We start from the raw sequence: 113,420 nt of genomic DNA, 5'->3' as shown, positions 1-113,420 counted from the left end.
CCACGGTCGTTTCCTGACCTTGCGGGCGGATGTTCTGACCGGCCTTCATGAGCTGAGTGAACAGCACCCGCCCATCGGCCTGGAGCTCAGTGTTTTCCTGCATCTCGACACAGTCGGCACCCGCGGGTACCGACGCGCCGGTGAAGATTCGCGCACAGGTCCCAGGCTTTATCGGCTCCGGGGCTTGCCCGGCAAACACCTTCTGGCTGACCGGCATGGGTTCACCCGTCCAATCCGCCACATTCAGGGCGTAGCCATCCATGGCGCTGTTTGGCCAAGGTGGCAGATCCAGTGTGGAAACCAGATCTTCAGCCAGCACTCGCCCTTCGACCTGAGCCAGCGGCAAGTACTCGCGCTCGGCAATCGGCGATGCATCGGCCATTTCCAACAGACGCGCCAGGGCCGCTTCGACCGGCATCAAGCTGGCGGTTTTGCCCGGCTTACCCACGGGATTCACAAGGCGCCGCCTGTTTCAGATGGGTGACGAAGTTGCATGGGCGATGACGCGCGTCCAATTGCTCGCCGAGGATACCGTCCCAACCGGTGCGTACAGCGTTGGTCGAGCCTGGCAGGCAGCAAACCAGCGTGCCGTTGGCCAGACCGGCCAGTGCCCGCGACTGTACGGTCGAGGTGCCAATATCGGCCACGGAGATTTGCCGGAACAACTCGCCAAAGCCGTCTACCTGTTTATCGAGCAGGCACGCGACCGCTTCCGGTGTGCTGTCACGCCCGGTAAAACCGGTGCCGCCGGTGATCAGCACCACCTGCACGACATCATCGGCGATCCAGTTGGCGACTTGCGCGCGAATTTTATACAGGTCGTCTTTGAGCAAGACCCGCTCCGCCAAATTGTGGCCCGCCGCTGTCAAGCGGTCGACAAACACCTGGCCTGAGGTATCGGTTTCGAGGGTGCGGGTATCGCTGACCGTCAACACCGCTATATTAAGCGGCACGAAAGGTACATCAGCCTTGGCTTTCATAGGCTCATCCAGTTGTAGAAGAAACAGCCCGGTGTTATATCACAGCGCTCGATTTTTTCGCCTTCCCTGTGGAGAGCTGCCATGCCCCAGCCAACGCCATTGCCGCCCTGCTCGATTCTGCTTCTGGCAGGCGGACGCGGCCAACGCATGGGCGGCCAGGATAAAGGTCTGGTGCCGTGGCAGGGCGAACCGTTGATTGCGCATCAGCAACGCAAGGTCCGCACGCTGACTGACGATTTGATCATCTCGTGCAACCGCAATCGTCAGCGCTATGCGCCGTTTGCCGATCAACTGGTGGCTGATGACGAAGGAGACTTTCCGGGACCGCTGGCGGGGATTCTGGCAGGTCTGAAAGTCGCCCGTCATTCACACTTGCTGGTCCTGCCGTGCGATGTTCCGCTGATTGACGAAGCCCTGCTGCAACGTATGCGTGAGGCCGCCAGCGAGCAGCCTGAAAAACCTTTAATGTTGCGCGAGGGCGCGCATTGGCAACCGTTGCTCTGCGTGATTCCGGTCGGCCTTTTACCGGCATTCGAAGAGGCCTGGAAAAGCGGCGAACGTAGCCCCGGCCGGGTGATGCGCAACCTCGGCGCGAACGCCTTGCAATGCCCTGACAATGACCCGCGCCTTGCCAACCTCAACACCCCTGAACTGTTAAATGCGCACAACACTGTGTCAGACTGACAGCATTCAAGGAACTCTCACGCCTTGTGTACGTCTCAAGCTCAGTAACCAGAAGATTTCCCATTCGGAGACACACCCATGACTCAACGGACCCTCGCCACTTTCATGCTCGCACTGGGCCTGGCCACCCTCGCCGGTTGCTCCTCGCCTACAGTGATCACCTTGAATGACGGTCGCGAAATCCAGGCCGTCGACACCCCGAAATACGATGATGATTCGGGCTTCTACGAGTTCCAGCAGCTGGACGGCAAAGAAACTCGCATCAACAAGGATCAGGTACGCACCGTTAAAGAGCTGTAAGCTCAGCGGCACGCCGGATACAGAAAAGCCCGCAGATTTGCGGGCTTTTTCATGGGCGCTGAAAAGTACTTGCGCCGCTACCAGTGCAGGCTGATCTGGCTCCGGAACTCGCGCTGTTCACCGGTCACCGGATCGATAAAACGCAACCCCTGGGCGAGAAGCTTGAGTGGATTGGCGTAATCGTCCTCGACGTCTTTCAGTACATCCGGATAAAACGGATCGTTGCAGATGCTCGCCCCCAGCGCGGTCATGTGGACACGCAACTGGTGCTTCTTGCCGGTCACCGGGAACAGGCCATAACGCCAGAGATCGCCATTTTTTTCCCGCACCTCGACCGCCGTCTCGGTATTGCCGACACCCGGCCCCTCCTGCATGCGAAAGAACGGCTCGCCATCGACCAGACGACTCTTGTGCACCAGGGGAAAGCTCAGATCGGGCAACGCGGGGGCTATCGCCTCGTAATACTTGTCGATCTGCCGTGTCGGAAAAAGCGACTGATAGGCCGAGCGGGTTTGCGGATCGGCCGAAAAGATCACCAGCCCCGCCGTGTGCCGATCAATCCGGTGCAAGGGCACCAGATGCGGATTGTCCAGACGGCGGATCAAGCGACGCAGCAAGGTTTGCTCGACATACTCCCCCGCAGGCGTGACCGGCAGGAAATGCGGCTTGTCCGCGACCACCAGATGTTCATCGGCGTAGAGAATTGTCTCGACTACCGGAATCGGCTTCTCGTCCGGCACCTCACGAAAATAGTGAATACGCAGGCCTTCCTTGTAGGGCAGGTCCAGCGAGATCGGTTGCCCCTGACCATCAAGCACCCGCCCGCGGGCGATCCTGTCCAGCCATTGCTCACGGCCGATGGCGCTGAAATGCTCGCACAGGCAATCGAGTACGGTCAGCCATGACCCGGGAGGCAGGTAGAGCGTACTCGCCTGGTTTTGAGCAGCAGAAAAGGTAGTGGTGGGCATACGCAAATCGAATCCTCAAGACAGGTCGGCATTATCCCGCACTGCAGGATGCGAACCTAGCGCAGAATCCTCAGGCCGGAATCGTCTTGAGCGCTGCGGCCTCGGTGAATTCCTTGAGCCAGCGCAACACATCCACCGCCTCCCAGCGCCCCGGGTCATACAAGGCGTAGAGCAAGCCCTGATAGCCGACCACATCCAGTTGCTTGTGATAGCCGGCGCGCTGGAACAATGCCTCGATTTCGGCGAAACAGGTGTTGAAATGCAGCTTGTTGAACGGCGTCTTGCCTTCCGTGACCAGCCCGTCCAGGCGCAATTCGAGGACGGCCTCGCGCACCACGTCGACCGACATCCGGTTAACGCTGCTCTTCAACTGTTCGACATTGACCACGGTTCATCCCTCTGACTCGATTGCTGTATGGACATACAGTAACCGAATGAACCGGGAAGTGCCAAGGCATGGTTGTGCAGCAGCGACCAGCGGAGCGGCGCGAACAGCGGATCAGCGAAGAAAGGCCACGACCTGATCGGCACTGAACGGCCAGTCCAGCTCCGCCCCGGTATCAACACGGCGCAGCACAGGAATTCGCAGGCGATACGCTTCGTACCATGACTCGTCGTCGGAAATATCCACCAGTTCCACCAGCAGACCATGCTCGACAAAAGGCATCAGTTCAGCTTCAGCGACTTCGCATAGGTGACACCCCAGGGTGCCGAACAGCTGACATTCAGGAGGCATGCGTGCTCAACCACAAAATGAGTGCGCCTATTCTAGGCCCCCTTGAAAAAGCCGTCGACCCGTGACCGCTCAAAGGTCCGAGCGGGGCCTGGGTAAAACCCTGACGCACATCAGTGCGCCCAAATCACCAATCCGTCATCCTCCCGCTCTTTTTGCCTCTACGCTTGAGAGGCCAGAGCCTGACATCGGAGCGTCTCGTGTTTGCCAACCTGTTGATCATCCTCGCCTCGTCCCTCGTGGTGATTGCCCTGTTCCGTCGCCTGCGCCTGCCGCCGGTACTGGGTTACCTGTGCGTGGGACTGCTGGTCGGGCCGAGCGCATTCGACTGGGTCAATGAAAGTGAACACCTGCCCGACGTCGCCGAACTGGGCGTGGTGTTCCTGCTGTTTTCCCTGGGCCTCGAATTTTCGCTGTCGAAGATGATTGCGTTGCGTCAGGTGGTGTTCCGCCTCGGCAGCCAGCAGGTGCTGATCAGCACCGCCGTCCTCGGTCTGTTGCTGATGCTGCTGGGCATGCCAATGACGCCGGCGCTATTGCTCGGCGCGGGGCTTTCGCTGTCCTCCACCGCGATCGTCACCAAGGAACTGGGCAGCCTCGGCGAAGTGTTCAGTAGCCACGGCCAGAACGCGATTGGCGTTCTATTGTTCCAGGATGTTGTCGCAGTTTTACTGCTGACCCTGGTGCCCGTCTTCGCCGGCAGCAGCGAGCAGGCCTGGTACTGGGCATTGCCGCTGACCCTGGCAAAGACCGTGGTGCTGTTTGTCGGCCTGCTTCTGGCCAGTCGCTGGCTGCTGCCGCGTTTGTTCCATGAGGTAGCGGCCTCGCGTTCGGCGGAGTTGTTTGTCCTGCTGGCGCTGGTGATTGTGCTGCTCACCGCGTGGCTGACCCACTTGCTGGGTCTGTCGCCGGCGCTTGGCGCGTTTCTCGCCGGCATGCTGCTCGGTGAGAGTCACTATCGACACCAGATCGAAGCCGATATCCGGCCCTTTCGCGACATCCTGCTCGGGGTGTTTTTCGTCAGCATCGGCATGCTGATCGACCTGCAACTGTTTGCCAGTCACGGTCTGTTGATCGTCGGCCTCACCCTCGGCCTGATGCTGATCAAGGGCGTCGTGGTCGCGCTGCTGGTGAAATGGCGCGGCAGTGACAGTGAAACGGCGTGGCGCAGCGGTCTGGCGTTGGCCCAGGGCGGCGAGTTCTGTTTTGCCCTGATGGCGCAGATGCAGCAAAACCAGCTGATGCCTGCCGAGCTGGGCGTCCTGCTGCTGGCGGCAACATTCTGCTCGATGCTGCTCACGCCTGTTCTGCTGCGCGCGGCGCCACGCATCGCGGCAGCGCTGCACCGCAAGCCTAATCAGAAGGCTCAGATCGAACAGATCAGCGCGCTCAACGCCGACCTCGACAAGCACGTGGTGATATGCGGATACGGTCGCGTCGGCCAGTCGATCGGACGCTTCCTGCGCAACGCCAGCCAACCCTATATCGCGCTGGATAACGACCCTGTGCGTGTCCGGGAGGCCGCGTGCGCAGAAAGCGCCGTGCATTACGGCGACTCGTCGCGCGGTGACTTGTTGACCGCCGTTGGCCTGCTGCGCGCCAGGTTATTGGTGATTGCGGTGGATCAAAGTGACGTGGCCCTGGGCATTCTCAAGGAGGCGCGGCGACTTAACGCACACGTGCCGATTCTGGTTCGCACGCGCGACGACAGCCAATGGGCCGAACTGAAAGCGGCCGGCGCCAGCGAAGTGGTGCCGGAGCTGTTGGAATCGAGTCTGATGCTCGCCTCTCACGCGCTGATCATGCTCGGTCTGCCGGCGCATCAGGTGCAGGCGAAGGTCGATCAGGTGCGCGTCGACCGCTATCGCCTGCTGCACGGTTTTTATCCCGGTGCCGATGATGAAGAGCGTTAGTCCTGACTCACGGCGCCGATCTTGTGCAGCGACAGGTCGGCGCCGTAATACTCTTGTTCCTGAGTCAGGCGCAGCCCATGCAGCGCCTTGATCACGCCGTAAACCACGAAACCGCCGAGCAGCGCCACCGCAACGCCCAGTGCGGTGCCGAGCAACTGGCTGATCAGGCTGACGCCGCCCAGGCCACCCAGCGCGGTCTGGCCGAAAATACCGCAGGCAATGGCGCCCCACACACCGCACACGCCGTGCAGCGGCCACACCCCCAGCACGTCGTCGATACGCCATTTGACCTGCGCGGCGGTAAAGCACCAGACAAACAGCGCGCCCGCTGTCGCGCCGGTGACCAGCGCGCCGACCGGGTGCATCAGATCGGACCCTGCGCAAATCGCCACCAGTCCGGCCAATGGGCCGTTGTGCAAAAACCCCGGGTCATTGCGCCCGACGATCAAAGCCGCCACCGTGCCGCCGACCATTGCCATCAGCGAGTTGACCGCCACCAGGCCACTGACGCCCTGCAGCGTCTGTGCGCTCATCACGTTGAAGCCGAACCAGCCGACAATCAGGATCCACGAGCCCAGTGCCAGGAAAGGAATGCTCGAAGGTGCAAACGCAACCAGTCGTCCGTCGCGATAGCGGCCATTGCGCGGGCCAAGCAGCAGCACCGCGGCCAGCGCCAGCCAGCCGCCCATGGCATGCACCACCACCGAGCCTGCGAAGTCATGAAACGCTGCCCCGAACTGCACCGTCAGCCACGCTTGCACACCGTAGTTGCCGTTCCAGACGATGCCTTCGAAAAACGGGTAGATAAACGCAACGATCAATGCCGTGGCACACAGCTGTGGAACAAAGCGCGCGCGTTCGGCGATCCCACCGGAAATGATCGCCGGAATCGCTGCGGCAAAAGTCAGCAGAAAGAAAAATTTCACCAGCGGGTAACCATGATCGGCACTCAGCACAGCCGCCGGCTGCATGAACGTCACGCCGTAAGAGATCCAATAGCCTATAAAGAAATAGGCGAGCGTGGAGACGGCGAAATCGCTGAGAATTTTCGACAAGGCGTTGACCTGGTTCTTCTGCCGGACGGTGCCGACTTCCAGAAAGGCGAAACCGGCATGCATTGCCAGCACCATCACCGCACCGATCAGAATGAACAACGTATTGGAGCTGTGAACCAGCGTGTCCACAGCGCTTTGCAGAGTTTCCATAGGGAGGCAGACCTGAAGGCTAAAAAGGCACCAAAGCGGTTCGCTCGCCCATTTCATGCACCAAGTTGCGCCAAAGCAGTCACCACGATCAAGGATCGACGAACCGCTTTGGCGCACAAGATCGATGGGCTGACACGAACCGGGATCATTTGAGTTAAGGTTTTGCACCGGCACGCCCGGCAACAGCGCACGAATGCCAGGCGATGCACCAGCACACAGCAAAAGTTGTACCAGTCATTTGTACTGAACCTTCGCGCAAGGCTCATACTCGAACGCTTCAGACGCCACTTACGGAGATCCACCCATGGCCAGCATCAAGGCAAAGACTGCTCAAGAAATCCTCATGAACGACTTCCAGACCCTGGTCGCCGACACCGAACGGTTGCTCGAGCACACCGCCACCCTGGCCGGCGATCAGGCTGATGAGCTGCGTGGGCAGATCCACGAAAGCCTGCTGCGCGCCCGTGAAACCCTCAAGCTCACCGAGGATACCCTGCGCGAGCGCGGCCAGGCCGCCGTGACCGCCACCGAGGATTACGTCTCGGCCAACCCATGGCAGTCGGTCGGCATCGCTGCCGGCGTCGGCTTTCTGATTGGCCTGCTGGCCACGCGGCGCTGATCATGTCGATCGGTGAATCCGGCCCGACTGCGGGCACCGCCTCCTCCACGCGGCGCCTGGGCGCCGCTGTTCTGGGTCTGCTGCACAGTCATGTCGAATTGTTCGGCATCGAATTGCAGGAGCAGAAATCACGCACCGTCAGCCTGCTGCTGTTTGCCGGTCTGGCGCTGGTCTTCGCCCTGCTGCTGTTGGTGGGCCTGTCGACACTGGTGATGATCATCTTCTGGGATACATACCGCCTGGCGGCGATCATTGGCCTGTGTGTCTTCTATACGCTGGCTTCGATTTTCTGCGGATTGCGCCTCAAGGCGGCGATCTTCGATGAATCCTCGCCCTTCCACGGCACGCTCGAAGAGCTGGCCAACGACCGGGAGCGTCTGCTGCCATGAGCCTGCCTGAACTTCCGCACAACAGCTCGCGGCGAGAAATGCGCAAGGCGCTGATCCGCCTGCGCATGGAAATGCATCGCCAGGAAATTCGCCACGAAGCCGGGCAAGTGCTGCAGCCACTGCAACGTGTGCGCGGCATGACGCAAAACCTGCAGGATGGCTTCGGCATCAAACACGCGCCGTTATGGGGCGTGGCAGCCGTGACGCTACTGGGTTTTCTGACCGGCAAAGGCGCGAAAAGCGGCGGCACCGGCGGTCTGGGCCGGCTGGTTCGATTGGGCACCACGCTGGGTCCGCTGATCAAACTGGTCCTGCAAACCACGCGTAAACGCTGACGCGATACATCTGGCTACATTCTTGCACTATCGGCGGGATGAACCTCTTTAGCGGGAGGTTCAATCCCGTGCGCCTATCCGGTCGGCGGGTTCAATCAGAACAACAACGACTAAGGAGGCCCCGTGATCGACGGGCAACCGCTCGCCTGCTTTCAGCCTTTCATTGATACCGCCACCGGACGCATCGCAGGCGTCGAGGCATTGGGTCGCCTGCGTCAGGCCGACGGGCAACTGAATTCGGTCGGTCCGCTGTTCGCCGACCCGCGCGCGCCGGCCGTGGCTCTGCGCCGGCTCGACCGACAGATCCGCGACAACGCCTTGAGCCGCCTGCATGAGGCCCCCGCCGACTGGTTCCTCAGCCTGAACATGTCACCGCGCTGGATCAGTCGCCTGCGCCCGGATCAGGCGCTGCCCAGCCTCAAGCAACTGGCGCAACACGGTGTCGACCCGCAACGCATCGTGTTCGAAATTACCGAGCTGGGTGGCAACAGCCAACGCCTGGCCGACGTCGTGGGACGTTATCGAGAGGCTGGTGCGCGCATCGCCATTGACGATTTTGGCGCCGGCTATTCGCAGCTCGACCGTGTCCTGGCCCTGCAACCGGACATCCTCAAACTCGACATGCGCCTGTTCCAGGCCGCGGCACTTGGCGGGCCCAGCAGTGACGTGGTCAAGGCACTGGCGCAAATGGCCGAGAAAACCGGTTGCTGGATCATCGCCGAAGGCGTCGAGACCGAAGCCCAATTGAATTTCGCCCTCGAGTGCGGCTCACGTTACGTGCAGGGGTTTCTGTTCGCCCGCGCGCAGCAAGCGTTCTTCGCCACCGATGCCTTCGTGCAACACTTCGCCAGACTGCGACAACGCTACGTGCAACAAAAGCTGGCCGAACGCGGGCGCCTGATGCAAATGCGCCAGCAACTCGGCCAACTCATGAGCATTTTGCAGGCTTGGGCCGGGGCACACGCATCACTCAGTGCGTTACCGCAACTGGAAGCTTTTCCCTGGCTGCTGCGTTTTTATCAATGCGACCGCCACGGCACCCAACTGACGCCCAACCTCGAATGGCGCCACAACGGCTGGGTCGCCGACAACCGTTACCTGGGGCACAACTGGTCGTGGCGACCGTACTTCTATCAACTGCTCGCCGAAGGCTGGGAAGAGCGCCGCCTGACCCTGTCGACGACGTACCGCGACGCCACCAGCAATCAGTATTGCCTGACAGCCGGGCAGTTTTTCGATAACGGCGAACGGTTGCTGTTGATCGACATTGATGCCGCCGGACTGTAGTTGCGCTTGCAGGCGCCAGCGTGAACCGGGAAGCTAGGGGATCAGTCACCAGACGGAGAGAATCAGCCTTGGATTGGCCAACCCTGCTCAACCGCGAACGCCTCGGCAAGCCGCTGCACAGCCCGCAAGAACTCGGCCGCAGCCCTTTCCACAAAGACCATGACCGCATCATCTTTTCCGGTGCCTTCCGCCGCTTGGGCCGCAAGACCCAAGTGCACCCGGTGACGAGCAACGATCACATTCACACGCGTTTGACCCACTCGCTGGAAGTCAGCTGCGTAGGCCGCTCGCTGGGCATGCGCGTCGGCGAAACCTTGCGCAGCGCCCTGCCGCCATGGTGCGACCCGGCCGATCTGGGCATGGTGGTGCAGTCCGCCTGCCTGGCCCACGACATCGGCAATCCGCCGTTCGGTCATTCCGGGGAAGACGCGATTCGCCATTGGTTCCAGCAGGCAGCGGGACGCGGCTGGCTCGACGACATGAGCGAAGCCGAACGCAGCGATTTCCTCAATTTCGAAGGCAATGCCCAGGGTTTCCGTGTCCTGACGCAACTGGAATATCACCATTTCGACGGCGGCACCCGCCTGACCTACGCCACTCTGGGGACTTATCTGAAATACCCGTGGACGGCACGTCACGCTGACTCTCTGGGTTACAAAAAACACAAGTTCGGCTGCTACCAGAGCGAACTGCCCTTGCTCGAACAGATCGCCAGCAAACTTGGCCTGCCGCAACTGGAGGAACAGCGCTGGGCGCGGCATCCGCTGGTGTACCTGATGGAGGCCGCCGACGATATCTGTTATGCGCTGATCGACCTCGAGGACGGCCTGGAAATGGACTTGCTGGAGTATGCCGAAGTCGAGTCGCTGTTGCTCGGTCTGGTCGGCGACGATCTGCCGGAGACTTACCGCCAGCTCGGTCCGCAGGATTCGCGGCGGCGCAAACTGGCGATCCTGCGGGGCAAGGCCATCGAGCACTTGACCAACGCGGCGGCACGGGCGTTTGTCGAACAGCAAGAGGCGCTGCTTGCCGGCACCCTGGACGGCGATCTGGTGGAGCACATGCACGGCCCGGCGAAACGCTGCGTGCTGAATGCCAAGGACATCGCCCGCAAGAAAATCTTCCAGGACAAACGCAAGACACTGCATGAAATCGGTGCCTACACGACACTGGAAATCCTGCTCAACTCGTTCTGCGGCGCTGCGCTGGAGCAACACAACGGGCGCACGCCGTCATTCAAAAGCCGACGCATCCTCGATCTGCTGGGCAACAACGCTCCGCATCCACAGGGTTCGTTACACACTTCGTTTCTGCGCATGATCGATTTTATTGCCGGCATGACCGACAGCTACGCCAGCGACATGGCGCTGGAAATGACCGGGCGCTCCAGTCATTGAAACCGCGCCTTCAGCAGGCCGATTCGTCGGCCGGCTGAAGGCGTACGTCTGCACGAGACATAAACGCTTTTCAGACCTCAGTGACTGCCAGTGCAGTTCACGCTGAGAGGTCACTGAATAGAACCGGAACTCGCTATTGGGATAATAACTTTTAAACACCTGTATAAAGCCACTGACAATCAACACTTGCAAAATTAAAAAGGCCAACTATAAGCCCTTGCCAAGCCCGCACTTCCTTACGCTAATTTACATGTAGTCCCTTTCCTTATTGAATGTAGGATTTATCCGATAACGCACCCGAGACACTGTGAGTCCATGCGAGCGCTCATTCAACTGAGCTAAGGTGCGCGCTTTATTCGTGCTTGCATGGGATTTGATTATGAACTCCGTTTTTATCGTCGACGATCATCCGGTCATCCGTCTCGCCGTTCGAATGTTGCTGGAGCATGAAGGTTATAAGGTCGTTGGCGAAACCGACAACGGTGTCGATGCCATGCAAATGGTCCGCGAATGCATGCCTGATCTGGTCATTCTCGATGTCAGCATCCCCAAGCTGGACGGCCTGGAAGTGCTGGCCCGCTTCAACGCCATGGGCTCTGCGCTGAAGATCCTGATTCTGACGGCACAGTGTCCGACACTGTTCGGCATCCGCTGCATGCAGTCCGGGGCGTCGGGTTATGTCTGTAAACAGGAAGACTTGAGTGAATTGGTCAGCGCTATTAAAGCGGTACTTTCCGGTTATAACTATTTCCCGAGCCAGGCATTGAATCCGGTACGCAGTGATGACACCCGTTATGCCGAACTGGAACTTTTCAAGTCGGTAAATGACCGCGAACTGATGGTATTGCAATTATTCGCCCAAGGCCGAACCAACAAGGAAATAGCCAAAGGCATGTTTCTCAGTAATAAAACCGTCAGCACCTATAAAAAGCGCCTGATGCAAAAACTCAAAGCCAAATCCCTGGTAGAACTTATCGAGATGGCCAAACGAAACGCACTCGTGTGAGATCCCGCATGTTCAGCCGTTTGAAGGACTTCCTTATCGCGTTGTGTACAGGTTTGTGCCTGAATGCCGGCGTGTCCGCCACGCCCGCCGCTTCGCCGGACTACGCCTTGCTCAGCCGATCGGTAGTCGAGACGTTGCCCGTCACGTTCGAACAGTCCCAGCGGCACTGGCTGCAAGCGCGCGGCGAACTGATACTGGGCACCTCCGCGCCCGATTACCCGCCCTTTGACATGACCGCCAGCGGCAAGGATTACGAGGGGTTGACGGCCGACTACGCAGGGCTTGTCAGTCAGGCCACCGGACTGCCGGTGCGGGTCAAACGCTTCCCTTCCCGCGAGGCCGCGATTCGCGCGCTGCTCGATGGTCAGGTCGATCTGCTCGGCACCGCGAACGGCTACGAAGCGGGTAACGCCAATCTTGCGCTCTCGGTCCCCTATGCCATTGACCAACCCGTTCTCGTGACACGCGAAGACGAAACCCGCCCGCTCAGCGAAGGCCTGGCGGGGTTGCGCCTGAGCATGGTCTATCACTATCTGCCGCTGCCCGAAGTCAAGGCGCTGTACCCCAAAGCGCTCATTACCTGCTACCCCTCTTATCAGAATGCCCTTAATGCCGTGGCATTCGACCAGGCCGATGTCTTTCTCGGCGACACCCTGTCCACCCATTACATGATCAACAAGGGCTACCTCAACAACGTTCGCATGGCCAACTTCGGCAAGCAGGAGGCGCAGGGCTTCAGTTTTGCCGTGCGGCGCGACAACCCGCAGCTGTTGAGCATTATCGATACCGTACTCAACGCCGTGCCGAGCGCCGAACGCGACAACATTGCCAAACGCTGGAACGCCGGCAGTGACCTGCTGCTTACCGACAAGAAACTGCAGCTGACCCAACGCGAAGAACACTGGCTCAAGCAGCATCCGGTGGTCAGTGTGGTGGTGAACGAGGCATTCGCGCCGCTGACGTTCTTCGACAGCGATGGGAATTTTCGCGGCATCAGCGCCGACCTGCTCGAACTGATCCGGCTGCGCACCGGCCTGCGCTTCGACATCCGCCGCAGCCGTAACGACGCCGAAATGATCAAACAGATCGATAACCACCAAGTCGACCTGATTGCGGCGCTGCTGCCCACCCCCGAACGCGAGAAGACCCTCAACTTCAGCCGCCCGTATCTGGAAAACTCCTATGTTCTGTTGACCCGAAAGAGCGCCGACGGCCCGAGCAATCTGAATCAGCTCAAAGGCAGACAGGTGGCAATCGCCCAGGGCAATCCGATGGTCCAATACCTGCGCAGCGAGTACCCCGGCATTCGCCTGATCGAAACGCCCGATACGTTCAGCGCAGTCTCGTTACTGGCGGAAAATCATGTCGACGGCGCCGTGAGTTCACTGGTGATTGCCAACTACTTCATTTCTTCACGGATCTTCGACCGGGCGTTGCAGATCACCACCACCATCGGCACCGGTCAGGCAGCGTTTTCGCTGGTGACGGCACGGGACAGCACGGAGCTGGCGTCGATCATCAACAAGGCGCTGCTGAGCATTGCCCCGGAAGAGCTGGGGGTGATCAACGGGCGCTGGCGCGGCTATTCCACTGCCTCGCAGAACATCTGGCAAAACTACCAACGCCTCTTTTACCAAGTCATCGCCGCCGCGTGCCTGATACTGCTGCTGTTACTGGTGTGGAACGCTTATATGCGACATCAGATCAAACAGCGCCAGGCAGCCGAGCGCGCCCTCAACGACCAACTGGAATTCATGCGTTCTCTGCTCAACGGTACGCCGCATCCAATCTACGTACGTGATCGCGAAGGACTATTACAGAGCTGTAACGACAGCTACCTCGAAGCATTCAACGCCAGACGCGAAGACGTCATCGGCAAAACCGTCGTTCAGGGCAGCCTGAGCAACGCGTTCGAAGCCCAGGCCTTCCATGCCGATTATCAACGAGTTGTCACCGAGGGCACCCCGCTGCTGCTCGACCGCCCGCTGCATATCGGCAACCGGCGGCTGACGATCTATCACTGGATACTGCCCTACCGCGACTCCAGCGGCGAGGTCAAAGGCATTATCGGTGGCTGGATCGACATCAGCGAACGCCGCCAGCTGTGCGAGGACCTGCGCGCAGCCAAGGAGCAGGCCGATGAGGCCAATCGGGCGAAAAGCACATTCCTGGCAACCATGAGTCATGAAATCCGCACACCGATGAATGCCGTGATCGGCATGCTCGAACTGACGCTGCGGCGCATGGACCCACACCATCCGGATCGTGCCTCGATCGACACGGCCTATCAGTCGGCCAAGGATCTGCTGGGCTTGATCGGCGACATTCTCGACATTGCTCGCATCGAGTCCGGTCGCCTGAGCCTTTGCCCTGAATGGGTGAATCTGGGCGATACGGTGAAATCCGTTGCAAGAATCTTCGACGGGCTCGCCCGACAGAAAAATCTTGCCTTGCAAGTCGTCTTCAACCCGCCGGACGTTGCCGTGGATGTGCAGATTGACCCACTGCGCTTCAAGCAAGTGCTGTCCAATCTTGTCAGCAATGCCATCAAATTTACCGATCACGGACACATCAGGATCACCCTGGACCTGATGAGTTCGAACACCCCCGGCCGCGCCCTGATGCAACTTAGCGTCCAGGACAGCGGCATCGGCATCAGTGCCGAAGACCAGCAACGTTTGTTCGAGCCTTTCGCCCAGGCAGAAAACGGCAATCGTCAGGCCAAGAGCGGTGCCGGGCTGGGGCTGGTCATCAGTCGCAACCTCTGCGAAATGATGGGTGGACAGTTGCAACTGAGCAGCCAGCCCGGCATCGGCACGCAAGTCTGCGTGTCCCTGCCACTGGACACCGCGCCGGCGCAGATCATTGCACCCCGAACCGAGTCGGCGATCACGCCCGCGACGACGCCCCTGAACGTACTGGTGGTGGACGACCATCCGGCAAACCGCTTGTTGATGTGCCAGCAGCTGGAATTCCTCGGCCACCGTTTCAGCATTGCCGAAGACGGCTGCAGCGGCCTCGAACTGTGGAAAACCGGCCAGTTCGATCTGGTGATTGTCGACTGCAACATGCCTTTGATGAACGGCTACGAGCTGACCCGCGCAATTCGTCAACAAGAGCTGCAGACACGCAGTCCGCCCTGCACCGTGCTGGGTTTCACCGCGAACGCCCAACCCGAGGAAATACAACGCTGCAAGCAGGCCGGCATGAACGACTGCCTGTTCAAGCCACTGAGCCTGAGCCTGCTCAGCCAGTGGGTCGACGGCATTACGCCAACCGCACCGGCACCCGTATTCAGCCTGGAGAATCTGCGCATGCTCACCGGCGGCAATCCTGCGCAGACGCGACGAATGCTGGTGGAGTTGCTCAAAAGCAGTCGTCTCGACCGCGAAGAGCTGCTCGCACTGTCACCGCAGCATGATCGCGACGCGCTTGCCGTGGTCGCCCACAAGATCAAGGGGGCGGCGCGCATTGCCCAGGCCACACGCCTGATCGAATGTTGCGATGCGCTTGAACACGCCTGCATGCAAGGGTTGGCGACTGACGAGATCGCCCGTCAATGCGAGGCAAGCAATCAGGCGATGCTGCAGCTGGAACAGGCGCTGCGGGCGCAATTGGCGTTGTTTGACCAAAGCACAATGTGCCGGCCTTAACTATGCTTGAACGCTGAGCAGTGAGTTAAACGTCATGGAGTGCCTGAAATGCCCAGCCCACTGCGCCCGGAGCAACGCCGGTTACCGCTGCACGTGCACATCAGCGTCATGTTCACGTTTTTGCTGTTGCTGACGGGCGTGGTGCTGGGGCTGTTCAATTACCACCAGACCACGAAGATCATCCTGTCGAGCAGCGAAAAACTGTTCACCCGTATCGAGCAGGATGTACGCCTCGATCTACAGGCAACGTATCAACCGATACGCCACCTGTTGAGCCTGCTCGCCGAGAACCCGGCGACTCAGGCCGAGCGCCTCGACCAACGCCTGCCACTGCTCAGGCCGTTCAGCCAATCACTCACCGACAATCCGGATCTGGCCTCTTTGTATCTGGGTTATGCCAACGGCGACTTCTTCATGGTCCGCCCGCTGCGCAGCGCCGCCCTGAAATCCTTGCTCAAGGCCCCGGAAGCGGCGACTTACCAGGTCTGGAGCATCGAGCATGGCCCGCAGGGCGAAGTGCATTCGCAATCGTTGTTCTTCGATCAGGCGTTGACGCCGATCAGTCGCCGGGACAATCCGCAAGACCGCTACGACCCGCGCGAGCGAGCCTGGTTCACCGACGCCCGCCAGCAGACCGGGCAGATCACCACCGAGCCCTATGTGTTTTTCTCCACCCATACGGTGGGAACCACCCTGGGCCGGCGCAGCGGCGAAAACGCCGTCATCGGCGCCGACCTGACACTGGCCGCGCTGTCGGCAACGCTGGATAAACATCGCGTCACCCCATCGACCGAAGTCGCCTTGTTCGATGCCGACGGCAATGCCGTGGCCTACCCCGACAGCAGCCGCTTGATCGTTGACGACCGCACCGCGCGCCTGGCCCGGGTGACCGATCTGAGCCCGGCGCTGCACGCATTGCTGACCGGCAAGCCCCATGGCATGCGCCTGCATGCCGATGGCCGGCATTGGATTGTCGCCCGCAGCCATATTCAGGAGGGCGGACCGAAAGGCTTGCAGTTGGCGCTGCTGGTGCCGGAAGACGAGTTGCTGATCGATGCCTACCGGATGCGCTGGCAGGGCGCGCTGATCACCCTCGCCACCTTGCTGTTATGCCTGCCACTGGGTTGGGTGATCTCGCGGATTCTGGTCAAGCCGTTGCACGCCTTGGTCAAGGAAGCCGACGCCATTCGCAGTTTCGACTTCAATTTCCCGCTGGCCCGGCGTTCGCCAGTGCTTGAAGTCGACCAGTTGAGCCTGTCGATGGCGCGGATGAAAGACACCCTGGGAAGTTTCTTTCGCATCACCGACAGCTTGTGCGCCGAGACCCGGTTCGCCCCTTTGCTGCAACGGGTCCTCTTCGAAACCGTGCAGATCGCTCAGGCGCAGGCAGGCCTGATCTACCTGCGCGAAAATGATGGCAATCGCATGGAGCCTTACGGGCTGGTGATCGAGGGGACGCCGCAAGCGCTGGAGGCGTTCGAAGTCGAGGGTCACGACTTGCACAAGAACAACGGCCCGGCATGGTTCGAACAGTTGGTCAGCGCCAATAACGTCGTCAGCCACCTGGGTTTCGATCAGGCCGGTGATCTGCAGAAAATCCTGCTGGCCATGGCAGCCCCGAGAGTCCATCTGATCGGCATCCGTCTGCACAACCGACACGACGAAACCATTGGCCTGCTGGTGTTGCTGGTGGAAGACAGTGGCCGCGCGGCCGATCTGGAAAAGCTGCGGCCTGATCGCATCGCCTTCCTCCAGGCGGTTTCCGGCGCTGCCGCCGTGAGCATTGAAAGCCAACGCCTGCAAGCCAGACAGAAGCAATTGCTCGACGCGTTTATCCAATTGCTCGCCGGGGCCATCGACGCAAAAAGCCCCTACACCGGCGGCCACTGTCAGCGCGTGCCGGAGCTGACCCTGATGCTTGCCCAGGCGGCGGCCGCCAGCCACGATCCCGCCTTCAGCGCGTACCGGCCGAGCGAGGATGAATGGGAAGCCTTGCACATCGCCGCCTGGCTGCACGATTGCGGCAAGGTCACGACCCCGGAATATGTGGTCGACAAGGCCACCAAACTGGAAACCATCAACGACCGCATCCACGAGATCCGCACGCGTTTCGAAGTGCTCAAGCGCGATGCCTGGATCAGCTATTGGCAAGCGCTGGCAATGGGCGGTGACGAGACAACACTGGCAAGCCTGCGCGATGCCTCGCTGATGGCGCTGGACGACGACTTTGCTTTTGTCGCGCGCTGTAACCTGGGCAGCGAGGCCATGGCCGAAGCAGATTTGCAGCGCCTTGGCGAACTGGCTCAGCGTACCTGGACGCGCACCCTGGACGACCGCCTCGGTGTGTCATGGGAAGAAAACCGGCGTCAGGCGCGTACGTCTGCGCCGGTGCTTCCGGTCACGGAAAAGCTGTTGGCGGACAAACCCGAGCACCTGGTCGAGCGCGACCCAAGTGAGCTGATCCCCGAAGACAATCCCTGGGGTTTCAAGCTCGATGTGCCCCGCTACAAATACAATCGTGGCGAACTGTACAACCTGAGCATCGCCCGCGGCACGCTGACCCGCGAGGAGCGCTACATCATCAATCACCACATGGTGCAGACCATCATGATGCTCAGCCACTTGCCCTTCCCCGGGCATCTGGACAGCATTGCCGAAATCGCCGGCGGCCATCACGAAAAAATGGACGGCACCGGTTACCCCAAACGCTTGAAGCGCGAAGACATGAGCCTGCCGGCCCGGATGATGGCGATTGCCGACATTTTAGAGGCGCTGACGGCCGCCGATCGGCCCTACAAGAAAGCCAAGTCTTTGAGCGAGGCCCTGGGCATCATGGCCACCATGTGCCGCGAGGCCCATATCGACGCCGACTTGTTTGGCCTGTTCATCAACGAGGGGGTGTACATGGCCTACGCCACGCGTTTTCTCGATCCGCAGCAAATCGATGCCGTGGATCCGGCCAGCCTGTTGCACAAGGCTGGCCTCACGGCGTGATCAGCAGTCGGTCAGACGCAGGAAGATCGCTGCGAGCTGCTCGATTCCGGCCTGGTCGTCGACACCGAAACGGGCGAGCTTCGGGCTGTCCAGATCGAGAACGCCGATCAAGCGGCCGTCCTTGACCAACGGCACCACCAGTTCGCTGTTCGAGGCACTGTCGCAGGCAATATGACCGGGGAAGGCATGCACGTCCTCAACGCGTTGGGTCTGCCGACTGGCCGCTGCCGCGCCACACACACCACGGCCGAACGGAATCCGCACACAGGCAATCTGACCCTGGAACGGACCGAGCACCAGCTCGTCATCGCGATTGAGATAAAAACCGGCCCAGTTCAGATCGTCGAGCTGGTTGAACAGGAACGCCGAAAACTGCGCGGCATTGGCGATAAAATCGCGCTCGTCCGCCAGCAGCGATTCCAGTTGTGCGGCCAACATACCGTAGCCTTCGAGGCCCTGGCCGCTCTGTTGCAAATCAATCATGCCTTGTGCTCCAACAATTTCAGTCCCACCCAGTATCGGGCGAATTGGTACGCGCAACGTCCGTTACGATTACCGCGGCTGGTTGCCCAGCGCACCGCAAGGATGTCCAGCGCTTCGTCGCGCTGCCAGCTCAAGCCGGCCCTGGCGGCCAACTGGCCGATCCAGTGTTCGACGACGTTGAGAAAATGCTCTTGGGTAAACGGGTAGAACGACAGCCACAGGCCGAAGCGGTCCGACAGCGCGATCTTGTCTTCCACCGCTTCGCTGGGGTGCAGTTCACCGTCGACGCGTTTCCAGTTTTCGTTATCGCTTTCTTTCTCGGGCACCAGGTGCCGGCGGTTGGACGTTGCGTACAGCAAGACGTTGTCCGGCGCCTGCTCCAGCGAGCCGTCGAGCACGCTTTTGAGGACGCGGTAGTCGCCTTCGCCGGACTCGAACGACAAGTCATCGCAAAACAGCACGAAACGCTGCGGCAGCTTGGCGATCTGCTCGACCACGCGCGGCAAATCGGCGAGATGATCGCGCTCGATCTCGATCAGGCGCAGGCCGGCCCCGGCGTGTTCAGCGAGCAGCGCGCGTACCAGCGAGGACTTGCCGGTGCCGCGCGAGCCCCACAGCAAGGCGTGGTTGGCCGGCATGCCGTCAAGGAACTGTTGAGTATTGCGGCCCAATTGCTCCAGTTGGCGATCGACGCCGATCAGGTCCGACAGACGCATGTCGAGGCTGACTTCAAGCGGCAGCAAGTAACCGCTGCGCCCGTCACGCTGCCAGCGCGCCGCCAGGCACGTGTGCCAGTCAATGACGGGACGCGGGGCCGGCAACAGGGGTTCGATTCGCGCCAGAACCGACTCGGCGCGTTCAAGAAAAGCATTCAATCGGGAATCCACGTCTTTTCCTCGGGCAGGTTCACAGTGATGATGACGATCCAGCGCCGACACACAGACCCCAATCCCCGCCTCGAGCCTTGTTACAAGGCGATTCGGGAACCTCGGTATCCATACATGATCGACTATGCTTGAGCAGCGAAGGGAAACGGAAGTGGTTCAACACCCCATGGATATCAAATTCACCCACCGGCTGTCGTACAAGCAAGCCAGGCTTACCGTGCTGGTCGGGTTCATTCTGGGCACGCTGCTCAGCCTGCTGCAAATCGGTATCGATTATGCCAGCGAAGACGCGTCCATCAACCGGGAAATCCTCTCGTTGCTGGAAATCAGCCACAATCCGGCGTCACGCATTGCCTATAACATTGACGCCGAACTCGCCCAGGAACTCACCCTGGGCCTGCTGCGCTCGCCCGCGATCATTTCTGCACAGCTGACCGACAACAACGGCACGGTACTGGCCAACGTCAAACGACCGGAGCTGCAGAGCGGCTACCGGATGATCAGCGACTTTCTGTTCGGCGCCAAACGCCAGTTCGAAGACCGCTTGTACCTCGACCACTTGCCCAACGAAGCCCTCGGTGTCTTGAGCCTGGAAGTCGACACCTATGCCTTTGGCAGTCGGTTCCTGCGGCGCGCCGAAGTCACTCTGCTCAACGGTTTCGCCCGCAGCCTGCTCCTGACCGGGATTCTGCTGGCGCTGTTTTACGTGATGCTGACCAAACCGCTGGTACGGGTGATTCGGGAACTCAGCGGTCGCGATCCGCGCGCCGCGGAGCCGACCATCCTGGAATGCCCGGCCGGGCACAGCAATGATGAAATCGGTGTCCTGGTCAAAGTCGCCAACCAGCAGTTCGAGAATATCGCGACCGAGATCCAGCAACGGCGCAATGCCGAAAACCGCTTGACCGACTACCTCGCTCAATTGGAAAACATCGTCTCGGCGCGCACCGCCGAACTCAAGGCGATCAACGCCCGGCTCAGTCAATCCAACGAGGAACTGGAAATCGCCCGCGGCACCGCGCTGGAAATGGCCGAAGCGCGCTCGGCATTCCTCGCCAACATGAGCCACGAGATCCGCACACCGCTCAATGGCCTGCTGGGCATGATTGCACTGTCGCTCGACGGCCCGCTGAACGCCGAACAGCAGCAACAGCTGTCGATCGCGCACGACTCCGGCAAGGTGCTGGTAGAACTGCTCAACGATATTCTCGACCTGTCGAAGTTCGACGCCGGGCAACTGGAGCTTGAACATATTCCGTTCGACCTCGGCGCCCTGATCGAAGACACCGCCAACCTGTTGTCGCAGAACGCCGCCCCCAGTGTCGAATTGAGCTGTCTGATCGATCCGCACTTTCCGGCGCTGGTGCTGGGCGATCCGACCCGGGTTCGCCAGATCGTCAGCAATCTGTTGTCCAACGCGCTGAAATTCACCCGGTTCGGCCGGGTGGACGTGCGCCTGAGCACTTACCAGGAGGGCGTGCGCATCGAAGTCTGCGACACCGGCATCGGCATCGCCCAGGAAGCCCAGGTGAAAATTTTCCAGCCCTTCACCCAGGCCGGAGCCGGGATCACTCGCCAGTACGGCGGCACCGGACTGGGCCTGGCGTTGACCTACAACCTCTGCGAAGCCATGCAGGGGCGCCTGACCATCAGTTCCGAGACCGGTTTCGGCAGTCAGTTCTGCGCCGAGCTGCCGCTGCCCTGCCACACCCGGGCGCTGGCGCCTGCCCCGCTGCAGGGAAAAGTCCTGGCGATCACCGCGGCCAGCAGCGGCCTGGCCGAGTTGTTGAAGAGTTTGCTGCCGGTGTGGGGCCTCGAATATGAACAACGCACCATCGATGACTCGTTGCTGGGCCTCAAGCCTGACGTGCTGATCACTGATTGCCCGGAGTGCCTGTTCGGGCTGCGACCGACCATCGTCGCACCGATTCTCCTGGTGACCGCCTACGGCAGTTTCCTGCCCAGCGAAGAGGCGGCCGCCCTCGCCCCGTTGCAGCAACAGGCACGACCGCTGGCGCGCAATGCGCTTTATCAGAATTTGCGTCGGACCCTGCAGCCAGACACCGCCACGACCGACGATGCGCGCCTCGAGGCGGCGCCCAGCGCGCGCCGCGCACGGGTCTTGCTGGTCGAAGACAACCCGGTCAATCAATTGGTGGCCAAGGGCATGCTGGGCAAGCTCGGCTGCGAGGTGGTGGTGGCCGCCCATGGTGTCGAGGCGCTGGATCAACTGGAAATCCACGCATTCGATCTGGTGTTGATGGACTGCAACATGCCGGTGATGGATGGTTACGAAGCCAGCCGGCAGATTCGCCAAAGCGGGCGCTGGCCGAACCTGCCGATTGTCGCCCTGACCGCCAACGCCATGTCCGAGGAGCGCGAGCGCTGCCGGGCCGCGGGCATGAGCGACTATCTGGCGAAACCGTTTCGCCGCGAAGAACTGGCAGCGCTGCTCGATCAGTGGATTGCGGCTACGCCAGCGCCTTGATCTGTCCCAACAAGTGATCGAGGCCGTCGCGCAAATCATTGAGGCGGTCCAGATCGACACCGCTGTCACACAGCAGCCGGGCCTTCAACGGTCCGACCTGCGCACGCAACGCCTGTCCGGCAGCGGTCAGGCTCAAATGCACTTCGCGTTCATCGCGGGCCGAGCGCTGGCGCTGCACCAGGTGCAACTGCTCCAGACGCTTGAGCAAGGGCGTCAGCGTGCCGGAGTCCAGCGCCAGACGCTCGCCCAGGGCCTTGACCGTCGGTTGCTCCGGGGCGGTCTCCTGCCACTCCCACAACACCAGCATCGCCAGATACTGCGGATACGTCAGACCAAGCTGATCGAGCATCGGCTTGTAGGCGCGAATCACCGCGCGGGACGCGGCGTACAGCTTGAAGCACAGCTGGCTGTCGAGCTTCAGCGAATCGACGCTCATTTGAGCAGGGCTTCGATCTCGCGGCTCAGGTCCTGCGGCTTGGTCGCCGGGGCGAAACGCTTGACCACCTGGCCGTCCTTGCCGATCAGGAATTTGGTGAAGTTCCACTTGATGCCTTGGGAACCGAGTACGCCCGGGGCGCGCTTCTTCAACTGCACGAACAACGGATGAGCACCGGCACCGTTGACCTCCACCTTTTTGAACAGGGGGAAACTGACGCCGAAATTCAGCTCGCAGAATTCGCTGATCGCGCCCTCGTTACCCGGTTCCTGTTTGCCGAACTGGTTGCAGGGAAAGCCCAAAACCACCAGCCCCTGATCCTTGTAGGTTTGCCACAGGGCTTCGAGGCCTTTGTACTGTGGGGTGAAACCGCACTTGCTCGCGGTGTTGACCACCAGCACCGCTTTGCCGGCGAAATCGGCCAAGGTCTTTTGCTCACCCTGGATCGTGGTGCAGGGAATATTCAGCAGGTTGTCGCTCATGGTGCGGGCTCCGCAGGAAGTCGGGAAAGACCAAACATAGCGAGCAATTAAATTGTGTGCAATTTAATTATCCGAAAGGCGACCCCCTGTCGCCTTGTCCCTTACTCGCGCGGCTCGAGATTCAGGCACACCGAGTTGATGCAATAACGCAGGCCGGTTGGCGGCGGGCCGTCCGGGAACACATGGCCCAGATGCGCATCGCAGCGCGCGCATTTCACTTCAGTACGAATCATGCCGTGGCTGGTATCGCGGATTTCGGTCATCGCGCTTGCGCCGATCGGCTGATAGAAGCTCGGCCAGCCGCAGCCGGAATCGAACTTGGTCGCGGAGTCGAACAGCGGCTCATTGCAGCAGACGCAGTGGTAGACACCGTCGGTTTTGGTGTCGTTGTATTTGCCCGAAAACGGTCGCTCGGTCGCGCTCAGACGGCACACGTTGTACTGCTCGGGGTCGAGCATGGCTTTCCATTCTTCCAGGGGTTTTTGCAACTTTTCCATCATCACACCTCAGCGGCTGAAAAAGCCCGATCTGTACCTTTTCCACGGATCGGGCGGCACGTATGATTGCGCCTCGTCACGCACCAGTCTGGCAGTCAGACCGGGCGCATTCAAACGGATTGTGGGAGCCACGGCTCAAGACGTCCGCCTGTGTGAAAACACAGGAATCCCAGCACGGTTGTCCATTCGCCGTCTGGATCGTTCATTTTCGGGATCACATCGCCATGCAGTTCAGCAAATCGAACAAGCTCGCCAACGTCTGCTACGACATTCGCGGTCCGGTGCTCAAGCACGCCAAACGACTGGAAGAGGAAGGCCAGCGCATCCTCAAGCTGAACATCGGCAACCCGGCACCGTTCGGTTTCGAAGCGCCTGATGAAATCCTTCAGGATGTGATCCGCAACCTGCCGACCGCACAAGGCTACAGCGATTCCAAAGGTCTGTTCAGCGCGCGCAAGGCGGTGATGCAGTACTACCAGCAGAAGCAGGTCGAAGGTGTCGGCATCGAAGACATCTACCTGGGCAACGGCGTGTCCGAGCTGATCGTGATGTCGTTGCAGGCGCTGCTCAACAACGGCGACGAAGTGCTGGTGCCGGCGCCTGACTATCCGCTGTGGACGGCGGCCGTCAGCCTGGCCGGCGGCAACGCCGTGCATTACCTGTGCGACGAAGGCGCCGACTGGTTCCCGGACCTGGCCGACATCAAGGCCAGGATCACCCCGAACACCAAGGCTATGGTGATCATCAACCCGAACAACCCGACGGGTGCGGTGTATTCGAAGGAAGTGCTGCTGGGCATGCTGGAAATCGCCCGTGCGCATAACCTGGTGGTGTTCTCCGACGAGATCTACGACAAGATCCTTTACGACGATGCCGTGCACATCTGCACCGCGTCCCTGGCGCCGGACCTGCTGTGCCTGACCTTCAACGGCCTGTCCAAATCCTACCGCGTGGCCGGCTTCCGTTCCGGCTGGATCGCTATCTCGGGGCCGAAACACAATGCCCAGAGCTACATCGAAGGCATCGACATGCTGGCCAACATGCGCCTGTGCGCCAACGTGCCGAGCCAGCACGCCATCCAGACCGCGCTGGGCGGTTACCAGAGCATCAACGATCTGGTGCTGCCACAGGGCCGTCTGCTGGAACAGCGCAACCGCACCTGGGAGCTGCTCAACGATATTCCGGGGGTAAGCTGCGTCAAGCCGATGGGCGCGCTGTATGCCTTCCCGAAAATCGACCCGAAAGTCTGCCCGATCCACAATGACGAGAAATTTGTCCTCGATCTGCTGCTTTCCGAGAAGCTGCTGGTGGTGCAAGGCACGGCGTTCAACTGGCCATGGCCGGACCACTTCCGCGTGGTCACCCTGCCCCGCGTCGACGACCTGGAGATGGCCATCGGCCGTATCGGCAATTTCCTCAAATCCTACCGCCAGTAGCTCGCAATCAGTGCGCAACGGCAGAACGTTGCGCACTGTCTGATTCAGCAACACTTCTACATTCCGCACGTGTGCATGCCTTCTACACTTGCGGTTCAGCCCCGTTTAGCGCAGACAACACAATGGCGACGGGGCGCAACTGGCTGCGGTTCATGCCTTAATCTGCCGTGGGAGCTGTGCTGTACACCGAAGAATCAGCTGTAGGACACAGTTTGAAATAGTCACTCAGTTGAATAGCCCGTGGCAGCACCTTATATACCCCGCAGTACGCTACATCTTTAGCTTGAGGAGATTTCTACAACCATGATGCGCATCCTGCTGTTTTTGGCCACTAACCTGGCGGTCGTGCTGATAGCCAGCATCACCCTGAGCCTGTTCGGCTTCAACGGGTTCATGGCGGCCAACGGGGTCGACCTCGACCTCAGTCAGCTGCTGGTATTCTGTGCGGTCTTTGGTTTTGCCGGTTCGCTGTTCTCGCTGTTCATCTCCAAGTGGATGGCGAAGATGAGCACCGGTACCCAGATCATCAGCCAGCCACGCACTCGGCATGAGCAATGGCTGCTGCAAACCGTCGAGCAATTGTCCCGCGAAGCCGGGATCAAGATGCCCGAAGTCGGTATTTTCCCGGCCTACGAGGCGAATGCCTTCGCCACCGGCTGGAACAAGAACGATGCACTCGTTGCCGTCAGCCAGGGCCTGCTGGAGCGCTTTTCGCCGGATGAAGTGAAAGCCGTTCTGGCCCACGAGATCGGCCACGTCGCCAACGGTGACATGGTCACGCTGGCGCTGATCCAGGGCGTGGTGAACACCTTCGTGATGTTCTTCGCACGGATCATCGGCAACTTCGTCGACAAGGTGATCTTCAAGAACGAAGAAGGCCAGGGCATCGCCTACTACGTGGCAACCATCTTCGCCGAACTGGTACTGGGCATCCTCGCCAGCGCCATCGTCATGTGGTTCTCGCGCAAACGCGAATTCCGTGCCGACGAAGCCGGCGCACGCCTGGCCGGGACCAGCGCGATGATCGGCGCCCTGCAACGTCTGCGCGCCGAACAGGGCATGCCGGTGCACATGCCGGACACCCTGAACGCCTTTGGCATCAACGGCGGCATCAAGCAGGGCTTCGCCCGCATGTTCATGAGCCACCCGCCACTGGAAGAGCGTATCGACGCGTTGCGTCGTCGCGGTTGATTCCAAGGTTGTAAAAACAAGGCCCGCAGTGATGCGGGCCTTTTTGCGTTTTCCTGGATGTTTTTCGGCGCCTGATATGGCCTCATCGCGAGCAGGCTCACTCCTACAGGATTTGTGGTATTCACATAATCCTTGATCCACCATAAATCAATGTAGGAGTGAGCCTGCTCGCGATGAGGCCGGAACTGCCTGCACATAACTATCGGCTGGAAATCCGGTAAACCCGCTCCACCAACGACGTCACCCCCGCATCGGAAAACCTCGGGCTCTCGGCCAACACATCCTGCTCTTCCAGGCTCTGCACCTGCCAGCCCTGACTGAACAACCGCTGCACCTCTTGATCATCCACCGCAAACGGTGGCCCGGGCATTTGCGCCTGAGGGTAATCGAGGGTGATCAACAACCCCTGCACACCGGGTGCGAGGATTTGCTGGAGATGCGCCGCATAACGTTCACGCATCGGTGCCGGTAAGGCGATCAGCGCGGCGCGGTCGTACCACGCCGTGCAGCCTGCAGCATCCTGGGCCGTCAGCGCGAAGAAATCCCCACACCACAGTTCGATGGCATCACTGCGGCAAACCTTGAAATCGCCCTCTTCGCTGATCTGCGGCTCGATACGATGCTCGTCGAAAAAGCCCTCAACGGCCCTATCCGACAGCTCCACGCCAAGCACCTGATGGCCCTGACCCGCCAGCCACAGCAGGTCCAGGCTTTTCCCGCACAGCGGCACCAGCACACGCGCCGATGGCGTCAGCGCCAGCTGCGGCCAATAGCGCTGCAAGTACGGATTCGCTTCAAGTTGGTGAAAGCCGATCTGGTTTGAAGCCCATTTCTCGTGCCAAAAGTCAGCCTGCATGTATCCCTCCCGAAAAACCGATGATAAGGCGTTAAAACTTATATTAGATTCAGATGAACGATCTGACCGAAGATGAAGCATCTTAACGCGCAGGAATCCTCGCATGCTTCCCAGCCTGTTTATCTCCCATGGTTCACCGATGCTGGCGCTGGAACCCGGCGCCAGTGGCCCGGCATTGACGCGACTGGCCGCCGAACTGCCGCGCCCCGACGCCATCGTCATCGTCTCGGCACACTGGGAAAGCCAGGAACTGCTGGTCGCCAGCCATTCGCAACCGGAAACCTGGCACGACTTCGGTGGTTTTCCCCGCGCGTTGTTTGAAGTGCAGTATCCGGCGCCGGGCAATCCGCAGTTGGCGGCCGAGGTGGCCGACTTGCTGACAGCCAACGACCTGCCAGCGCGCCTCGATCCGCAACGTCCATTCGACCATGGCGTGTGGGTACCCCTGTCGCTGATGTACCCGCAGGCGGATGTTCCGGTGGTGCAAGTCTCGCTGCCCAGTCGCGGCGGACCGGCATTGCAGACGCGGGTTGGCCGTGCGCTGGCGAGCCTGCGCGAACAAGGCATCCTGATCATCGGCTCCGGCAGCATTACCCACAACCTGCGAGAACTGGACTGGCATGCCGGCCCGGACAGCATCGAGCCGTGGGCGCGGGATTTCCGTGACTGGATGATAGACAAGCTTACGGCCGACGATGAAGCGGCGCTGCATGACTATCGCCAGCAGGCGCCGAATGCGCTGCGCAGTCACCCGAGTGATGAGCATTTGTTGCCGTTGTACTTTGCGCGCGGTGCCGGTGGGATATTCAGCGTGGCGCATCAGGGATTCACAATGGGGGCGTTGGGTATGGATACTTATCGCTTCGGTTGAAGCATTCGCGAGCAGGCTCGCTCCCACAGAAGCCAAAAAAAAAGCAAAAAAATCCCCGAACCAGTCGGGGATTTTTTATGTGCGATCAATCAGCCCGAGGGCGGATCAATCTTCGCGGTAGCGACGCAGCTTGAGCTGCTTACCGGCAACGCGAGTGTCCTTCAGCTTGGTCAGGAGTTTCTCCAGACCTTCTTCCGGCAGCTCGACGAGGCTGAAGCTGTCACGCACCTGGATGCGACCGATCGCTTCACGGGCCAGACCGCCTTCGTTGAGGATGGCGCCCAGCAGGTTTTTCGCAGCGATACCGTCACGCGCGCCCAGCGCGGTACGGCAACGAGCACGGCCTTCGCCCAGCGGCATTGGCGCGCGACGCTCGCGGTCACCACGGTCCGGACGATCGCCGGAACGCTCAGGACGGTCGCCACGCGGTGCGTTGTTCGGCACCAGTGGACGCTCCTTCTCGATCGCTGCCAGGTTCAACGCTTGACCGTTGGTAGCCTTGCGCAACAGCGCAGCGGCCAGTGCACGCGGGGTGCAACCGATGTCGGCGGTCAGGCGATCGAGCAGATCACCGTGGGTCGATTCGGCATCAGCCACCAGCGGCGACAGGCTGTTGGTCAGTTTCTTGATGCGCGCATCAAGCACTGCCTGAGCATCCGGCAGACGCACTTCGGCAACCTTCTGACCGGTCACACGCTCGATCACTTGCAGCATGCGGCGCTCACGTGGCGTGACCAGCAACAGGGCACGACCTTCGCGACCAGCACGGCCGGTACGGCCGATACGGTGCACGTAGGATTCCGGATCGTACGGCATGTCAACGTTGAACACGTGAGTGATGCGCGGAACGTCCAGACCACGGGCAGCAACGTCGGTCGCCACAACGATGTCCAGACGGCCATCTTTCAGCGAATCGATTACGCGCTCACGCTGGTTCTGGGCGATGTCACCGTTCAACGCGGCGGCTTTGTAGCCTTTGGCGTCGAGGGCGCTGGCCAGATCCAGGGTCGCTTGCTTGGTGCGCACGAACATGATCAGTGCATCGAAGTCTTCGACTTCCAGCAGGCTGAGCACGGCCGAGGTTTTCTGGTCAGCGTGAACCAACAGGTGAGCCTGTTCGATCGCGGTAACGGTCTGGGTCTTGGTCTGGATCTTGACGTGTTGCGGATCGCGAAGGTGGCGTTCGGCAATGGCGCGGATCGACTGCGGCAGGGTCGCCGAGAACAAAACGGTCTGACGGGTCGCTGGCAGAGCCTTGAAGATGACTTCCAGGTCATCCATGAAGCCCAGCTTCAACATTTCGTCAGCTTCGTCGAGAACCAGGTGGTTCACGGTCGACAGGACTTTCTCGTCGCGACGCAGGTGGTCACACAGACGACCCGGGGTGGCGACAACGATCTGTGCGCCATTACGGATTGCCTTGAGTTGCGGGCCCATCGGCGCGCCGCCGTAAACGGCCACGACAGTAACGCCTGGCATTTGCTTGGCGTAGGTTTCAAAAGCGGTTGCTACTTGCAGCGCCAACTCTCGGGTTGGCGCCAGGATCAGGGCTTGCGGTTCGCGCTTGGCAGGATCGATGCGGTGCAGAATAGGCAGTGCGAACGCGGCGGTTTTACCGGTACCGGTTTGCGCCTGGCCAATCATGTCCTGGCCGGCCATGATGATCGGGATCGATTGCTGCTGAATCGCCGAAGGCTCTTCGTAGCCGGTCGCTGCGACGGCTGCAAGAATATTCGGATTAAGATTAAAAGCGGCGAATCCGCCGGTTTCCTGGGTCATGGGTCTGCCTCTAAGTGCATCCGCAAAGACCCATGCTCCAAAGCTGCGCATGCCGTGTTGAGACTCAAGAGTCGCCCTGGCAGCTTTGTCGGCGGGGATTTGCGAAAACGAATGAATGAAGATGGATCGTCAAGGAAGAGCCCGCAATGCGGACGTGCAGCCGAAGCTGACTTCGGGAAATTGCGCTACCTAAACGCGGCCCGGTTAAAGGCCGGCGCGCACTATACCGGATTTCGCCCAAAAAGGGAGCTTTTTTTATCGCCGCAATCCGTGTGTCACCGCTGTGTAACGGGGTTTTGCGGATAATCGCGCAACGGTCTATTTTGCAAAGGCCCGTCCCTGCGGGCGATCACGCTTAAACGGTTCACCGACCTGCGGCAAAGCGCCGCGCACCTGCCCTTCGCGTTCGAGGATTTCGCCATGAATCAGCCCTGCGCCGGCCGCGTCAGCCGAGAACGTCGTGGTCACGTGCACCTGATCGGCCTTGATCGGGCGGCCAAGCGCAACGCCTTCGACCTTGATCTGCTCAATGACCTGAGCCTGGCTTACGGCGAGTTCGAAGCCGACCGCGAAGCGCGGGTGGCCGTGGTGTTTGGCCACGGCGAGCACTTTACCGCCGGGCTCGATCTGGTCAACGCCAGTGCCGCTCTGGCCGAAGGCTGGCAGGTTCCGACCGGCGGTTGCGATCCGTGGGGCGTTTTCGTCGGGCCACGGGTAAGCAAACCGGTGATCGTCGCCGCGCAGGGCTATTGCCTGACCATCGGCATCGAGTTGATGCTGGCCGCTGATATCAACCTGTGTGCGAGCAATACCCGCTTCGCGCAGATGGAAGTGCAGCGTGGGATCTTTCCGTTTGGTGGCGCGACGTTACGTTTCCAGCAGATCGCCGGCTGGGGCAATGCGATGCGCTGGCTGCTCACCGGTGATGAGTTTGATGCGCATGACGCGTTGCACCTGGGCCTGGTGCAGGAAGTGATGGCCAGTGAAGACCTGATGCCGCGAGCCATTGAACTGGCTGAGCGGATCGCCCGACAGGCGCCGTTGGGGGTGCAGGCGACGTTGCTGTCGGCACGGCAGGCGCGGTATGAGGGTGAGACGGCGGCAGCGCAGGGGTTGCCGGTGCTGGTGAAGAAGTTGTTGGCGACTGAAGATGCCCGGGAGGGGGTGCGGTCGTTGGTGGAGCGGCGGCCAGGGGTTTTCAAAGGGGTTTGAGAAGTTTGTCGCCTACCAAGGCGCCATCGCGAGCAGGCTCACTCCTACACTTGGAATGCAATCCCCTGTAGGAGTGAGCCTGCTCGCGATAGGGCCGGCACGGCCCTCGTTTCAGGTCGCCGGGCGAATCGCCTTGATCAACGACTGCAACGAATACCCCAACCGCGGCGCCAGCGCCTCGGCCCGTTGGGTCAGCGCCTGCATATCCAGGTCCTGATCGAGATCCGCCGGTACGATCAGAATCACGTTACCCTCCTTCACCGGCAGTTCCCAGTAATGCCGGTGGTAAAGCCCGCGCAACAACGCCGCGCCCAGCGGCTTGCCGTCGTCGGTGGCCCACTGATTGATCACCAGCCAGCCGCCCGGATTCAGGCGTTTCTGGCAGTCGCCGAGGAAACTCCACGCCAGATGCCCGACACCCGGGCCGACATCGGTATACAGGTCGACGAAAATCAGGTCCGCCGGCTCGGCGCTCGGCAGCAACTCGAGGGCATCGCCGACGCGGATGTACAGCCGGGGATCGTCATCCAGACCCAGGTATTCGATCGCCAGGCGCGGTACGTCGGGGCGCAGTTCGATGGCTTCGACGTCTTCCAGCGGGAGAAACTTCAGGCACGCCTGGGTCAGCGTGCCGGCGCCCAGGCCAAGAAACAGCGCACTCTCCGGCTGCTCATGGCACAGCGCGCCAATCAGCATCGCGCGGGTGTAGTCGTACTCCAGCCAGCTCGGATCAGCGGTGAACACGCAGCTCTGCTCGATCGCATCGCCAAATTCAAGAAACCGGTAATCGGCCACTTCCAGCACACGAATCACGCCGAACTCGTCCTGTACTTCGGCGAGCAGATGCTCGACGCGCTCCTCAGTCATTTCGTCTCCTGATGGTCACCGGGCGCGGTGACGCGATGGCACCGCTGTGGCGCCGTGGCAAAGCGCCGATTGTCGGCGAAGGGGCAGCAGCAGGTCACGCACTAATTGCTGCTACCATGGCGTTCCCCTGCGTATGAACTTCGAGACCGTGATGAGCCAACCGTGGAGCCCTGACAGCTGGCGCGCTTTGCCGATCCAGCAACAACCGCAATACCCCGACGCCGCGCACCTGCGCCAGGTCGAGCAGACCCTGGCCAGCTATCCGCCGCTGGTGTTCGCTGGCGAGGCGCGCGAGCTGCGCCGCCAGTTCGCCGAAGTCACTCAGGGCCGGGCGTTCCTGCTGCAGGGCGGCGATTGCGCAGAAAGCTTTGCTGAATTCTCTGCGGCGAAAATTCGTGACACGTTCAAAGTGCTGCTGCAAATGGCGATTGTCATGACTTTCGCCGCCGGCTGCCCGGTGGTCAAGGTCGGGCGCATGGCCGGTCAGTTCGCCAAGCCGCGCTCGGCCAATGACGAGACCATCGGCGGCGTGACGCTGCCGGCCTACCGTGGCGACATCGTCAATGGCATCGGCTTCGACGAGAAAAGCCGCGTGCCGGACCCGGAACGGCTGTTGCAGTCCTATCACCAGTCCACCGCAACCCTGAACCTGCTGCGCGCCTTCGCCCAGGGCGGCTTTGCCGATCTGCATCAGGTGCACAAGTGGAACCTGGACTTTATCGCCAACTCGGCGCTTGCCGAGAAATACAGCCACCTCGCCGACCGCATCGATGAAACCCTGGCGTTCATGCGCGCCTGCGGCATGGACAGTTCGCCGCAACTGCGCGAAACCAGTTTTTTCACCGCTCACGAGGCCTTGCTGCTGAACTACGAAGAAGCCTTCGTGCGCCGCGACAGCCTGACCAACGATTACTACGATTGCTCGGCGCACATGTTGTGGATCGGCGACCGCACCCGTCAGCTCGACGGCGCCCACGTTGAGTTCCTGCGGGGGGTGAACAACCCGATCGGCGTCAAGGTAGGCCCAAGCATGAACCCTGACGACCTGATTCGTCTGATCGACGTGCTCAACCCGGACAACGACCCGGGACGGCTTAACCTGATCGCGCGGATGGGCGCGAACAAGGTCGGCGACCACCTGCCTGCACTGATCCGTGCGGTGCAGCGTGAAGGCAAACAGGTACTGTGGAGTTCCGACCCGATGCACGGCAATACGATCAAGGCCAGCAGCGGCTACAAGACCCGCGACTTTGCGCAGATCCTCGGTGAGGTAAAACAGTTCTTCCAAGTGCACGAAGCGGAAGGCAGTTACGCTGGCGGCATTCATATCGAGATGACCGGGCAGAACGTCACCGAGTGCATCGGCGGCGCGCGGCCGATTACCGAAGATGGCTTGTCGGACCGTTATCACACCCACTGTGATCCACGGATGAATGCCGATCAGTCGCTGGAGTTGGCGTTTTTGATTGCCGAGACCTTGAAGCAGGTTCGGCGCTAGACCGCACCCGTGTAGGAGCTGCCGAAGGCTGCGATCTTTTGATTTTGTTTTTTACAATCAAGATCAAAAGATCGCAGCCTTCGGCAGCTCCTACACCAATGCCAGCCTCAGCCGAGCCGCACTCTCGCGCTGACAATTCAACTGCACCCGCGCCAACCCCAACCAATCGGCCATCCGCCGTAAATTCAAGGCCAGCGCCAGCATCCCCGCCTCGTCCAGTCCCGGCGCCTCTTCGTGCACCGCATGCACCGCCAACTGCCCCGCCGCTCGCTCGGCACGCAGGTCAACGCGCGCGGCAATCCGCTCGTTGTGCAAAAACGGCAACACGTAATAGCCATAAACCCGTTTGTGCTGCGGCGTATATATCTCCAGCCGATAGCGAAAATCGAACAGTCGCTCGGTGCGGCTGCGCTCCCAGATCAACGAATCGAACGGCGACAGCAGCGCGCTCGCCGAAACTTTGCGCGGTATCTTCGGCTCCGGCAGGCAATAGGCGATCTGCCGCCAACCGGCAACTTCGCAGGTGTGCAATTGACCCGCCTCCACCAGTTCCGCCAGGCGCGGGCGCGCATCCGCAGGATTCAGGCGGAAATAATCCCGCAGGTCTTTTTCCGCACTGACGCCCAACGCTTGCGCCGCGTGCAGCAGCAACCCACGCTGGGCCTGAGCCTCGTCAGGCATTGTCTGTTGCAAAGTTGCTGCGGGAAACACCCGCTCGGGTAAGTCGTACAAACGCTCAAAACCACGCCGCCCCGCCACCGTCACTTCGCCGGTTGCGAACAACCATTCCAGCGCAAGCTTTTCCACACTCCAGTCCCACCATGGCCCCGCCTTGTCCTGGCGGGTCGACAGACTGCCCGCGCCCAACGCACCCTGCTCTTGAACCGCGCCCAGCACCCGGCGAATGACGTCCTGCCGCTCGCGGCCGAACGTTGCCAACTGCTGATAGATGTCCTCGCCACGCCTGGCGCGCTGCATGCGCCACCGCATCAGCGGATACATCGACAGCGGCAGCAACGAGGCTTCATGTCCCCAGTATTCGAAAAGCGTACGCCGACGGCCCGAGCTCCAGGCAGCCTGGTCGAGCAAATCAGAGGAATAGGAACCAAGGCGGGAAAACAGCGGCAGATAGTGCGAGCGCACCACGGCGTTGACGGAGTCGATTTGCAGCAGGCCCAGCCGCTCGATCAGCCGGTTGAGGTGCGCAGCGTTGACGGTTGGCGGCTGGCGCCCGTTGAATCCTTGGGCAGCCAGCGCCAGACGTCGCGCCTGTTTGAGGGATAAGGCCAGTGTCGCGGGCATGAGCATCTCCTTGTCTGCTCGCAACCTACCTCAGCCGAAAGTGGTTTGTGTAGCGTTCGCTTGATCATTTATGCATCGGGTCGTCCCAGAACGGCCGCACCGACTCGTGCTCGACGTCGGCACGACTGACGCCGATGTCCTTCAACGCTTCGTCGCTGAGACTGGCCAGCAATTCACGTTCGCGGTGCAATTCGTACCAGCGGCTAAACTTGTGCAGCAGATCGGAAACGATATGGCCGTGGCCGGCCTGTTCTACATCGCCTGGATACTCTCTTTGACCTTTCATCGTGTTGCCTCCTTTTGTGGATGGCTCGAGTCTCGCGCTGGCGCTAAGATCAATCCAACGAATGTTTCTGATGGCATGCATCACGGAGATTCATCAATTGTCCGCCTACCCCAGTATCGATACCGATGTCCTGCGCACCTTTGTCGCCATTGCCGATCAAGGCGGGTTCACCCGAGCCGGCGAAATGGTCAACCGCACGCAATCGGCGGTGAGCATGCAAATGAAGCGGCTGGAAGAAGACGTGTTGCAGCGCCAGCTGTTTGAGCGCGACGGCCGCCAGGTGCGGCTGACTGCCGAGGGCCAGGTGTTGCTCGGCTATGCGCGGCGCATCCTCAAGCTGCACAGCGAGGTGTTCAACACTTTGCGCGAGCCGCACATGGTCGGCACCGTCCGGATCGGCACGCCGGACGATTACGTGATGCGCTTTCTGCCGGGAATCCTGTCGCGGTTCGCGCAGTTCTATCCGCTGATTCAGATCGAAGTGCATTGCGAGTCGAGCAAGCAGTTGTTGCAACGCACCGATCTGGATTTGTCGATCGTTACGCGAGAGCCAGGCAACGAGCTTGGACAGCTATTGCGCAAGGAGCGGTTTGTCTGGGCCGAAGCGCAGAATTTCAGCGCGCACGAGCAGACGCCGCTGCCGCTGGCGATGTTCAACAGTGATTGTTTCTGTCGTTTGTGGGCGTGCAATGCGCTGGATGCGATGGGCCGCGATTACCGCATCGCCTACAACAGCAGCAGTTTGTCGGCGCTGATGGCCGTGGTCAGCGCGGGTCTGGCGATCACCGCGCAACTGGAGAGCCTGATCACCCCGGACATGCGCATTCTCGGTGCCGACGAAGGCCTGCCGTTGTTGCCGGAAGCCAGCATCATGCTGATCCGCAACCTCAACAATCCGTCGCCGATCACCGAATGCCTGGCCGAGCACATCGTCGAAGGCTTCAAACTTTAAACGCGAGCATCACCGCACACAGCACCAGAAAACCGCAGAACAGCCCCCGCAGCAGTTTTTCCGGCAAGGCGTGGGCGACTTTCACGCCCCAACTGATGCTGGCCAGACCACCAATGGCCAAAGGCAAGCCGATCATCCAGTCGACTTCGTGGTGCACCGCGTAAGTGACCAGGGTCACGCCGGTGCTTGGCAATGCCAGCGCCAGCGACAGACCTTGCGCCACCACTTGCGTGGTGCCGAACAGGCTGGTCAACACAGGCGTGGCCACCACGGCACCGCCAACACCGAACAACCCGCCCATGGTCCCGGACGCTGCGCCAAGCACGCCGAGCCACGGCCAGGAATAGCGCATCTCGGCGCTCGGCGCGGGTCGCCGGCCGAACATTTTCAGCAGGTTATAAGCCGACAGCGCCACCAGAAACGCGACAAAGCCGATGCGCATGGTTTGCGCATCGATGCCCACCGCCCAGATCGAACCGAGCCAGGCAAAGCAAAAGCCCATCGCCGCCAACGGCAGCGCATGACGCAGTTCGATGCGATTGCGTTGGTGATAGCGCCACAGCGCCAGCATCACGTTCGGCACCACCATCACCAGCGCGGTGCCTTGGGCGATCTGTTGATCCAGTCCGAACCACACGCCGAGCAGGGGAATGGCGATCAAGCCACCGCCGATGCCGAAGATTCCGCCCAAGGTGCCCAGGGCGGCGCCAAACAACAGGTACAACAAAAGCTCCATCACAACCGTCATCCTCAAGCGTCAGGTGGCCAATGCTACGCAGTCGCGCCTAGCGGGGAAACGCACAGCAACGCACAATGGCTATGCCGATTTTGCACAAGCGTGTTTTTCTCATGAATCCCAACCAATTGACCGACCAGCTCGGCTTGTTCCTTGATGTATTGGAGAGCGGCAGCTTTTCGGCCGCTTCGCGTCGCCATCCGCTGACGCCTTCCGCCGTGGCGCGGCGCATCGACAGCCTGGAAAGTGCGGTGGGCAGCCAGTTATTCGTGCGCAGCACCCATGCCGTACTCCCGACCTCGGCCGGCATGGCGTTTGCCGAACGAGCGCGACGGATCATCGCCGAGCTGCAACTGGCACGCGCCGAAGCCGTGTCCCTGAGCAGCGCACCTGAAGGGCTGATCCGCATCGACGCACCCGCGGCCTTCGGACGTCGGCACTTGGCGCCAGTGATTGCCGATTTTCTTTTGCTCTACCCCGGACTCGACGTGCAGATGCACCTGATCGACAGCTTCATCGACATGGCCGGCGCCAATCTGGGCAAGGTCGACTTGGTGCTGCGTGCCGGCCAACTGGCCGACACCCGATTGGTCGCGACACCGCTGGCGAGCATGGTCCGTGTCGCCTGCGCCAGTCCCGACTATCTGAAGCGCCGTGGCGTGCCCAATCACCCTGCGCAGTTGAACGAACACGACGGTCTGGACTGGGAAGGCCTTGCACCGCCCTTCGCCTGGAAGTTCGAGGTGGACGGGCAGATGCAATTGCATCGTCCGTCGCGCATACGCCTGAGCGCCAACAATGCCGAGGCCCTGGCGTGTGGCGCGGCGACGGGACTGGGCGTCGCACACCTGCCAACCTGGCTGGCCAGCGAATACCTGCTGCGCGGCGAGTTGCTGCCGCTGTTTTGTGAGCACGGCCTGCCGCCGCCGGAGTCCACCGGCATTTATGCGCTGCGGATGGAACAGCAGATTCATTCGCGCAGTCGTTTGTTGCTGGAGTACCTGAAAACCCGCTTCAGCCCGGTGCCGCCTTGGGACTTGGCTTTGCAACGGCAATTCGCCCGGCACTGACGCGGGCATATTTATCTAGCGCATTAAAGGTTCGAGCGCTAGATTTAAACGATCAACGATCAAGGCTTTGACATGACTTCCGAACGCGACAACTGCGACGACTTGCTGCTCGACAACCAGGCGTGCTTCGCCCTGCACTCGACGTCGCTGATGATGACCAAGGTCTACAAACCGCTGTTGCAGGCGCTGGGGCTGACCTATCCGCAGTATCTGGCGATGATGGTGCTGTGGGAGCAAGACGGTTTGACGGTGGGAGAAATCAGCGCGCGTCTGCTTACCGATCCGGGATCGCTGACCCCGCTGCTCAAACGCCTGGAAGCGGAAGGCCTGCTTAGCCGCACCCGCAGCAAAGCGGATGAACGGGTGGTGATTGTCGAGCTGACCGAAGCGGGCCGGGCCTTGCGCGACAAGGCGCAAACCGTGCCTCAGTGCATTCTTGGTGCCAGCGGCTTCACCCTTGAGCGCTTGCAGAAGCTGCAGGCCGAACTGCAGGCACTGCGGGGGCATCTGCAAGACAGCCTCAACTGAACGCCACAGCCCCCTGTAGGAGTGAGCCTGCTCGCGATAGCGGTATTCCAGTCACCGCATATGTTGCCTGACAAAACGCTATCGCGAGCAGGCTCACTCCTACAGTAGAGCTCCTTCGCCTGAAAATATCTTTCGCCTCCAAATCCCCTCCGAGCCTTCTATCTCAACCCTCTCCAGCTGATTGATCTCTCGACAGTCACGTTATTTCAAATTTTCTCAAAAAATTATCTTGCGCACTAAACATTAGCGCTATAAATTCTCTTCACACCTACTTAGCGCGCAAACAATTAGCGCACAACATCACAACCTACGAGGCTCACACCATGCAAACTCTCTACACCGCAATCGCAACTTCCACTGGCGGCCGTGACGGTCGTGCGATCTCCAGCGACAACGTGCTTGACGTCAAACTCGCCACCCCCAAAGAACTCGGCGGTGCCGGTGGCGCGGCGACCAACCCTGAGCAACTGTTCGCTGCCGGTTACTCGGCCTGCTTCATCGGCGCGTTGAAATTCGTCGCCAGCCAGACCAAACGCAAAATTGCGGACGACGCGTCGATCACCGCCCACGTCGGCATCGGCCAGATCCCTGGCGGTTTCGGTCTGGACATCGATTTGCACATCAGCCTGCCGGGCCTGGAACAAGCCGATGCGCAGTCGCTGGTCGACGCGGCTCACCAGGTCTGCCCGTACTCCAACGCCACCCGTGGCAACGTCGATGTCCGCCTGCACGTCACCGTGTAATCACTCAAGCCCCCGGCCCGAACAAGGAAATTGAACATGAATACTTTCAGCAAAGTCTTGACCGGTACCCTTCTCGCCCTCTCGGTGCACAGCGCTTTTGCCGGTGATGTCGAACACAACACCCAGGCCTTTCTCGATGTGCTGAATTCAGGCAGCGGCAAGCCGATCGAGCAGCTGTCGCCCAAGGATGCCCGCGCCGTGCTGGTCGGCGCGCAGTCCGGGGTCAAGTTGACGCTGCCCAAAGCCGACGTCAGCGAAAAGACCGTGCAGGTCGATGGTCAATCGTTGAGCCTGACCATCGTCCGGCCGGCCGGGGTCAAGGGTGAGCTGCCGGTGTTCATGTTCTTCCACGGCGGCGGCTGGGTGCTGGGGGATTTCCCGACGCACGAACGCCTGGTGCGGGATCTGGTGGTCGGTTCAGGGGCGGCGGCGGTGTTCGTCAATTACACCCCTTCACCGGAAGCGCATTACCCGGTGGCGATCAACCAGGCCTACGCCGCGACCAAATGGGTGGCGGAACACGGCAAAGAGATCAACGTCGATGGCAAGCGTCTGGCCGTGGCCGGCAACAGCGTCGGCGGCAATATGGCGGCGGTTGTAGCGCTGATGGCGAAAGACAAAGGCACGCCGGCGATCAAATTCCAGGTGCTGCTGTGGCCGGTGACCGATGCCAACTTCGACACCGGTTCGTATAACCAGTATGCAGAAGGTCACTTCCTCACCCGCAACATGATGAAGTGGTTCTGGGACAACTACACCACCGACGCCAGGCAGCGTAACGAGATCTACGCCTCGCCGCTGCGCGCCACCACCGCACAACTCAAAGGCTTGCCGCCTGCGCTGGTGCAGACCGCCAGCGCCGACGTGCTGCGTGATGAGGGCGAGGCTTACGCACGCAAACTCGACGAAGCGGGTGTGCCGGTGACGGCAGTGCGATACAACGGCATGATCCACGATTACGGTTTGCTCAACGTGGTCAGCCAGGTGCCGGCGGTGCGGTCGGCGATGTTGCAGGCTTCGCAGGAGCTGAAGGAACACCTGAAATAATCCCCATCCCCCCCTGTAGGAGTGAGCCTGCTCGCGATGGCGGTGATTCAGTCACCAAAGCGGTCGACTGAAATGACGCTATCGCGAGCAGGCTCACTCCTACAGGGGATTTGCGTTGTTGCACAAACCGCAGGCACAAAAAAACCCGACTCAATGGTCGGGTTTTTTCTTTCCGTAAAAAGCAGTGCTTATTTGGCACGGCCTTTGTAGGAACCGCCTTCGCGGGTATCGATCTCGATCATGTCGCCGATTTCGATGAAGTCAGCTACCGACAGCTCGGTACCGTTCTTCAGTTTGGCAGGCTTCATCACCTTGCCGGAAGTGTCACCGCGAGCGGAGCCTTCGGTGTAGTCAACCTGACGCACGATGGTGGTCGGCAATTCTACGGAAACCAGACGCTCTTCGAAGAACACGGCTTCGCAAACGTCGGTCATGCCTTCTTCAACGAAAGGCAGAACGCTTTCGATGTCTTCGGCGTTCAGTTCGTACATGGTGTAGTCAGTGGTGTCCATGAACGTGTAAGTGTCACCGCTGATGAACGACAGGGTGGCTTCTTTACGATCAAGGATCACGTCGTCCAGTTTGTCGTCCGCACCGTAAACGGTTTCGGTCTTGTAACCGGTCAGCAGGTTCTTCAGCTTGGTCTTCATGATCGCGCTGTTACGGCCCGACTTGGTGAATTCAGCTTTCTGAACCAGCCAAGGATCGTTGTCGATACGGATCACGGTACCGGGTTTGAGTTCTTTACCAGTTTTCATTGCGAATATCCGAATTTGGATGGGATTTACAAAAATCTAGGCCGCGTATCATATCCAATTTACATAAAACTGTACCAGCGCCGTGGCAAGATCGGCTTGCAAGGCCTGTTCCAGACACCATGCCTCGGCGTTTTCCTGCAGTGGTGGCCAGTGCTTGCGGGCTGCCAGCCAGTGCTCGCCGATCGGTTGACCGGCGTTCCAGGCGCGCCAGAGACCGTTCATCGCCTGGGCGGCTTCCGGTGGCAGGCCTTCGGTATAGAGCGCGAGAAAGGCGTCGAGCTTGTCCAGGTGGATGTCGTCATCCTGCTGATAGATGTGCCAGAGCATCGGCCGCCCCGCCCATTGCGCCCGCACGAAGGAATCTTCGCCGCGCACCGCGTTGAAATCGCAGCACCAGAGCAAGTGGTCGTATTGATCCTGGCGGACGAACGGCAGCACCTGCACGGTCAGCGTATGGCGCACATGAATCGCGCCGACGGTGAGTGTTTCCACGCCCAGCCAGCGCGCCACATCGCCGAGAATCCGCCCTTCCGGTACCAGCAGGTGGGTCGGCGTCGCGTCCCCGGCCAGCACGTCCAGCCAACTGGCCAATCCGGTATTTTCGTAAGCAAACAGCGAGATCAACTGCGCACCGGGCGCGGGATCAATGCCCAACCCTTGCAGGAATTGTCGCTGCGCCGACCGATCCTGCTGAAACTGCCGACGCCGTTCGAGCAATCCGCGCTCACGCAGCAGCCCCCCCGTCCCCGGTTTGAAGCCCGGAAAGAAGAAGAACTTTTGCACCGTTTTGTATTTCACCGATGGCAAGCCGTGACAGCCTGTCACCCAGTCTTCGGCGCTGAGATAATCGAGGTTGAGCCACAGCGGCGGTGTTTCCCGCGCGGCCATGCTGTCCATGTAATCAGCGGGCAACTGGCAGGCGAAGGCAGCGATCACCACATCGGCGGCCTCGGCGTGGGCCCACTCGCTCGGCCAGTGACGCACTTCGACACCCTGCTGCCATTGCTGCGCAAGATCGACGTCGATCTCTGGGCAGATGCGCTCGAACGCGCGCAAATCATCGACCCACAAGCGCACCGGCAAGGCATGTTCGGCCACCAGTTGCCGGGCCAGACGCCAGGTGACGCCGATGTCGCCGAAGTTGTCGACCACGGTGCAAAAAATATCCCAGCGGGTTTTCGGTTGCGGCATTCAAGACTCCCCCGTTGGCAAAAACGCTGATTGTCCGCATAAATGACCTCGTGCAGAAGAGCCGACGGCGATTAATCTTCGTGCGACAATCGCGGCACTTGCCCGCAATCATCGCCAGGAGGCAGCCATGCCCTACCGCCCCAATCCGCGTCGCCCCTTGCCTGTTCAGCTTAGCGCGCTGCATTTGATCGGCAGCATAGCTTTGGGCCTGTGGCTGGGCTTCGTCGCCATCGCACTGACCTGCTGGCTGCTGTCGCGTTTTATCTTCCCCGAGCAACTGGCGCCTGTCGCCCAAGCGGTGCAGCAGAGAGTCAATCCACCCGCGACGGCGCCAGTTTCCGTGCACGTTCAGCCGGACATCCCGGCGCAAAGTCCACTGTTCCAACAGTACGAAGAAAACCTGCGCAAGAACGAACAACAGGCCCGGCTGGATCAGGCGCGCGCCAGTTCGCGTAATGCCTCCAACCCCAAATGCCAGTTCTGGCTGCAACAGGACCAGACCGCGCCGACTGAAAAGAGCCGCGCCAACGTTTTACAATTCTGCGATTGACCATGAACAAACAGACCGTCCACCAATTGATTCTCGACAAGCTGCGCATCGACCTCGACATCGCCGAGCGTGCTGCGCAGACCGCTTACGAAACCGCGACCCACGAAGAGAACATCGCTGAAAACAAGTACGACACCCTGGGGCTGGAGGCATCCTATCTGGCGGCGGGCCAGGCGAAACGGGTCGAGGAAATCCGCCAGTCACTGGCGTTGTGCCAAAACCTGACGTTGCGCGCCTACGATGAAAATCGCGGGATCGAAGTCGGCGCCCTGCTCGGTCTGGAGGACGAAAAGGGGCGCGAGCAATGGCTGTTTCTGGCGCCGGATGCGGCAGGCCTGAAAGTCGACGTGGTCGGTCAGCCGATTACCGTCATCACCCCGCGCTCGCCGCTGGGCAAAAGCCTGCTGGGCAAGTTCGAGGGCGATGAGGTGGAGATTCTGGTGGCGGGCACCCGGCAACAGTTTGCTGTCACCGAGGTGCTTTGAAGCAGCGGATCAGTGAACCGGCAGTTCGACGCCGTCGAACAGTTCTTCCAGTTCCTGCTTGTTGTGGCATTGAATGGCCTTGGCCATGACTTCCCGGGTCAGGTGCGGGGCAAACTTCTCGATGAAGTCGCACATGAAACCACGCAGGAAAGTGCCGCGACGGAAACCGATCTTGGTCACGCTCGACTCGAACAGTTCACTGGCATCCAGCACTACCAAGTCGTTATCGAGTTTGGTGTCGACGGCCATTTTCGCCACGATGCCCACGCCCAGGCCCAGACGCACGTAGGTTTTGATCACGTCGGCGTCAGCGGCAGTGAACACCACTTTCGGCGTCAGGCCGCGATGGCTGAAAGCTTCGTCGAGTTTCGAACGGCCGGTGAAGCCGAACACATAGGTCACGATCGGGTATTCGGCCAGGGCTTCAAGTGTCAGCTTCGGCAGTTTGGTCAGCGGATGGCCCTGGGGCACGACCACGCAGCGGTTCCAGCGGTAGCACGGCATCATCACCAGATCGCCGAACAGTTCCAGCGCTTCGGTGGCAATGGCGAAATCGACGGTGCCATCAGCGGCCATTTCGGCGATCTGCATCGGCGAGCCCTGATGCATGTGCAGCGCCACGTCGGGGTATTGCTTGATGAAATTACTGATCACCGGCGGCAGGGCGTAACGCGCCTGGGTGTGAGTGGTGGCAATCGACAGCGTGCCTTTCTTCTCGTTGGAGAACTCCTGGGCAATCTGCTTGATGCTTTCGACCTTGCGCAGAATCTCGCCGGCGGTGGTAATGATGCGCTCACCGGCCGGGGTGACGCGGGTCAGGTGCTTGCCGCTGCGGGCGAACACTTCGACGCCCAGTTCGTCTTCCAGCAGGCGAATCTGTTTACTGATGCCCGGTTGCGAGGTGTAGAGGCTTTGGGCGGTAGCGGAAACGTTGAGGTCGTGGTGCGCCACTTCCCAGATGTAGCGCAATTGTTGAAGCTTCATATGAATCCCTCAAAGCAGAAAGACGCCACGGGCATCAGCGACGGTATATAACTATATTAATGGTTTGGATAATAAATCTAGAACTTTTTTATCAAAGCGCCATTATTCTGCCTCAGCGATCCTCCCGGCGCCGGCGCTCCACCAACGGCACCAGATACACCGGTACCTTGGCCAGTTGCAGGACCCGCGCCGCCGTGCGCCCCAACGGTGTTTCCGCACCGACCCCGTGGCTGTGACTCCCTACGATCAGTAAATCGACGGAGAGTTTCTGCACCTGGTCGAGAATCACCTGCGACGGATCGCCCTGCAGCACGCGCACTGCGCGAATGCGCTGCAAGTCCTGCTCGCCCTCGTCCCCCAGTTCTTCGCGAAAGCTGTCCAGCACCCGCTGCTCGATGTTGGCGATGACAGTTTTCAGACCCTGACTATGGAATTCGTTCAATGCCTGTTCGTCGAGGTAGCTCTGCAACACCGACTCGGCAAACAGGCCCATGGGTTCCACCGCATGCACCACATAGAGATCGGCATTGAATGTTCGCGCCAGCGCCAGGGCATGCTGCATCACGAACGGTGCGTAAAGACCGAGGTCGGTGGCATACAGCATTGAGCGAATCATGGGACCTCCTCGCGAGCCAACGATGGCGGAGATTGATTCAGCTTAGCAGTGCCTCGGCGAGTACGACGTGTGACGCAATGTCCTGAACCAGAAGGCTCTAGATCGAAGGTTCGTTGCTGATGCCGTGCGGCACATGGCCGGTGGCGACCACCTCTCGGGCCAGTTCGCAGTGGCCGGTCTGGTCATCGAAGAACACGTCAGCGGCAAAGGCTTCGAGGAATGCGGATTTGGTCAGACCTCCGAGAAACAGCGATTCATCGAGGCGGATGTCCCATTCCCGCAACGTGCGAATCACCCGCTCATGGGCTGGCGCCGAACGCGCGGTGACCAGCGCCGTGCGAATCGGGCAGGCATCGTCGGGAAACTCGCGCTGCAACAGATTGAGCGCCGCCAGGAAACCTTTGAACGGCCCACCCCGCAACGGCTCGCGGGCCGATTCGCGCTCTTTGGCCTGAAACGCTTCGAGCCCGCCGGACTGATAAATGCGTTCCGATTCGTCGGAGAAGATCACTGCGTCGCCGTCGAAGGCAATGCGCAATTCATCGCTGGCCGCGCGGCTCGCGCCACCGGACAGGATCGTCGCCGCGGCGAAGCCGGCGTCGAGGGCGGCGCGTACGTCCTCGGCATGAGTCGACAGAAACAAATCACAACCAAACGCTTTCAGGTAGGGATACGGACTGCGCCCGCCCACGAACGCCGCCCGGGAAATCGCCAGGCCGTAATGGTGAATCGAGTTGAACACGCGCAGCCCGGTGTCGGCGCTGTTGCGCGACACCAGGATCACCTCGACCCGCGCACGGCCGAGGCGGCTGTTGAGGCTCAGCAGTTTTTCCACCAGCGGGAAGGCATCGCCCGGCGCGAGAATCTCGTCTTCATGTTCGATCTGGTATTGCCGATAGGCTTCGACGCCGCTCGACAGATAGACCTTGTGACTTTCGCTCAGGTCGAACAGCGCACGCGACGAAATCGCCAGCACCAGTTTGTCATCGATATTGTTGGCCATGCCTTCCCCCGCCTTGCCCAGAAAAACTCAAAGATTGCCACGATCGATAAAACACAGACTGCGATATAACGCATCCATGCGCGGCAATTCACAGCCTGCCGCTTTAGCCGCCGCCAGTGGCCGAGCGTAAATCGCCTCCAGCTCCAGTGGTCGTTTATGTCGGAAATCGTGGTACATGCTCGGCCAATAGTCGGGCATTTTTTCGGTCATGGTGAACAGGTAGTCAGCGTATCCCGGCGCAATGTCGTGACCGCAGGCCTTGGCGCCCTGCACCACTTCGGCCATCAACGCCTGAATCAGCACGCGGCTGTCGGCATCGGCCATCAGCGGCGTGGTGCCGGCGCCCAGCAGCACCGAAAGACCGTTGTAGGGAATATTCCAGACCAGCTTCTGCCAGCGCGCCTGATGCAGGTTAGCCATCGCCTGGGAATCGATGCCGGCAGCGCGGAACAGCCCGGCGCCCTCCTCGACAATCGCCTGACGCGCCGCGTCAGCGATGGCCGGGCCGCTGTGATAACCGACGTTCACCGCGCCGAGGGCCTGATGGGTTATCAGCCCCGGGCCGTCGCGGTGCACGCAGATCAGGCACAGACCACCCAGCAGATGCAGCGAATCCGGTAACAACGGCCGCAGACTGTCTTCGACATCAAGGCCGTTTTGCAGCAACAGCACTTTTGCATCGGGTTTGGCCGCTTGAATGATCGCCGGTGCCAGACCGACGTTGCTGGTGGTTTTCGTGCCGACCAGCAACCAGTCGCAGGGCGGCATGTCTTCGGCGGCGGAGTAGGTATTGGCCGGATGCAGCGTCAACGGGCCGTGCACCGCACTGTTGACCTGCAAACCGCGCTCAGCCACTGCGCAAAATTCGCTGCGCAACAAAAAGTGCACATCGAAACCGGCACGCGCCAGCATCACCCCGTAAAACCCGCCGATCGCACCGGTGCCGATAATGCCCACCACCGGTTTGTTCACTGTCTCGCTCATGGCAACTCCTCTGCAGTTCGACCCAGCGCCTGAGCCACGGCCTGGTTCAAGTCATCGACCGTCAGGCGCGTGTGCAAGGCACCAAAGAATTCGCCGTCGCGCACCACAAACAGCGCCGGCAAATGAAACACCTGGTAGCGCTGCACCAATCCGCCGTTGTCGCCAGCATCGATCCAGCACAGACGATCAACCGCCAGCGCCATTTCCGGCAGAACTTCGCGGGCATAGCGACAACTGGCGCAGCCGACGCTGGTAAAAATCACCAGCGAAACACCGCTCATCGCCAACAGCTGCTGGTCGGCGTCGAAATCGGTCAGCTCGGATTCGACCACTATACTGGGGGAAACAATGTCAGATGGCCGACACAGGGAGTCTGTGCTCATGGGACGTTTCATACCTCATCCGGAGGAAGTGCCGGTTGAATTAACCTTGCTCAAGCCTGAGTGCATTTCCCGACAACAGCTGCACACTATCAGCCTCGGCGGCATCGCTTGCAATTACCACCGTGCCTGGCGCCATGGCACCGCCTTGCAGGTACGCCTGCCGACGCTGCACGCCGACATCTGCTTTGCAGGCTTCGTCGCCTGGTGCCTGCGGCGCAAAAAGGGCTATCTGGTGGGGATCGCCTTTACCGATGAACAGACGCTGTTCAGCGCAAGAATGGGTGAGCAGGTGTGTCAGATCGAGCGCTTCTGTCGCCAGAATGACCCCCACGATGATCTCCAGGCCATTCAGCAACTGGCCCTGCAATGGGTCGAGCAACACGCCGACGAGTTCTCCGATGATCGCCTGCGCGAGGCTTTTACGCAGCCAGCGCTGGACTAAAGCACCGTTTGCCCATTGTCGAGCCGCGTCTGACGCGCTAAGGTTCGGCTCCCCCGACGCGCTAAATCTGCTGTGCTCCGCCGCGCGGGGATCGCTGGCGGCCGGCACCCGTGACCTGACGAGTAAACGATGGCTGATTTACCGATCAACGACCTAAACGTCGCCTCTAACGAGACCCTGATCACTCCCGATCAGCTCAAGCGTGATATCCCCCTGAGCGACGCCGCCTTGCGCACCGTCACCAAGGGCCGCGAAGTCATTCGCAACATTCTCGATGGCACCGACCACCGTCTGTTCGTCGTGATCGGCCCGTGCTCGATCCACGACATCAAGGCCGCCCACGAATACGCCGATCGTCTCAAGGTACTGGCTGAGGAAGTTGCCGATACCCTGTATCTGGTCATGCGCGTGTATTTCGAGAAGCCACGTACCACCGTCGGCTGGAAAGGCCTGATCAACGATCCGTACCTGGATGACTCGTTCAAGATTCAGGATGGTCTGCACATCGGTCGCCAGTTGCTGCTGGATCTGGCCGAAAAAGGTCTGCCGACCGCCACCGAAGCCCTCGACCCGATCTCCCCGCAGTATCTGCAGGACCTGATCAGTTGGTCGGCCATCGGCGCGCGTACCACCGAATCGCAGACTCACCGCGAGATGGCCTCCGGCCTGTCCTCGGCCGTCGGCTTCAAGAACGGCACCGATGGCGGCCTGACCGTGGCGATCAACGCCTTGCAGTCGGTGTCCAGCCCGCACCGTTTCCTCGGCATCAACCAGGAAGGTGGCGTGTCGATCGTCACCACCAAGGGCAATGCCTACGGTCACGTCGTGCTGCGTGGCGGTAACGGCAAGCCGAACTACGATTCGGTCAGCGTCGCCCTGTGCGAGCAGGCGTTGAACAAGGCGAAGATCAAGCCGAACATCATGGTCGACTGCAGCCACGCCAACTCCAACAAGGACCCGGCCCTGCAGCCGCTGGTAATGGAAAACGTCGCCAACCAGATCCTCGAAGGCAATCAGTCGATCATCGGCCTGATGGTCGAGAGCCACCTGAACTGGGGCTGCCAGGCGATCCCCAAAGACCTCGCCGACCTGCAATACGGCGTGTCGATCACCGATGCCTGCATCGACTGGTCCGCCACCGAAAACACCTTGCGCAGCATGCATGCCAAGCTCAAGGACGTATTGCCGAAGCGCCAGCGTACTTAAGCAGGGTTTCGCACGCATAAAAAAACGCCGGGCATTGCCCGGCGTTTTTGTGTGTACGCGCTTCAGATCTTTGCGGCGCGACGCTGATGGCGTTCCATGTAGCGCTCGACGTAGGAGCACGACGGGATCACCGTGTAGCCCATTTCCTCGGCGTATTGCAGCGCCCTTTCGGTCAGCGCGGCGGCAATGCCACGGCCACGCAAGGCATTGGGCACAAACGTGCGATAGATATCCAGGGTCTGTTTCCCCAGATCCATGTACGTCAGGTAGGCACGATGACCGTCCACACTGGTCTCGAACTGATGACCAGCCTGGTCATGGTGGATGGACAACGCCTCGCTCATCACTACTCCTCGCGGGTCTTGAATTCTGACCCTACCTTACCGATGTTTTTCCGGCGAAGGAACATCTACGCCACCCCGTGCCTGTTGGGCACCGAGAAGAGCCACACCGATCCCGCGCAACCGGGCACCTGATAAATAGTAGGCACCATTGGCAAAAATGCTCAAGGTGCACTCGTCATCGAGGGGCTGGCGGGGGTGGCTCCGATGGACGCAGGGTGGGCCGGGGTAACGCTCTTCCCGGGCCGCTCACCTGAACATTGCCGGATGTTGAGACTTAAGACGTGCGCGCTTTTTTAAAGTCACCTCAACATGGGCAAAGATAAGCGAAGCCGTGCACAAAATCGGAATAAAAGTGTGGACGTATTCATCTACGCAGACTTTTACCCAAAGCAACAAAAACACTGCACAGCGACGGGAACTTTTTCTGATCGAGTCACTCAGGGCGGGGCTTGCAGCTGGATACTTTTTATACAGCAACGTTAAAAGTTGCTCGAAAAAGAATCAACGCCTACAATTTTTTTTGCTTCTTGCGCTACGTCAGTTTACTTACTACAAGTAATGGGTAGTATGTACGCCGGCTATTTCCTCAATCGTGAGGAGACAGCTACTTAATTTGAAAGTCCTTGAAGGGGAACACGATGAACAACGTTCTGAAATTCTCTGCTCTGGCTCTGGCCGCAGTTCTGGCTACCGGTTGCAGCAGCGCATCGAAAGAAACCGAAGCACGTCTGACCGCTACTGAAGACGCAGCTGCTCGCTCCCAGGCTCGTGCAGACGAAGCTTACCGTAAAGCTGATGAAGCTCTGGCTGCTGCTCAAAAAGCACAACAGACTGCTGACGAAGCTAACGAGCGTGCTCTGCGCATGCTGGACAAAGCTAGCCGCAAGTAATAATCCTTCGGGGTTGTTATCGAGCCGACCCGATTCTTCGGGTCGGCTTTTTTGTGCCCGGCGCTTTTGCCCGGGCACAAAAAAACCCGCCGACGCTTAACGCATCGACGGGTCCGCGACTGGCGACTTACTGCAAGTCGATCGGCGCACTCGAGACCATCGGCGCGGAAGTACCCGGCGTACCGATTTCGGTTGGCAGGCCATCTTCGGCCGCGACCACATCGCGCACCACGTCCCAATTCACCCGCAAGTTACTGGTGACGTCTTCACGCTTGAGCATCGCATTGATGACCGCGGTGTGTTTGTCGACCACCGACGGGTTGCCCTTGTCGTCGATCGGCGTGTGCGCTTCCAGATAGACCTTGCCACCACTGCTGCCGAGCTTGTAGGCATCGTTGATGATGCGCACCGAAGTCCCGACCGGCACCATGCTGGCCATCTCCAGCACGTTGTTGTTGAACATGCGGAAGCAGCCGTGGCTGGTGCGCATGCCGATGCCGAATTTCTTGTTCGAACCGTGAATCAGGTAACCCGGTGTGCCAAGCGTGAACTTGAACGGCCCCAGCGGATTGTCAGGTCCCGCCGGCACCACATTCGGCAGCGGATCACCATCGGCGGCGTGTTCGGCCTTGATCGAGGCCGGAGGCGTCCAGGTCGGGTTCGGCGTCTTGGCAATGATCGAGGTATGAGCGATCGGCGACCCCCAACCCTCACGACCGATACCCAGCGGGAAGGTGTACACCACGTTCCGGCCTTTCGGGTAGTAGTAGAGGCGGTATTCAGCCAGGTTGATGACGATGCCCTCGCGCGGTCCCGGCGGCAGGATGAAACGCGTCGGCAAAACGATTTCGGTACCGGCACCGGGCAACCAGGCATCGACGCCCGGGTTGGCCGCGACCATTTCCGAATAGCCCAGGTCGTAGGTCGTGCCGAGATCGGCGAATGTGTCTTCGTACTTGGCTTTGATTACCTGCACCTGACCGACGATGTCTTCGCCAGGCGGTGGCAGGGGAAGCTCCAATGCAGCAACGGGACCGGCCACACACAGGGCGGCAAGTGACAGGCAGCGGGTGACGGCAGGAAAGCGCGGCAACATCCGGAAAATCCTTCGCATGATCATCAAGGGTATAAGGGCGCGATTGTACACCGCACTTTGAAATTTCGGCGAGACTCAAGACCTGTGGCGAGGGAGCTTGCTCCCGCTGGACTGCGCAGCAGGCCCTCTTGGCTTTTCAGTCAGACAAGTATTCGGCAATTTTGCGACGGCTGCGCCGCCGAGCGGGAGCGAGCTCTCTCGCCACAGGGGATCTGGGTGAGACGTCAAAGTTCGAAACGCAGCTCCGGCCAGATCGGCGACGTGCCGCGCTTCTGCGATTCGAGAATCGCCCGGCACAGCGAACACAGGCGCTGATCCTGAAACACCCGACGGTCCACGCTGGACCAGCGCGGCTGCGCTGGCAGCAGGCTGCCGCACAGGGTGCGATCGGCCGAGCCGCCGAGTTCCAGCTGACGCGTCACCAGATGCACCCGCACTTCCTGGCAGGCGAACAGGTCCAGCTGCTCGTCAGGCTCGATCAGTTGGTAGGCAAACAGGGACCAGGCAGGACGCGGCATCGGGGGCTCCAAATTAGGGGGCGCCACATTAGCCGAAAGCCTGCCACTAGAAAAGCCTCATAGCAGCGGTTTTAGCGTCGGCCAGACATTTTCCAGCAACTTGGCCTGAGCCCCGGCGGCCGGGTGCAGACCGTCGGCCTGCATCAAGTCTGGATGACCACCGACGCCCTCGAGGAAAAACGGCACCAGCGGGATGTTTTTCGCGTCGGCGAGCTTGCCGTAAACCTCGGCAAAGGAATCGGTGTAACGCTTGCCATAATTGGGAGGCAACTGCATGCCGAGCAAGAGCACTTTTGCACCGCTCTGACGGGAACGATCGATCATCGAGGCAAGATTTTGTTGCAATTGTGTTGGCGGCATTCCGCGCAGGCCATCGTTACCTCCAAGTTCGAGGATCACCAACTCCGGCTTATGCTCTGCAAGCAGCGCCGGTAGCCGCGCCAGGCCTCCGGCACTGGTGTCGCCACTGATGGAGGCGTTGACCACTTTATCGTCGAAACCCTCCTGTTTGAGCCGTTGCTCAAGCAACGACACCCACCCAAGGCGGGTATCCAGTCCGAAACCGGCGCTGATACTATCGCCAACGATCAGGACAGTACCCGCCGCTGCGTTCTGGGCCATGCACATCAAGGCCAGACCAGCACTCAAAAACCATACACGCATCGGATTCTCCATGGGCGCAAGCATTCTCACCGCGAAGAACCTCAGCAAAGTGGTCCCTAGCGCGGAAGGTGAACTGACTATCCTGCACGAACTCAGCCTGGAACTGAACAAGGGCGACAGCCTGGCCATCGTTGGCGCGTCCGGTTCCGGTAAATCCACCCTCCTCGGCCTGCTCGCCGGACTTGACCTGCCCAGCAGCGGCGAAGTCACCCTCGCCGGCCAGGGCCTGAGCAATCTCGATGAAGACCAGCGCGCGCGTATTCGTGCCGAGCACGTCGGTTTTGTCTTCCAGTCCTTCCAGTTGCTCGACAGCCTCAACGCGCTGGAAAACGTCATGCTGCCGCTCGAACTCGATGGCCGCAAAGACGCCCGCGAACGCGCCACGCAATTGCTCCAGCGCGTCGGCCTCGGCCAGCGCCTGACCCACTCGCCGCGTCAACTCTCCGGTGGTGAACAGCAACGCGTGGCCATTGCCCGGGCTTTCGCTGCCGAACCTGACGTGCTGTTTGCCGATGAACCGACCGGCAACCTCGACAGCCACACCGGTGAGCGCATCAGCGACCTGCTGTTCGAACTGAACAAGGAACGCGGCACCACTCTGGTGCTGGTGACCCACGACGAACGCCTGGCCCATCGCTGCCGGCGTCTGATCCGTCTTGAAGCCGGGCTGCTGGTCGCCCCTCTGGAGCCTTGATGGCACGTTTGCCGCTGTTACGCCTGTTCAGTCTTGCCCTTCGTCAACTCATGCGCGATGCCCGCGCAGGAGAGTTGCGCGTATTGTTCTTTGCGCTGGTAGTCGCCGTTGCGGCAAGTACCGCGATTGGCTACTTCGGTGCCCGCCTCAACGGCGCGATGATGCTGCGCGCTACTGAATTTCTGGGTGCCGACCTGGTGCTGGAAGGCAGCTCGCCGGCTCGCGAGGAACAGATCCGCAGCGGCAGCGAACTGCGCCTGAATCATGCGCAAGTGGTGGAGTTTTCCAGCGTCATCGCCACCGACAACGGCATCCAACTGTCGAGCATCAAAGCCGTCGACCGCGCCTATCCATTACGCGGCGAGTTGAAAAGTGCGCCCGCCCCCTTTGCCCCTGAAGAAGTCGGCGGCGAGCCGCAGCCCGGCGAAGCGTGGGTCGAGGCGCGTCTGCTGACGGCGCTGGATCTGAAGATCGGCGACAGCATCGATGTCGGCATGAAGCCCCTGAAGATGACGCGCGTGCTGACCTATGAGCCGGACCGCGCCGGCAATTTCTACAGCCTGACGCCACGGGTGCTGATCAACCTTGAAGACCTCGCCGCCACCGGCGTGGTGCAGCCGGGCAGCCGCGTGAGCTATCGCGAACTGTGGCGCGGCGAACCCCAGGCGCTGGAAACCTATCGGGAACTGATCAAACCGGGCCTTGCCGCCAACCAGAGAATTCAGGATGCCCGTGACGGTAATCGACAGATTGGCGGTGCCTTGGGCAAGGCCGAGCGCTATCTGAACATGGCCAGTCTGGTCGCGGTGTTACTGGCCGGAGTGGCGGTCGCGCTGTCGGCCAATCGGTTTGCCAGTCGGCGTTTCGATGCCAGTGCCCTGCTGCGCTGCCTCGGCCTTTCACGCCGGGAAACGATGGTGCTGTTCAGCCTGCAACTCACCGCGCTCGGGCTGGTTGCCGCAATCAGCGGCGCCCTGCTCGGCTGGCTTGCGCAGCTGGGCCTGTTCGCCTTGCTGCATGATTTGCTGCCCAGTGATGTGCCACCGGGAGGCCTGTTCCCGGCCATTGCCGGAATCGGTACCGGGCTGGTGGCGCTGGCCGGTTTTGCCTTGCCGCCACTTGCGGCGCTGGGCCGGGTACCACCGCTGCGGGTGTTGCGCCGCGACATGCTGCCGATTCCGTCGAGCACCTGGATGGTGTACGGCGCGGCGCTGGGTGCGCTGGGCCTGATCATGTGGCGCCTGAGCCTGGATCTGCTGCTGACGTTCGCTCTGCTCGGCGGTGGCGTGGTCGCTGCGCTGGTACTTGGCGGTTTGCTGCTGTTGCTATTGCAAAGCCTGCGCCGGATGCTCGCCCGCGCCTCGCTGCCTTGGCGTCTGGGCCTTGGGCAATTGCTGCGTCATCCGTTGGCAGCGGCCGGACAATCGCTGGCCTTCGGACTGATCCTGCTGTCGATGGCATTGATCGCCCTGCTGCGCGGCGAACTGCTCGATACCTGGCAGAACCAGTTGCCGAAAAATGCGCCCAACTATTTTGCGCTGAACATCCTGCCAGGGGATAAACAGGCTTTCGCCGATCACCTGATCAAGGTGTCCGCGCAAGCGGCGCCGCTGTATCCGGTGGTGCCGGGGCGACTGATCAGTATCAATGGCGAAGCGGTACAACAAATCGTCAGCAAGGATTCAGCGGGCGACCGCGCCATTCAACGCGACCTGAGCCTGACCTGGGCCGCGGACCTGCCGGCCGGCAACAAGCTCACCGCCGGTTCCTGGTGGAGCGGCCAGCCGTCCGACGATGTACCGGGCGTCTCGGTGGAAGGCAAAGTTGCCGAAAGCCTGAAACTCAAGCTTGGCGATCACATGGTCTTCAATGTCGGTGGGGTCAATCGTGAAGCGAAGGTCACCAGCCTGCGCGAGATCAACTGGGACAACTTCCAGCCGAACTTTTTCATGATCTTCCAGCCCGGCACCTTGAAGGATCTGCCGGCAACCTACCTGACCAGTTTCTATCTGGCCCCCGGTCACGATCAACAGATCGTCGAGCTGTCGCGGACCTTCCCGGCCGTGACCATCCTGCAGGTCGAAGCCTTGCTCGAACAGCTGCGCAGTATCCTCGCCCAGGTCACTTTGGCGGTGGAATATGTGTTGTTGTTTGTTCTGGCTGCGGGGATGGCGGTGCTGTTCTCCGGCCTGCAGGCGACGCTGGATGAACGCATTCGCCAGGGTGCGCTGTTGCGCGCGCTGGGTGCCGAGCGGCAGTTGCTGATCAAGGCGCGGCGTATCGAGTTCGGTTTGCTCGGCGCGGTCAGCGGTCTGCTCGCGGCGATCGGTTCGGAGGTGGTGAGTCTGGTGTTGTATCGCTACGCCTTCGACCTGCCGTGGCACCCGCACCCGTGGTTGCTGGTGTTGCCGTTGATTGGCGCAGCGCTGATTGGTGGCGCCGGTGTGTTCGGTACGCGTCGGGCATTGAACGCGAGCCCGCTGACAGTGTTGCGCGAGGGTTGATAGACTCAAAGCCGTCTTAATCACAAGAAGTTGCCATGAGCCGCTATCGCCCTCCCCGCACCGCTGGCACCGCGCTGATCACCCCCGAGGGTGAGGCGCGGATGCGCGCTGAATTTCATGAGTTGTGGCATGTGCGTCGCCCGCAAGTCACGCAAGCCGTCAGTGAGGCGGCGGCGCAGGGCGACCGTTCGGAAAACGCCGAGTACACCTACGGCAAGAAAATGCTGCGCGAAATCGACAGTCGTGTGCGCTTTCTCACCAAACGCCTGGAAGCACTCAAGGTAGTCAGCGAAAAACCCAGCGATCCGAACAAGGTCTACTTCGGCGCCTGGGTGACCATCGAGGACGAGGACGGCAAGCAATCGCGCTACCGCATCGTCGGCCCGGATGAACTGGATCTGAAACAAGGCCTGATCAGCATCGACTCGCCGCTGGCTCGCGCGTTGATCGGCAAAGCGCTTGACGCGGAAGTCCGGGTACAGACGCCGACCGGCGAGCAGTTCGTCTATATCGTCGCGATCGAATACCCGTAAGCCGAATCAGCGGCGAGTGATCAAACCCTGCCGCGCAACGCGGGTCAGTTGCTTGATCATGTCAGGCGCCTCTTCTGCGCCGGGCGCCTGAATCACCGCCAGATCGAAACTGTCGGTGGCAAAACGCGCCAGCGACTCACCGTCATCAACAAACTGGATCAGGAAGGCGGCAGGACCGCCGCTGCGACGTGGCCAGCCATCGAGATAACGCAACAGCGTCGGCTGGTGTTTGCCGCCAAGGAGAATTTTCGGGTTGCGCTGGGTGATATGAGCCGTGATCGGCGCGGGACGTGCTGGAGGGCGTAGTGCATTCATCGTGTCGTGTCTCTGCCTCAAAAGTCTGCATGGCAGGTGAGAGGCAACACCGAACCAGCGCTTTAGCGGTATTTCGAAGCCCTGCTCCGGCTTCTGACGGTAACTGATCGAGTTACCTGGCGCCCCGCAAGTAGCTGTTTAAATCGGCGCATGAGCAACATCCTAGATAACGTGACCGACCAGTGTCAAGAATCAGCCGCAACAAAAAAGGCCCGCACAATGCGGGCCTCAGGCTTGAGCCAGAGCGCTTAACCGGCGATGGCGCGATCCACCGAGAGCTTGCCGGCGCCTTCGATCAGTACTGCAATGCTGCCGGCCAGCAGGGCCAGGGCGAACTCATAACCGTTGTTGGCCATGAACAGACCGTTGCCGATGTGTACCGAGAAGATCGCCACCAGCGAAAGGAACGCCAGACCCAGTGCCGCCGGGCGCACCAGCAGGCCGATGATCAGCGCCAGACCGGCAAAGAACTCGGTACCGCCGGCCAGCGACGCCATCAGGTAGCCCGGGGTCAGGCCGATGCTCTCCATCCATTGCGCAGTGCCGGCCAGGCCGTAGCCGCCGAACAGACCAAAGAGCTTTTGTGCACCGTGCGCGGCGAAGATGACGCCGACAGCGATACGCAGAACAGTCAGGCCGTAACCGGCACGGGTGAACAGAACCTTGTTGATCAGAGAACTCATGGGGCATTCCTTGTTTTGCAGAAGTGTTTGTGTGTTTGGGTTGGTCGCTATATTAATCAGTTTATTTTATGTTTAAAGCGCAAAAATTGCGCCATAACAATCGAATTGTTAGATTATTTCCGTGAGACCACTTTTTGCCCGCGCGGCTCCAGCGACTCCCGCTCCCGGTCGAATGCCAAGTAATACTTGTTGACACTATTAACATAGCTGACGGCGCCCATTCCCACCTGCTCCATGGCAATGCGCTCGACCTGGAAGAACCACTGGTTCGGATTCAGGCCGCGTCGCCGCGCTTCGGCACGCATGCCCTGCACGCGCTCCGGGCCGATGTTGTAGGCGGCGAGCGTGAAGGCCATGCGTTCGCGCTCATTGAGTTTCGGGCTGTTGAAGAACTTGCGACGGATCATCGCCAGGTATTTGGCCCCGGCCTGCACATTGGCATCGAGATTCTGAATATTGCTGACGCCGACCCGTTGGGCCGCGGACGGCGTGATCTGCATCAGTCCGGTCGGGCCGCTGCCACTGCGGGCGTTGGGTTGCAGACGCGATTCCTTGAACGCCAGCGCCGCCAGATTCAGCCAGTCCATGTTCTGCGCGTCGGCGTGCTTCTGCAGGGTCGGACGCAGTTTTTCCAGACGCTGGCGATCGGCCTTGGCCAAGGGGTAATGGACTTGATACAGGCGGCGATAAATGCGCAGAAACGCGGCATCTTCGTTTGACGGTTTCTTGTAACCGGTGAGGAAGCGGTCGATGCTCGCACGCAACATCGACGCGTCGCGCCGCACGAACCAATGCTCCTCGCCCGGTTCGCCGAGGTTCAGCTGCCGGTCGAGGCGCAATTTGGGCAGGATCTTGCCCCAGCGCTCGGCAATCGGTTGCTCGACGATGGTCAGGTGGAAAATGCCGCCCTGAACCATCTCCAGCACGTCCTCTACCGCCAGTGTCGGATCGACCCATTCGATATTGATCGGCGCCAGCTTGTGCAGCGCCAGTTTCTGATTCAACTGGCTGACCGCTTCCCCCGCCGCGCTGCCGGTGGGCAACGCGAGGGTTTTTCCGGAAAGCTGCTCGACCTTGGTGTAACGCCGCTCGCCTTTGATGCCGACCAGCACCAACGGCACATTGCTGGCGATCGGTTCGCTGCTGGACACCGCATAGCCCGACGGCAAATCGAGCAACTCGCCGGGCGCGACCATGTCGCCCTCGCCACGCTGCAAGGCGCCGAGCAATTGATCCTTGGCTTTGGGGATAATCTTGAGGGTGACGTCCTGACCGTCGCGGGCATGGCCATTGAGGTATTGCTCGAACGCACGCAAGCGATGGTATTCGACACCGATGGCCTGGCCCTGAACTTCGCCAGAGCTGTTGCGGCTCTGATTGACCAGCACCCGCAACACGCGGCTGCTGCGAATCTCGGACAGGTCGCGGACCTTGGTCGCCGGCACGGCTTGCAGCGGCCCGGGCAAGCGGGCGAGCACCGGCATCGGCAGCAGCAACGCGCCACACAACAGCAGCAAAACCGAGGGACGATGCATCCACTCTCCGAAAAGAATACGGGCGATTTGCGCCTACAACCGTGGCGAAATCACCGAGGAAAACAGAGCGCTCGGAGCGCTGGTAAAGTGCGAAAGACTGGCACAGTGATGGCATCACCGCCACCCCCGGTCTCTCGCGGCCTCAACAGACAGCCATAAGGCGTTGTAGTTCTTGGCTTTTCTTATACATCTACAGCTCTGATATGCTTTCCGGCCTTCGGCCCGAGGTAGCACCATGCAACTCATCGATATCGGCGTCAACCTGACCAACCCCAGTTTCGCCGATAAACACCAGGCCGTGCTCGACCGCGCCTATGCCGCCGGGGTCTGCCAGCTGGTGCTGACCGGCACCAGCGTCGAGGGCAGCGAACAGGCGCTTGAACTGTGCCGGCAACTCGATGACAGCGGTCAGCGACTGTTTGCTACCGCTGGCATTCACCCGCATTCGGCCAGCGACTGGAATGCCGACAGTGCACGGCGCCTGCGCAGCCTGTTGCAGGAAGGCAATGTCGTTGCAGTGGGCGAATGCGGGCTGGACTTCAATCGCGACTTCTCGCCGCGCCCGCAACAGGAGAAAGTCCTCGGAGAACACCTGGCGTTGGCGGTCGAGCTGCAATTGCCAGTGTTCCTGCATGAACGTGATGCCAGCCAGCGATTGCTGGAGATCCTCAGGGATTACCGCGATCAGTTGCCCGCGGCCGTGGTGCATTGCTTCACCGGCGAGCAAAAAGCCTTGTTCAGCTACCTTGATCTGGACTTGCACATCGGCATCACCGGCTGGATCTGCGACGAGCGCCGCGGCACGCATCTGCATCCGCTGGTCAAAGAGATCAAACCGGGACGGCTGATGCTGGAAAGCGATGCGCCGTATCTGCTGCCGCGCACGCTGCGGCCGAAACCGAAAAACGGTCGCAATGAGCCGGCGTATCTGACTGAGGTGTTGCGCGAGGTGGCGTTGCATCGCGACGAGACCGAAGAAGCGCTGGCGGCGCATACCACCGCCTGTGCCCGGGCATTCTACGGTTTGCCAATCGTTTCCTGACACCACCGAATCCCATTGTAGGAGTGAGCCTGCTCGCGATAGCGGTGGGTCAGTTGCTTACATCATTGACTGACACACCGCTATCGCGAGCAGGCTCACTCCTACAAAAAGCAGGATGGCGGCGTCTGTTGACTCATATCAAGGTCTTCTCATCTGGATAGCGGCACAATAATGGCACCTTGCCAAAACTGTTTCCGCTATCAGAGAAGACCTCCATGGGTGCCTGGCTTAGCAATATCTCGCTGAAATACAAATTCTGGGCGGTCAACGCGGTCGCCTTTGTCACCACCCTGCTGCTGGTGTTGTACGCCGTCCAGCTTGAACAACAGGCCCGCAGCCACGCCGCGCAGGCCTCCGCTCAGGCGCAGGCGCAACTGCTCAAGGCTTGGCCGCCAGAGCAGACGTTGCCCAAATCCGCTCAGGTGCTGACTTTCAAGCGCGGTGAAGCACCGCGTCTCAACGATCAACCGCTGCTGGAAATCAGCGGCAGCAACGGCTGGAATGCCATCAATGAAATGCCGCTGTTCGGCGACAACCCGTTAATGGGCGCCGAGGTATTCAGCCGCGCCGATGGCGAACAAGTGGCGGTCATCGCCTACACCCCGAGCCTGAGCCAGGTGTTCAGCGAGCGCTTCGCCAACTACGCATTCGCGGTGTTTATCCTGATGCTGGCGATGCTCGGCGCTTCGCAATTGCTGATCCGCTTTCTGCTCAGCCAACTCAATACGTTGAAAGACGTCATGCTCCACGTCGAAAAAACCGGCGACCTCTCGGCCCGCGTGCCGTTGGCGGGCAAGGACGAAGTCGGGCAGATGGCCAATGCCTTCAATGCGATGCAGGCCGGTTATCAGCGTGTGGTCACGACCGTCGCCAACACCGCGCGGCAACTGGACGTCGGTGCGGCACGGCTGGCGTCGAGCATGAACGAAGTGCGTCACGGCATGCTCGGCCAGCAGAGCGAAACCGATCAGGCTGCCACCGCAATCAACGAGATGACCGCCACCGTCTATCACATCGCCCAGCACGCCGGTGCCACCCGCGATCTGTCAAAGACCGCCGACGGCCTCGCCGGCAGCGGCCAACAGGTAGTGGCGCGCGTGCAGCAGTCGATTGCCGGGCTGTCGAGCGGCGTGCAGCAGACCGCCGAGATGATTCAACGGCTGGCCGAGGACAGCCAGAAAATCAACGGCGTGGTCAGTGTGATTCACAGCATCGCCGAGCAGACCAACCTGCTCGCGTTGAACGCCGCCATCGAAGCGGCCCGCGCCGGCGAGATGGGCCGCGGTTTTGCGGTGGTTGCCGATGAGGTGCGCAATCTGGCCAAGCGCGTGCAGACCTCGACCGATGAAATCACCACCATGGTGTCCGCCCTGCAGGCCGGCACCCGCGATGCGGTGGACTTCATGCAGGAGAGTTCGTACAAGGCCGACGACTGCGTGCAACAGGCGCAGGAGGCCGGTGAGGCACTGGCTGACATCACCGGGGCGGTGGCACAGATGCGTGAGAGCAACACTCAGATTGCCGTGGCGGCGGAGCAGCAGAGTCAGGTCGCCGAGGAGATGAACCGCGCAGTGGTGAGTATTCGCGATGTGACTGAAAACACCGTACGGCAGACGGTGGATTCGGCGACGACGAGCAGTGAGTTGGCGACGCTGGCTGGGGCGCTTAACAAGGCGATAGGTCAGTTGAAACTTTGATGACGCCATCGCGAGCAGGCTCACTCCTACAGGGGGAATGCGTTCCAACAGGTAGGATTGAGCCTGCTCGCGATGGCGTCAGAACAGGCAACATCAAAAACGGTCATTGCCGCTATCAACTCAATAGCCAACCTTGATTCGCCGCCCTCCTCGCCCGCGCCTATTCTTCAACCATGAGTTCAAACATGGATCAAGGAGTAGCAACATGGGCAAACGTCACCCCAACCTTCCCGCGTGGCAATGGCGCGCCTACCCGGGCAATCACCAGCATCCGACCAATCTGGTGCTGCACCTGATTGCCGTGCCGCTGTTTATCGTGGCCTTTCTGTTGATCGTGTCGGGGGTGTTCAGCCTGAGTCTGGCCAGCGTCGCCATCGGCGTGATCGGTATCCTCGCGGCGCTGGGTCTGCAGCGCCCCGGCCACAGCCTGGAGGCGCAAGCCTCCGAGCCGTTCAGTGATCGTAAAGACGCGGTGTCACGCTTGCTGGTCGAGCAGTTCCTGACTTTCCCGCGCTTCTTGCTCAGCGGCGGTTGGTGGCGCGCCTGGCGTGAGCGTCACCGTCGGCATTGAGTCAGGCAAAGATCGTCACCGTCTGACGACTCATGGCGATCAAGTCTCCCTCCGCGCTCCACAGCTTTGCGGCGACATGGCCGTAGCCATCGGCAGCGTATTCGATATCGGCCAGGTATTGGCACCATTCCAGCGTACTCACGTTCCTTAAGGGCTGAACGAATTCGATGGTCCAGGTCAGTGTGCTGCCCGGTGCCGGCTTCTTCAGGTACGGCAACAGCGCCGGTGGCCACGCATCAACCAGCGCCAGCAGATGCGCTTCATTGACCGGCTCTTCCCGAACGTCTCCACGCAAACGCACCCATCCGCCCATCTGCCGCGACTGCGTGCCGGTGAACGGCATGCCGCCGACGCTCCAGCGCATCGCCAGATGACGCATGAACTCCGGCGTCACGCCTTTGATATACGGCAGCTCCTGGCATTCATCCCAGTGCTTCATGGTCGGTGCCGGGTACGCGTCAACGGCCACTTCCGAGGGCCGCGAAGCACCGAAGCTGCCCTGAATGATCGTCACCACCTGACCCTTCTGCATGGCTCGGCCCAATACCTGGCTGACGGCTTTGCCTTCGCGCAGCACCTCGACCTCGAAACTCACCGGGATTTGCGGTTCGACAGGGCCGACGAAAGTGATCGCCAGCGAACGCACCGGACGCTCGTCCGGCACTCTGGCGCGCATGGCTTCAAATTGCAGCGCAGCCACCAGGCCACCAAAACTGGCCCGACCCTGTCCCCATTCGGCGGGAATGGTCACTTCAGGTTGTTGGCGGACGGCATCGAGCAGATCGCAAAAGCGCATGGCAACCTCGGCAAGCAAAAAAGGGATGCGGCGATCTTAACCAGCCCGGCACCGCGGCGCAGCGTCTATTCCGGTCAAATGGGCTGACAGATAGGCCTTGGACCAATATCCGTCACGCTGAAAATCCTCTGTAGGAGTGAGCCTGCTCGCGATAGCGATTTATCTGACAATGAATTGGCGACTGATAGACCGCTATCGCGAGCAGGCTCACTCCTACAGGGGATTCGCGGCGATCTCAGGATTTGAAGCAGGTCGCGCTGAGTTTTTCCAACACTTGATCGGCTTTCAGTTCAGCGTTGATCAAGCCGGCCTGCCACGTCGCCACGCACGGTTGCAGATCCGCTTCCTGCTCGGCACGCGCCAGCCATTGCCAGCAGTCGTGCCAGTCGCCCAGGGCAGCTTGCGCAGACTTCAAGCGTTTGAGCGCCGGTTCCGGCAAGCGATCCAGCTCGGGATAGGCTTCGATGCCATAGCGCACGCGTTTGATCAGCAGACGCAGACGATGGCGGTCATGGGCGGGGTCGTGCAGCGCTTCATCGAGTTTCTGCCACTGCTTGCCCAGGCGTTTTTCGATGCGTTTGGCCAAGCCTTTGAGCAGGCCCTGACGCTGCGCGGCACGCAGGAAACGCGGGAAGGCATCGAGGATCATCAGCAACGAAGCCAACTGCGCACTGGCGGCCAGTGCCGGATACGCTTCGGCCATCTGTGCCATGCGGCGTTGGGCAGCTTCGCCTTGATCATGCTTGAGCAAATACGCCGCCAGCACCTCACGATCGCGCCACGGCGTCGTCACATCACCCACCGCCGAGGCAGCGGCTTCCAGTTGCTCGACACCCGGCAGCCCACGCAATGGCCGCAGCAGACTGCGCAAGCGCCGCACCGTGGTACGCAGATCGTGCAAGGCCTCGGGATCGGTGCGCGCGGCCAACCGCGCCTGGCAAGCCAGCAAGCGCACTTCCAGGCTCAACAGATGAGCCACCAACCGGTCGATCATGGGGGGCTACTCCGTAGGCAGCGGCAAGCTGCAAGCTGCAAGCTGCAAGCTTAAGGCAACCGCGTTCAGCTTGTAGCTTGTAGCTTGCAGCTTGCAGCTGCTGTTAACGTCCTGCGCGGGATTCGCGAATGTAGAAGCGCGCTTTCTCGGCTTTCTTGCTGCAGCCTTCGAAGCCTTCGAATTGCTGCTGGGTCTTGGCTGCGGTCAGCAGCGACAGCGCCTTGGAATAGCTGACCGTGCCGGCGAAGCCTTCCGCCTTGGCCAGATCCAGTTCATGCCACGCCGCGTCGAGCTGGCTGCCGCAGCTGTCGCGATACGCGGTTTTGCCGGCACAACCGGCCAATACCAGAGCCATCAACGGCACACAGATCCAGGCTTTCATCACTCACACCTCAAGGTAGGTCAACAGTCGTGCAGGTAAGACGGTCGGGCGGCGAAAAAGTGCCTTGCCCGCCCAGCAAACTGCATTGGCGAAAAGGATAGTCTGGAAGCATCGCACAGTATCGAAAAAACGACGTCATTGGCGTGCTGAACGACGTCGGCGATTGAGCCGCTGCCTCGATGGGTGCATTGTGAAACCTTGTCGGGAGGACGTTGGATGAAAAAGCGTGTCGCACTGGTGCTGGGTTCCGGCGGGGCCCGGGGCTACGCCCATATTGGCGTTATCGAAGAACTTGAAAGACGCGGCTACGACATCGCCTGCATCGCCGGTTGTTCGATGGGCGCGGTGGTCGGTGGGATTTATGCCGCCGGCAAGCTCGATGAGTATCGCCGCTGGATCGAAAGCCTCGATTACCTCGACGTGCTGCGGCTGGTCGACGTGAGTTTTCGCCTCGGCGCGATTCGCGGCGAAAAAGTCTTCGGGCAGATCCGCAAGATCGTCGGCGAAATCAATATCGAAGACCTGCGCATCCCTTACACCGCCGTCGCCGCCGACCTCACCAACCAGCAGGAAATCTGGTTCCAGGAAGGTTGCCTGCACCAGGCCATGCGCGCGTCGGCGGCGATTCCCAGCCTGTTCACTCCGGTGATGCAAGGCAATCGCATGCTGGTCGATGGCGGCATCCTCAATCCTTTGCCGATCGTGCCGGTGGTGTCCAGCCACTGCGATCTGATCATCGCGGTCAATCTCAACTCGACCAACCAGCGGCATTACAAACTACCGGTAATCGAACGCCCGCCAGCCTTTCGTTCACGCTTCGACAGCCTGCTCAATTCGCTGGGTTCGAAGATGCCGTTCAGGCGCAAGCAGGCCGAGCAGTTGTTGCGGCTGGAACAGGAAGCGCTGCGTGCCGAAGCGGCGGACATCAATCCCTGGGTTGAAGGCGTCGAACCGGAAAGTCAGCAGCCGGCGGCCGCGCCCGAGCGTGAAGGCGCGCCGAAGTCCGCCACTGGCTCTTTCATTATCGATAACGTCGGCCCGGCGTCGCTGCTCGACCTGATCAACCAGAGTTTCGAGGTCATGCAGACCTCGCTGGCGCAGTACAAGATTGCCGGCTATCCGCCGGATATCCTGATCAATGTGCCGAAACGGGTGTGCCGGTTTTTCGAGTTTTACAAGGCACCGGAATTGATCGCACTGGGGCGGCAGATTGCCAGCGATACGCTGGATCGGTATGAGAGTGAGCAGGGTTGAGTACCTGAAAGTGTTTGGGTGAATTTGCCGGCCTCTTCGCGAGCAAGCTCGCTCCCACAGGGTCCTTGGGTGTGAATGGAATCTGTGTCATACACAGTTCACTGTGGGAGCGGGCTTGCCCGCGAAGAGGCCAGACCAGACACCACAAAACTACAGACCATCAGCACTCAACAACCGATACCCCACCCCCGCTTCCGTCACGATAAACCGCGGCCGGGTCGGATCATCCGCCAGCTTCTGGCGCAGGTGCCCGACCACGATGCGCAGATAATGACTGTCCTCGGTGTGCGTCGGTCCCCAGATATCCTTGAGCAGTTGCTGCTGGGTAATCACCCGGCCCGGATGCCGCGCCAGTTGCGCCAGCACTGCATATTCCTTGCGGGTCAGGGCCACTTCCGCGCCGTCGAGCAGCACCCGCCGATAAGCCAGATCCACGGTCAACGGGCCGAAATTCAGCGCCGCTTGCGGCGCCTCGCCCGCCGGTGCCTGACGCAACAATGCGCGTACCCGGGCGAGGAATTCCTGGATGCCGAACGGTTTGGTCACGTAGTCGTTGGCGCCGCCATCCAGCGCCTCGACTTTTTGCCCTTCGCTGGCGCGCACCGACAACACCAACACCGGCGCCGTGGCCCATTCGCGAAATTCGCGCAGCACTTGCTGACCGTCCATGTCCGGCAAGCCGAGGTCGAGCACCAGCAGGTCCGGCTTGTTCAACGCGGCCTGTGCCAGGCCCTCGGCCCCCGTCCCCGCTTCCAGCACTTTATATCCCTGAGACGCGAGGCTGATGCGCAGGAACTTGCGGATCTGCGGTTCGTCATCGATGACCAAAATGGTCGCGGTCTGGCTCATGAATTCACGTCGATACAAAAGAGTGACAAGAGAGTAGCGCAGACGGACTCAGGGTTCATTGTCCATCCCCGGTTGCGTCTGCAACGGCAGGTGCAGGGTGATGCACGTGCCGCGCCCGTCGATGCCGTCGGCGACGCTGATCCGTCCGCCGTGCGCGCCGACCATGCCCTGACAGATCGCCAGTCCCAGGCCCGTGCCCTGCCCTCCACGATCACCGCGCGCGGCGGTATAGAACATGTCGAAAATCTTCGCCCGCTCGTCTTCGGGGATGCCCGGTCCCTCATCGCTGACCGCGAAAAAGATCTCCTGATCGTCAGCCCCGGCACGCAGTTGCAAACGACCGTTGGCTGGCGAGAAGCGTGCGGCGTTCTCCACGACATTGACCAATGCCTGTTCGATCAACGCCGCGTGCACAAACAGCAACGGTAATTCAGCCGGCACATCGGTGCTCACTTGCAAAGGCGCCAGCACCGCACGCAGGCGATTGAGCGAACTGCCAACGATGTCGGCCGGCGACACCCAGTCCCGCGCCAGCTTCAATGCACCGTGGCCGAGGCGGGTCATGTCGAGCAAATTCTGGATATAGCGGTCGAGGCGCTCGGCTTCATCGCGGGTGCCTTCCAGCAGTTCGCGGCGGTCCTCCAGCGGGATCGCTTCGCCCAGCGCCAGCAGGCTGTCGATGCTGCCGCGCATGGCGGTCAGTGGCGTGCGCAAATCGTGGGACACCGATGCCAGCAAGGCGCTGCGCAACTGCTCGGTTTCGCCGTGCAAGCGCGCGGCTTCCAGATCATCGGCCAACTGCGCCCGCGCCAGCGCCTGTGCGAGCGGCTGGCTCAATGCGGTGAGCAAGCGTCGGCGCTGGCCGCTCAGGATCTGGCCCTCTTTGGCGCAGACCCCGAGCAGCGCCAGCGGCCCGTCGTCGACCGACAACGGCCACCACCACCAACGCCCGGACGGCAGCGTGCCGGTGCCCATGCCCGCCGGTTGATCGTGTTGCCAGGCCCAGTCGGCGGCGGCACGTTCTGCCTCGCTGAATTGCAGCGGGCCGCCGGTCTCGACCTTCCAGCCGCCCTGACCGTCGCGATTGAGCAAGCACAGTTGCAGGTCGTGCCAGCCGTTGAGGTGCTGCGCCGCCGCACTGACCACCGCCTGACGATCTGTCGCGGCGGTGAGTTTGCGCGACAGGTCAAGCAGTTCGCTGGTCTCTTCCTGGGTGTCGCGCAGGGCCTGCAATTGCCGGCGCTGACGCGCGGCGAGATTACCGGTGAGCGCCGCCATCAGCAGGAAGAACAACAGCGTCAGCACGTCTTCTTCGCGCTGAATGCTGAAGGAGAAATTCGGCGGGATGAATAAAAAGTCGTAGGTCAGAAACGACAGCGCCGCACACGCCAGCGCCGGGCCGAGGCTGCTGCGCACCGCGACCAGCAGCACCGCGGCGAGAAACACCAGCGAGATGTTCGGCAGCGGCAACACACTCGATACCGCCCATGCCAATGCACTTGCCAATACCGTGGCAACCAGCGCCAGCGCGTAGTCGAACCAAACCAGCGTGATCGGATTGCGCGGGCGCGGTGGGTGCTGTTCGTGGTCACTGTCGAGTACGTTGATTTCCAGACCGTGGGCCTGACGCAGCAGCCTCGCCGCCAATCCACCGCCGAACAAGCGCCGACGCAATCGTGGCCGCGACTGGCCGACCAACAGCAGACTCGCGCGGCGTTCGCTGGCGTGCTGAATCAAAGTCTTCGCCACTTCGCCGGCACGCAGCAACACCACTTCGCCACCGAGGCGCTCGGCCAATTGCTGAGCGCTTTGCAGACGCAGCCGCGATTGTTCATCGCGCACGCTGCCGTTATCGACATGGACCAGACTCCACGGCAAATGCCGACGCTGAGCGACGCGGCTGGCATGCCGCACCAGGCGTTCGGCCTGCGCGTCACCATCGACGCCGACCAGCAGGCGCCCGCGCACGGCCGGTGCGGCCTGACCGAGCTGGCGATAGCCTTGGGCGAGGTCGTTGTCGACCTGCGCCGCCGCCGTCTGCATCGCCAGCTCGCGCAGCGCGGTGAGATTGGTCTGGGTAAAAAAAGCATCGATGGCGGCACGCGCCTGCTCCGGCACGTAGACCTTGCCTTCGCGCAGCCGCTCAAGCAGCTCCCGTGGCGGCAGGTCGATCAGCAGCAGCTCAAAGGCTTCTTGCAGCACCCAGTCGGGCAGCGTTTCGCGCACCTGCACGCCGGTGATACCGCGCACCTGGTCGTTAAGGCTTTCCAAATGCTGGACGTTGACGGTGGTGAACACGTCGATGCCGGCGGCGAGCAACTCCTGAATGTCTTGCCAGCGTTTCGCGTGACGGCTGCCGGGGGCGTTGCTGTGGGCCAGTTCGTCGACCAGCACCAGTTTCGGCTTCGCGGCAAGAAGGCCGTCGAGGTCCATTTCTTCGAGCATCACACCACGGTATTCGGTGCGCACCAGCGGTTGCTGCGGCAAGCCGCCGAGCAGCGCTTCGGTTTCGGCGCGGCCATGGGTTTCGACGACACCGGCGAGGACTTTCACGCCCTGGCGCAACTGCGTGTGCGCGGCCTGGAGCATGGCGTAGGTTTTGCCGACGCCGGGGGCGGCGCCGAGGAAAACCTTCAGGCGGCCACGGCCGTCCCGGGGCAGGTCTGCTAACAGTGCGTCGGCGCGGCCGGAGTCGCTCATGCTGGGTGCTCTCTCTTCCTGGTATTGATTCGGTGCCTGTCATGACCCCTTCGCAAGCAAGCTCGCTCCCACAGGGATATGCATCCCAAAGGTGGGAGCGAGCCTGCTCGCGAATGGCCGCGCCGCCGATTTAGAGGTTTTGCAATGCCTGGTTCAACTCCAGCACATTGACCACCGGCGGACCCACCAGCGGTTGTTCGATGTGCGCATCGAGCAGTTGCTGCAAAGTCGAAACGGGCAGGTTTCGCGCCGCCGCGACACGCGCCAGTTGATAGGCAATCGCTGCCGGTGGCAAGTGCGGATCGAGGCCGCTGGCGGAGGTGGTCAGCAAGGCTAACGGCACCGGGCCCTGGCCAGGAACCTGCAGTTTGTTGGCGTCGTCGATCACCCGTGTGGCGAGGGCCGGATTACTCGGTGCGAGGTTGCTCGCACTGCTGGCGACCGTGGCGAACGCGCCCGCCGAAGGACGCGGGTGGAACCAGCCGTCACCGCTGAAATCCTGGGCGATCAGCGATGAGCCGCGGACTTTGCCATCGGCGTCGTGGATCAGGCTGCCGTTGGCCTGGGCCGGGAATGCGACCTGGGCGATGCCGGTGACCACCAGTGGATAGGCGACGCCGGTGATCAGGGTCATCAGCACTAACAGGCTCAGGGCTGGGCGTATCATTGTGGACATTTTCAAAATCCTCTTGCAAATGGGCAACACTGCGACACCTGTGGCGAGGGAGCTTGCTCCCGCTCGGCGGCGCAGCAGTCGTAAAAACCGGCAACTCGGTCAATCGGATTGGGGCCGCTTCGCAGCCCGGCGGGAGCAAGCTCCCTTGCCACCAGGGCCCCGCACCGCCGAGATCTTGTCAAACCAGATGCAACGCCGTGAGCAACATGTCGATCAGCTTGATCCCCACAAACGGCACCACAATCCCGCCCACCCCGTAGATCAGCAGATTGCGCCGCAACAACGCCGCCGCACTCGCCGCCTGCACCCGCACGCCGCGCAGGGCCAGCGGAATCAGCACGACGATGATCAACGCGTTGAAGACGATGGCCGAGAGAATCGCGCTCTGCGGGCTGGTCAATTGCATGATGTTCAGCACGCCCAGTTGCGGATAAATCGAAGCGAACAGCGCCGGCAGGATCGCGAAGTATTTGGCGATGTCGTTGGCGATGGAAAAGGTCGTCAGCGCGCCGCGGGTCACCAGCAACTCCTTGCCGATCTGCACCACATCGAGCAGCTTGGTCGGGTCGCTGTCGAGATCGACCATGTTCGCCGCTTCGCGGGCGGCTTGCGTGCCGTCGTTCATCGCCATGCCGACGTCTGCCTGAGCCAGCGCCGGGGCATCGTTGGCGCCGTCGCCGCACATCGCGACCAGGCGACCGTCGTTTTGCTCATGACGAATACGCGCGAGTTTTTTCTCTGGGGTCGCCTCGGCAAGCACGTCATCAACGCCCGCCTCCGCCGCGATTGCTGCCGCGGTCAGTGGGTTGTCGCCGGTAACCATCACCGTGCGAATGCCCAGCTTGCGCAGTTCGGCAAAACGCTCGCGAATGCCCGGCTTGACCACGTCCTTGAGGTGAATCGCGCCGAGCAGTTTGCCGTCGGCGCAGACCAGCAACGGCGTGCCACCGCTCTGGGCGATCTTGTCGATTTCCCGCGCCAGTGCCGGGGCCAGATCCGAGCGCTGCTGACCGAGAAACGCCAGCAGCGAATCCACCGCGCCCTTGCGATACATGCGTCCATGATAATCAACGCCGGACAAACGGGTTTCTGCGCTGAACGGCACGGCCGTCAAGGTTTCTGGCGCCGGCTCGGGTTGTGGATGCAGGCCGCGCAGGAACTCGACGATCGATTTGCCTTCAGCGGTTTCGTCCGCCAGGGAGGCGAACAACGCGCCTTCAGCGAGTTCACGGCCTGTCACGCCCGGCGCCGCGTACACCGCGCTGCAGCGACGGTTGCCGAAGGTGATGGTGCCGGTCTTGTCGAGCAACAGCACATGCACGTCACCGGCCGCTTCGACGGCGCGACCGGACTTGGCAATCACGTTCAGACGCACCAGCCGGTCCATCCCGGCGATACCGATCGCCGAGAGCAAGCCGCCAATGGTGGTCGGGATCAGCGTGACCAATAACGCCACGAGGAACACCAGCGGCAGGCTACCGTTGGCGAAGTGGGCGAACGGTTGCAGGGTGACGACCACCAGCAGAAAGATCAGGGTCAGGCCGATCAGCAGGATGTCCAGTGCGACTTCGTTCGGAGTCTTCTGGCGTTTGGCTCCTTCGACCAGCGCGATCATGCGGTCGAGGGTCGACTCACCGGGGTTGGCGGTGATCTTCACCATCAGCCAGTCGGACACCAGCCGCGTGTTGCCGGTGACGGCGGAACGGTCGCCACCGGACTCGCGGATCACCGGCGCCGATTCACCGGTAATCGCCGCTTCGTTGACCGCCGCGATACCTTCGATGACTTCGCCGTCACCGGGGATCATCTCGCCGGCTTCGACGCGCACCACATCGCCCTTGCGCAGATTGGCAGCGGGCACAATCTTGAAGCTGCCATCGGCTTGGCGGCAGCGAGCACTGAGACCTTCGCTGCCGGCCTTGAGACTGTCGGCGCGGGCCTTGCCACGACCTTCGGCCAAGGCCTCGGCGAAGTTGGCGAACAGCACGGTAAACCACAGCCACAAGGCGATTTGTGCTGCGACGAAGGTCGGCACATCCGCGTCCGGAATGAAGCACAGCACGGTGGTGAAAATCGCCGTCAGTTCGACCACCAGCATCACGGGCGAACGCGCCAGTTGCCGTGGGTCGAGCTTGACGAAGGCTTGCACCAGCGCCGGGCGCCACAGGGCCGAGATCGCGGTTTTGGCTTGTTCCGGCGCCTTGACGGCGGCGGGTTTGATTGCAGGCATATTCATGGATGGATTCCTTAGAAGCCCATACTTAAATGTTCGGCGATAGGACCGAGCGCCAGCGTCGGCAAGAACGTCAAGCCGCCCACCAGCAAAATGGTCACAGTCAACAGGGTCACGAACAGCGGGCCATGGGTCGGAAAGCTGTTCTGGCCAACCGGTGCGCTTTTCTTCATCGCCAGACTGCCGGCCAGTGCCAGCACCGGCAGGATGTAGCCGAAGCGGCCGATCAACATGCCCAGACCGAGCATCAGGTTGTGGAACGGTGTGTTCGCGCTCAGGCCACCGAATGCCGAGCCGTTGTTGGCGCTGGCCGAGGTGTAGGCGTAGAGCAACTGGCTGAAACCGTGCGGGCCGGGGTTGCTGATAGTTGCCGCAGCACTGGGAACCGTGGCGGCAATCGCGCCCAGCACCAGCACACCGACGGGCATCACCAACAAGGTCACGACGAGCAATTGCACTTCACGCGCTTGAAGCTTCTTGCCGAGGTATTCCGGCGTGCGGCCGATCATCAAACCGGCGAGGAATACCGCGATCAGCACGTTGAGCAACATGCCGTAGAGCCCGGCACCGACGCCGCCGAAGATCACTTCGCCGACCATCATGTTGACCAGCGCGACCATGCCGCTCAGCGGGTTGAGGCTGTCATGCATGCCATTGACCGAACCGTTCGAGGCCGCTGTCGTGGTCACCGACCACAACACCGTCGCGGTGGTGCCGAAGCGCGACTCCTTGCCTTCCAGCGGCGCGGTCTGTTCGACGGCAGCGTTGTTCAGGGTCGGATTCGGCTGATATTCGGCCCACAGCGATGTCGCGCCGCCGATCAAAAACAACGCCAGCATACAGGCGATGATCGCGCGGCTCTGGCGCAGATCCTTGACGTAATGGCCGAAGGTAAATACCAGCGCCACCGGGATCAGAATGATCGAGGCGACTTCGAACAGGTTGCTCCACGCGGTCGGGTTCTCGAACGGATGCGCCGAGTTGACGCCGAAAAAGCCGCCACCGTTGGTGCCCAGTTGCTTGATCGCAATCTGGCTGGCGGCGGGGCCGAGCGCAATCACCTGGTCAACGCCCTGCATCGTCACCGCATTGACATACTGCGCGAAGGTCTGCGGCACGCCCTGCCAGACCAGATACAGCGCCAGCAGCAAGCACAGCGGCAGCAAGCCGTAGAGGGTGGCGCGGGTCATGTCGACCCAGAAGTTGCCGAGTGTCTGCGCTGACTTGCGCCCGATCCCGCGGCACAACGCAACCAGCACGGCCAGCCCGGTGGCGGCGCTGACAAAGTTCTGCACGGTGAGGCCGACCATCTGGCTGAGGTAGCTGAGGGTCGCTTCGCCGCTATAGGATTGCCAGTTGGTGTTGGTCATGAAACTGACCGCGGTGTTGAACGCCTGCGTCCATTCCTGGCCCGGCAGATTCTGCGGGTTCAGCGGCAGGTGATCCTGGAACAGCAGAATCGCGAACAGCAGCAGGAACCCGGCGAGGTTGAACGCCAGCAGTGCCAGGGTGTATTTCTGCCAGCTCTGTTCACTCAGCGGATCGACCCCGGCGAGGCGATAGCAACCGCGCTCGACCGGACCGAGAACCGGCGTCAGCCAAGTGCGCTGGCCTTCCATCACTTTGTAGTAGAAACGCCCGAGGAACGGCGCCGGCAGCAGGACCAGCGCAAAAAACCCGAGGATCAGCCAATAGTCATAACTGTGCATAGCCGCTCCTAGCTCCGATCCGCGCGCAATAGCGCAACCAACAGATAAATGAACAGCCCCACTGCCAGCAGCAGTGACACCCCGTCCAGAACGCTCATGGAAGATCTCCGTGTTACGGCGTATTGCCGTGTGTGCAGGGATTGTCGGGAAGGAGGCTGTAAAGGAACGAGAGCGAGGCAGGCAGCGGGGCATAAAGAAAGCGTAAAGAGTGGGTTTATGCGGGCGTTACAGCAGGTTTTTGCAGCGTCAGGTCGGGCCTCATCGCGGGCAAGCCCGACTCCCACAGGTTATGCGCTGGAATCAAATTCAGCGGACGACGCAGAAACCTGTGGGAGCGGGCTTGCCCGCGAAGGCGGCATAACAGACTCCGCTGCTCCCAACTGGCGCACAAAAAACGCTCATCCAGCACCAATCATCCCCGCAGCGACAGCTTCGAACTCATTACGACTTGTTTCAGCGCAATGGCACGCCCACTGCACACGCCCTCCCCCGAGCTTTCCAACCGTTGCGGGAGCAATCGCATGAACACACAACTCAAACCCACGCTGGGCACGTTGCACCTGTGGGGCATTGCCGTGGGGCTGGTGATTTCCGGGGAATATTTCGGCTGGAGTTACGGCTGGGGCGTCGCCGGTACGCTGGGTTTCCTGGTGACTTCGTTCATGGTCGCGACCATGTACACCTGCTTCATCTTCAGCTTCACCGAACTGACCACCGCAATTCCCCATGCGGGCGGGCCCTTTGCCTACAGTCGCCGCGCCTTTGGTGAAAAAGGCGGATTGATTGCCGGGCTGGCGACGCTGATCGAATTCGTTTTCGCGCCACCCGCGATTGCCTTGGCGATTGGCGCTTACCTCAATGTGCAGTTTCCGGCACTCGATCCGAAGCACGCCGCGGTGGGTGCTTATATCGTCTTCATGGGCCTGAACATTCTCGGGGTGAAACTGGCGGCGACGTTCGAGCTGATCGTCTGCGTGCTGGCGGTGGCTGAACTGCTGGTGTTCATGGGTGTGGTCGCGCCGGCGTTCAGCTTCAGCAACTTCGCCCTGAATGGCTGGGCCGGTTCCGACGTCTTCGGCGCACCAGCGATTGCCGGGATGTTTGCGGCAATCCCCTTCGCGATCTGGTTCTTCCTCGCCATCGAAGGTGCCGCGATGGCCGCCGAAGAAGCCAAGGATCCGAAGCGCACGATTCCTAAGGCCTATATCAGCGGCATTCTTACGCTGGTCGTGCTGGCGATGGGCGTGATGTTCTTCGCCGGAGGTGTCGGTGACTGGCGCACCTTGGCGAACATCAACGACCCACTGCCGCAAGCGATGAAAACCGTGGTCGGCGACAACTCCGGGTGGCTGCACATGCTGGTGTGGATCGGCCTGTTCGGCCTGGTGGCGAGTTTCCACGGCATCATTCTTGGATATTCACGGCAATTCTTCGCCCTGGCCCGCGCCGGTTACTTGCCCGCCTCGCTGGCAAGACTCTCGCGCTTCCAGACGCCCCATCGCGCGATTATCGTTGGTGGCATCATCGGCATCGCGGCTATTTACAGTGACGGCCTGATCAACCTGGGCGGTATGACGCTGACCGCAGCGATGATCACCATGGCCGTGTTCGGCGCGATCGTCATGTACATCATGAGTATGCTCAGCCTGTTCAAACTGCGTAAATCCGAACCGAACCTGGAGCGTACTTTCCGCGCGCCGTGCTATCCGCTGGTTCCGCTGATCGCGCTGGTGCTGGCGGTGGTTTGCCTGGTGGCGATGGCGTGGTTCAACACGTTGATCGGTTTGATTTTCCTTGGGTTTATGGCGGTCGGGTTTGCTTACTTCATGCTGACCGGGCAACTGCGTGCCGCTGCGCCGGCGGATGCGATGTTGACCGGTCTTTAACGCCGTTCGGGTGTGCCGGGCATAAGCGGCCTAGAATGGAACCACTGCGAAGTCGTTTCGCTCAAACGTGGTATGCAGCATCGCGCGGCGAAGTCCTCGCCCGTCGAGCTGCCATTAAGGAGAGCCGTTATGCCCTGGTATGCCTGGTTGATTCTGGCCGTTGCGATCGGCTCGATTGTTGGCGGACTGATGATGTTGCGCGACACCGCCAACAAGGTCGAACTGACCGATGAAGAACGCAAGCGCGTTGCGCAGCGCAATGCCGAAGCGGATGCCAAGGACGCACAGGACCGCTGATACCAACCCCGCCGCAACGGCGGGGTTTGTTTTCCCGGCGCAATCGGACTTAACAGCAGGCTTTTTAGATTTTAGAAGTACAGTCACCATTTAATCTTCCGTGGTTAAGATGGCAGCATCGTCGCGGAGAGCTTCACATGCGTTACTCGCCAGATCACAAAGCCCAGACCCATCAGCGCATCATCAAGGAAGCCTCGGCGCGCTTTCGTAAGGACGGTATCGGCGCGACCGGGCTGCAACCGCTGATGAAAGCACTCGGGCTGACCCATGGCGGTTTCTACTCGCACTTCAAATCTAAGGAAGAACTGGTGGAAAAAGCGCTGCAAGAGGCCGGCGAGCAAGTCGCGGGTCTCTGCGAGGAAATTTTCGCTCAGGAAAACCCGTTGCAGGTGTTCATCGACACCTACCTGTCGCAGTGGCATCAGACTTCGCCCCACGAAGGCTGTCCGCTGCTGACCATCTCATCGGAGCTGGGCCTGCGCGGCCAGCCAAGCCCCACCAGCGATGAGGTTCTCAACGCTCGCCTGGAGCAGATTCAAGGGACGCTCGCAGGCGAGAATAGCGCTGACCGCAGCATTGTCATCATGGCGACGCTCGCGGGCGCACTGCTGCTATCACGCAGTGTCGCAGATGCCGATTTCGGCCAGCGCATCCTCGACGTCACCCGCAATCATCTCAAGCAATCGAGCGATTAACCTTCCCAGCGCTTGAACAGCACGCTGGCATTGACCCCGCCAAAACCGAAGCCGTTGGACAAGGCATATTCGATCGGCATCGCCCGAGCTTCGCCATGAACGATGTCGACCCCTGCACTCGCAGGGTCCGGGTTTTCGAAGTTGAGCGTCGGCGGCACCCTCTGGTCACGGATAGCCAGCAACGTGAAAATCGCCTCCAGCCCGCCGGCAGCGCCAAGCAAATGACCGGTGGCGGATTTGGTCGACGTTACGGCGATCTTGTTCTGCGTGCCAAACAACGCCTTGATCGCCGCCAACTCGCCCAAGTCACCCACCGGCGTCGAGGTCGCGTGGGCATTGAGATGCTGCACCTGCTCCGGTGTCACCCCTCCCTGAGCCAGCGCCAGCTGCATCGCCCGCCGCGCGCCACCGCCGTCTTCCGGCCCGGCGGTCAGGTGGTAGGCATCGGCCGTGGTGCCGTAACCGACCAGTTCGGCCAACGGCGTCGCACCACGCGCCAGCGCATGCTCCAGCGACTCGATGACCAGCAGGCCGGCACCCTCGCCCATCACAAAACCATCCCGGCCGCTGTCGAAGGGACGCGAGGCTTTTTCAGGGGTATCGTTGTAGCCGCTGGACAACGCCCGTGCCGCCGCGAAACCGGCGAGACTGACGCGATCGATCGAAGCTTCCGCACCGCCACATACTGCGATGTCCGCCTCCCCCGCCCGGATCAACCGCGCCGCATCGCCGATTGCCTGAACACCGGCGGCACATGCGGTAACCGGTGCGCCCAGCGGTCCCTTGAGGCCATGCTGGATCGACACGTGGCCGGCGGCGAGATTGACGAGAAACGATGGAATGGTGAACGGCGACAAACGCCGAGGGCCACGACTGTCGGTGGTACGCACCGCATCGGCAATCGCACCGAAGCCGCCGACGCCCGAGCCGATGATTGTCGCAGTACGCTCCTGGCTTTCGGTGTCCGCGGGTTGCCAGCCGGCCTGTTCCAGCGCCTGCCGCGCCGCTTCCATGGCGAACATGATGAAGCGATCCATCTTCTTCTGTTCTTTGGGCGGCGTTGCGCGATCCGGATCGAAACCGGCCTCGGCATCTTCCTCCACCGTTGGCACACTGCCGCCTACCCGGGTCGCCAGGTCAGCCACCACTGCATCGGGCAGATTACGCAACCCGGAGCGCCCGGCGAGCAGACGCTGCCAGACGATTTCAACATCACTGCCCAAGGGTGAAACCAGGCCCATGCCCGTGACGACGACTCGACGTTGGTTCATATCGTGGTAACCCCTTATCAATTCATCTATTCGACATCTGAGGTTGCGCTGCAAACCCGCCAATTCATCAGCGACGGGCAGCGACGCAATCGTAAGCCGACACTCTGGCGCAGCCGCTTCGGCGTCACTCCAAGTGCTGAGCCAATCCCGGCCGGGCTTTATTATAGGCATAATCCCATGACAATATGACACCCATAATTCTCAGCTTTGAGACGTCCAGACGATCAGCGTTCAATAAAAAAGGCCGGTCAATGACCGGCCTCTCGGCGTTGAACTGTCAGCTTAGTTCACTTCCAGCTTTTCACGGTTGCGATCCAGAATCGCCTTGCCAATCCCCTTCACTTCCAGCAACTCATCCACCGATGCGAACGGCCCGTTTATATCACGATACGCAACAATCGCCTGTGCCTTGGCCTCTCCTACACCCGCCAACTCCTTCTGCAATGTCGCCGCATCCGCGCCGTTGAGGTCGACCTTCGTGCTCGGCGAGGGCGCCGCTGCGTCCATCAGCAAAGGTGCCTTGGTTGTCTCTGAAGGCGCTACAGGGGCAGCAATCGCAGCAATCGAGGCGCTGGTGAGGAAAGCAAAGATCAGCGAATAGAAGTAACCGGTACGCATAAGTGACGCTCCATCATCGTTTTGAGAAAGCAGCTTTTCCGAAGCTGCTCTCCAAACGTAGGTCATGGTGGGGGGAAGTCAAAAATACGAGCGTTACAGGATGTGAAACAATCAGGGTTCGAGACGCCGTTGCTGGTGAATCCAGTCGACAATCTCGCCGTCAGGGGTGTAGCCGCTGACAGTTTCGCGCAAAAGTTGGCGGACGCGGGTGTAGTCGTCGGTTTCGACGGCTTTGAGCAGTTCGCCAAGTTTTACCTTCAAGAGGTCCCAAGGCAGATGGTCTTCCTTGGCAGACATAATCATTGGGTGTGGCGTTGCCGATACGTTGTCACCGATAAGGAGTTCCTCGTAGAGCTTTTCACCCGGTCGCAACCCGGTGAACACAATTGAAATGTCACCTTGGGGATTACGGTCGGAGCGGATGCTCAAACCGGACAGGTGAATCATTTTTTCTGCCAGCTCGACAATTTTTACAGGCTCGCCCATGTCCAGCACGAATACGTCTCCGCCTTCACCCATGGAGCCGGCCTGGATGACCAGTTGGGCGGCTTCGGGAATGGTCATGAAGTATCGAGTGATTTTGGGGTGGGTGACGGTCAGCGGGCCGCCGGACTTGATTTGGCTGTGGAATAGCGGAATGACCGAACCAGACGAGCCCAGCACATTGCCGAAACGTACCATGGTGAAACGGGTTTTATTCACCCGCGAAACCTTTGCATTGTCGCCGAACAGTACAGGGGCGACCTCGCGACTCAGCGCTTGGAGAGTCATTTCCGCCAGACGCTTGGTGCTTCCCATCACGTTAGTTGGGCGAACCGCCTTGTCAGTTGAAATCAAAACAAAGTTCGATACGCCAGACTGCAGCGCGGCCTGAGCCGTATTGAGTGTTCCTATGACGTTATTCAGAACACCTTCTGCAATGTTGTGCTCGACCATCGGAACATGCTTATACGCCGCCGCATGGTAAACAGTGTCAACCTTCCAGCTTTTCATCACATCGAGCAGTTTGTCCTGATGGCGAATGGAACCAAGAATTGGCAACAGACGTACAGATATCGACTCTCTGCAGGAGCGTTGCTCAAGCTCGGAGAGGATCATGTAGAGATTGAATTCGCCATGATCAAAAAGTATCAAAGTCTTGGGTTGCAGCGAGAAGATCTGTCTGCAAAGTTCAGAACCGATCGATCCCCCGGCGCCCGTGACCAATACTGCCTTGTCTTTGATGCATCGCTCCAGCAGATCAGGTTGAGCGGGAACTGAATCGCGTCCCAGCAAATCGGCAATATCCACTTCCTGTATGTCTTCGACTTTCACCCGACCACTGGCAAGATCCGTGAAATTGGGAACGCTGCGAACGTGCAAGGGAAACCCCTCAAGCAAGTTCAGAATTTCTCGTCGCCGGGCGCGTGTAGAGGACGGCAGAGCTAGAAGAATTTCCTCTGCCCCCGTGACATCTATCATCTGTTGAATATTTTTCGGCTTATAGACCTGCAGCCCGGAGATGGATCGGTCAGCAATGCTCGCGTCATCGTCAATAAACGCAACTGGACGCATCACACGTCCCATGCGAAGCGCTGCGACCAACTGGTTTCCGGCTACGCCCGCCCCGTAAATCGCTACCTTGGTCAGACCATCTTCCCGATTCGTAAACGGCACATGCTGAGCAGCGGTGAACCAGTCCCCCATGAAATATTGCCGCATGCATAATCTCAAACCGCCGATGATGACGAGGCTCAACCACCAATAATTGAAAATGATCGACCGCGGGACAACAGCATCATGATTGCTGTACCAGTAGACCACCACAGCCAGGATCAGCGAGGACAGGCTGACAGCTTTGATAATTGCAATCAGTGCGTCATTCCCAAAATAGCGCATGACCGCACGGTACATCCCGAATCGGATAAATAACGGTATGGCTACGATCGGCGCGCAGGAGAATAACCAGACATGGACGCGCAGAGGGTTGTACATATCATCGATGCCCAGACGGACGATGAATGCAAGCCAAAGCGCAACCCAGACCAAGACAACATCAGTAGCCACCTGAAGCAGGCGCTTCTGACGCCGCGGAAGGCCCAAGAGGAATGTGCGTACTCTGTCCATATATCCTTCATGCGAACTAATGATTGAACTGCATGCTCCAAGCTCCGCGATTGTACTCAACTGCCCCCGTGGTGAGCCAGCAACAGCTTCGCAGACATGAAAACCCTGAGCGCTGCCTTGCCCAGGACAGTGGTTCAAAATCTGTGAGCCTTCGCTGAGTCAACCCGATAAGATAGCGCTCCAAAGCCCTAAACCATAGCAGCATTCGTCAGCACACTCGTCGCGATTTTCAGCGCTAAAATTTCTCTTTGGGTGGACACGAAAACGCTGCCAACGTTCATCTGCGCAACAGGATCCATTCATGACGCTCCCTTCGGAAACTCGAGACTTTCATCAAACCGGAGCAAACCGCCGTCCATCGCCCTCGCAGCCTTCGGTAGCAATATTGCTGTGCACCTTTAACGGTGCGAGATTTCTTGCAGAGCAAATCGATTCCATATTGATGCAAACGCATACGAACTGGGTTATTCATGCATCAGACGACGGCTCTTGCGACAGCACCGTAAAATTGCTTGAAGCTTATCAAAAAAGCGTTGGGCCAGATCGCCTCAGGCTATATCAAGGCCCGCAGCTGGGCTTCGCGCAAAATTTTATTTCGTTGATAAAAAATAACTCAATCGAAGCTGACTACTTCGCTTTTAGTGACCAAGACGACATTTGGCATCCTACCAAGCTTGAAAAAGGCCTAAAGAAATTACAAAAAATTGACCACAGCAACCCTGCCCTTTATTGCACCAGAGTAAGGTTGATCGATACCGAGCAACGATGCGTAGGCTTTTCTCCGTTGCGGAAAAACACGCCTTCGTTCGAAAATGCGCTTGTACAAAGTCTGGCCGGCGCAAACACCATGCTGATTAATCAGTCGGCACGAACGCTGATGGCAGCTATTCCTGACAATACCCCTGTCGTTGCACACGACTGGCTAGCCTATTTATTGGTGACTGCATCTGCGGGCCAAGTCATATACGACAGCACCCCATCGCTTGATTATCGCCAGCATGAAGGCAATTTGATAGGTAATAGAACCGGACTGAGCGCAAATTTCCACAGGATCAAAAGATTTGTAACCGGGGACTTCAGCATCTGGAACGATATGAACAGTGAAATTCTCGACAGCATGCTTGGATATATGCCAACGCAGAATCATACCCTGTTCAGCGACTTCAAGGCTTTGCGGACCGCGGGGCTGGTGAAACGCACCAGGTTATTTTTCAAAGTCGGTCTATATCGACAGGGGCCGCTGGAAAACTTGCTGCTGATACTCGCACTCGTGTTTAAAAAAATCTGAAGCCATTGCCTGGCATCAAAATAAGCGCCCTCGCCTGCCTCCGCGACCTTCCGCCAAAGCGGATGCCTCGAATTTTGAGCTGTGATAAAATATTTCCGCCACGGGCGGGGTCAAGCTAGCAGCGAATGGCTAGGGATGCTACGTATGGCGTGGAGGCCATCACGCGACGCGTGTTCCCTTTCCCTCCGGCCAGTGGAGCCTCCACCCCCTGACAAGGCGAGCGTCCCTTGAGGTTACTCGGTTGGCCTCGATACCGGACGCCGTACGCTTTACCGCCTCAATCGATCAACCCATTTTTGAGTAGCAGATGGATATTAGAATTTTTTGTTTTTATGCGTTGACCGACACGGACAAGCAGACAAGGGAGTGTTTGGTACCATGAAAACTTTTTCCATCAGTCCCCGAGAGATAATAGCTTCCAATTGGCGTAACAGAGCGCTGATTTCAGCCTTGGTAAAGCGCGAAATTATCGGACGGTACAGAGGCTCGATCATGGGTCTGCTCTGGTCGCTGTTCAACCCGATTTTCATGCTGGTCATCTACACGTTTGTGTTCAGTGTCGTATTTAAAGCACGCTGGAGCGTAGACAGCGAATCAAAAACCGAATTTGCGTTGATGCTATTCGCGGGCCTTATGACCTTCAACTTATTCGCTGAGTGTCTCAACCGCGCACCAAGCTTGATCATAAGCAACGTAAACTACGTAAAAAAAGTCGTATTTCCGCTTGAAATCCTGTCTCTGGTTACTTTCGGCTCCGCTCTTTTTCATTACCTTGTAAGTTTGACAGTATGGTTAGCTGCCTCGCTAATACTTTTCGGAAAAATCGAACTTACCACTCTCTGGCTTCCAGTAATTCTGGGACCGCTGGTGATGATTACGCTTGGCCTTGTCTGGTTTTTATCTTCACTGGGAGTCTATTTACGTGACGTGAGCCAAATCATTGGCGTTTTAACATCCGTACTGATGTTCATGTCACCTATCTTTTATCCAATAACAGCTCTCCCTTTAGAATATCGTTATTTGTTATCAGCCAACCCACTGACTCCTGCAATAGAAAATGCCCGGGCGGTTCTTTTTCGCGGTCAAATGCCTGACTTCACTGCTTTGGGTATCAGCTACATAATTGGAACCATCGTAATGTACCTTGGGTTCGTATGGTTTCAAAAAACACGAAAGGGATTTGCCGATGTCCTCTGATTGCGCGATTATTGTTAGCCAGCTGAACAAAAAATTCCAAATCTACGACAAGCCTCGCGATCGCCTTCTGCAAATGCTGTCTTTCGGCAGAAAGCATTATTATCGGGAGTTCCCAGCAGTTAGAGATGTTTCGTTTACCATCGAAAAAGGACAAACCGTAGGTATTGTCGGCCGAAACGGAAGCGGTAAATCAACACTCCTGCAATTGATTTGTGGAACGCTAAATCCTTCTTCCGGAAATATAACTACGTACGGCCGAGTTGCAGCTCTCCTTGAACTCGGTTCGGGATTCAACCCAGAGTTCAGCGGGCGCGAAAACGTATTCATGAACGCCGCCGTTCTCGGACTCACTAGAGAAGAAACCCACGCCCGATTTGAAGAAATCGAACGCTTTGCCGAGATCGGCGACTTCATAGATCAACCGGTAAAAACCTATTCAAGCGGCATGATGGTTCGCTTGGCATTTGCCGTTGCGATCAATGTCGATCCACAGATATTGATTGTCGACGAAGCGCTGTCTGTTGGCGATGAACGCTTTCAACGCAAATGTTTCGCCAGGATCGAAGCTATTAAGTCGACCGGTGCAACAATTCTGTTCGTATCCCACTCCGGGAATACAGTCATTGAGTTGTGTGACCGGGCGATTTTGCTTGATGGCGGAGAGAAGCTCGCTGAGGGCCCACCGAAATTCATCGTTGGCCAATATCAGAAACTGCTTTACGCCCCGAACGAAAAAGTCAGCGCGCTGCGCGAAGAAATCAAAAACTCTATTCCGGAAGGACCACCGACCGGAGCCGAGTGGACGTTTGCAGAAGACACGTCTCACTTTGCCCAAGAAAGCGAAGACTACGACCTCGACGAATTCTTCGATCCAAATCTGATTTCCAAAAGCATATTGTCGTATGAGTCACATGGTGCTTTGATCTCCAAGGCACAAATCTTCAATGACGCCGGCGATCAAGTGAATTGCCTGAAACGCGGCCGTATTTATTATTATAGATATACCGTTGAATTCGAGCTTGCCGCATCTGCTGTGCGCTTCGGAATGATGATCAAGTCGCTTGGCGGTGTCGAACTGGGCGGCAGCACCAGCGCCTCCAGACTCCAGGACGCGCTCACATCCGTGTCCGGCAATTCAAGGATACAGGTCGAGTTCAAATTTCACTGCAACTTGAACCCTGGGACATACTTCATGAATGCGGGTGTCGTCGGCTTGATCGAAGAAGGTGAAACGTATCTTCACCGCTTGATCGACGCATGCATGTTCCGGGTGTTACCTGTAATGGAAAATATTGCGACAGGCCCGGTTAGCTTTAAATGTGAAGCAACTCATAAAGAATTGGCGTAAGAACATGATGAACACACCGCTCTCTTCCAAAAAAATAATCGTCGTATTGGGAATGCACCGCTGTGGCACGAGCGTAATCACTCGTGCACTCAGTACTCTGGGAGTCGATCTTGGCAATCATTTGATGCCTGCTTCCGGGGGAAATAATGATAAAGGGTTCTGGGAAGACGTTGATTTCAATCAACTAAACATCGAGTTGCTCAAGGCGCTTGGTCACGACTGGCATTCCCTGGCACCTGTGAGCCCTGAAGAATGGCTGAATCCTGTTCTTGATCAATTCAGTGTACAAGCGAAACAGATCATCGCAAACAAATTCCAAGCTACCGACTGCTTCGGCGTCAAGGATCCGCGCATGGCGCGGACAATGCCGTTCTGGATCAAAGTCTTTCACGAGATCGGATTGGAAGCTTCCTATGTAATCGCCTATCGAAACCCTGGAAACGCTGCCCGCTCGCTCGCCGCCCGAGATGGCTTTGAGCTCGAGAAAGGTTATTTTCTGTGGCAGGAGCACATGCTTTTAAGCCTGAAATACAGTGAAGACGCGCCGAGGGTGGTTGTCGATTACGATTTGATGCTCAAGAACCCCAACGATGAGATCAAACGTATCGCGAGTAAAATGGGCTTGAACTACAACGAAAGCAACTCTGCTCTCAGAGAGTTTCTTGAGCATTTCCTCGAAAAAGATTTACGTCACCACAAAGTCGGCTTAGGCGACTTGATTAATGACAAAGCAGCCACTGCAAGTTTAGTTCGCCTTAGCCAGTTGATCGCGTCCTTGGCGAGTGAACAGATTGCCGACGACTCCGATGTCAAAGATACGATAAACGCATTATTTCTCGACTTGTTCGAAAGTTATCCAGCATACAAATTAATGAACATACTGGATCAACGTTCAACAGAACTTTTGAAAGCGCACTGGGAAAAGGACTTGCAAATTAATCAGCAAATGGAAGAGCGTGCAAGCCTCATGGCGACAATCAGCGCTCTTGAAAATCAAGCTGAAAGTGCAAGTAGCCTGAACGAAATACAGCAATCCAGAATTACAGAGCTAGAAGCTCGAGTGTCTGCCGAATTGAAACAACAGCACGAGCTTCGCGTGATTCTCGACGATCATGCATCGCAAATTAATACATTATTGCAAACCACGCAACAATTCTCTTCCGGTAAGTTCCTGCTTAAAACCCTTGCCCGCTTGATTGCCAAGCGCGCGCTTGCGCTCAACGCCGTAAGCGAAGAAAAAATCCGCGCCCGAATCGTCAAGCTGGGATTGCTGGACGAAGAGTTCTATCTGAACACATACAAGGATATTCAAAGCGCAAAACTCAACGCTTTGGATCACTATCTGAGCCATGGCTGGCAAGAAGGAAGAGACCCATCGCAACACTTTTCGACCAGCTACTATCTCGAGGCTTATGAGGATGTGCAACGCACCGGCATCAATCCTCTCGTACATTATGTACGTCATGGCCACAAAGAAGGCCGATCGATTTTCGATATTAGTGGACACCGATATAAATTCGAACGTAAACGCTCCCGAAAGAGCAAATATGTCACTCTGGTCAAGTTACTGTTAGACGAACCAGCGTTGATTAGCCGTTTCCTTGACGAAGCTAAACGCTCTGGTGTGCGCCAGGCAATCGCTCTCAGTAAGAGCCGCATTCAGCGAGAACATCGTCAGCCGGCAACAGTTGTGCAAAAACATGATACTGCTTCTCTCATGGAGTATGGTGTATATAAGGTTGTACCGTTCAACCTTAATCCGTATCTCCAAGACATGCCTGTGATGATTGCCAGGAAAGTTGCCGTACATCTGCATTTCTTTTATGAAGACATGGGAGAAATTTGCGCGAAATATCTGAAAAACATACCAATAGAGTTCGACCTTTTCATCTCCGTTCAACCCGGTGCGAATGTAGAGCGCGTTAAAAATTTCTTCGCCGAACAGCTACCCCTCGCGGGAGACGTTTTCGTCGAAGAGAGTCAAAATCGTGGAAGAGATATTGCGCCGCTTATTTGCTTGTTCGGGAAAAAGCTTGAAACTTACGATTATGTAGGCCATTTCCACACCAAGAAAAGCCCTCATCGCGAAGATTTGAATGAGTGGTTTGATGCCCTCATGACGACCTTGTGCGGAGAGCCTAAACAGATTGCACAGATTTTCAAATTGCTTGAAAGTGATGCAAAAGTCGTATATGCCGCGGGCAATCAGGTGGTGCCTGGTGACGATGGATGGAGCGAAAACAAGGACATCGCCAAGGAAATCCTCGAACGGTATACAGACCTTGATATTGCGAACTTTCCATCGGTCGAATTTCCCCAGGGCACAATGTTCTGGGCGAAGACCGAGAGTATTCGGGACTACCTCCTTCTTCCTTTGAACTATGAGGATTTCCCGACCGAGCCTATTTTGCCTGACGCGACGCTAGCCCATGCTCTTGAGCGTCTGTTACTGATCTTCACCACGAACGTGGCTGGTCGAAACTATCGAATTGAATCTCCGAGCCTGTCGACTGAACCTCTGACATACTACGAGGAGCAGAAGGATTACTCAACTTCAGTCGTCCACGACACGATCAAAGTACTTGCTTACTACCTCCCTCAATTCAGCCCGAATCCGGAAAATGACGAATGGCACGGTAAAGGTTTTACAGAGTGGCACAAGGTTCGCTCGGCCAATCCTCTGTTTCAAGGTCACTACCAGCAACACGTTCCGCACGCTGATATCGGCTATTACAGCTTGGAAAGCCATCACCATATGGCTGTACAGGCCGCGCAGATGGAAAAGGCCGGCGTCCACGGGATGATTTTTTATCATTACTGGTTTGCAGGTAAATTGATCTTGGAAAAACCTGCGCAAATGTTGCTCGATCACCCGGAAATCAACATGCCGTTCAGCTTTTGCTGGGCAAATGAAAACTGGACTCGGCGCTGGGATGGTAACGAACAGGAAATATTGCTCGGGCAGGTCTATTCCAAAGAAGATGCTCGGGGCTTTATCAGATATCTGATTCCTTTCTTCAAGGATGAGCGGTACATCAAAGTCGACGGTCGACCGCTTCTCTTTGTTTACCGCCCGTCTTCGATGGAACATGTCGAAGACTATATTAATATTTGGGCAGAGGAATGTAAGGCCAACGGAATTAGCGCTCCATATGTCGTAGCGACGCTTACCCGTGGAGCTACCGCTCCGCAGGATTATGGAATGGATGCAGCCGTCGAGCGGGTACTACAGGACTGGACAGGAGGGGCAGTTCCCGATATCAATCACCAGAAACGACCCTACTGGCCGATTAACGGAAGCATCCTCGATTACAGCTCGGTCGCAGATCATTATAAAGAAAAAGAGCTGTGCAACGACTACACGCTATTCCGCTCACTGGTTCCGACTTGGGACAATACAGCGCGTTATGGCACCGAGGCCTATGCTTTGGATGGCTTCACAACTTCAAAATTTCAGAACTGGCTGGAACATTTAATTGACTATTCTGAAAAGAATCTTCCGGAGGATCGGCGTTTCGTTGTGATCAACGCTTGGAACGAGTGGGCAGAAGGGGCACACCTAGAGCCTGATACCCGATTTGGCTACGGTTACTTGAACGCGGTAGGCAGAGCTTTAAGCGACTATAAATTCGACGACCTTGATCATCTTTCGCTCGACAAAGATACGGTTATAAATATCTCTATCGGCGCTCATGCTCAAAAACGCATATCCGCCAATCGCGAATTACGCAACGCTTTCTATCAATGCATTTTGAATTCCAGTGTATTCACTAACTATACGGTAACCGTGTCAGACGAACATTTACTCGACTATCTGGACACCAACGGAGTCACCGTTGAAAAAACCAGCCACATCGATTCCGGCCTGAACCTAGAGTTCAATGATATATATCTATTCCCGGATTATTCCATTGAAAACCTTATAAAAATGTCTAGCCGACATATTGGATACAATATTTGCGCGAGCGTAAAAAACACCGAATGCTTTGCCCCGGGTGCAAAAAATAATAATGGTGAAATAAGCTTCAATCAGCGCTCCAGCATGATATTGAAGTCCGGCCGTCGAAACGCTGGTTATAAAGAATGTGGGATCGCCCCCTGCTTTATGCTGAACGTATCGGAACAGTCTGCTGCCAAACCTCCAGTGACTGTTTCGACAATCATTCGCTTTCACAAGCAGGGCAACAAAAAACTGCTTACAAATTGTCTGTTGTCGCTAATAGCTCAAGATCAATGCCACGTTCGACCTATCCTTGCTATCCAAGATATGGTTGAGGATGAAATTGAACTTTTAAAAGCGCAATTGGCACTCCTGCCCTGGATGGACACAGCTTTCCCAGAGTTTCAATGCTATTCCTCAACCTCCGAGACGCCAGATCTGCGCTCGCTCATGTTGAACGAGTCGTTAAAATCCATTGAAAGCGGATTCGTCACATTTCTTGATTACGATGATGTGGTCTTTCCTTATGCGTACAGAAAAATGGCCGATCGCCTGACTGCTACGGGCAAAAACGCGACCTTTGCTCGCGTCTATTCGACAAATGTTCATTCCGACAGCGGTTTGGTTATTTCAAGAGACAGAACTTATACATACGGTCATACTTTTGAAGACTTTCTCAACGTGAATCACGCTCCGATACACAGCTTCATGCTGAATATCGACAAATGCAATACAGCAGCAATCGAGTACTTCAGCGACATGAAGTTCATGGAAGACTATTACCTGACATTGCAGCTTTTCACCGAGCACGATACGGATTGGAAATCGCTTGATACAGATATGTTCATTGGCGACTACATTCATCGCATCGACAGCAAGGACAGCAACACTCTTGCTGTCAACGACAAGGAACAGCGCCTGTCACTTTTGAGCAGTGAACCGTATCTGCTCTCAGAAGAACGTATCAAGGCATTGCGCTCACGCATTAGACAGTCACAGTAATATCAAGAAACGCCCCTATACTGGATCTCGGTACAGAGTCTGAACGAGAATATAGAATAGAGGGCGTTTTTCGCTTTAATCAAGCATCTTTATAGCTCTGCTTCATACTGATATGCTCTCCTTTTTAGCATTTCGTTTTTTGTGCACGACCAGAGGAAGAGATGAATACTGACCTCGTGTTCCACCCCACCGCCGTCACTCCGTCGGTAAGGGCCGCAGCAAAAGCACAGACACCCATCGTCATTTGGTTCACAGGTCTCAGTGGTGCTGGCAAGTCAACCATCGCCAATGGACTGGAGCAGGCATTATTGGGGAAGAGTCGTCATACTTTTCTTCTAGATGGCGATAACGTGCGCCTCGGCCTATGCCGTGACCTAGGGTTTAGTGACCAGGACAGGGAAGAGAACATTCGCCGCATCGCTGAAGTTTCGAAGCTGTTTCTTGATGCTGGCCTTATCACCATCGCCTCTTTTATCTCTCCCTTCCGCCAAGACAGGAGTATTGCTAGAGACATCATTGGCCGTGATTCTTTCATAGAGGTTTTTATTGACGCACCTTTGCTTGAGTGTGAAAAGCGCGATCCTAAAGGCCTGTATAAAAAAGCGCGCGCCGGCTTTATTAAAAACTTCACGGGCATTGACTCTCTCTATGAAGAACCACTGTCACCCGATATCCACATCGATACCTTCAAAAATAATATTGAACAGTCGGTACAGATTATCTTGGATCACCTAGAGCAGCGGGGACTGTAATGAAGACTGTTGTCATTGTTGGTGCCGGATTTAGTGGAACTGTTCTCGCCGCCCATCTTCTGACCCATCACACCAACGATGTACGCGTGATTCTAATAAATCGTTCCGGACCAATGGGGCGCGGACTGGCTTACGGTACCAACAGCGCAGTCCATCTCCTTAATGTTCCTGCCGGGAACATGAGTGCTTACGTTGCACAACCGGATCACTTTCTGAATTACTGTAATTCCAAGAGCCTCAACATCACTGGTTCTTCATTTGTACCCCGCCAAGTCTACGGGGAGTATCTGAGCGATATTCTGAAACAAGCAGCAGACAAAAGTGGCGACGGGATGTCTTTTCAGCAAATAAGCTGTGAAGTCCTAGGTATTCGATATCAAGGAAATCATTTCGAAATCTCAATAAAAGACGGAACCCGCCTTTATGCAGAGCATGCTGTTTTAGCGCTGGGCAACTTCTCTCCGGTCGTACCCCATGAACTGAAAGCACTTCTGGGCACTGCTTACTATATTCAGGATCCTTGGTCATCACAAATAGACCAGAAGCCCCTTGAACCGAATGAATCAGTTCTTCTGATCGGGACGGGACTGACTGCTTTAGACACGGCCACAAGACTGTTACAGCAAGGGCACTCGGGTTCAATTTACATGGTTTCGAGGAGAGGGCTATTGCCGTTACCTCATCGTAAAGGTAATCGTCAGGCAGCCCTGGATTACCCTATTGAAGAGGAATTATTTCAGAACCAACCTTCGGTGTTGAATTACTCCCGCATTCTTAGAAGCATAATCAAACGCACAGATTGTGATTGGAGAGATGTGATTGCGGCCATACGCCCCATTACCGATAAACTCTGGTTACGTCTGAACCAATGTGAACGGCGCCGTTTTTTAAGGCACTTACAACCTTATTGGGATATCCATCGGCATCGGGTCGCCCCCGACTCTTTCGATATATTCAAAGCTTCGTGCGCCAACCGTCAGATTAAAACTTTCGCAGGGCGCATACAGAGCTTTTCAATTTCAAATAATCATCTTTCGGTAATTATAAAACCTCGTAGTTCGGAATCGATGATCGAAATCGAGGTGGGTAGAATTATCAATTGTACCGGACCAAACACCAATCTGGAGCTGGCCAACGAACCGCTGATAGATCAACTCTTGGATTCTAAGTTGGCCCTTCAGGACGAGCAAAAGCTGGGCCTACTCGTTAACGATGATCTCACACTCGCAAACGAGCTATCAGAAGGTGACGCTTCGTTAAGCTATATTGGTCCCATGCTGAAGGCCAAATACTGGGAAGCAACTGCGGTTCCAGAACTTCGCAAATATGCTGCCGAGCTCGCTGCATCTATCGCACATAGACTAAAAAACTAACACTTGTCCGATAGCGTACGTCCCGCCCTGAGCCTGAACGCTAAATAACACAAGGGAGAGTAGGCAAGGAGCAAACCCAGAAAAGGCTCTAGCCCTTTGGCAACAGCTATTGCCAATGGAAACAGCCACAGAACATTAATAGCCATTACATAACCGGCTGTATGTTTATGGCTCTTAAGTTTTATTGCTGCGTGCTGATAGGCGTGCGAGCGATGTGCTTGATAAATTTTCTCTTTTCGCAGCAGCCGTTGCAACAGCGTCCAAGTTGCATCCGTAATAAAGACCGCCAAAAGTATGATCCAGCTCCAAAATAATGCTGGCGAGGCTGCAGCACCTAACATGCTCAATCCCCCGAGGATAATCCCGAGGAAACCGCTGCCGACATCACCCATGAAAATCCTTGCGGGTGGAAAGTTCCACCATAAGAAACCCGCAGTTGAACAAGCGAGAAGCAGTGGGCCCCATATCAGACCTGGTGTTCCAGCGAACCAGTAAATCAGGCACATGCCCAAACAAATACTGATTGCCTCAACGCTCGCCAGTCCGTCGATACCATCCATAAAGTTATATAAATTCAATAACCAGACTAAATAACAGAGCGCGAAAATTGTGGTCAGCATGCCCGACTCGATCGTCACTCCAAGTAATTGCAGTGACGGAAATCCGCTCATCCAAAACAACAACCATGCTGCAGCACTGAAATGCCCAATCAGCCGCCACCTAGCGGCTATGTGTCCATGATCATCTGCGAATCCCAGGATAGCTACAATCGTACCGGAACCCAGAAGCGCGTAGAACGCCTCTAAACTCAAAACGTCTAGGCAACTCAAAAACGCCAAGCCGGATAGAAACGCAAGCACAATAGCGCCGCCCCCCCCTCGGGGAGTAGGTGTACAATGCGAACTTCGTTCATTCGGAATATCCATCAGACTCTTGGCTAATGCATACTTTCGCAAAAAAAAAGTAAAAGCCCAAGAGATGAAGCAGCAGACCGGTATCAACCACAATTCGATCATTTGGCAGTATGTTCCTGATAGTACTTGGCTGTACGGCGAAAGGTTTCATCTATATCCGATGATGGTACCCACCCCAACAGTTCTTTATTCTTTTCAATATCAATCTGTAGCGATCCCAGCAGCCTGTCCGCGATGCCTCGCCTTCCCACGAGCTTCGCTACCCATTGGAGAATATACTGGGGCACTGGTATCAGTCGAGATGGTCTTCCAAGCGAACACGAAAGAAGAGATAACAATTCGGAAGTGGAAAGGTCTACGCCGTCTCCAGCAAGGAATACCTGGTTGCTCGCTGAAGGATGATCGACACATGTGATTATCAAGCTAACAAGATTATCGATTGCGACCAAGCTGCGCTTGTTATCAATTGCCCCCAAAGGTAAAGGCATTCCTGTATCAAGCCACCTGAGCATGCTTTGAAAGTTTGCCTTAACGCCAGGCCCATAAACAAGTGGAGGTCGAATGATGACCACTTCCAAGCCTGTTTCATGAGCCAACGCTCTCAACGACTCTTCCGCCTCGTATTTGGAAACACCGTAAGCATCAGTAGGGTTCGGTAGATCATCAGCCCGAAAGCGTTGCCCGCGAGAAGTGTGTTCACCATTTACCTTGATTGAACTAAGAAATATGAATCGTTTCACTCCCGATGAAGCTGCACGCCGAGCTAAACGAAGCGTCCCTTCCACATTTACCTTGCGAAATGACTCAAGAGCTTGTGAAGCGATATCATTCATAACGTGAACACGCGCAGCGGTGTGTATAACGACATCTATTCCAGTCAAATCAGGCAATTGCTCAGGCTGAGTCAAATCAAATTTCACCACCGGGCACAATCCTAGTAGTCGGGAGTTGCCACGCAGTGCTGCAACCGGTTGGAAGGCCTGTTGCATTAATAATTTGAGGACAGTTGCCTCGCCAACAAAACCATTCGCACCAGTTACTAGTACTCTCGGGGCGGTCATTCTTGCTTCCCCCCACCGTTCAGCGCAGTCAACCAACAAATACAGAAGAAAAAGAACTTGTCGCGTACTCGCCGTCGACATTTCCATGCACTAAAGGACAACCTTAACAGCTCCGATCTTCGCAAATTAAGCCAACTGCTTATAAACGGATCACTTTCAAGCCCAAGCAACCTGCATATCAGTTGAACCTGTTTAAACCACCAGCCATCATGAATAATCTTGTATCGGGCAATAAGCGATCGCAACCCCTTATTTGCACCGACCTGATTGTTTTCATGCTGTCTGTAGCTCATAGACGGTTCCGGATCGATGAACCAGCGGTATCCGTTACGTCGAGCGAACGCATAACAATACCAATCGTGCAGCGTGATACCTTGCAGATATCGCCAATTAGTGCTGATTGACTCTTTGAAGTCCGCTGCGAGGGTTCTGCTCATTACGTAGGTGCATCCAGGCCCCGCCGCTTCGAAAACATAGTCCCAACTAACTTGAGGCTGGGCCTTGTTTAACAGGTGATGTCGGCCATCAGGCCAAAATGCTGTCACGTTGCTGGAGTAAGCGTCAACCTGATGAATTTGAATAGCGGAAACAGCGCGGCTCAGTTTATTTTGAAACCAGATGTCGTCCTGATCGGCAAATGCAACGAAGTCATAAGAATCGAGCGGAACATCCCTTATCAGGCGGAAAAAATTACCTGAAGCGCCGCCGAAACTACCGACCATGGGTAGGACAACTACCTGCGAATGCCTGACAGCATAGTTTTTACACCAGGATTCAGTATCGTCACTTGAAGGGTCGACGCTGATGAATACAGTTACATCCACTCCAGCCTGAGAAAGGATCGAAGTGATCTGTTCTTCGATCCAAAGCATGCCATTATACGCAGCTAGTAAAACTGCAATTCTTGGATATTCTGCTGGCATGCCGTCTCTGCTTACACCGTTAAAACATGATCGCCCAACAAACTTTAGCACTGCAGTCAGTGGGAATCAGAGTCCAGAACTTTCTTCAAATACTGACCATACCCAGTTTTTTTCAGCGCATCGGCTTGAGCAGCCACTTGCTCGGCAGTGATCCAGCCATTGTGATACGCAATTTCTTCAAGGCAGGCAACTTTCAATCCTTGACGCTGTTCAATTGTATGAACGAAGTGACTAGCCTCAAGCAATGAGTCGTGTGTCCCTGTATCCAACCAGGCGAATCCGCGGCCCAGCATCTCTACGTTAAGTATTTTTTGCTCAAGATAGGCACGGTTGATATCAGTGATTTCAAGTTCGCCCCGCTCGGAAGGCTTGATACTTTTAGCGATGTCGATCACTTGATTATCGTAGAAGTAAAGACCGGTTACAGCGTAGTTTGATTTAGGCTTCAATGGCTTTTCTTCAATGCTCAGCGCACGCCCGGTTGCATCGAACTCAACGACACCAAATCTTTCCGGGTCAGAGACGTGATAGCCGAAAACAGTTGCACCCGACTTCTGCGAACCCGCAGAGCGCAAATTTTCGGAGAAGTGGTGGCCGTAGAAAATATTGTCACCAAGAATAAGACAGCAAGGGTCATTCCCGATGAACTCTTCACCAATAATGAACGCCTGCGCCAAACCGTCAGGACTAGGCTGCACGGCGTAACTCAGTTTAATCCCGTAAGTGCCGCCGTCCCCTAGAAGTTTGCGAAAGCATGGAAGATCTTCTGGTGTAGAGATGATCAAAATCTCACGCATCCCCGCCAACATCAAAACCGACAGCGGATAGAAAATCATCGGCTTGTCATAGATAGGCAGCATTTGCTTGGAAACACCAAGCGTGAGCGGATGTAAGCGAGTACCCGAGCCACCTGCGAGGATAATGCCTTTACGATTTGTTGTGGTCATTTGTTGAGAACTTCCCTAAGCATTCGGGTTACACCACTTTGCCAATCCGGCAAGTGTAGAGAAAAATTGTCGCGCAGTTTCTGAGTGTTCAAGCGCGAGTTCAGAGGTCGGCGTGCAGGCGTTGGATAGGCTGTTGTTTCGATCGGATTGACCGTCGTCACAGCCAATTCCTCGCTTTGGCTTTTTGCGAAGGCAATCACATGACTGGCATATCCATGCCAGGACACTTCGCCCGCAGCGGCCAAGTGATAGAGGCCAGCCAACTCTGGACGCTTGATAACTTGCTGAATAGCCAGCGCCGTGACGTCGGCAATCAGGTCAGCCCCGGTCGGCGCGCCGATCTGATCCGCAATGACGTTCAACATTTCGCGGTCTTTCGCCAGCCGCAGCATCGTCTTTGCGAAGTTGTTACCGCGAGCGCCGTAAACCCAGCTCGTGCGAAAGATCAGATGCTTGCAACCCGATGCGACAATTGCCTGTTCGCCGGCGAGCTTGCTGGCGCCGTAATGGTTCACCGGTGCGACAGCATCTGTCTCCTGCCATGGCGCTACGCCTTGGCCACTGAAAACGTAATCCGTTGAATAGTGAATCAGCCATGCGCCCAGCGCTGCGGCCGCTTCTGCCATAACGCCAGTCGCAAGGCCGTTAACGCGATCCGCCAATTCGGTTTCCGACTCAGCTTTGTCGACCGCCGTATAGGCAGCAGCATTGACGATAACGTTGGGCTTTACCTGACGAATCGTTGCGCGCAAGGCTTCAAGATTGGACAGATCGCCGCTAAGCCCATCAACAAGATGACGATCAAGCGCCACCAGCTCACCAAGCGGCGCCAGGGCGCGTTGCAGCTCCCAGCCCACTTGGCCATTCTTACCCAGCAGAAGAATTCTCATGCTTTGTTCGAGCGATCCGCATAGTTCTGGTCGATCCACTGCTGGTAGCTGCCGCTCTTCACGTGCTCTACCCATTCAGTGTTATTCAGATACCACTCGACCGTCTTGCGTATGCCGGTTTCAAACGTCTCTTCAGGTGTCCAGCCCAGCTCACGCTGGATCTTGCTCGCATCAATTGCATAACGCACGTCATGACCAGGACGATCCTGAACATAAGTAATCAGGCTGGCATGAGGGCGGTGGGCAGAATCCGGACGCAACTCATCGAGCAACGCACACAGGGTATGCACTACTTCAATGTTTTGTTTTTCGTTATGACCGCCGATGTTGTAAGTCTCACCGATGACGCCTTCGGTGACGACTTTGTACAACGCACGGGCGTGATCTTCGACATACAGCCAGTCACGAACCTGATTACCCTTGCCATATACAGGCAGCGATTTGCCTTCCAGCGCATTGAGAATGATCAGCGGGATCAGCTTCTCTGGGAAGTGGCATGGGCCGTAGTTGTTCGAGCAGTTGGTCACCAGTGTCGGCAGGCCGTAGGTGCGGGCCCAGGCGCGAACAAGGTGATCGGAGCTTGCCTTGCTGGCCGAGTATGGCGAGCTTGGCTGATACGGCGTGGTTTCGGTGAAGAGGTCTTCCGGACCTTCGAGGTCTCCGTAGACTTCGTCAGTCGAAATGTGGTGGAAGCGGAAGTTGGCTTTGCGGGTGTCGTCCAGCGCAGCCCAGTAATGGCGCGCGGCTTCGAGCAGCGTGTAAGTGCCAATAATATTGGTCTGGATGAACTCGGACGGGCCGGAGATCGAACGATCGACGTGGGACTCTGCGGCCAGGTGCATGATTGCATCCGGCTGGTGCTCACGCAGAACACGATCAATCTGATCACGATCGCAGATATCAACGCGCTCGAAGGCGTAACGCGAACTCTGACTGACTTCTGCCAGGGACTCCAGATTGCCGGCGTACGTCAGCTTATCGACGTTAACGACCGCATCGGAAGTGTTGGAGATGATGTGACGGATGACTGCCGAGCCAATGAAGCCGGCGCCGCCGGTAACTAGAATTTTCACGCGAAACGATACCCTTGAGCTGCGGACAGCGCTGCCAGTGAGCGCGGTCTAATCCATGAATGCAGAAGCCACTCGCCGTTGGCATCCGTCAGAGTCAGTCTGAATCGACATGCATAAAGGCACGATCGAACAAGGGACGCATTTTACAGCTTAATGATGGTTTTACTAATGGATAAAGACAGGCTGAGGCGCAATTTCGACAGATGCCCTGCACCTGTCGTTATCAGACCAGTCGCTTGCGCGCCGCTCTGGACGAGCGTCCCAGAAACCAGCCCAGCAGCGGCCCGATCAACATGCCAATAAGCAATGCCAACACCACGACCAGTGACACTGGCAACTGCGGCCCGGAAAAACCCAGAAACAAAAGCGCGACCGATTGCTGGTTCTCCAGCACGAACGCCAAGACGACCAGAACCATTAATAGGAGAAATACGCCAAGCAATATGCGCTTCAGGTTACGCATTCACGCCCCCTTGAATTTGAGTAGCGAAGATCAAGCGCCCTCCTCCTCTTCCTCATTCACACGATCACGCAATTCCTTGCCCGGCTTGAAATGCGGAACGAATTTACCGTCCAGACTGACCGATTGGCCGGTCTTGGGATTGCGGCCGACACGTGGCGCGCGGTAGTGCAGGGAGAAGCTGCCAAATCCACGGATCTCGATGCGATCACCGGTGGCGAGGCACTGAGACATTTGTTCAAGCATGGTCTTGATGGCCAGCTCCACATCCTTGGATGAGAGTAGCCCTTGATGGGTGACAATTCGTTCGATCAACTCCGACTTCGTCATATTTTTCCCTTCTTTTTCAAGCAGCTAGATCAGCGCTTGAAAGGTTTTAGCATGCCCGGAAGATTTTGAACAGCCCAGGGATTGACATATCTTCGCCAGCGTCAAAACGCCCGTTTTCAGGGCATCGAATCGATGCCGGGTGGTAGTCGCGCACTTAACGACAGATCACCAACATGGTCCGGGTCAGGTAACCTGCCGGGTTGAACCCAAAAGGATATTCATCTTCATCCTTGGCATCGTCTGACCGCGTGACGACCTTGTAGCCCGCCCCCTTGCACTCCTTCGCAGCGCGCTTGTGGCACTTCTCCCAGCCAGAACCCAGCCCGGAGCAGTCGACCTCGATACCGCTTACACCACGCACCGCATGGGTCTTCGCGCTGGTCGTGCAACCTGCCAACGCCAATATCGCTGCAACGACAATCAACTTGTTCATCCACTTCCTTATGCCAGGTTAAGCCCGACGCTTACACACTTAGACGAAGCTTAGTCGCGAATAGGCGATTGATCCGATTAAAGAAACAGACCTGCAAGCGAAGCGATTGGTTTCACGGCCGAGCCGTATTGCCAAATCGCAGGCACAAAAAAGGGCGACCGAAGTCGCCCTTTTTCATGATCAAGCAGAACTTAGTTCTGTTTGGCCAACGCTTGCTTCAGCAGCCCAGCCATAGTGGTATCGACTTTGTCTTCCGAAGAAGTTTCTTTCAGGCTCTGAATTGCTTCTTTCTCTTCAGCATCATCTTTCGACTTGATCGAGAGCTGGATTACGCGGCTCTTGCGATCAACGCTGATGATCTTGGCTTCAACTTCCTGGCCTTCTTTCAGAACGTTGCGCGCGTCTTCAACGCGGTCACGGCTGATTTCGGAGGCTTTCAAGGTAGCTTCGATGTCGTCGGCCAGAACGATGATGGCGCCTTTGGCGTCAACTTCTTTCACGGTACCGGTCACGATAGCGCCCTTGTCGTTAACCGAGACGTACTCGGAGAACGGATCGCTTTCCAGTTGCTTGATGCCCAGGGAGATGCGCTCGCGCTCTGGGTCAACCGACAGGATGACGGTGTCCAGCTCGTCGCCCTTCTTGAAACGACGTACGGCTTCTTCGCCCACTTCGTTCCAGGAGATGTCGGACAGGTGAACCAGACCGTCGATGCCGCCGTCCAGACCAATGAAGATACCGAAATCGGTGATCGACTTGATGGTGCCGGAGATCTTGTCGCCCTTGTTGAACTGGCCAGAGAAGTCTTCCCATGGGTTCGACTTGCACTGCTTGATGCCCAGGGAGATACGACGACGCTCTTCGTCGATGTCCAGAACCATGACTTCCACTTCGTCGCCGACTTGTACGACTTTCGAAGGGTGGATGTTCTTGTTGGTCCAGTCCATTTCCGAAACGTGTACCAGACCTTCAACGCCTTCTTCCAGCTCAGCGAAGCAGCCGTAGTCGGTCAGATTGGTAACACGAGCGGTTACGCGAGTGCCTTCTGGGTAACGGGCTTTGATAGCAACCCATGGATCTTCGCCCAGTTGCTTCAGGCCCAGGGAAACACGGTTGCGTTCGCGATCGTATTTCAGAACCTTGACGTCGATTTCGTCACCAACGTTAACGATCTCGGAAGGATGCTTGATGCGCTTCCAGGCCATGTCGGTGATGTGCAGCAGGCCGTCCACGCCACCCAGATCGACGAATGCGCCGTAATCGGTGAGGTTCTTGACGATACCTTTGACTTGCTGGCCTTCCTGCAGGGATTCCAGCAGAGCTTCACGCTCGGCGGAGTTCTCGGCTTCGAGGACGCTGCGACGGGAAACGACAACGTTGTTGCGCTTCTGGTCCAGCTTGATGACCTTGAATTCCAGCTCTTTGCCTTCCAGGTGCGTGGTGTCGCGCACTGGACGGACGTCAACCAGGGAACCTGGCAGGAACGCACGGATGCCGTTAACGTCGACAGTGAAGCCGCCTTTAACCTTACCGTTGATAACGCCCTTGACCACTTCCTCGGCTGCGAAGGCTGCTTCCAGAACGATCCAGCATTCAGCGCGCTTGGCTTTTTCACGGGACAGCTTGGTTTCGCCAAAGCCGTCTTCAACCGAATCCAGAGCAACGTGAACTTCATCACCAACGTTGATGTTCAGTTCGCCAGCATCGTTGTAGAACTGCTCAAGCGGGATGAGTGCTTCAGACTTCAGACCAGCGTGAACGGTTACCCAGCGAGCCTGGTAATCGATATCAACGATAACACCGGTGATGATGGAGCCTGCCTGAAGGTTCAGGGTTTTCAGGCTTTCTTCAAAGAGTTCCGCAAAGCTTTCGCTCATTTTAATTCCTGTAGATGAGGGCGAAGTAAACGCCCATCTCCACACCCCAGACGGTGTGGGTTAGTTTCATTTAAAAGAAGCACCGCAGGACTATGACTGGTCCCCTGCGACCCTCTTGGTCACCCGGCGATATCGCGAATGGCGATCTCGCTCATGATGCGTTCAAGCACCTGATCGATGGAAAGCTCCGTGGAATCCAGCTGTATCGCGTCGGCCGCCGGCTTGAGCGGGGCTACTGCGCGCTGGGTGTCACGCTCATCGCGTGCACGGATCTCATCTAGCAGACTCGACAGACTAACACCCTCGACTTTGCCCTTCAACTGCAAATATCGACGGCGCGCCCGCTCCTCGGCACTGGCAGTGAGGAAAATCTTCAGCGGTGCATCAGGAAAAACCACCGTACCCATGTCACGGCCATCGGCGACCAGGCCCGGCGCTTCCTGGAATGCACGCTGGCGCTGCAGCAGTGCATCGCGCACGGCTGGCAGCGCAGCCACTTGCGAAGCGCCGGAACCGACGCTCTCGGTGCGGATGACATCGCTGACTTCGTCGCCTTCCAGAATGATCCGCTGCAACTGACCTTCGGTCGCCGCAATGAACTGAACATCCAGATGAGCGGCAAGCTTCTTCAGCAGTTCTTCATTGGTCAGGTCGACACCATGGTTGTGCGCCGCGAACGCCAGCAGGCGATAAAGCGCACCGGAATCCAGCAGATTCCAGCCCAGACGTTTGGCCAGAATCCCGGCAACCGTGCCTTTGCCAGAGCCGCTTGGCCCGTCGATGGTGATGACCGGTGCAATGTTTTTCACGACTGAGCCTCTTGTGCCACACGAATACCGACCTGCCCGCACAGCGCGAGGAAGTTGGGGAACGAGGTCGCGACGTTGGCGCAATCGTGAATGCGGATCGGTGCAGTCGCGCGCAACGAGGCAACACTGAAGGCCATCGCGATACGGTGGTCGCCATGACCATGCACTTCACCGCCGCCGATCTGGCCGCCGTCGATGATGATGCCGTCCGGGGTCGGCTCGCACTTGACGCCCAGCGCCAGCAAACCGTCCGCCATGACCTGAATGCGATCCGATTCCTTGACCCGCAGTTCTTCGGCACCGGTCAGCACGGTGCGGCCTTCAGCACATGCAGCCGCGACGAACAGGACCGGGAATTCGTCGATCGCCAGCGGAACCAGTTCTTCGGGAATTTCGATACCTTTGAGTTTAGCTGCCCGCACGCGCAAGTCAGCCACTGGCTCGCCACCGACTTCGCGCTGGTTTTCCAGAGTGATATCGGCACCCATCAGACGCAGGATGTCGATCACACCGGTACGGGTCGGATTGATGCCGACGTGCTCAAGCACCAGCTCCGAGCCTTCAGCAATCGACGCCGCCACAAGGAAAAACGCCGAAGACGAAATATCGCCCGGCACTTCGATGTGGGTAGCGCTCAGCTTGCCACCGGATTCGACCGAAGCCGTGGCACCGTCGACGCTGACCGGGTAGCCGAAGCCACGCAGCATGCGCTCGGTGTGGTCACGGGTCGGCGCAGGTTCGGTAACGGTGGTCTTGCCTTCAGCGTAGAGACCGGCGAGCAGCAGGCAGGATTTCACCTGGGCGCTGGCCATCGGCATGGTGTAGGTCACGCCCTTGAGCTTGTTCCCGCCGCGGATAGTCATCGGCGGACGACCTTCAGCGGCGGTTTCGATCACCGCGCCCATCTCGCGCAATGGATTGGCCACGCGATTCATCGGACGCTTGGACAGCGAAGCGTCGCCGGTCAGGGTGCTGTCAAAGTTCTGCGCCGCCAGCAGGCCGGACAGCAGACGCATCGAGGTGCCGGAGTTGCCCAGATAGATCGGGCCCGGCGCAGGCTTCAGGCCGTGCAGGCCAACACCGTGGATGGTCACGCGGCCGTGGTGCGGGCCTTCGATGACCACGCCCATGTCGCGAAACGCCTGCAAGGTCGCCAGGGCATCTTCGCCCTCAAGGAAGCCTTCGACTTCGGTGACGCCTTCGGCCAGCGAGCCGAGCATGATCGAACGGTGGGAAATCGATTTGTCACCCGGTACGCGAATCCGACCGGACAGGCGGCCACCAGGTTGAGCCAGGAAGATCAGATCGTTGGAATTCATAGCGTCCACATAGGCCCTGCGGGCCAGGATTTTACTGAAATGCTCGCGGGCAACCCGGGCGCGCGTGAAAACGCCCAACAATTGGTGCCCATCCCCTGCATCGACCGCGTCGCGCAAGGCGTCGAGGTCGCTGCGAAATGTATCGAGTGTGCGCAGGACAGCCTCGCGGTTGGCGAGGAAGATGTCGTGCCACATCACCGGGTCGCTTCCGGCGATTCTTGTGAAATCGCGAAAACCACCGGCAGCGTAACGGAAGATCTCCAGATTTTCATTGCGCTTGGCCAGCGAATCGACCAGACCGAAGGCCAACAAGTGCGGCAGATGACTGGTCGCGGCCAGCACTTCGTCGTGACGCTCGACCTGCATATGCTCGACATCGGCGCCCAATTCGCGCCACAGACGATCAACCACGGCCAGCGCGACGGGATCGGTCTGCTCAAGCGGCGTGAGGATCACTTTGTGCCGACGGAACAGTTCGGCATTCGAAGCTTCAACCCCGCTCTGCTCGGAACCGGCAATCGGGTGCCCCGGCACGAAGCGCGCCGGCATGCCGCCGAACGCTTCGCTCGCCGCGCGCACCACATTGCCTTTGGCGCTACCGACATCCGTGAGGATCGCCTGCCCCAGATCCATGACAGCCAAACGCGCGAGCAGTTTTTCCATGGCCAGAATCGGCACCGCCAGCTGAATCACATCAGCGCCCACACAGGCCAGCGCCAGGTCATCTTCGCAACGATCGACCACACCCAGCTCGACCGCAAGCCTGCGCGATTGCGGGTCGAGATCGACCCCGACCACTTCACGGCACACGCCACTTTCGCGCAAGCCCTTGGCAAACGAACCACCGATCAAGCCCAGACCGACCACCACCAGGCGACCGATCATAGGTGCAGCAGGTTGCAGTGCAATGACGTCAACCACGAGCCAGAACCTTGCGCAGCGCCTCGAGGAAACGGCTGTTTTCCGCCGGCAGGCCGATGGTCACCCGCAGGTGGTTCGGCATGCCGTAGTTAGCGACCGGACGCACGATCACGCCTTCGCGCAGCAAGCCCTGAAACACCGGAGCGGCTTCTTGACCAAGGTCGACGCAAATGAAGTTGCCTTTGGATTCGATCCAGCCCAGACCCAGCTCACGGAAGCCCGCTTGCAACTGCTGCATGCCAGACTCGTTGAGATGACGGCTCTGCGCCAGATATTCCTCGTCTTTCAACGCCGCGCAAGCCGCCGCAAGGGCCAGACTGTTGACGTTGAACGGCTGGCGAACCCGATTCAGCACGTCCGCCACCACAGGCGTCGACAAGCCATAACCGACGCGCAGCGCGGCCAGGCCATAAGCCTTGGAGAACGTTCGCGACACCAGCAGGTTCGGGTAAGCGGCGAGGAAATCCAGACCGTCAGGCAGATCGCTGCCTTCGGCGTACTCGATGTAGGCCTCGTCCAGCACCACCAGCACATGCTCGGGAACGTCCTGGAGGAACTCGTCCAGGGCTTCGGCGCCGAACCAGGTGCCGGTCGGGTTGTTGGGGTTGGCGATAAACACCACACGGGTATTGGCATCGATGGCCGCCAGCATCGCCGGCAGGTCATGCCCCCAGTTTTTGGCTGGAACCACTTTGGCTTGTGCGCCGACCGCTTGAGTCGCAATCGGATACACCGCGAAGGCGTGCTCGCTGAACACCGCGTTCAGGCCCGGCGCCAGGTAGGCGCGGGCGACCAGCTCAAGAATGTCGTTGGAGCCATTGCCCAGCGTGACCTGATTCAGCTCGACCCGGCACTGCTCGGCCAGCAGCGATTTCAGGGCGAAACCATTGCCATCCGGATAACGGGTCAGCTCGGCCAGCTCTTCACGAATCGCCGCGAGGGCCTTGGGGCTGGCGCCCAGCGGATTTTCGTTGCTCGCCAGTTTGACGATTTTCGCCGGATCCAGGTCCAGCTCACGCGCCAGTTCGTCCACAGGCTTGCCCGGAACGTACGGCGACAGTTGTTGCACGCCCGGCTGTGCCAGAGCGAGGAAGTTGCCACTCATTTGCTACCGCCCCTTAGAGAACTGCTTTCGGGTAGGAACCCAGCACTTTGAGTGCTACTGCTTCCTGACTGATCTTTTCCAGCACACCTTTGATCAACGGATCACGGTGATGACCGACAAAGTCGATGAAGAACACATAGGTCCATTTGCCGCTGCGCGACGGCCGGGTCTCGATGCGGGTCAGGTCGATGCCATTGTCGTGAAACGGCACCAGCAGCTCGTGGAGCGCGCCAGGCTTGTTGCTCATCGAGACGATGATCGAAGTCTTGTCATCTCCGGTCGGCGGCACTTCCTGATTACCGATCATCAGGAAACGCGTCGAGTTATCCGGGCGATCTTCGATCTTCTCGGCCAGACGGGTCAGGCCATACAGGCCCGCCGCCATGTCGCCGGCGATCGCCGCCGAATTCCACTCGCCCTTCACCCGCTTGGCCGCTTCGGCGTTGCTCGACACCGCCACGCGCTCGACATTCGGATAATGCGCGTCAAGCCACTTGCGGCACTGGGCCAGCGACTGCGCGTGGGAGTAGATGCGGCTGATGCTGTCGGTCTTGGTGTTTTCCCCGACCAGCAGATGATGGTGGATACGCAGTTCGACTTCGCCACAGATCACCATGTCGTGCTCGAGGAAGCTGTCCAGCGTGTGATTGACCGCGCCTTCGGTGGAGTTTTCCACCGGCACCACGCCAAAATTCACCGCACCGGCTGCCACTTCGCGGAACACTTCGTCGATCGCCGCCATCGGCTTGCTGATCACGGCATGACCGAAATGCTTCATCGCGGCCGCTTGGGTGAAGGTGCCCTCAGGGCCGAGATAGGCCACTTTCAGTGGCTGCTCCAGCGCCAGGCACGAGGACATGATTTCGCGGAACAAGCGCGCCATCTCTTCGTTGCCCAGCGGCCCCTGATTGCGCTCCATCACCCGCTTGAGCACCTGAGCTTCGCGCTCGGGACGATAGAACACCGGCACTTCGCCTTCGGCCAGCGAGGCCATCTTTACTCGCGCGACTTCCTGGGCGCAACGCGCACGCTCACTGATCAGCTCCAGGACTTTAGTGTCCAGAGCGTCGATGCGAACGCGCAGTGCCTTGAGTTCTTGCTCGGACATCAGCCGTGTTCCTTCTCGAATTCCGCCATGTACGCCACCAGCGCGTTGACGGCGTTGATGTCGACGGCGTTATAGATAGAAGCGCGCATGCCGCCCACGGAGCGGTGGCCCTTGAGGTTGAGCAAGCCGCGCGCGTCGGCACCGGCGAGGAACGGCTTGTCCAGACGATCATCAGCCAGACGGAACGGTACGTTCATCCACGAGCGATCCGATTTGTTGATCGGGTTGCTGTAGAGGCCGCTGGCGTCGATGAAGTCGTACAGCGTGCGCTGTTTGACGTCGTTGAGCCTGGCGATCGCTTCGACGCCGCCCTGCTCTTTCAGCCACTGGAACACCAGACCCGACAGGTACCAGGCCAGGGTTGGCGGGGTGTTGTACATCGAGCCGTTATCCGCCGCGACCTTGTAGTCGAGCATGGTCGGGCACAGCGCGCGGGCCTTGCCAAGCAGGTCTTCGCGGATGATGTTGACGACGATGCCGCTCGGGCCGATGTTCTTCTGCGCGCCAGCGTAGATCATGCCGAAACGCGAGATATCGACCGGACGCGAGAGGATGTCCGAAGACATGTCGGCCACCAGCGGCACGTCACCGGTTTGCGGAATCCACTGGAATTCCAGACCGCCGATGGTTTCATTTGGCGCGTAGTGAACGTAAGCGGCGTCTTTCGACAGGTTCCACTCGTTCTGGCCCGGAATGGCAAAATAGTCGTAAGGCTTGGCGGTCGCGGCGACATTGACGTGGCCGTAGCGCGAGGCTTCTTCAATGGCTTTCTGCGACCAGATACCGGTGTCGATATAGTCGGCCGAGCCGCCCTCCGGCAACAGGTTCAGGGGAATCTGCGCAAACTGTTGGCTGGCGCCACCCTGCAGAAACAGCACTTTGTAGTTCGACGGGATATTCAGCAGGTCACGCAGATCCTGCTCGGCCTGGGTCGCGATGGACACGAACTCATCGCTGCGATGGCTCATTTCCATGACCGACAGCCCCTTGCCGTGCCAATCAAGGAGTTCACCCTGGGCGCGCTGCAGGACAGCTTCAGGCAACGCCGCAGGACCGGCGCAGAAGTTATAGGCTCGCTTGCTCACATCCAATCTCGCTCTGATTTGGTGGTCACTTGAATCTTTTGGTCTGCGGATGATCGTTCCCACGCTCCGCGTGGGAATGCATCAAATGACGCTCTGCGTCATGGGACGCGGAGCGTCCCCGGCGGCATTCCCACGCAGAGCGTGGGAACGATCATCCGCAGTGCTGCAAAATTTCATACCGGACAAATAACAAGGGGGCGAATTCTCATCCGCCCCCTTGTTTGTCCGCTTATTCTTGCGGTTCTTCGTCAGCTGCGGCGTCGAGTTGCTGGTCTTCGCCAGCATCGTTGTTCACGACACTGCCATCGAATTCCTCACCCTCTTCACCTCCGTACTCTTCACCTTCCACTTCCGAAGGCTCCTGAACCCGCTCCAGACCGACCAGGGTTTCATCCTTGGCCAGCTTGATCAGCGTGACACCTTGAGTGTTACGACCCAGGCTCGACACTTCGTCGACGCGGGTGCGAACCAGGGTGCCCTGATCGGAGATCAGCATGATCTCTTCGCCGTCCTGCACCTGAACCGCGCCAACCAGACGGCCGTTACGCTCGTTGCTGACCATGGCGATCACGCCCTGACCGCCACGTTTGTATTCAGGGAACTCGGTGATCGCGGTGCGCTTGCCATAACCGCGCTCGGAAGCGGTGAGGATCTGGCTGCCTTCTTCCGGGATCAGCATGGAGATCAGCTTCTGTCCTTCTGGCAGACGCATGCCGCGTACGCCGCGAGCGGTACGGCCCATGGCGCGTACTTCGGATTCCTTGAAGCGCGTGACCTTGCCGCCGTCGGAGAACAGCATGATTTCCTGCTCGCCATCGGTGATCGCGGCGGAAATCAGAATGTCACCTTCGTCCAGCTCCAGCGCGATCAGGCCGACGCTGCGCTGACGGCTGAAGGCCACCAGCGGAGTTTTCTTCACGGTACCGTTGGCGGTCGACATGAAGATGAACGGTGCCTTCTTGCGGTCGGCAGCCTTGATCCGGGCGCGACGCTCTTCGTCGGTCTCATTGCTGTTTTCGATTTCTTCAACGTCAGCCTCGACGCCTTCGGCCTCTTCCTCGTCAGCGCGTTTCTTCATCGCTTCGAGATCGACCGGCAGCATCGTGGTGATGTATTCGCCTTCGCTCAATGGCAGCAGGTTGACCAGCGGACGACCGCGGGCGGCGCGGGACGCTTCCGGAATCTCGTAGGTCTTGAGCCAGTACACCTTGCCCTTGCTGGAGAACAGCAACAGCGTGGTGTGGCTGTTGGCAACCAGCAGGTGAGCAATGTAGTCCTCATCCTTGACGCCGGTAGCCGACTTGCCTTTACCGCCACGACGCTGTGCCTGGTACGCAGCCAGCGGCTGGGTCTTGGCGTAGCCACCGTGGGAAATGGTCACGACGCGCTCTTCTTCCGGGATCATGTCACCCAGGGTCAGGTCCAGACGCGCATCGAGGATCTCGGTGCGGCGCTGGTCGCCGTATTCGGCGCGGATCACTTCCAGCTCTTCGCGGATCACTTCCATCAGGCGCACAGCGCTGTTGAGGATGCGGATCAGCTCGCCGATCTGGTTGAGAATCTCCTGATATTCGGCCAGCAGCTTCTCGTGCTCAAGGCCGGTCAGACGGTGCAGGCGCAGCTCAAGAATGGCTTGCGCCTGTTCTGGCGAGAGGAAGTACTTGCCTTCGCGCAGACCGTATTGCGGATCGAGGTTTTCCGGACGGCACGAATCGGCACCGGCGCGTTCAACCATGGCCACCACCGCCGAGGACTCCCAAGGCGTGCTGATCAGCGCTTCCTTGGCTTCCGACGGGGTTGGCGAGGCTTTGATCAGGGCGATCACCGGGTCGATGTTCGACAGGGCAACGGCCTGGCCTTCGAGGATGTGGCCACGCTCGCGCGCCTTGCGCAGTTCGAACACGGTACGGCGGGTGACCACTTCGCGACGGTGACGGACGAAGGCTTCCAGCAGATCCTTGAGGTTGAGGATGCGCGGGCGGCCGTCGATCAGCGCAACGATGTTGATACCGAACACCGATTGCAGCTGGGTCTGGGCGTAGAGGTTGTTGAGGATGACCTCAGGTACTTCGCCGCGACGCAGCTCGATCACGACGCGCATACCGTCCTTGTCGGACTCGTCGCGCAGTTCGGTGATGCCTTCGAGCTTTTTCTCTTTGACCAGCTCGGCGATCTTCTCGATCAGACGCGCCTTGTTCAACTGGTAAGGGAGTTCGGTGATGACGATCTGCTGGCGGCCACCGACCTTGTCGATGTCTTCGATGATCGAGCGGGCACGCATGTAAATGCGGCCGCGACCGGTGCGGTAGGCTTCGATGATGCCGGCGCGACCGTTGATGATCGCGGCAGTCGGGAAGTCCGGACCGGGGATGTATTGCATCAGCTCATCGACGGTCAGCTCGGGATTGTCGATGAGGGCCAGGCAACCGTCGATGACTTCACCGAGGTTGTGCGGCGGAATGTTGGTCGCCATGCCCACGGCGATACCGCTGGAACCGTTGACCAACAGGTTCGGCACGCGGGTCGGCATGACCGCCGGGATCAGTTCGGTGCCGTCGTAGTTCGGCACCCAGTCCACGGTTTCCTTGTGCAGATCAGCCAGCAGCTCGTGCGCCAGTTTGGTCATGCGCACTTCGGTGTATCGCATGGCCGCCGCGTTGTCACCGTCGACCGAACCGAAGTTGCCCTGGCCGTCGACCAGCAGGTAGCGCAGGGAGAATGGCTGGGCCATGCGGACGATGGTGTCGTACACGGCGGTGTCACCGTGCGGGTGATACTTACCGATCACGTCGCCGACGACACGGGCAGATTTCTTGTACGGCTTGTTGAAGTCGTTGCCCAGCTCGCTCATCGCGAACAGTACGCGACGGTGCACGGGCTTGAGGCCATCGCGCGCATCCGGCAGTGCACGGCCGACGATCACGCTCATTGCGTAGTCGAGGTAGGACTGTTTCAGCTCGTCTTCGATATTGACCGGGAGGATTTCTTTGGCCAGTTCGCCCATGAGAAGCCTGATTCCTTTTTCTGGTGAAACTTCGTCATATCCATGTGGGAGCAACGAAGCTCGTCGGGGCCGGCCGAGTGCCATGCGCCGACTTACGACAAATCAACAATCTGGAGAGTGGATTTGCGCAGTAAAGACAGCTCCGTGGAGCTGCCTCGGAAAACGCCGGATGTTATCACAAAGGCCGCCACGCACCTATCCCCCAGATGCGCATGGAGCATAGTTAGTTGACCGGTGACAGGCTTGAGGGGGACGAGAGAGGCTCAGAGCTTCTTTGAATGTGAAATCCGGGGCAGATTTACAGTTGTTTATTGACATTCAGGCCCTCATCGCTGGCAAGCCAGCTCCCACGGGTTCAGTGCCGGGCACAAAACCTGTGGGAGCTGGCTTGCCAGCGATGGGGCCCGCTCAGACGCCACAGCCCTTCAATGCAAGCGCTTGCGGCACATCAACTGGGCCATTTTCGCCGTGTCGGGGCGCTCGACGATGCCTTTTTCGGTGACGATCGCGTCGATCAGGTCCGCCGGGGTGACATCAAATACCGGGTTGAATGCCTCAACGTCCGCACCGACGCGCTTGCCGCCGACTTCCAGCAATTCAGCGCCATCGCGCTCTTCAATCGGAATGTCGTCGCCGCTGGCCAAGTGCATGTCGATGGTTGAACTCGGCGCCACGACCATGAAGCGCACGCCGTGGTGCATCGCATTGACCGCCAATTGATAGGTGCCGATCTTGTTCGCCACATCGCCATTGGCGGTAATGCGGTCAGCACCGACGATCACCCAGGTCACGCCCTTGGTCTTCATGATGTGCGCGGCGGCGGCGTCGGCGTTCAGCGTCACCGGAATCCCTTCATTGGCCAGTTCCCATGCGGTCAGGCGCGAACCCTGCAGCCATGGACGGGTTTCATCGGCGTAAACACGCTCGACCATGCCCTCGATAAACGCGGCACGAATTACCCCCAACGCCGTACCAAAACCGCCAGTGGCCAGCGCGCCCGTGTTGCAGTGGGTCAGAATCGCCTGGGCATTGCCCTGATGCTTGCGGATCAGATCGACGCCCAGTTGGGCCATGGTCAGGTTGGCTTCGCGGTCGCTTTCATGAATGGCAATGGCTTCTGCTTCCAGCGCCACCAGCGGATCGACATTGTCCTTGAGCCGATCGAGGCGGTCGTGCATGCGATTCAACGCCCAGAACAGGTTGACCGCGGTCGGACGCGAATCGGCCAGCAGGGCAAAATCCTCCTCCAGGGCCGCATACCAGTCGCCCCCTTCGGCAATCCGCGCCCGCGCGGCGAGGACGATACCGTAGGCGGCACTGATACCGATGGCCGGTGCTCCACGCACCACCATCGAACGAATCGCCTCGGCCACGCCGGCGGCGCTGGTGTAGGCAATCCAGGTTTCCTCGAACGGCAAAATACGCTGATCCAGCAGGTGCAGCGCGCCATCACGCCAATCGATGGCCTTCACTTTCTCCGCAGCCAACAGTCGATCGCGCATCCCACACCCCGCACTCATGAACAAAAGCCGCCGATTATAGCGATCCCCCCGCGAAGACGCTCGGGTATACTTCGCCATCCTTTACAAAAGCACTGGAACCGACCCTCGATGCCGAAACCTGCCATTGCGCTCGACCTGTTATTGCTGCCGACCTGGCTGGTCCCCGTCGAACCCGCAGGCGTGGTGCTCAAGGCGCACGGCCTGGGTATCCGCGACGGTCGCATCGTGTTTATCGGCCCGCGCGCCGAAGCGCTGAAGTGTAACGCCACCCAAATCCGCGAATTGCCGGATGTCTTGTTGGCGCCCGGGCTGATCAATGCCCATGGCCACGCGGCGATGACCTTGTTCCGCGGCCTGGCCGATGACTTGCCGCTGATGACCTGGCTGGAAAACCACATCTGGCCGGCCGAAGGCAAATGGGTCGACGAAGACTTCGTCCGCGACGGCACCGACCTGGCGATCGCCGAGCAGATCAAGGGCGGCATCACATGCTTCTCGGACATGTACTTCTTCCCGAAAGTCGCCAGCGAACGCGTGCATAACAGCGGCATTCGCGCACAGATCGCCATTCCCATCCTCGACTTCCCGATTCCGGGCGCCAGCAGCGCCGACGAAGCCATTCGTCAGGGCGTCGAGTTGTTCGGCGACCTCAAGCACCACGAGCGCATCAAGGTCACTTTCGGCCCCCATGCACCCTACACCGTCGGCGACGAGAACCTGGAAAAAATCCGGGTGATCGCCGAGGAACTGGACGCTTCGATTCACATGCACGTGCATGAAACCGCGTTCGAGGTGCAGCAAGCCATCGAGCAGACCGGCGAACGCCCATTGGCGCGCCTCGCTCGCCTGGGCTTGCTCGGGCCGCGCTTCCAGGCCGTGCACATGACCCAGATCAGCGATGACGACCTGGCCTTGCTGGTAGAAAGCAACAGCAGCGTGATCCACTGCCCGGAATCGAACCTCAAGCTGGCGAGCGGCTTCTGCCCGGTCGAGCGTTTGTGGCAGGCTGGGGTCAATGTTGCAGTCGGCACCGATGGCGCGGCGAGCAACAACGATCTCGACCTGCTCGGCGAAACCCGCACCGCCGCCCTGCTGGCCAAAGCCGTCGCCGGCTCGGCCACGGCGCTCGATGCCCATCGCGCACTGCGCATGGCCACGCTCAATGGCGCGCGGGCACTGGGCATCGAAACGCAAGTCGGCTCGCTGGAGATCGGCAAAGCCGCCGATATCGTCGCGTTCGACCTGTCCGGCCTGGCGCAGCAACCGGTCTATGACCCGGTGTCGCAGCTTATATATGCCACCGGTCGCGATTGCGTGAAAGACCTTTGGGTCGCCGGCAAACAGTTGCTCGACGACCGGCGTCTGACCCGTATGGACGAACAACAGCTTGGCGCCACCGCCCGCGCCTGGGGCCAGCGGATCAGCGGCCACACCGAATCGTAAACGCCCCGGCCTGCATGCCGCGGCGACAGCCCTTTTGAAGTTTCAGAGGAATACACCATGAGCAACGTCGACCACGCCGAAATCGCCAAATTCGAAGCCCTGGCCCATCGCTGGTGGGACCGCGAAAGCGAATTCAAACCGCTGCACGACATCAACCCGCTGCGGGTCAACTGGATTGACGAGCGGGTCAATCTGGCCGGCAAGAAAGTCCTCGACGTCGGTTGCGGCGGCGGCATTCTCAGCGAAGCCATGGCGCAACGCGGCGCCACCGTGATGGGCATCGACATGGGCGAAGCGCCACTGGCGGTCGCGCAACTGCATCAGCTGGAATCCGGTGTCAGCGTCGAATACCGGCAAATCACCGCCGAAGCCCTGGCCGAAGAAATGCCCGAGCAGTTCGACGTCGTCACCTGCCTGGAGATGCTTGAACACGTGCCGGATCCGTCCTCGGTGATTCGCGCCTGCTTCCGCATGGTCAAGCCGGGCGGCCAGGTGTTTTTCTCGACCATCAACCGCAACCCGAAGGCGTATTTGTTCGCCATCATCGGCGCCGAATACATCATGAAGCTGTTGCCGCGCGGCACCCACGACTTCAAGAAATTCATCCGCCCGTCCGAGCTCGGTGCCTGGAGCCGCATGGCCGGCCTGACCGTCAAGGACATCATCGGCCTGACCTACAACCCGCTGACCAAGCACTACAAGTTGGGCAACGACGTTGACGTCAACTATATGATCCAGACCCTGCGCGAGGAATAAGCCGATGGCGATCAGAGCGGTACTTTTCGACATGGACGGCACCCTGCTCGACACGGCGCCGGATTTCATCGCCATCTGTCAGGCGATGCGCGCGGATCGCGGCCTGCCGCCGATCGAGGACAAGCACATCCGCGACGAGATTTCCGGCGGCGCCAAAGCCATGGTCGCGGTGACCTTTTCCATGGACCCGGAGTCGCCGGGTTTCGAGGAGCTGCGCCAGGAGTTTCTCGAGCGCTATCTGGTCGGCTGCGCAGTGCACAGCAAACTGTTCGACGGCATGGCCGAGCTGCTGGCCGA

At 58.8% G+C, this 113,420-nt stretch carries 106 protein-coding genes (2 of these 106 cut by a window edge); 46 read left to right on the top strand and 60 right to left on the bottom strand.

Features of this window, described 5'->3' with window-relative positions; all coding sequences use genetic code 11:
* Together glp and moaB are read right to left on the bottom strand one after the other, a co-directional pair.
* Positions 1 to 457, bottom strand: partial view of a gephyrin-like molybdotransferase Glp gene (glp, locus tag HU743_RS07230; protein ID WP_186647834.1) — the 5' end (the start) only. It extends 770 nt beyond the left edge of the window; 457 of the gene's 1,227 nt are visible here — the first part of the coding sequence; the start codon lies at positions 455 to 457; its stop codon lies beyond the left edge, outside the window.
* A complete protein-coding gene (gene moaB, locus HU743_RS07225; RefSeq protein ID WP_122591925.1) occupies positions 441 to 980 on the bottom strand; it encodes a molybdenum cofactor biosynthesis protein B in 540 nt (179 codons plus the stop codon). Before moaB ends, glp begins: the two co-directional genes overlap by 17 nt.
* Before the next feature lie 81 nt (positions 981 to 1,061).
* On the opposite strand from moaB, the gene mobA reads away from it, so the two are divergent.
* Both mobA and HU743_RS07215 read left to right on the top strand, forming a co-directional pair.
* Entirely contained in the window at positions 1,062 to 1,664 is a 603-nt protein-coding gene (mobA, locus tag HU743_RS07220) for a molybdenum cofactor guanylyltransferase MobA (RefSeq protein ID WP_186637455.1), read from the top strand.
* A gap of 78 nt (positions 1,665 to 1,742) precedes the next feature.
* Positions 1,743 to 1,964, top strand: coding sequence for a YgdI/YgdR family lipoprotein (locus HU743_RS07215; protein WP_016770600.1), 222 nt, complete (start codon positions 1,743 to 1,745; stop codon positions 1,962 to 1,964).
* A 77-nt stretch (positions 1,965 to 2,041) separates the two neighbouring features.
* Here the strand turns inward: HU743_RS07215 and HU743_RS07210 are convergent, their stop codons facing one another.
* From HU743_RS07210 to HU743_RS07200, 3 genes are all read right to left on the bottom strand, one after another.
* Positions 2,042 to 2,932, bottom strand: coding sequence for a pseudouridine synthase (locus HU743_RS07210; protein ID WP_186647832.1), 891 nt, complete (start codon positions 2,930 to 2,932; stop codon positions 2,042 to 2,044).
* Between the two features lie 70 nt (positions 2,933 to 3,002).
* Positions 3,003 to 3,320 carry a transcriptional regulator gene (locus HU743_RS07205; protein WP_186547121.1) on the bottom strand — a complete coding sequence of 106 codons (318 nt, stop codon included), beginning with the start codon at positions 3,318 to 3,320 and terminating at the stop codon, positions 3,003 to 3,005.
* Between the two features lie 111 nt (positions 3,321 to 3,431).
* Entirely contained in the window at positions 3,432 to 3,668 is a 237-nt protein-coding gene (locus HU743_RS07200) for a glutaredoxin family protein (RefSeq protein WP_186647830.1), read from the bottom strand.
* Positions 3,669 to 3,865: 197 nt separating this feature from the next.
* Here HU743_RS07200 and HU743_RS07195 point away from each other — a divergent pair, with 197 nt between their 5' ends.
* A complete protein-coding gene (locus tag HU743_RS07195; protein WP_186647828.1) occupies positions 3,866 to 5,578 on the top strand; it encodes a monovalent cation:proton antiporter-2 (CPA2) family protein in 1,713 nt (570 codons plus the stop codon).
* Here HU743_RS07195 and HU743_RS07190 read toward each other — a convergent pair.
* Positions 5,575 to 6,783, bottom strand: a complete 1,209-nt coding sequence (locus HU743_RS07190; protein WP_186647826.1) for an ammonium transporter — start codon at positions 6,781 to 6,783, stop codon at positions 5,575 to 5,577. The genes HU743_RS07195 and HU743_RS07190 overlap by 4 nt on opposite strands.
* A gap of 304 nt (positions 6,784 to 7,087) precedes the next feature.
* On the opposite strand from HU743_RS07190, the gene HU743_RS07185 reads away from it, so the two are divergent.
* From HU743_RS07185 to HU743_RS07150, 8 genes are all read left to right on the top strand, one after another.
* Entirely contained in the window at positions 7,088 to 7,402 is a 315-nt protein-coding gene (locus HU743_RS07185) for a YqjD family protein (protein ID WP_186547117.1), read from the top strand.
* 2 nt (positions 7,403 to 7,404) lie between these two features.
* The gene (locus tag HU743_RS07180) at positions 7,405 to 7,791 is read left to right on the top strand and encodes a phage holin family protein (protein WP_008079909.1); all 387 of its coding nucleotides are present in this window, start codon (positions 7,405 to 7,407) and stop codon (positions 7,789 to 7,791) included.
* On the top strand, positions 7,788 to 8,126 hold the full coding sequence (locus HU743_RS07175; RefSeq protein ID WP_186547116.1) for a hypothetical protein: 339 nt from the start codon (positions 7,788 to 7,790) through the stop codon (positions 8,124 to 8,126). Before HU743_RS07180 ends, HU743_RS07175 begins: the two co-directional genes overlap by 4 nt.
* A 123-nt stretch (positions 8,127 to 8,249) precedes the next feature.
* Positions 8,250 to 9,413, top strand: coding sequence for an EAL domain-containing protein (locus HU743_RS07170; RefSeq protein ID WP_186647824.1), 1,164 nt, complete (start codon positions 8,250 to 8,252; stop codon positions 9,411 to 9,413).
* Positions 9,414 to 9,481: 68 nt separating this feature from the next.
* The gene (locus HU743_RS07165) at positions 9,482 to 10,810 is read left to right on the top strand and encodes a deoxyguanosinetriphosphate triphosphohydrolase (protein WP_186647821.1); all 1,329 of its coding nucleotides are present in this window, start codon (positions 9,482 to 9,484) and stop codon (positions 10,808 to 10,810) included.
* 379 nt (positions 10,811 to 11,189) lie between these two features.
* Positions 11,190 to 11,816 carry a response regulator transcription factor gene (locus HU743_RS07160; RefSeq protein WP_186547177.1) on the top strand — a complete coding sequence of 209 codons (627 nt, stop codon included), beginning with the start codon at positions 11,190 to 11,192 and terminating at the stop codon, positions 11,814 to 11,816.
* Positions 11,817 to 11,824: 8 nt separating this feature from the next.
* Positions 11,825 to 15,469 (top strand): transporter substrate-binding domain-containing protein, encoded by a 3,645-nt coding sequence (locus HU743_RS07155; protein ID WP_186647819.1) that lies wholly within the window; start codon positions 11,825 to 11,827, stop codon positions 15,467 to 15,469.
* Positions 15,470 to 15,517: 48 nt separating this feature from the next.
* Positions 15,518 to 18,463, top strand: a complete 2,946-nt coding sequence (locus tag HU743_RS07150; RefSeq protein ID WP_186647817.1) for an HD domain-containing phosphohydrolase — start codon at positions 15,518 to 15,520, stop codon at positions 18,461 to 18,463.
* Here the strand turns inward: HU743_RS07150 and HU743_RS07145 are convergent, their stop codons facing one another.
* Both HU743_RS07145 and HU743_RS07140 read right to left on the bottom strand, forming a co-directional pair.
* Positions 18,464 to 18,946: a GAF domain-containing protein gene (locus HU743_RS07145; protein WP_186638010.1), complete on the bottom strand. Its 483-nt coding sequence runs from the start codon at positions 18,944 to 18,946 to the stop codon at positions 18,464 to 18,466.
* Positions 18,943 to 19,833 (bottom strand): DUF815 domain-containing protein, encoded by an 891-nt coding sequence (locus HU743_RS07140; protein WP_186647815.1) that lies wholly within the window; start codon positions 19,831 to 19,833, stop codon positions 18,943 to 18,945. Before HU743_RS07140 ends, HU743_RS07145 begins: the two co-directional genes overlap by 4 nt.
* Positions 19,834 to 19,999: 166 nt before the next feature.
* On the opposite strand from HU743_RS07140, the gene HU743_RS07135 reads away from it, so the two are divergent.
* Positions 20,000 to 22,321: a response regulator gene (locus tag HU743_RS07135; protein ID WP_186647813.1), complete on the top strand. Its 2,322-nt coding sequence runs from the start codon at positions 20,000 to 20,002 to the stop codon at positions 22,319 to 22,321.
* Here HU743_RS07135 and HU743_RS07130 read toward each other — a convergent pair.
* The 3 genes from HU743_RS07130 to msrB form a co-directional block, all read right to left on the bottom strand.
* Positions 22,305 to 22,757, bottom strand: a complete 453-nt coding sequence (locus HU743_RS07130; RefSeq protein WP_186547108.1) for a MarR family transcriptional regulator — start codon at positions 22,755 to 22,757, stop codon at positions 22,305 to 22,307. The genes HU743_RS07135 and HU743_RS07130 overlap by 17 nt on opposite strands.
* Positions 22,754 to 23,239 carry a glutathione peroxidase gene (locus HU743_RS07125; RefSeq protein WP_186547107.1) on the bottom strand — a complete coding sequence of 162 codons (486 nt, stop codon included), beginning with the start codon at positions 23,237 to 23,239 and terminating at the stop codon, positions 22,754 to 22,756. Before HU743_RS07125 ends, HU743_RS07130 begins: the two co-directional genes overlap by 4 nt.
* Before the next feature lie 101 nt (positions 23,240 to 23,340).
* A complete protein-coding gene (msrB, locus tag HU743_RS07120; RefSeq protein WP_186647811.1) occupies positions 23,341 to 23,736 on the bottom strand; it encodes a peptide-methionine (R)-S-oxide reductase MsrB in 396 nt (131 codons plus the stop codon).
* Positions 23,737 to 23,960: 224 nt separating this feature from the next.
* Between msrB and HU743_RS07115 the strand changes: the two genes are divergently transcribed.
* Entirely contained in the window at positions 23,961 to 25,172 is a 1,212-nt protein-coding gene (locus HU743_RS07115) for a pyridoxal phosphate-dependent aminotransferase (protein WP_042607876.1), read from the top strand.
* Between the two features lie 303 nt (positions 25,173 to 25,475).
* Positions 25,476 to 26,363: a protease HtpX gene (gene htpX / locus HU743_RS07110; RefSeq protein ID WP_186547105.1), complete on the top strand. Its 888-nt coding sequence runs from the start codon at positions 25,476 to 25,478 to the stop codon at positions 26,361 to 26,363.
* A 199-nt stretch (positions 26,364 to 26,562) separates the two neighbouring features.
* Here the strand turns inward: htpX and HU743_RS07105 are convergent, their stop codons facing one another.
* Positions 26,563 to 27,219 carry a thiopurine S-methyltransferase gene (locus HU743_RS07105; protein ID WP_186647809.1) on the bottom strand — a complete coding sequence of 219 codons (657 nt, stop codon included), beginning with the start codon at positions 27,217 to 27,219 and terminating at the stop codon, positions 26,563 to 26,565.
* Between the two features lie 103 nt (positions 27,220 to 27,322).
* On the opposite strand from HU743_RS07105, the gene HU743_RS07100 reads away from it, so the two are divergent.
* Complete coding sequence (locus HU743_RS07100; RefSeq protein WP_186647807.1) at positions 27,323 to 28,090, top strand: class III extradiol ring-cleavage dioxygenase; 768 nt, start codon at positions 27,323 to 27,325, stop codon at positions 28,088 to 28,090.
* A gap of 105 nt (positions 28,091 to 28,195) precedes the next feature.
* Here the strand turns inward: HU743_RS07100 and HU743_RS07095 are convergent, their stop codons facing one another.
* A complete protein-coding gene (locus HU743_RS07095) occupies positions 28,196 to 29,869 on the bottom strand; it encodes a DEAD/DEAH box helicase (RefSeq protein ID WP_186647805.1) in 1,674 nt (557 codons plus the stop codon).
* A 420-nt stretch (positions 29,870 to 30,289) separates the two neighbouring features.
* Between HU743_RS07095 and HU743_RS07090 the strand changes: the two genes are divergently transcribed.
* Positions 30,290 to 31,081, top strand: a complete 792-nt coding sequence (locus HU743_RS07090) for a crotonase/enoyl-CoA hydratase family protein (protein WP_186647803.1) — start codon at positions 30,290 to 30,292, stop codon at positions 31,079 to 31,081.
* Positions 31,082 to 31,192: 111 nt separating this feature from the next.
* Here HU743_RS07090 and HU743_RS07085 read toward each other — a convergent pair whose 3' ends face one another.
* Positions 31,193 to 31,948 (bottom strand): spermidine synthase, encoded by a 756-nt coding sequence (locus tag HU743_RS07085; protein ID WP_186547100.1) that lies wholly within the window; start codon positions 31,946 to 31,948, stop codon positions 31,193 to 31,195.
* Positions 31,949 to 32,099: 151 nt separating this feature from the next.
* Here HU743_RS07085 and HU743_RS07080 point away from each other — a divergent pair, with 151 nt between their 5' ends.
* On the top strand, positions 32,100 to 33,446 hold the full coding sequence (locus tag HU743_RS07080; RefSeq protein ID WP_038861070.1) for a 3-deoxy-7-phosphoheptulonate synthase class II: 1,347 nt from the start codon (positions 32,100 to 32,102) through the stop codon (positions 33,444 to 33,446).
* Between the two features lie 90 nt (positions 33,447 to 33,536).
* On the opposite strand, the gene HU743_RS07075 is transcribed toward HU743_RS07080, so the two are convergent.
* Complete coding sequence (locus tag HU743_RS07075) at positions 33,537 to 34,748, bottom strand: winged helix-turn-helix domain-containing protein (protein WP_186647801.1); 1,212 nt, start codon at positions 34,746 to 34,748, stop codon at positions 33,537 to 33,539.
* Positions 34,749 to 34,812: 64 nt separating this feature from the next.
* A complete protein-coding gene (locus HU743_RS07070) occupies positions 34,813 to 35,034 on the bottom strand; it encodes a DUF1127 domain-containing protein (protein WP_186647799.1) in 222 nt (73 codons plus the stop codon).
* Between the two features lie 97 nt (positions 35,035 to 35,131).
* On the opposite strand from HU743_RS07070, the gene HU743_RS07065 reads away from it, so the two are divergent.
* Positions 35,132 to 35,986, top strand: coding sequence for a LysR substrate-binding domain-containing protein (locus HU743_RS07065; protein ID WP_186547174.1), 855 nt, complete (start codon positions 35,132 to 35,134; stop codon positions 35,984 to 35,986).
* On the opposite strand, the gene HU743_RS07060 is transcribed toward HU743_RS07065, so the two are convergent.
* The gene (locus tag HU743_RS07060; RefSeq protein ID WP_186619158.1) at positions 35,976 to 36,725 is read right to left on the bottom strand and encodes a TSUP family transporter; all 750 of its coding nucleotides are present in this window, start codon (positions 36,723 to 36,725) and stop codon (positions 35,976 to 35,978) included. The two genes, HU743_RS07065 and HU743_RS07060, sit on opposite strands and share 11 nt — an antisense overlap.
* A 110-nt stretch (positions 36,726 to 36,835) precedes the next feature.
* Between HU743_RS07060 and HU743_RS07055 the strand changes: the two genes are divergently transcribed.
* The 4 genes from HU743_RS07055 (at position 36,836) to HU743_RS07040 (ending at position 40,110) form a co-directional block, all read left to right on the top strand.
* On the top strand, positions 36,836 to 37,792 hold the full coding sequence (locus HU743_RS07055) for a LysR family transcriptional regulator (RefSeq protein ID WP_186647797.1): 957 nt from the start codon (positions 36,836 to 36,838) through the stop codon (positions 37,790 to 37,792).
* A 72-nt stretch (positions 37,793 to 37,864) separates the two neighbouring features.
* Positions 37,865 to 38,320, top strand: a complete 456-nt coding sequence (locus HU743_RS07050; protein WP_186547096.1) for a MarR family transcriptional regulator — start codon at positions 37,865 to 37,867, stop codon at positions 38,318 to 38,320.
* Between the two features lie 323 nt (positions 38,321 to 38,643).
* A complete protein-coding gene (locus HU743_RS07045) occupies positions 38,644 to 39,063 on the top strand; it encodes an organic hydroperoxide resistance protein (protein WP_186647795.1) in 420 nt (139 codons plus the stop codon).
* A gap of 36 nt (positions 39,064 to 39,099) precedes the next feature.
* Complete coding sequence (locus HU743_RS07040; RefSeq protein ID WP_186547095.1) at positions 39,100 to 40,110, top strand: alpha/beta hydrolase; 1,011 nt, start codon at positions 39,100 to 39,102, stop codon at positions 40,108 to 40,110.
* A gap of 188 nt (positions 40,111 to 40,298) precedes the next feature.
* On the opposite strand, the gene HU743_RS07035 is transcribed toward HU743_RS07040, so the two are convergent.
* Both HU743_RS07035 and earP read right to left on the bottom strand, forming a co-directional pair.
* A complete protein-coding gene (locus HU743_RS07035) occupies positions 40,299 to 40,868 on the bottom strand; it encodes an elongation factor P (protein ID WP_003226785.1) in 570 nt (189 codons plus the stop codon).
* A 48-nt stretch (positions 40,869 to 40,916) separates the two neighbouring features.
* Positions 40,917 to 42,059 (bottom strand): elongation factor P maturation arginine rhamnosyltransferase EarP, encoded by a 1,143-nt coding sequence (earP, locus tag HU743_RS07030; protein WP_186647793.1) that lies wholly within the window; start codon positions 42,057 to 42,059, stop codon positions 40,917 to 40,919.
* Positions 42,060 to 42,186: 127 nt separating this feature from the next.
* Here earP and HU743_RS07025 point away from each other — a divergent pair, with 127 nt between their 5' ends.
* On the top strand, positions 42,187 to 42,609 hold the full coding sequence (locus tag HU743_RS07025; RefSeq protein WP_186647791.1) for a hypothetical protein: 423 nt from the start codon (positions 42,187 to 42,189) through the stop codon (positions 42,607 to 42,609).
* A gap of 2 nt (positions 42,610 to 42,611) precedes the next feature.
* On the top strand, positions 42,612 to 43,094 hold the full coding sequence (locus HU743_RS07020) for a GreA/GreB family elongation factor (protein ID WP_186547092.1): 483 nt from the start codon (positions 42,612 to 42,614) through the stop codon (positions 43,092 to 43,094).
* A 9-nt stretch (positions 43,095 to 43,103) separates the two neighbouring features.
* Here HU743_RS07020 and cysB read toward each other — a convergent pair whose 3' ends face one another.
* From cysB to HU743_RS06995, 5 genes are all read right to left on the bottom strand, one after another.
* The gene (gene cysB, locus HU743_RS07015) at positions 43,104 to 44,078 is read right to left on the bottom strand and encodes an HTH-type transcriptional regulator CysB (RefSeq protein WP_003183769.1); all 975 of its coding nucleotides are present in this window, start codon (positions 44,076 to 44,078) and stop codon (positions 43,104 to 43,106) included.
* 112 nt (positions 44,079 to 44,190) lie between these two features.
* A complete protein-coding gene (locus HU743_RS07010; RefSeq protein WP_186547091.1) occupies positions 44,191 to 44,694 on the bottom strand; it encodes a universal stress protein in 504 nt (167 codons plus the stop codon).
* 97 nt (positions 44,695 to 44,791) lie between these two features.
* Positions 44,792 to 45,697 (bottom strand): 5'-nucleotidase, encoded by a 906-nt coding sequence (locus HU743_RS07005; protein WP_186547090.1) that lies wholly within the window; start codon positions 45,695 to 45,697, stop codon positions 44,792 to 44,794.
* A gap of 27 nt (positions 45,698 to 45,724) precedes the next feature.
* Complete coding sequence (locus tag HU743_RS07000) at positions 45,725 to 46,681, bottom strand: putative 2-dehydropantoate 2-reductase (protein ID WP_186647789.1); 957 nt, start codon at positions 46,679 to 46,681, stop codon at positions 45,725 to 45,727.
* Positions 46,678 to 47,064 carry a thioredoxin family protein gene (locus HU743_RS06995; RefSeq protein ID WP_186647787.1) on the bottom strand — a complete coding sequence of 129 codons (387 nt, stop codon included), beginning with the start codon at positions 47,062 to 47,064 and terminating at the stop codon, positions 46,678 to 46,680. Before HU743_RS06995 ends, HU743_RS07000 begins: the two co-directional genes overlap by 4 nt.
* On the opposite strand from HU743_RS06995, the gene HU743_RS06990 reads away from it, so the two are divergent.
* Positions 47,063 to 47,506, top strand: coding sequence for a PilZ domain-containing protein (locus HU743_RS06990; protein WP_186547087.1), 444 nt, complete (start codon positions 47,063 to 47,065; stop codon positions 47,504 to 47,506). The two genes, HU743_RS06995 and HU743_RS06990, sit on opposite strands and share 2 nt — an antisense overlap.
* Positions 47,507 to 47,635: 129 nt before the next feature.
* The gene (locus HU743_RS06985) at positions 47,636 to 48,712 is read left to right on the top strand and encodes a 3-deoxy-7-phosphoheptulonate synthase (RefSeq protein WP_186547086.1); all 1,077 of its coding nucleotides are present in this window, start codon (positions 47,636 to 47,638) and stop codon (positions 48,710 to 48,712) included.
* 62 nt (positions 48,713 to 48,774) lie between these two features.
* Here HU743_RS06985 and HU743_RS06980 read toward each other — a convergent pair whose 3' ends face one another.
* Positions 48,775 to 49,056, bottom strand: a complete 282-nt coding sequence (locus tag HU743_RS06980; protein ID WP_186547085.1) for a GNAT family N-acetyltransferase — start codon at positions 49,054 to 49,056, stop codon at positions 48,775 to 48,777.
* 638 nt (positions 49,057 to 49,694) lie between these two features.
* On the opposite strand from HU743_RS06980, the gene oprI reads away from it, so the two are divergent.
* Positions 49,695 to 49,946 carry an outer membrane lipoprotei OprI gene (gene oprI, locus HU743_RS06975; protein ID WP_003199355.1) on the top strand — a complete coding sequence of 84 codons (252 nt, stop codon included), beginning with the start codon at positions 49,695 to 49,697 and terminating at the stop codon, positions 49,944 to 49,946.
* 127 nt (positions 49,947 to 50,073) lie between these two features.
* Here oprI and HU743_RS06970 read toward each other — a convergent pair whose 3' ends face one another.
* The 3 genes from HU743_RS06970 to HU743_RS06960 all read right to left on the bottom strand — a co-directional run bounded on the left by HU743_RS06970 (position 50,074) and on the right by HU743_RS06960 (position 52,223).
* Complete coding sequence (locus tag HU743_RS06970) at positions 50,074 to 51,042, bottom strand: L,D-transpeptidase family protein (RefSeq protein ID WP_186547084.1); 969 nt, start codon at positions 51,040 to 51,042, stop codon at positions 50,074 to 50,076.
* 224 nt (positions 51,043 to 51,266) lie between these two features.
* Positions 51,267 to 51,560 (bottom strand): hypothetical protein, encoded by a 294-nt coding sequence (locus tag HU743_RS06965; protein WP_003226812.1) that lies wholly within the window; start codon positions 51,558 to 51,560, stop codon positions 51,267 to 51,269.
* Between the two features lie 57 nt (positions 51,561 to 51,617).
* Positions 51,618 to 52,223: an arylesterase gene (locus HU743_RS06960; RefSeq protein WP_186547083.1), complete on the bottom strand. Its 606-nt coding sequence runs from the start codon at positions 52,221 to 52,223 to the stop codon at positions 51,618 to 51,620.
* A 10-nt stretch (positions 52,224 to 52,233) separates the two neighbouring features.
* Between HU743_RS06960 and HU743_RS06955 the strand changes: the two genes are divergently transcribed.
* From HU743_RS06955 to greB, 3 genes are read left to right on the top strand one after another with little or no spacing between them, the layout of a single operon-like run.
* A complete protein-coding gene (locus HU743_RS06955) occupies positions 52,234 to 52,917 on the top strand; it encodes an ABC transporter ATP-binding protein (protein ID WP_016770883.1) in 684 nt (227 codons plus the stop codon).
* Positions 52,917 to 55,421 (top strand): ABC transporter permease, encoded by a 2,505-nt coding sequence (locus HU743_RS06950; protein ID WP_186647785.1) that lies wholly within the window; start codon positions 52,917 to 52,919, stop codon positions 55,419 to 55,421. The genes HU743_RS06955 and HU743_RS06950 overlap by 1 nt, the downstream gene beginning before the upstream one ends.
* Before the next feature lie 35 nt (positions 55,422 to 55,456).
* The gene (greB, locus tag HU743_RS06945; RefSeq protein ID WP_071173132.1) at positions 55,457 to 55,954 is read left to right on the top strand and encodes a transcription elongation factor GreB; all 498 of its coding nucleotides are present in this window, start codon (positions 55,457 to 55,459) and stop codon (positions 55,952 to 55,954) included.
* Between the two features lie 6 nt (positions 55,955 to 55,960).
* On the opposite strand, the gene HU743_RS06940 is transcribed toward greB, so the two are convergent.
* The 3 genes from HU743_RS06940 to HU743_RS06930 form a co-directional block, all read right to left on the bottom strand.
* Positions 55,961 to 56,269 carry a class I SAM-dependent methyltransferase gene (locus tag HU743_RS06940; RefSeq protein WP_186647783.1) on the bottom strand — a complete coding sequence of 103 codons (309 nt, stop codon included), beginning with the start codon at positions 56,267 to 56,269 and terminating at the stop codon, positions 55,961 to 55,963.
* Positions 56,270 to 56,517: 248 nt separating this feature from the next.
* A complete protein-coding gene (locus tag HU743_RS06935; protein ID WP_186619146.1) occupies positions 56,518 to 56,952 on the bottom strand; it encodes a DoxX family protein in 435 nt (144 codons plus the stop codon).
* Between the two features lie 113 nt (positions 56,953 to 57,065).
* Positions 57,066 to 58,487, bottom strand: a complete 1,422-nt coding sequence (locus HU743_RS06930; RefSeq protein ID WP_186619145.1) for a transglycosylase SLT domain-containing protein — start codon at positions 58,485 to 58,487, stop codon at positions 57,066 to 57,068.
* A 235-nt stretch (positions 58,488 to 58,722) separates the two neighbouring features.
* On the opposite strand from HU743_RS06930, the gene HU743_RS06925 reads away from it, so the two are divergent.
* The 3 genes from HU743_RS06925 to HU743_RS06915 all read left to right on the top strand — a co-directional run bounded on the left by HU743_RS06925 (position 58,723) and on the right by HU743_RS06915 (position 61,797).
* The gene (locus HU743_RS06925; protein WP_186647781.1) at positions 58,723 to 59,529 is read left to right on the top strand and encodes a TatD family hydrolase; all 807 of its coding nucleotides are present in this window, start codon (positions 58,723 to 58,725) and stop codon (positions 59,527 to 59,529) included.
* Between the two features lie 215 nt (positions 59,530 to 59,744).
* Complete coding sequence (locus HU743_RS06920; RefSeq protein ID WP_186647779.1) at positions 59,745 to 61,226, top strand: methyl-accepting chemotaxis protein; 1,482 nt, start codon at positions 59,745 to 59,747, stop codon at positions 61,224 to 61,226.
* A gap of 205 nt (positions 61,227 to 61,431) precedes the next feature.
* On the top strand, positions 61,432 to 61,797 hold the full coding sequence (locus HU743_RS06915; RefSeq protein WP_186647777.1) for a terminase: 366 nt from the start codon (positions 61,432 to 61,434) through the stop codon (positions 61,795 to 61,797).
* Position 61,798: 1 nt separating this feature from the next.
* Here the strand turns inward: HU743_RS06915 and HU743_RS06910 are convergent, their stop codons facing one another.
* The 3 genes from HU743_RS06910 to HU743_RS06900 form a co-directional block, all read right to left on the bottom strand.
* Positions 61,799 to 62,593, bottom strand: coding sequence for a thioesterase family protein (locus HU743_RS06910; RefSeq protein ID WP_186647775.1), 795 nt, complete (start codon positions 62,591 to 62,593; stop codon positions 61,799 to 61,801).
* A gap of 235 nt (positions 62,594 to 62,828) precedes the next feature.
* Positions 62,829 to 63,587 carry a CHAD domain-containing protein gene (locus HU743_RS06905; RefSeq protein ID WP_186647773.1) on the bottom strand — a complete coding sequence of 253 codons (759 nt, stop codon included), beginning with the start codon at positions 63,585 to 63,587 and terminating at the stop codon, positions 62,829 to 62,831.
* Positions 63,588 to 63,690: 103 nt separating this feature from the next.
* Positions 63,691 to 63,969 carry a hypothetical protein gene (locus HU743_RS06900; protein ID WP_016770894.1) on the bottom strand — a complete coding sequence of 93 codons (279 nt, stop codon included), beginning with the start codon at positions 63,967 to 63,969 and terminating at the stop codon, positions 63,691 to 63,693.
* A 216-nt stretch (positions 63,970 to 64,185) separates the two neighbouring features.
* On the opposite strand from HU743_RS06900, the gene HU743_RS06895 reads away from it, so the two are divergent.
* Positions 64,186 to 65,223, top strand: coding sequence for a patatin-like phospholipase family protein (locus HU743_RS06895; protein ID WP_186547072.1), 1,038 nt, complete (start codon positions 64,186 to 64,188; stop codon positions 65,221 to 65,223).
* A gap of 150 nt (positions 65,224 to 65,373) precedes the next feature.
* Here HU743_RS06895 and HU743_RS06890 read toward each other — a convergent pair whose 3' ends face one another.
* The 6 genes from HU743_RS06890 to kdpF form a co-directional block, all read right to left on the bottom strand.
* The gene (locus HU743_RS06890) at positions 65,374 to 66,072 is read right to left on the bottom strand and encodes a response regulator (protein ID WP_186647771.1); all 699 of its coding nucleotides are present in this window, start codon (positions 66,070 to 66,072) and stop codon (positions 65,374 to 65,376) included.
* Positions 66,073 to 66,120: 48 nt separating this feature from the next.
* A complete protein-coding gene (locus HU743_RS06885) occupies positions 66,121 to 68,772 on the bottom strand; it encodes a sensor histidine kinase KdpD (RefSeq protein WP_186647769.1) in 2,652 nt (883 codons plus the stop codon).
* Positions 68,773 to 68,902: 130 nt separating this feature from the next.
* Positions 68,903 to 69,448, bottom strand: coding sequence for a potassium-transporting ATPase subunit KdpC (gene kdpC, locus HU743_RS06880; RefSeq protein WP_186647767.1), 546 nt, complete (start codon positions 69,446 to 69,448; stop codon positions 68,903 to 68,905).
* 178 nt (positions 69,449 to 69,626) lie between these two features.
* On the bottom strand, positions 69,627 to 71,684 hold the full coding sequence (gene kdpB / locus HU743_RS06875; protein ID WP_186647765.1) for a potassium-transporting ATPase subunit KdpB: 2,058 nt from the start codon (positions 71,682 to 71,684) through the stop codon (positions 69,627 to 69,629).
* A gap of 11 nt (positions 71,685 to 71,695) precedes the next feature.
* Positions 71,696 to 73,390 carry a potassium-transporting ATPase subunit KdpA gene (gene kdpA, locus HU743_RS06870; protein ID WP_186647763.1) on the bottom strand — a complete coding sequence of 565 codons (1,695 nt, stop codon included), beginning with the start codon at positions 73,388 to 73,390 and terminating at the stop codon, positions 71,696 to 71,698.
* Between the two features lie 8 nt (positions 73,391 to 73,398).
* Positions 73,399 to 73,488, bottom strand: a complete 90-nt coding sequence (gene kdpF, locus HU743_RS06865) for a K(+)-transporting ATPase subunit F (RefSeq protein ID WP_032830911.1) — start codon at positions 73,486 to 73,488, stop codon at positions 73,399 to 73,401.
* 423 nt (positions 73,489 to 73,911) lie between these two features.
* Here kdpF and eat point away from each other — a divergent pair, with 423 nt between their 5' ends.
* The 3 genes from eat to HU743_RS06850 all read left to right on the top strand — a co-directional run bounded on the left by eat (position 73,912) and on the right by HU743_RS06850 (position 76,268).
* Positions 73,912 to 75,276 (top strand): ethanolamine permease, encoded by a 1,365-nt coding sequence (gene eat, locus HU743_RS06860; RefSeq protein WP_186621593.1) that lies wholly within the window; start codon positions 73,912 to 73,914, stop codon positions 75,274 to 75,276.
* A gap of 129 nt (positions 75,277 to 75,405) precedes the next feature.
* Positions 75,406 to 75,573, top strand: a complete 168-nt coding sequence (locus HU743_RS06855) for a DUF2897 family protein (protein WP_186547065.1) — start codon at positions 75,406 to 75,408, stop codon at positions 75,571 to 75,573.
* A 137-nt stretch (positions 75,574 to 75,710) separates the two neighbouring features.
* The gene (locus HU743_RS06850) at positions 75,711 to 76,268 is read left to right on the top strand and encodes a TetR/AcrR family transcriptional regulator (protein WP_186647761.1); all 558 of its coding nucleotides are present in this window, start codon (positions 75,711 to 75,713) and stop codon (positions 76,266 to 76,268) included.
* Here HU743_RS06850 and fabF read toward each other — a convergent pair.
* The 3 genes from fabF to HU743_RS06835 all read right to left on the bottom strand — a co-directional run bounded on the left by fabF (position 76,265) and on the right by HU743_RS06835 (position 80,263).
* Positions 76,265 to 77,539 (bottom strand): beta-ketoacyl-ACP synthase II, encoded by a 1,275-nt coding sequence (gene fabF, locus HU743_RS06845; protein ID WP_186647760.1) that lies wholly within the window; start codon positions 77,537 to 77,539, stop codon positions 76,265 to 76,267. The genes HU743_RS06850 and fabF overlap by 4 nt on opposite strands.
* A 282-nt stretch (positions 77,540 to 77,821) precedes the next feature.
* Positions 77,822 to 78,157, bottom strand: coding sequence for a ComEA family DNA-binding protein (locus tag HU743_RS06840; protein ID WP_186647758.1), 336 nt, complete (start codon positions 78,155 to 78,157; stop codon positions 77,822 to 77,824).
* Positions 78,158 to 78,268: 111 nt separating this feature from the next.
* On the bottom strand, positions 78,269 to 80,263 hold the full coding sequence (locus HU743_RS06835) for a nucleoside-diphosphate sugar epimerase/dehydratase (protein ID WP_186647756.1): 1,995 nt from the start codon (positions 80,261 to 80,263) through the stop codon (positions 78,269 to 78,271).
* A 301-nt stretch (positions 80,264 to 80,564) separates the two neighbouring features.
* Between HU743_RS06835 and HU743_RS06830 the strand changes: the two genes are divergently transcribed.
* The 6 genes from HU743_RS06830 to HU743_RS06805 all read left to right on the top strand — a co-directional run bounded on the left by HU743_RS06830 (position 80,565) and on the right by HU743_RS06805 (position 91,163).
* The gene (locus HU743_RS06830; protein WP_186647754.1) at positions 80,565 to 81,551 is read left to right on the top strand and encodes a glycosyltransferase family 2 protein; all 987 of its coding nucleotides are present in this window, start codon (positions 80,565 to 80,567) and stop codon (positions 81,549 to 81,551) included.
* A gap of 378 nt (positions 81,552 to 81,929) precedes the next feature.
* On the top strand, positions 81,930 to 82,748 hold the full coding sequence (locus HU743_RS06825) for an ABC transporter permease (RefSeq protein WP_186647752.1): 819 nt from the start codon (positions 81,930 to 81,932) through the stop codon (positions 82,746 to 82,748).
* Entirely contained in the window at positions 82,738 to 84,096 is a 1,359-nt protein-coding gene (locus HU743_RS06820) for an ABC transporter ATP-binding protein (protein WP_186647750.1), read from the top strand. The genes HU743_RS06825 and HU743_RS06820 overlap by 11 nt, the downstream gene beginning before the upstream one ends.
* A gap of 4 nt (positions 84,097 to 84,100) precedes the next feature.
* Complete coding sequence (locus HU743_RS06815; protein WP_186647748.1) at positions 84,101 to 89,038, top strand: glycoside hydrolase family 99-like domain-containing protein; 4,938 nt, start codon at positions 84,101 to 84,103, stop codon at positions 89,036 to 89,038.
* A gap of 161 nt (positions 89,039 to 89,199) precedes the next feature.
* Entirely contained in the window at positions 89,200 to 89,790 is a 591-nt protein-coding gene (cysC, locus tag HU743_RS06810; RefSeq protein WP_186647746.1) for an adenylyl-sulfate kinase, read from the top strand.
* Positions 89,790 to 91,163, top strand: coding sequence for an FAD/NAD(P)-binding protein (locus tag HU743_RS06805; RefSeq protein ID WP_186647744.1), 1,374 nt, complete (start codon positions 89,790 to 89,792; stop codon positions 91,161 to 91,163). The genes cysC and HU743_RS06805 overlap by 1 nt, the downstream gene beginning before the upstream one ends.
* Here the strand turns inward: HU743_RS06805 and HU743_RS06800 are convergent.
* The 17 genes from HU743_RS06800 to mtnA all read right to left on the bottom strand — a co-directional run bounded on the left by HU743_RS06800 (position 91,160) and on the right by mtnA (position 110,924).
* The gene (locus HU743_RS06800) at positions 91,160 to 92,179 is read right to left on the bottom strand and encodes a glycosyltransferase family 4 protein (RefSeq protein WP_186647742.1); all 1,020 of its coding nucleotides are present in this window, start codon (positions 92,177 to 92,179) and stop codon (positions 91,160 to 91,162) included. The two genes, HU743_RS06805 and HU743_RS06800, sit on opposite strands and share 4 nt — an antisense overlap.
* Positions 92,176 to 93,138, bottom strand: a complete 963-nt coding sequence (locus HU743_RS06795) for an SDR family oxidoreductase (RefSeq protein ID WP_186647740.1) — start codon at positions 93,136 to 93,138, stop codon at positions 92,176 to 92,178. Before HU743_RS06795 ends, HU743_RS06800 begins: the two co-directional genes overlap by 4 nt.
* Positions 93,135 to 94,061 carry a glycosyltransferase gene (locus HU743_RS06790; protein ID WP_186647738.1) on the bottom strand — a complete coding sequence of 309 codons (927 nt, stop codon included), beginning with the start codon at positions 94,059 to 94,061 and terminating at the stop codon, positions 93,135 to 93,137. The genes HU743_RS06795 and HU743_RS06790 overlap by 4 nt, the downstream gene beginning before the upstream one ends.
* A gap of 56 nt (positions 94,062 to 94,117) precedes the next feature.
* Positions 94,118 to 95,008: a glucose-1-phosphate thymidylyltransferase RfbA gene (gene rfbA / locus HU743_RS06785; protein ID WP_186647736.1), complete on the bottom strand. Its 891-nt coding sequence runs from the start codon at positions 95,006 to 95,008 to the stop codon at positions 94,118 to 94,120.
* The gene (gene rfbD, locus HU743_RS06780) at positions 95,005 to 95,898 is read right to left on the bottom strand and encodes a dTDP-4-dehydrorhamnose reductase (RefSeq protein WP_186647734.1); all 894 of its coding nucleotides are present in this window, start codon (positions 95,896 to 95,898) and stop codon (positions 95,005 to 95,007) included. Before rfbD ends, rfbA begins: the two co-directional genes overlap by 4 nt.
* Positions 95,895 to 96,971, bottom strand: a complete 1,077-nt coding sequence (gene rfbB, locus HU743_RS06775; protein WP_186647731.1) for a dTDP-glucose 4,6-dehydratase — start codon at positions 96,969 to 96,971, stop codon at positions 95,895 to 95,897. Before rfbB ends, rfbD begins: the two co-directional genes overlap by 4 nt.
* Before the next feature lie 223 nt (positions 96,972 to 97,194).
* On the bottom strand, positions 97,195 to 97,434 hold the full coding sequence (locus tag HU743_RS06770) for a lipopolysaccharide assembly protein LapA domain-containing protein (protein ID WP_186547043.1): 240 nt from the start codon (positions 97,432 to 97,434) through the stop codon (positions 97,195 to 97,197).
* A 30-nt stretch (positions 97,435 to 97,464) separates the two neighbouring features.
* Positions 97,465 to 97,761, bottom strand: a complete 297-nt coding sequence (gene ihfB, locus HU743_RS06765; protein ID WP_007950920.1) for an integration host factor subunit beta — start codon at positions 97,759 to 97,761, stop codon at positions 97,465 to 97,467.
* A 154-nt stretch (positions 97,762 to 97,915) separates the two neighbouring features.
* On the bottom strand, positions 97,916 to 98,194 hold the full coding sequence (locus tag HU743_RS06760) for a hypothetical protein (RefSeq protein ID WP_186547042.1): 279 nt from the start codon (positions 98,192 to 98,194) through the stop codon (positions 97,916 to 97,918).
* A gap of 191 nt (positions 98,195 to 98,385) precedes the next feature.
* Entirely contained in the window at positions 98,386 to 100,071 is a 1,686-nt protein-coding gene (rpsA, locus tag HU743_RS06755; protein WP_186647730.1) for a 30S ribosomal protein S1, read from the bottom strand.
* Between the two features lie 119 nt (positions 100,072 to 100,190).
* The gene (gene cmk, locus HU743_RS06750) at positions 100,191 to 100,880 is read right to left on the bottom strand and encodes a (d)CMP kinase (RefSeq protein WP_186647728.1); all 690 of its coding nucleotides are present in this window, start codon (positions 100,878 to 100,880) and stop codon (positions 100,191 to 100,193) included.
* On the bottom strand, positions 100,877 to 103,084 hold the full coding sequence (locus HU743_RS06745; RefSeq protein ID WP_186647899.1) for a bifunctional prephenate dehydrogenase/3-phosphoshikimate 1-carboxyvinyltransferase: 2,208 nt from the start codon (positions 103,082 to 103,084) through the stop codon (positions 100,877 to 100,879). The genes cmk and HU743_RS06745 overlap by 4 nt, the downstream gene beginning before the upstream one ends.
* A gap of 28 nt (positions 103,085 to 103,112) precedes the next feature.
* On the bottom strand, positions 103,113 to 104,225 hold the full coding sequence (gene hisC / locus HU743_RS06740; RefSeq protein WP_186647727.1) for a histidinol-phosphate transaminase: 1,113 nt from the start codon (positions 104,223 to 104,225) through the stop codon (positions 103,113 to 103,115).
* Positions 104,226 to 104,238: 13 nt separating this feature from the next.
* Positions 104,239 to 105,333, bottom strand: coding sequence for a prephenate dehydratase (gene pheA, locus HU743_RS06735; protein ID WP_016770924.1), 1,095 nt, complete (start codon positions 105,331 to 105,333; stop codon positions 104,239 to 104,241).
* Positions 105,333 to 106,418 (bottom strand): 3-phosphoserine/phosphohydroxythreonine transaminase, encoded by a 1,086-nt coding sequence (serC, locus tag HU743_RS06730; protein WP_186547039.1) that lies wholly within the window; start codon positions 106,416 to 106,418, stop codon positions 105,333 to 105,335. The genes pheA and serC overlap by 1 nt, the downstream gene beginning before the upstream one ends.
* A 229-nt stretch (positions 106,419 to 106,647) precedes the next feature.
* Positions 106,648 to 109,422 carry a DNA gyrase subunit A gene (gene gyrA / locus HU743_RS06725; RefSeq protein ID WP_186647726.1) on the bottom strand — a complete coding sequence of 925 codons (2,775 nt, stop codon included), beginning with the start codon at positions 109,420 to 109,422 and terminating at the stop codon, positions 106,648 to 106,650.
* Positions 109,423 to 109,847: 425 nt separating this feature from the next.
* Entirely contained in the window at positions 109,848 to 110,924 is a 1,077-nt protein-coding gene (gene mtnA, locus HU743_RS06720; protein WP_186621617.1) for an S-methyl-5-thioribose-1-phosphate isomerase, read from the bottom strand.
* Positions 110,925 to 111,032: 108 nt separating this feature from the next.
* On the opposite strand from mtnA, the gene HU743_RS06715 reads away from it, so the two are divergent.
* The 3 genes in view from HU743_RS06715 to mupP are tightly spaced (at most 57 nt apart) and all read left to right on the top strand, a layout consistent with a single transcriptional unit that may run on beyond the window.
* Positions 111,033 to 112,367, top strand: a complete 1,335-nt coding sequence (locus tag HU743_RS06715) for a TRZ/ATZ family hydrolase (RefSeq protein ID WP_186647725.1) — start codon at positions 111,033 to 111,035, stop codon at positions 112,365 to 112,367.
* Positions 112,368 to 112,424: 57 nt separating this feature from the next.
* Positions 112,425 to 113,123: a bifunctional 2-polyprenyl-6-hydroxyphenol methylase/3-demethylubiquinol 3-O-methyltransferase UbiG gene (ubiG, locus tag HU743_RS06710; RefSeq protein WP_186547035.1), complete on the top strand. Its 699-nt coding sequence runs from the start codon at positions 112,425 to 112,427 to the stop codon at positions 113,121 to 113,123.
* Positions 113,124 to 113,127: 4 nt separating this feature from the next.
* Positions 113,128 to 113,420 carry the start of an N-acetylmuramic acid 6-phosphate phosphatase MupP gene (gene mupP, locus HU743_RS06705; RefSeq protein ID WP_186647724.1) on the top strand. The gene runs 379 nt beyond the window's last position, so the window shows 293 of its 672 coding nt (coding positions 1-293); the start codon lies at positions 113,128 to 113,130; its stop codon lies beyond the right edge, outside the window.

Source organism: Pseudomonas sp. SWRI99 (assembly GCF_014270125.1).
GTDB lineage: Bacteria > Pseudomonadota > Gammaproteobacteria > Pseudomonadales > Pseudomonadaceae > Aquipseudomonas > Aquipseudomonas hamedanensis.
This window is presented reverse-complemented; position numbering and strand designations above follow the sequence as displayed.

What these genes read in the sequence shown, in the direction of transcription:
- moaB (WP_122591925.1), bottom strand. Translation starts at nt 980, where the DNA reads ATGAAAGCCAAGGCTGATGTACCTTTCGTGCCGCTTAATATAGCGGTG.
- mobA (WP_186637455.1), top strand. Translation starts at nt 1,062, where the DNA reads ATGCCCCAGCCAACGCCATTGCCGCCCTGCTCGATTCTGCTTCTGGCA.
- HU743_RS07215 (WP_016770600.1), top strand. Translation starts at nt 1,743, where the DNA reads ATGACTCAACGGACCCTCGCCACTTTCATGCTCGCACTGGGCCTGGCC.
- HU743_RS07210 (WP_186647832.1), bottom strand. Translation starts at nt 2,932, where the DNA reads ATGCCCACCACTACCTTTTCTGCTGCTCAAAACCAGGCGAGTACGCTC.
- HU743_RS07200 (WP_186647830.1), bottom strand. Translation starts at nt 3,668, where the DNA reads ATGCCTCCTGAATGTCAGCTGTTCGGCACCCTGGGGTGTCACCTATGC.
- HU743_RS07190 (WP_186647826.1), bottom strand. Translation starts at nt 6,783, where the DNA reads ATGGAAACTCTGCAAAGCGCTGTGGACACGCTGGTTCACAGCTCCAAT.
- HU743_RS07185 (WP_186547117.1), top strand. Translation starts at nt 7,088, where the DNA reads ATGGCCAGCATCAAGGCAAAGACTGCTCAAGAAATCCTCATGAACGAC.
- HU743_RS07180 (WP_008079909.1), top strand. Translation starts at nt 7,405, where the DNA reads ATGTCGATCGGTGAATCCGGCCCGACTGCGGGCACCGCCTCCTCCACG.
- HU743_RS07175 (WP_186547116.1), top strand. Translation starts at nt 7,788, where the DNA reads ATGAGCCTGCCTGAACTTCCGCACAACAGCTCGCGGCGAGAAATGCGC.
- HU743_RS07160 (WP_186547177.1), top strand. Translation starts at nt 11,190, where the DNA reads ATGAACTCCGTTTTTATCGTCGACGATCATCCGGTCATCCGTCTCGCC.
- HU743_RS07155 (WP_186647819.1), top strand. Translation starts at nt 11,825, where the DNA reads ATGTTCAGCCGTTTGAAGGACTTCCTTATCGCGTTGTGTACAGGTTTG.
- HU743_RS07150 (WP_186647817.1), top strand. Translation starts at nt 15,518, where the DNA reads ATGCCCAGCCCACTGCGCCCGGAGCAACGCCGGTTACCGCTGCACGTG.
- HU743_RS07145 (WP_186638010.1), bottom strand. Translation starts at nt 18,946, where the DNA reads ATGATTGATTTGCAACAGAGCGGCCAGGGCCTCGAAGGCTACGGTATG.
- HU743_RS07135 (WP_186647813.1), top strand. Translation starts at nt 20,000, where the DNA reads ATGGATATCAAATTCACCCACCGGCTGTCGTACAAGCAAGCCAGGCTT.
- HU743_RS07130 (WP_186547108.1), bottom strand. Translation starts at nt 22,757, where the DNA reads ATGAGCGTCGATTCGCTGAAGCTCGACAGCCAGCTGTGCTTCAAGCTG.
- HU743_RS07125 (WP_186547107.1), bottom strand. Translation starts at nt 23,239, where the DNA reads ATGAGCGACAACCTGCTGAATATTCCCTGCACCACGATCCAGGGTGAG.
- msrB (WP_186647811.1), bottom strand. Translation starts at nt 23,736, where the DNA reads ATGGAAAAGTTGCAAAAACCCCTGGAAGAATGGAAAGCCATGCTCGAC.
- HU743_RS07115 (WP_042607876.1), top strand. Translation starts at nt 23,961, where the DNA reads ATGCAGTTCAGCAAATCGAACAAGCTCGCCAACGTCTGCTACGACATT.
- htpX (WP_186547105.1), top strand. Translation starts at nt 25,476, where the DNA reads ATGATGCGCATCCTGCTGTTTTTGGCCACTAACCTGGCGGTCGTGCTG.
- HU743_RS07105 (WP_186647809.1), bottom strand. Translation starts at nt 27,219, where the DNA reads ATGCAGGCTGACTTTTGGCACGAGAAATGGGCTTCAAACCAGATCGGC.
- HU743_RS07100 (WP_186647807.1), top strand. Translation starts at nt 27,323, where the DNA reads ATGCTTCCCAGCCTGTTTATCTCCCATGGTTCACCGATGCTGGCGCTG.
- HU743_RS07095 (WP_186647805.1), bottom strand. Translation starts at nt 29,869, where the DNA reads ATGACCCAGGAAACCGGCGGATTCGCCGCTTTTAATCTTAATCCGAAT.
- HU743_RS07090 (WP_186647803.1), top strand. Translation starts at nt 30,290, where the DNA reads ATGAATCAGCCCTGCGCCGGCCGCGTCAGCCGAGAACGTCGTGGTCAC.
- HU743_RS07085 (WP_186547100.1), bottom strand. Translation starts at nt 31,948, where the DNA reads ATGACTGAGGAGCGCGTCGAGCATCTGCTCGCCGAAGTACAGGACGAG.
- HU743_RS07080 (WP_038861070.1), top strand. Translation starts at nt 32,100, where the DNA reads ATGAGCCAACCGTGGAGCCCTGACAGCTGGCGCGCTTTGCCGATCCAG.
- HU743_RS07075 (WP_186647801.1), bottom strand. Translation starts at nt 34,748, where the DNA reads ATGCCCGCGACACTGGCCTTATCCCTCAAACAGGCGCGACGTCTGGCG.
- HU743_RS07070 (WP_186647799.1), bottom strand. Translation starts at nt 35,034, where the DNA reads ATGAAAGGTCAAAGAGAGTATCCAGGCGATGTAGAACAGGCCGGCCAC.
- HU743_RS07055 (WP_186647797.1), top strand. Translation starts at nt 36,836, where the DNA reads ATGAATCCCAACCAATTGACCGACCAGCTCGGCTTGTTCCTTGATGTA.
- HU743_RS07050 (WP_186547096.1), top strand. Translation starts at nt 37,865, where the DNA reads ATGACTTCCGAACGCGACAACTGCGACGACTTGCTGCTCGACAACCAG.
- HU743_RS07045 (WP_186647795.1), top strand. Translation starts at nt 38,644, where the DNA reads ATGCAAACTCTCTACACCGCAATCGCAACTTCCACTGGCGGCCGTGAC.
- HU743_RS07040 (WP_186547095.1), top strand. Translation starts at nt 39,100, where the DNA reads ATGAATACTTTCAGCAAAGTCTTGACCGGTACCCTTCTCGCCCTCTCG.
- HU743_RS07035 (WP_003226785.1), bottom strand. Translation starts at nt 40,868, where the DNA reads ATGAAAACTGGTAAAGAACTCAAACCCGGTACCGTGATCCGTATCGAC.
- earP (WP_186647793.1), bottom strand. Translation starts at nt 42,059, where the DNA reads ATGCCGCAACCGAAAACCCGCTGGGATATTTTTTGCACCGTGGTCGAC.
- HU743_RS07025 (WP_186647791.1), top strand. Translation starts at nt 42,187, where the DNA reads ATGCCCTACCGCCCCAATCCGCGTCGCCCCTTGCCTGTTCAGCTTAGC.
- HU743_RS07020 (WP_186547092.1), top strand. Translation starts at nt 42,612, where the DNA reads ATGAACAAACAGACCGTCCACCAATTGATTCTCGACAAGCTGCGCATC.
- cysB (WP_003183769.1), bottom strand. Translation starts at nt 44,078, where the DNA reads ATGAAGCTTCAACAATTGCGCTACATCTGGGAAGTGGCGCACCACGAC.
- HU743_RS07010 (WP_186547091.1), bottom strand. Translation starts at nt 44,694, where the DNA reads ATGATTCGCTCAATGCTGTATGCCACCGACCTCGGTCTTTACGCACCG.
- HU743_RS07005 (WP_186547090.1), bottom strand. Translation starts at nt 45,697, where the DNA reads ATGGCCAACAATATCGATGACAAACTGGTGCTGGCGATTTCGTCGCGT.
- HU743_RS07000 (WP_186647789.1), bottom strand. Translation starts at nt 46,681, where the DNA reads ATGAGCGAGACAGTGAACAAACCGGTGGTGGGCATTATCGGCACCGGT.
- HU743_RS06990 (WP_186547087.1), top strand. Translation starts at nt 47,063, where the DNA reads ATGGGACGTTTCATACCTCATCCGGAGGAAGTGCCGGTTGAATTAACC.
- HU743_RS06995 (WP_186647787.1), bottom strand. Translation starts at nt 47,064, where the DNA reads ATGAGCACAGACTCCCTGTGTCGGCCATCTGACATTGTTTCCCCCAGT.
- HU743_RS06985 (WP_186547086.1), top strand. Translation starts at nt 47,636, where the DNA reads ATGGCTGATTTACCGATCAACGACCTAAACGTCGCCTCTAACGAGACC.
- HU743_RS06980 (WP_186547085.1), bottom strand. Translation starts at nt 49,056, where the DNA reads ATGAGCGAGGCGTTGTCCATCCACCATGACCAGGCTGGTCATCAGTTC.
- oprI (WP_003199355.1), top strand. Translation starts at nt 49,695, where the DNA reads ATGAACAACGTTCTGAAATTCTCTGCTCTGGCTCTGGCCGCAGTTCTG.
- HU743_RS06970 (WP_186547084.1), bottom strand. Translation starts at nt 51,042, where the DNA reads ATGTTGCCGCGCTTTCCTGCCGTCACCCGCTGCCTGTCACTTGCCGCC.
- HU743_RS06965 (WP_003226812.1), bottom strand. Translation starts at nt 51,560, where the DNA reads ATGCCGCGTCCTGCCTGGTCCCTGTTTGCCTACCAACTGATCGAGCCT.
- HU743_RS06960 (WP_186547083.1), bottom strand. Translation starts at nt 52,223, where the DNA reads ATGCGTGTATGGTTTTTGAGTGCTGGTCTGGCCTTGATGTGCATGGCC.
- HU743_RS06955 (WP_016770883.1), top strand. Translation starts at nt 52,234, where the DNA reads ATGGGCGCAAGCATTCTCACCGCGAAGAACCTCAGCAAAGTGGTCCCT.
- HU743_RS06950 (WP_186647785.1), top strand. Translation starts at nt 52,917, where the DNA reads ATGGCACGTTTGCCGCTGTTACGCCTGTTCAGTCTTGCCCTTCGTCAA.
- greB (WP_071173132.1), top strand. Translation starts at nt 55,457, where the DNA reads ATGAGCCGCTATCGCCCTCCCCGCACCGCTGGCACCGCGCTGATCACC.
- HU743_RS06940 (WP_186647783.1), bottom strand. Translation starts at nt 56,269, where the DNA reads ATGAATGCACTACGCCCTCCAGCACGTCCCGCGCCGATCACGGCTCAT.
- HU743_RS06935 (WP_186619146.1), bottom strand. Translation starts at nt 56,952, where the DNA reads ATGAGTTCTCTGATCAACAAGGTTCTGTTCACCCGTGCCGGTTACGGC.
- HU743_RS06930 (WP_186619145.1), bottom strand. Translation starts at nt 58,487, where the DNA reads ATGCATCGTCCCTCGGTTTTGCTGCTGTTGTGTGGCGCGTTGCTGCTG.
- HU743_RS06925 (WP_186647781.1), top strand. Translation starts at nt 58,723, where the DNA reads ATGCAACTCATCGATATCGGCGTCAACCTGACCAACCCCAGTTTCGCC.
- HU743_RS06920 (WP_186647779.1), top strand. Translation starts at nt 59,745, where the DNA reads ATGGGTGCCTGGCTTAGCAATATCTCGCTGAAATACAAATTCTGGGCG.
- HU743_RS06915 (WP_186647777.1), top strand. Translation starts at nt 61,432, where the DNA reads ATGGGCAAACGTCACCCCAACCTTCCCGCGTGGCAATGGCGCGCCTAC.
- HU743_RS06910 (WP_186647775.1), bottom strand. Translation starts at nt 62,593, where the DNA reads ATGCGCTTTTGCGATCTGCTCGATGCCGTCCGCCAACAACCTGAAGTG.
- HU743_RS06905 (WP_186647773.1), bottom strand. Translation starts at nt 63,587, where the DNA reads ATGATCGACCGGTTGGTGGCTCATCTGTTGAGCCTGGAAGTGCGCTTG.
- HU743_RS06900 (WP_016770894.1), bottom strand. Translation starts at nt 63,969, where the DNA reads ATGAAAGCCTGGATCTGTGTGCCGTTGATGGCTCTGGTATTGGCCGGT.
- HU743_RS06895 (WP_186547072.1), top strand. Translation starts at nt 64,186, where the DNA reads ATGAAAAAGCGTGTCGCACTGGTGCTGGGTTCCGGCGGGGCCCGGGGC.
- HU743_RS06890 (WP_186647771.1), bottom strand. Translation starts at nt 66,072, where the DNA reads ATGAGCCAGACCGCGACCATTTTGGTCATCGATGACGAACCGCAGATC.
- HU743_RS06885 (WP_186647769.1), bottom strand. Translation starts at nt 68,772, where the DNA reads ATGAGCGACTCCGGCCGCGCCGACGCACTGTTAGCAGACCTGCCCCGG.
- kdpC (WP_186647767.1), bottom strand. Translation starts at nt 69,448, where the DNA reads ATGTCCACAATGATACGCCCAGCCCTGAGCCTGTTAGTGCTGATGACC.
- kdpB (WP_186647765.1), bottom strand. Translation starts at nt 71,684, where the DNA reads ATGAATATGCCTGCAATCAAACCCGCCGCCGTCAAGGCGCCGGAACAA.
- kdpA (WP_186647763.1), bottom strand. Translation starts at nt 73,390, where the DNA reads ATGCACAGTTATGACTATTGGCTGATCCTCGGGTTTTTTGCGCTGGTC.
- kdpF (WP_032830911.1), bottom strand. Translation starts at nt 73,488, where the DNA reads ATGAGCGTTCTGGACGGGGTGTCACTGCTGCTGGCAGTGGGGCTGTTC.
- eat (WP_186621593.1), top strand. Translation starts at nt 73,912, where the DNA reads ATGAACACACAACTCAAACCCACGCTGGGCACGTTGCACCTGTGGGGC.
- HU743_RS06855 (WP_186547065.1), top strand. Translation starts at nt 75,406, where the DNA reads ATGCCCTGGTATGCCTGGTTGATTCTGGCCGTTGCGATCGGCTCGATT.
- HU743_RS06850 (WP_186647761.1), top strand. Translation starts at nt 75,711, where the DNA reads ATGCGTTACTCGCCAGATCACAAAGCCCAGACCCATCAGCGCATCATC.
- fabF (WP_186647760.1), bottom strand. Translation starts at nt 77,539, where the DNA reads ATGAACCAACGTCGAGTCGTCGTCACGGGCATGGGCCTGGTTTCACCC.
- HU743_RS06840 (WP_186647758.1), bottom strand. Translation starts at nt 78,157, where the DNA reads ATGCGTACCGGTTACTTCTATTCGCTGATCTTTGCTTTCCTCACCAGC.
- HU743_RS06835 (WP_186647756.1), bottom strand. Translation starts at nt 80,263, where the DNA reads ATGGACAGAGTACGCACATTCCTCTTGGGCCTTCCGCGGCGTCAGAAG.
- HU743_RS06830 (WP_186647754.1), top strand. Translation starts at nt 80,565, where the DNA reads ATGACGCTCCCTTCGGAAACTCGAGACTTTCATCAAACCGGAGCAAAC.
- HU743_RS06825 (WP_186647752.1), top strand. Translation starts at nt 81,930, where the DNA reads ATGAAAACTTTTTCCATCAGTCCCCGAGAGATAATAGCTTCCAATTGG.
- HU743_RS06820 (WP_186647750.1), top strand. Translation starts at nt 82,738, where the DNA reads ATGTCCTCTGATTGCGCGATTATTGTTAGCCAGCTGAACAAAAAATTC.
- HU743_RS06815 (WP_186647748.1), top strand. Translation starts at nt 84,101, where the DNA reads ATGATGAACACACCGCTCTCTTCCAAAAAAATAATCGTCGTATTGGGA.
- cysC (WP_186647746.1), top strand. Translation starts at nt 89,200, where the DNA reads ATGAATACTGACCTCGTGTTCCACCCCACCGCCGTCACTCCGTCGGTA.
- HU743_RS06805 (WP_186647744.1), top strand. Translation starts at nt 89,790, where the DNA reads ATGAAGACTGTTGTCATTGTTGGTGCCGGATTTAGTGGAACTGTTCTC.
- HU743_RS06800 (WP_186647742.1), bottom strand. Translation starts at nt 92,179, where the DNA reads ATGATCGAATTGTGGTTGATACCGGTCTGCTGCTTCATCTCTTGGGCT.
- HU743_RS06795 (WP_186647740.1), bottom strand. Translation starts at nt 93,138, where the DNA reads ATGACCGCCCCGAGAGTACTAGTAACTGGTGCGAATGGTTTTGTTGGC.
- HU743_RS06790 (WP_186647738.1), bottom strand. Translation starts at nt 94,061, where the DNA reads ATGCCAGCAGAATATCCAAGAATTGCAGTTTTACTAGCTGCGTATAAT.
- rfbA (WP_186647736.1), bottom strand. Translation starts at nt 95,008, where the DNA reads ATGACCACAACAAATCGTAAAGGCATTATCCTCGCAGGTGGCTCGGGT.
- rfbD (WP_186647734.1), bottom strand. Translation starts at nt 95,898, where the DNA reads ATGAGAATTCTTCTGCTGGGTAAGAATGGCCAAGTGGGCTGGGAGCTG.
- HU743_RS06770 (WP_186547043.1), bottom strand. Translation starts at nt 97,434, where the DNA reads ATGCGTAACCTGAAGCGCATATTGCTTGGCGTATTTCTCCTATTAATG.
- ihfB (WP_007950920.1), bottom strand. Translation starts at nt 97,761, where the DNA reads ATGACGAAGTCGGAGTTGATCGAACGAATTGTCACCCATCAAGGGCTA.
- HU743_RS06760 (WP_186547042.1), bottom strand. Translation starts at nt 98,194, where the DNA reads ATGAACAAGTTGATTGTCGTTGCAGCGATATTGGCGTTGGCAGGTTGC.
- rpsA (WP_186647730.1), bottom strand. Translation starts at nt 100,071, where the DNA reads ATGAGCGAAAGCTTTGCGGAACTCTTTGAAGAAAGCCTGAAAACCCTG.
- HU743_RS06745 (WP_186647899.1), bottom strand. Translation starts at nt 103,084, where the DNA reads ATGATCGGTCGCCTGGTGGTGGTCGGTCTGGGCTTGATCGGTGGTTCG.
- hisC (WP_186647727.1), bottom strand. Translation starts at nt 104,225, where the DNA reads ATGAGTGGCAACTTCCTCGCTCTGGCACAGCCGGGCGTGCAACAACTG.
- pheA (WP_016770924.1), bottom strand. Translation starts at nt 105,333, where the DNA reads ATGTCCGAGCAAGAACTCAAGGCACTGCGCGTTCGCATCGACGCTCTG.
- gyrA (WP_186647726.1), bottom strand. Translation starts at nt 109,422, where the DNA reads ATGGGCGAACTGGCCAAAGAAATCCTCCCGGTCAATATCGAAGACGAG.
- mtnA (WP_186621617.1), bottom strand. Translation starts at nt 110,924, where the DNA reads ATGCGCGATCGACTGTTGGCTGCGGAGAAAGTGAAGGCCATCGATTGG.
- HU743_RS06715 (WP_186647725.1), top strand. Translation starts at nt 111,033, where the DNA reads ATGCCGAAACCTGCCATTGCGCTCGACCTGTTATTGCTGCCGACCTGG.
- ubiG (WP_186547035.1), top strand. Translation starts at nt 112,425, where the DNA reads ATGAGCAACGTCGACCACGCCGAAATCGCCAAATTCGAAGCCCTGGCC.